Source organism: Amycolatopsis sp. WAC 01375 (assembly GCF_003947325.1).
GTDB lineage: Bacteria > Actinomycetota > Actinomycetes > Mycobacteriales > Pseudonocardiaceae > Amycolatopsis.
The window spans coordinates 57,672-171,882 of sequence record NZ_QHHW01000033.1; the positions used below are offsets into that span (position 1 = coordinate 57,672).

The window sequence follows — 114,211 nt, forward strand, 5'->3', positions numbered from 1 at the left end:
GCCCGGACCTCGGCGTGAAGGTCGGCGACGGGGAAAGCCTCGCGCAGTACCGCGTTCCGGACACCGTCGACGTCGCGATGGCGCTCGCCTTCCTCCTCGAAGAGCGGCGCAACTGGCTCTACGGCGAGCAGGCCCCGCCGATCGAGCGGCTTTCCATGCTGGCCAACGAACGCTCGGTCGCGCTCGTCACGCCGGACGCCCGGCTGACCTGGCTGTGCCACCCCGGCCCCGACGCGCCCGCGATCTTCGCGGATCTGCTCGGCGGCGCCGGTGCCGGTCACTTCTCGATCAAGCCGCACCGCAACGGCCTGCCGCTCGGGCAGCGTTACCTGCCGAACACGATGACGGTCGAGACCCGCTGGTCGCGACTGCTCGTCACCGACTACCTCGAGCCGGAGAGCCCCGCGCACCGCACGGATCTCGTCCGCGTGATCTCGGGCGAGACGGCCGCTGAGATCGTTTTCGCGCCGCGCCCCGAATTCGGTGGTGTGCCGGTGAAGCTGGTCGCCGACGAGGACGGGATCCTGGTGCAGGGCACCTCGGAACCGTTCGCGCTGCGTTCGCCGGGCGTGGAGTGGGAGATCACCTCCGACGGGATGAACGACACCGCGACGGCGCTCGTCACTCCCACCCCGGAGAATCCGGTGGTGCTCGAACTCCGTTGCGGCACCTCGGATCTCGGCGCGCACGAACTGTCCGAAGTGGAGCGACGCTCGCGTGCGGGCGACTACTGGAGCACCTGGGCGCAGACGCTCAAACTGCCCAGCGTCCAGACCGACCTCGTCGGCCGCTCGGCGCTGACCTTGCGTGGCCTGGTCAACGCCGACACCGGTGGCGTGCTCGCGGCGGCGACGTCTTCGCTGCCGGAGGAGATCGGTGGCGTCCGCAACTGGGACTACCGCTACTGCTGGATCCGCGACGCGGCCATGACCGTGCGCGAACTCGTCCACCTCGGCTCGACCGACGAGGCCGAAGGCTACCTCCGCTGGCTGCACGGCGTGCTGTCCACATTGGCCGGTCCGGAGCGGCTGCATCCGCTGTACACCTTGGCGGGCAGCGTGATCGGCGCCGAAGCGGTCATCGAATCGCTGCCGGGATACGCCGGTTCGCGGCCGGTCCGCGTCGGCAACCTCGCGAACCACCAGGTACAGCTGGACGTTTTCGGCCCGGTCGTCGAACTCGTGCAGACGCTGGCGGAGGCGCGCGGCGAACTGCGCGACGAGGACTGGCAGATGGTGCGCGCGATGGCCGAGGCCGTCACGCGGCGCTGGAACGAGCCGGACCACGGCATCTGGGAGGAGCGGCACGTGCCGCGCCACCGGGTGTACTCGCGGGTGATGTGCTGGGTGACCATCGACCGGGCGATCAAACTGGGCGAGGTCTACGGCCGGACGGTTCCTGGCGCGTGGCCTTCGCTGCGTGACGAGATCGCCGAGGACGTGCTGGACAAGGGCTGGAACGAAGAGGTCCAGGCCTTCACCACCGCCTACGACGGGACGGACCTCGACGCCGCTTCGCTGTTCGTCGGGCTGACCGGGCTGATCGACCCGGCCGACCCGCGCTTCCAGTCCACGGTGACCGCGATCGAGGCGGAACTGCGCAGTGGGTCCACTGTGTACCGTTACCGCCGCGACGACGGCCTCCCCGGCGGCGAGGGTGGCTTCCACATCTGCGCGGCCTGGCTCATCGAGGCGTACCTGCTCACCGGGCGGCGCACCGAGGCCGAGGAACTGTTCACGCAGATCGTCGACGCCGCGGGCCCGACCGGTCTGCTGCCCGAGCAGTTCGACCCGATCGCGGAACGCTCGCTGGGCAACCACCCGCAGGCGTACTCGCACATCGGGCTGATCCGCTGCGCGAACCTGCTTTCCCGGTAGCCCGCTCAAGTAGCGAGGAAAGGGTGTCGTGAGTGATCAGGACGGCTAGAACCGTCCTGATCACTCACGATCCCTTCGAGACAGTGTCCTTTGTGGACAGCGACGAAAAGGCCCCCTTCTCTCGGCTGAGCCGAGGGAAGGGGGCCTTTTCGGGGATGGAGGCGTCGCGCCGGCTGCTGTCCAAGGGGTCGTGGCCTTCGCCTTCTCGGGAGAACGAAAGTCACAGACGAACAGCCGGCGCGACGGGTCTTGTGGGGAGAGGTCAGGTCCCGCTGATCAGGCGCAGGGCCAGATCGGGGCTGAACTGACCGGCTTCGACGTTCGGCGCGATGCCGCATTTGCCGTCGGAGTCACCCGGCACCTTGACCCACAGCAGCATCTCGGCGCCGCCGCCGGTCTGCGAGGTCGCCCCGAGTTTGCGCCCGGCCGGGTTGCACCACTCGGAGCCAAGCGGGCCGTTGCCGTTGCGGCTCGTGTCGATCGTGAACGGCTTGGTGTAGCCGTACTTGCTCGACAGCGCCGCGCTGACGGCTTTGCCGTAGTTCGCCGAGTCGGTGGTGGTCTTGTAGTTCGACACGTTGATCGCGAGACCGCGGATCGACTTCACGCCGACAGCGTTGAGCCGGTCGGCCATGGTCGCGGCCGGGATCCAGGTCGAGTTGCCGCCGTCCATGTACGCCCAGGTGTTCGGGGCCTTCGCGGCGAACTGCTCCGCGGCGTACTTGAGCAGGTCGAGGCGGGTCTGGCGCTCACCGGTGGGCAGGCAGTCGACCTGCGCGAGCGCGTCCGGCTCGATGACGACGACCGCGGGTTTGCCGCCGATGCCGTCGGCGAAGTTCGAGATCCAGGTGCGGTACGCCTCCGGGCTGCCCGCGCCGCCACCGGAGTGACCGCCGCAGTCGCGGCCGGGGATGTTGTAGGCGACCAGGATCGGCAGCTTGTCCGCGACGTCGGCGGCGTAGGTAAAGCCGTCGACGGCCGTCGTGATGTTCCCGCTCCAGTTGCCGAACCAGCGCGCGCCCGCCTTCGTGGAGATGGCGGCCTTGATCTTGTCGGCGGTGCTGCCCGGGTTGTTCTTCACCCAGGCGGCGGGGTTGGAGTTCGGGTCGACGTAGAAGCCGTTGGTCTTCTCAAGGGGGTTGCCGTCGGCGGCCTGGGCCGGCGCGGCGATGAGGGCCAGCAACGAAGCGGCCACCAGACCGAGCGTCTTGATGCGCATGGACACCAGCTTCGAGCCCTCCCGTACAAGATTCGTACAACCCGGCCATTCGGCACCTGCTTGCGACACTTCACGCCGCAAGTAGGTGCCGAATGGCGAAGGGGTCAGGCCGAGTAGCCCTTCGGCGGGATCAGGGTGGCGAGCTGGTTGAAGGTGAGCCAGTAGATCTGGTTGCCGCCGAAGTTGGCCGGGTCGGCGATCTTCACCGTCATGTTGTCGCTGTTGTAGCCGATGATCGTGAAGTAGTGGTAGATCGTGTAGTTCGGGTAGCCCGGCGGGTGGTTGTTCGCCGGGGCGACGATGTTCGCGACGATCGCGTAGCCCTTGTCGACGTCCAGCACGATGTCGCGCCACAGGAGGTCGCGCTGCGCCTGGGTCGGCGGGTCGTTCGGCATCTCCTTGGTCTCGTACCAGCCACCGGCGACGTGGTTGTTGAGGACGCGGGTGACCTGCCCGATCCAGTCGGTGCCGTTGGTGCTGGTCGGGAGCTCGTTCGCGAGCTGCTGCTGGCTCGGCGGGTTGCCGTTCTTCGCCGAGATGGCGATGCGGGTGGCGGCCGGGCCGCACCAGTACCCGGTCTCCTGGATCTGGTACTGGATGTTGAGCTCCGCGGCCGCCCGGACCCCTTCGACCTTGGCGGGCGGCGCCATCGAATTCACGAAGCCGGGCGCGGGTACGACGTTCTCACCTTGAGCGACGGCCACCGCCGGCGCGGTGATCAGTGCGGACACCGCGAGCGCGGCGACGACCGCGGTCCTGAGTCGACGCATGGTAATCCTTCCCCAGTTTCACTTCGGATCGGTGAATAGTGAACAGGATCTCCGGTACCGAGGCTTTTGTCTGCGGCCTCACCTGCGCCGCCCCCGATCGGTCCACGACGAAAGTAGGATCGAATGAACGCTCATGGGCTCATCGGGCAATAGCGATCGTGCAGGTGATGAAAGACGATCACGAGCAGGCCGGCACGCGTGGACTGGACAGGCCGGATCTCGGTGGTCCCGACCCCGCGCCCGTCTTCGGCATGCTCTTCGACGCCCACGCGGCCCCGCTGCAGCGCTACCTCGCGCGCCGCGTCGGCACCGAGACCGCGCACGACCTCGTCGCCGAGACGTTCCTCGTGGCGCTCCGGAGACGGGAGACGTACCGCCCGGAGGCCGGGACGGCGCGGGCGTGGCTGTACGGCATCGCGACCAATCTGCTGCGGCACCACGTCCGCACGGAGACCCGGGCGCTCACCGCGACGGCCCGGCTCGCGGCCGCCGGCCAGACGGTCTCGGCCGGGCACGACGGGCGGGTCGCCGAGCGGGTCGACGCGCAGTCCCGCGCGGCCCAGCTGGCGGGCGCGCTGGCCGAATTGAGCGTCGCGGACCGGGACACCCTGCTGCTGGTCTCGTGGGCGGGGCTGGAACCCGGCGAGGTCGCCGAGGCGCTGGGGATTCCCGCCGGGACGGTCAGATCACGGCTGCACCGGATCCGGAGATGGCTGCGCGCCAACGCTCCGGAGTCCACAAAGGACGGTTCAGGTAACGAGGAGGAGGGTGAAAGTGCACGGCGGTAGCATCAGGAAGGTGTGGTCCGAGGCCGAACTCGACGAGGCGCTGGCCGGCCTCCACGCGGAACCGGAAACCCGGCAGGACGAACTGTCCCGCGCCAGGGCGGCGCTCCTGCGGGCCGCCGGCGACGTCGACGACGAACTCCTCCCCGCGACCGCGCCCCCGGTGAAGAAGCGGCCGGGCTCGTGGCGGTGGATCGCGGCCGCGGCCGCCGCGGCGCTGGTGTCCGGCGGCGGGATCGTGGCGACGAACGTCTTCACCGCCGACGACGGCCCGGACCCCGCGGCCCACTCGGCCCTCACCCGGGGCGAAGACGCGCTCGAAGCCCTCCACGGCGACGATTTCCCGATCCGGGACGACCAGTACCGGCTCGTCACCGAATCCACTTGGACCACACACGTCACCAAGACCGGGCTCGTCTACCAAACCCACGAGATCCTCGAACGATGGCTGCCGCCGCACGGCCGGAAGCCGATCAAGACGCGCTTCACCGGAACCGGCGAGATCCGATGGGTCAAGGGCGACTACCAGACGGCCATGTCCTACGGCGAAGCGCTTCCGGGCCCGTCGTCCCACGTCACCGTGGACGAGGCGAAGCCGCCTCGAACCACCACCACCTCACCGGCGCCTCCGCCGTTGAAGACCTCCGAGGCGCAGCCGCCCGTCCCGTCCCGGGATCGGCTGCCGTCGAAAAGCGGGTGGACCCACCCCACCCCGGAGTTCCTTTCGGAACTGCCCGCCGACCCGGCCAAGCTGTCCGAGCGGCTCCGCCGCGACGGCCTCTGGCCGGACGGCCGCTCACCGGAGCAGCCGAACTCGGCGCCCGAGATGTTCGAGATGGCCTTCAACGTCCTCCGGTCTTCCCAGGGCTTCGGCGCGCTGCGGGTGGCACTGTGCAAAGCGCTCGCGACAATGCCCGGCATCGCCGTGGAAAGCGTGGCCGGTCCCGGCGGACGGCCCGCGGTGTCCTTCACGGTCGCGTTGCCGGACCAGACGCGCACCTTCGTCGTCGACCGGGCCACGGCGGCCGTCGCCGGGAACCGCGCCGTCCGGTCCAACGGACAGGACGAGGACTGGCCGGGGACGACCTTGTTCGACACGACGATCTCGGTGGTGATCACCGACGACGGCGGCCCCCCGCCTGGCTAGCGCGCGTGCTTGGCGGCGTTGAGCGCGCTTCCGACGTCCGACACCTCCAGCACCCGGATCCCCGGCGGGATCTTGCCGGAGTCCGGCGGCACCAGCGCGTAGGTGAAGCCGAGCCGGGCGGCCTCCGCGAGCCGCCGCCCGACGCTCGGCACCCGCCGGACCTCGCCCGACAGCCCGACCTCGCCCATCGCGACGAGTTTGGGCGAGAGCGGGGTGTCCCTCGCCGAGGAGATCAGGGCCAGCACCACCGCGAGGTCGATGCCGGGTTCGGTGATCTTCATGCCGCCGACCGTCGCCACGTAGACGTCCTTGTCGCCGACCTTGATGTTCGCCCGCTTCTCGACCACGGCCAGCACCATCGCGACGCGCGCCGAATCGAGACCGCTCACCGCGCGCCGCGGCTGCGGTGACTGGGTCGCCGACACCAGCGCCTGCACCTCGCCGAGCAGTGGCCGCTTGCCCTCCATGGTCACCGTGACCGCGGTGCCCGCGACCGGCTCCGCGGTGTGGCTGAGGAACAACCCCGACGGGTCGGGAACGCCGACGATGCCTTCCTCGACCAGTTCGAAGCAGCCGATCTCGTCGGCGGCGCCGAACCGGTTCTTGATCCCGCGCAGCATCCGCAGCGTCGAATGCTTGTCGCCCTCGAACTGCAGGACGACGTCGACCAGGTGCTCCAGCACGCGCGGCCCGGCGACCGAACCGTCCTTCGTGACGTGACCGACCAGCACGATCGGCAGCCCGCGTTCCTTGGCGAGCGCGACCAGCCCGGCGGTGACCGCGCGGACCTGCGTGACCCCGCCCGGCGCGCCCTCCACCTGCGGCGAGGCCATGGTCTGGACCGAGTCGACGATCAGCACCCCCGGCTTGACCGCGTCGACGTGGCCGAGGATCGCGGAGAGATCGCTCTCGGCCGCGAGGAACATCTCGTCGTGGACGTTGCCGGTGCGCTCGGCGCGCAGGCGCACCTGCCCCGCCGACTCCTCGCCGGTGACGTACAGCGCGCGGCCCGCGGTGGACGCCCATTGATAGGCGACCTCCAGCAGGAGGGTCGACTTGCCGACACCGGGCTCACCGGCGAGCAGGATCACCGCGCCCGGCACGAATCCGCCGCCGAGCACCCGGTCCAGTTCGGAGACGCCGGTGGGCTTGGCCCGCGCCGTCTCGACGTCGACCTCGCCGATCGGGCGCGCCGGGGCACTGGGCGCGCCCGCCGCGACCCTGGCTATCGCGGGACGGGCGTCGCCGCGCTCCTCGAGCGTTCCCCATGCCTGACATTCCGGGCAGCGCCCGACCCACTTCGGCGCCTCGTACCCGCATTCGCCGCAGCGGTAGGTACTGCCTTTCTTGACCACTCCGCGAGGCTAGCGGCCACCACCGACAAACCCGGGCAACGACGCAAGTACATGAAGGCCCCCTTCACCGCGCTAGGCGCAATGAAGGGGGCCTTCATGTACTTGCGAGGACTTAGTGTCCGCCGCCCTTGGCTTCCTTCTCCGGCGCGGGCGCCCGGCTGCCCGGGTGCGACGGCGCCGCGACCGGCAGGTCCAGCGTGATCGAGCCGGAGTTCTTGAAGACGAAGGTGACCTTGATCGTCTGGCCCGCCCACACCGGCTGCTTCAGCCCCTGCAGCACGACCGTGGCCTTGCCCACCTGATCCGGCGCGCCGGACGCCTCCGGGCCCGCGGACGGCGTGACCGTCCCGGCGACGCTCGAAGACGGGGCGCCGGACTCACTGCTCGACGGGGCACCCGAGGACGACGGCGCGCCCGAGGACGAAGCCGGCGCGGAGGACGGGGCGCTCGTCGGAGCGACCTCCTTGGTCGACTCGACCGAGTCGGAGGGGCCGATCACGAGCGCGTGGCTCGCGACGATGGCCTTGGCCCCGGTGATCTTGGCGTCGCCCGTGGCGGCTTCGGAGGACACCGAGACGAGCTCGTCGTCCTGCTTGCCCTGGTTCACGATCGTCAGCGTCAGCGGCACGGCGGCACCGGCCGGGTACGCCTGGCCCTCGGCAGGGAACTGGAGCGCGGCGTTCCGCAGCACCAGGTCTTTCGCCTGCGCGTACGTCCCGTTGACCGCGGGCTGCTGCGAGTCGGTCTGGGTGATCTGACCAGCACTGCAGCCGGCGAGCACGAACGCGGCGCCGAGCGCCAGCACACCTGCGCCGAACACGCGCCGATTCTGCAGCCTCACGTCGGAGTCCTTCCATCTCACGGCCTCTTCACCGCGAAGACTAGCCGGGCGCCTTCGCGGCCGGAGAACCCGGTGCGCGTTGACACGCCACCAATGCGGTGACGTGCCCAAGATCAACCGTCCACAAAGGAATTGGAAATCGTTCGCTTCTCACCAGCGTGAGCATGGGCGAATTGGGTTTGTCAACCCCCCGGCGGACCACCGTCAGGCCGCTGACCTGCGACGACGATCGCAGGCCGCTAGGTGGGCCTCGTCGGCACGTGCTAAGATGAATTCAGCGAAAGGGGCAGAGGACACATGGTTTTCAAGGTCGGAGAGACCGTCGTCTACCCGCACCACGGTGCCGCACTCATCGAAGCCATCGAGACCCGCGTGATCAAGGGCGAGGAGAAGAAGTACCTCGTCCTCAAAGTCGCGCAAGGGGATCTTACGGTTCGCGTGCCCGCTGACAACGCCGAGATCGTCGGTGTTCGTGATGTCGTCGGGCAAGAAGGACTGGACAAGGTTTTCGACGTTCTGCGTGCTCCGCACACCGAAGAGCCCACGAACTGGTCTCGTCGGTACAAGGCCAACCTCGAGAAGCTCGCCTCCGGCGATGTGAACAAGGTGGCCGAAGTGGTGCGCGACCTCTGGCGGCGAGAGAAGGACCGCGGACTTTCAGCCGGTGAGAAGCGCATGCTGGCGAAGGCGCGGCAAATTCTGGTCAGCGAGCTGGCGCTCGCGGAGGGCACCGACGAGGACAAGGCTGAAGTCCTCCTCGACGAAGTTCTGGAAACCGCGGCAGTCTGAACCGGCGGGTGTCCCACGCCAGGTGAGGCTGCGGGGGATACCTCTACGATCGCGCACATATGAGCAACGTCGATATGAGCACGATCGTGTTCGTCACTGTCGTCAGACACCATGCCTCCGACGCGGAGCTCGCTCTCGCGCCGGTCAATGGTGAAGCGTTACTCACGCACACTGTGCGGGGGCTGCTCGCGCTGCCGGATCTCGATCTGGTGGTCGTAGCGGCCCCCGAGCGGTGTGCTGATTTGTTTTCGGCCGCTTTGAGTGGCTTCGGAAACCGTTGCCGGATAGTACCCGGCCCGTCGCTCAAGCACGCTTTCGACACCGTCGAAAACGAAATCGCCGGAAACCCCGTCTTTCTCGTGCACGACGCTTTGCGTGCGTTCACTCCCGCGGACACGGTCCGTGCCGTCGCGGACGCGGTCCGTGCCGGCTCCCCTTTCGTGGCTCCTGTACTTCCGATGGCGGACACCGTGAAGGTGACCGACGCGGCGAAGGTGATCACAGGTACCGAGGACCGCGCATATCTGCGCACGGCCCAAACCCCGCTCGGCTTCACCCGTGAGACTTTTCTCTCGTATGCCGGCAAGCCGTCTCTCGATGGCGCGCACACCGTCGCCGGACATCCGGATGCGATGCGCGTCACCAACGCGTTCGAACTGAAACTGGCCGAAGCGATCGCGGTGGCCGGGAAAGAGGAAACCCTGTGAGGATCGGGAACGGCGTCGACGTCCACCCCGTCGAGGCGGGCCGCGAATGCTGGATCGCCGGGCTCCTCTGGCCCGGCGTCGACGGCTGCGCGGGACATTCCGACGGCGACGTCGCGGCGCACGCGTTGTGTGACGCGCTGCTGTCCGCGGCCGGGCTCGGTGATCTCGGCGCGGTGTTCGGCACCGGCGATCCGCGGTGGGCGGGCAAGCACGGTGTCGAGTTCCTCGCGGAGGCGCGGCGTCTGGTCGAGGCGGGCGGCTGGACCGTCGGGAACGCGACCGTCCAGATCGTGGGCAACGCGCCGCGCGTCGGGAAGCGCCGCGACGAGGCCCAGAAGGTGTTGAGCGAGGCCGTCGGCGGGCCGGTGAGCGTCTCCGGGACGACGACCGACGGGCTCGGCCTGACCGGACGCGGCGAGGGCATCGCGGCGTTCGCGACGGCGCTGCTCCTGCCCTCGCAGGAATAGCCGCCGCCGGAAGCCGGTTCGGGCTGTCATGGCAGTCACACTTCCCGAACCGGTCCGCGAACTGGTGGACGGCAGGAACTTCGCGACCGTGGCCACGCTGGACGCCGACGGCGGCCCGCAGACCTCGGTCATCTGGGTGGGCCTCGACGACGGCGATCTGGTCTTCAGCGCCACCGAAGACAGGTTGAAGGTGCGAAACCTCCGTCGCGACCCTCGCGCGAGCGTGTCGATCACCGACGCCGAGAACCCGTACCGGCACACGCAACTCCGTGGCACGGTCACGATCACCCCGGACCCCGAAAAGGTGCTCCCGAAGGCGCTCAGCCACAAGTACCTCGGCCAGGACCCGCCGCCGGAGGGCCCGGAGGTCGAGCGGGTGATCGTCCGCCTGCGGGTGGACAGGATCGCCGGGAACGTGGCTTAGGCTCGCGATCATGGGTGTGACCTTCAACGACGCGACCAAGAAACTCCTCGACGGCAACAACTTCCCGGTGCTGGCGACCATCAACGCCGACGGCTCCGCGCAGACGTCCGTGCTGTGGGCGAAGCGGGACGGCGACACGGTGCTCTTCGCTACCGTTCGCGGCCGTCTCAAGGAGCGGAACATGGCCAGGGACCCGCGGGTGTCCGTCTCGGTCTTCGACCAGGAGAACCCGTACGACTACGTCGAGATCCGCGGAACCGTGGAGATGACCGACGCAGGCGGGCGCGAGCTGATCAACGAGCTCTCGCACAAGTACCTCGGCAAGGACTACCCGGAGGAGCCGGCGGACGTCGTCCGCGTGCTGGTCCGGATCACGCCGACCAGGATCACCGGCAACGCCGCCTGAAGCTGAGATGAAAGGCCCCTTCATTGCAAAATTTGCAATGAAGGGGCCTTTCATCTCACGCACGGGGAGCGGCGAACACCCCACGATCGTGGCTAATGTGGGGCCCGTGACCTTTCGCGCTGTGTTGTTCGACTTCTCCGGCACGGTCTTCCGCCTCGAACAGGACGAGACCTGGCTCGCCGACCTCACCGATCACGAGGGGGAAAACCTCGACATCGAGGCCCAGACCGAGCTGATGCGCCGGATGACCGCGCCGGTCGGCCAGGTCGTCGATCTCGACGAGGAGCATCTGCACGCCTGGAACCACCGCGACCGCGACCCGGCGCTGCACCGGAAGGTGTACCTCGAGGTCCTCAAGCAGTCCGGGGTACCGCACGCCGACCAGGCCGTCGCGCTCTACACCCGGCTGATCGATCCCGGCCAGTGGACGCCGTACCCGGACACCGAAGCCGTCCTCAAGGGCGTCTCCGGCAAGGGCGTGAAGCTCGGGGTGCTGAGCAACATCGCCTTCGACATCCGGCCGGCGTTCAGCCGCCGCGGCTGGGACGCGTTCGTCGACGAGTTCATCCTGTCGTTCGAGGTCGGAGCGGTGAAGCCGGAGCCGGAGATCTTCCGCACGGCCGTCGAGCGGCTCGGCGTCGACCCGGCGGAAACGCTGATGGTCGGCGACAGCGAGGAGGCGGACGGCGCCGCGCGAGAGATCGGCTGCGCGTTCGCGCTGGTGGAGCCCCTGCCGACGACCGAGCGGCCGGACGCCCTGCTCAGCGTCATGCGCACCCATAACCTGCTGTAATACGGTCACTGCGACACCGCTCACGCCGACCCCGTACCCTTTTAGGGTGGCACTACACCTCTATGACACCGCGACCCGGAGCGTGCGGGAATTCCATCCCGCCCGTAGCGGAACGGCGTCCATGTACGTGTGTGGTGCCACCGTGCAGGGCGTTCCCCATATCGGTCACGTCCGCGGCGCGCTGAACTACGACGTCCTGCGCCGCTGGCTCGTCCACAGTGGACTCGACGTGCTGATGGTCCGCAACGTCACCGACATCGACGACAAGATCCTCACCAAGGCCGCGGACGCGGATCGTCCCTGGTGGGAGTGGGCGGCCACGCACGAGCGCGCCTTCGAATCGGCGTACGAGTCGCTGGGCTGCCTGCCGCCTTCGATCGCCCCCCGGGCGACGGGGCACGTCACGCAGATGGTCGAACTGATGCAGCGGCTGATCGACGGCGGGCACGCCTACGCCTCGGGCGGCGACGTGTACTTCTCGGTCAAGGCGTTCGACGGTTACGGCGATCTGTCCGGCCAGAAGCTCGACGAGGTCCAGCAGGGCGAGAGCCTCGGCGAGGGCAAGCGCGACGCCCGCGACTTCACGTTGTGGAAGGCCGCGAAGCCGGGCGAGCCGTCGTGGCCGACGCCGTGGGGCTCCGGCCGTCCCGGCTGGCACCTCGAATGCTCGGCGATGGCGACGGCGTACCTCGGCGCGGAGTTCGACATCCACGGCGGCGGCGTCGACCTGGTGTTCCCGCACCACGAGAACGAGCGCGCGCAGTCCAACGCGGCGGGCGACGGGTTCGCGCGGTTCTGGCTGCACAACGCCTGGGTGACCATGTCCGGCGAGAAGATGTCGAAGTCGCTGGGCAACACGGTCTCGATCCCGGCGATGCTCGAGAACTACCGGGCGCCCGAACTGCGGTACTACCTGGTCCAGCCGCACTACCGGTCGACGATCGAGTACTCCGACGGGGCGGTCGGCGAGGCCGCGCAGGGCTACCGGAGGATCGAGCAGTTCCTTCGCCGCACGGCGGGCATCGCCGGCGCGGTCCACCTCGGCGAGGTCCCGAAGGAGTTCGCCGCCGCGCTCGACGACGACCTGGCCACTCCGCAGGCCTTCGCAGTGCTGCACAACACGGTCCGCGACGGTAACGCAGCACTCGACGCGGCCGACAATTCCAAGGCACTCGAAATCGCCGCCTCCGTGCGCGCGATGACCGACGTGCTCGGCCTCGACCCGCTCTCCGCGCGCTGGTCCGAGGCGGGCGGCAACGAAACGCCCACCCGGCAGGCGCTGTCCGAACTCGTGGAAGGGCTGCTCGCCGAACGGCAGCAGGCCCGCGCCGAGAAGGACTTCGCCCGTGCGGACGCCGCGCGTGACCGCCTCCAGCAGGCGGGCATCGTGGTGGAAGACACCCCGAACGGTCCACAGTGGACCGTCAAGGACGTCTGACACTTACTCGGTCTCTAGCTCAAGGATTCTCACTGATGGCAGGCAACTCCCGGCGCCAGGGCGCTATTCGCAAGCCCGGCACGAAGAAGGGTCAGGTCGTCGGCTCCGGCGGCCAGCGCCGGAAGGGCCTCGAAGGCAAGGGCCCGACGCCCAAAGCCGAGGACCGGCCGGGGCACAAGGCGTATCGCATGTCGAACGCGCGTGACCGCAAGGAACAGGCCCGGCAGAAGAAGGCGGACAAGCCGGAACTGATCGCCGGCCGCAACCCGGTCGTCGAGGCGCTGCGCGCCGACGTGCCCGCCACCGCGCTGTACGTCGCGATCAACATCGAGATCGACGACCGCGTCAACGAGGCCGTCCGGCTCGCCGGCGACAAGGGCATCTCGATCCTGGAGATCCCGCGCGAGGAACTCGACCGCAAGACGAACCGGGCCATGCACCAGGGCCTCGGCCTGCAGGTCCCGCCGTTCGTGTACGCCGACCCGCGTGACCTGATGGCGGTCGCGAAGGACTCGGGCCAGACCCCGCTGTTCGTCGCGCTCGACGGCGTCACCGACCCGCGCAACCTCGGCGCGGTGATCCGCTCGGCCGCCGCGTTCGGCGCGCAGGGCGTCCTCCTGCCGGAGCGGCGCAGCGCGGGGATGACCGCGGTCGCGTGGCGGACCTCCGCCGGCACCGCCGCCAAGCTGCCGATCGCCGTCGCGACCAACCTGACCCGTCAGCTGAAGGCGTGGAAGGACGACGGCCTGATGGTCGTCGGGCTCGACGCGGACGGTTCGGTCGACATCGACCAGCTGGACGTCGCGTCGGATCCGCTGGTCATCGTGCTCGGCTCGGAAGGCCGCGGCCTCTCCCGGCTGGTGCGCGAGACCTGTGACGCGACCGTGTCGATCCCGATGGCCGCCGGTGTCGAGTCGCTCAACGCGTCGGTCGCGGCCGGCGTGCTGCTGGCCGAGGTGGCGCGCCGTCGTCGTATCGTGGGACGTGTCTGACCCCGCACTTCGTCGACACGGTGCGGGGTGCTCAGGCTAAGGTCACCAGCGGATAACGCGTAACCGCCCTGGGGGACCCCGCACCGATGTCGTTCATTTCACCGCTGTTCCTGTGGTACTTCATGCCGGCGGTCCTGCTCGCCGTGCTGCTGTGCCCGCGCAGCTGGCGGAACGGCATCGTCGCGGTCGGCAGCCTGATCTTCTACGCCACCGGCGCCGGGCCGTACACGCTGGTGCTGATCGGCTGCATGGTGGTCAACTTCCTGGCCGGGCCCGCGCTGGAGCCGAACGCGTGGGATCTGCAGAACAAACGACGCAAGCGGCTGCTGCTCGGGGTCATCGGCCTCAACGTCGGCATGCTGCTGATCTGGAAGTACGCGGGTTTCGCGACACAGCAGATCGCGGCCGTCACGCACTGGTTCGGCGGCGGTTTCCCGGTGGCCGACCTCGTCATCCCGATCGGCATCTCGTTCTACACCTTCCACCACATCTCCTACGTGGTGGACATCTACCGCGGCGAACGCCGCGCGCTGCGCAACCCGGTGTCGTTCGCCGCGTACATCGCGATGTTCCCGCAGCTGGTGGCCGGGCCGATCGTGCGGTACCGCGAGATCGCCGACCAGCTGCCGCAACAACGGTCGCACCGCCTCGACGACATCGCCGCGGGCTTCCCGCGTTTCGCGCTCGGGCTGTGCAAGAAGACGATCATCGCGGACTCGCTCAGCCCGATGGTCGACGCGTGTTTCAACACGCCACCGGATCAGATGACCTTCGCGATCGCCTGGCTCGGCGCGATCGGATACACGCTTCAGCTGTTCTTCGACTTCTCCGGGTACTCCGACATGGCGATCGGGCTCGGCCGCATGCTCGGCTTCCGGCTCCCGGAGAACTTCGCGAGGCCCTACTCGTCGGTGACCATCACCGAGTTCTGGCGGCGGTGGCACATGTCGCTGTCCCGCTGGTTCCGCGACTACGTCTACATCCCGCTGGGCGGCAACCGCACCGGCGCCGGGCATACGTACCGGAACCTGTGCATCGTGTTCGTGCTGACCGGCTTCTGGCACGGCGCGCAGTGGACGTTCCTGATCTGGGGCGTCTACCACGGTGCCCTGCTGATCGTGGAACGCGCTTTCGGCTACGACGTCACCCCGAAGACCCAGGCCGCCCGCATCGGCCGCCGCGCGCTGACGCTCGTGCTCGTGGTCTTCGGCTGGGTGTTCTTCCGAGCCAAGGACCTGCCGCACGCGCTCGGCATGATCGGGCACATGGTGCTGCCGGACTTCACGGGCCTCACCGACGTCGTCGAGAGCGCGGTGACCAACCAGCGGCTGCTGATCCTGCTGTGCGCGCTGGCGATCGTGTTCCTGCCCGCGCATCCGGTGACCGGGCCGCTGCTGGAGTCTTCGCGAAGCCGTCCGGCCACCGCGCTGCGGATCGGGGTGATGACCGTGGGGCTGGTGTACGCGGCCATCCTGATCGCGACCGGTACGTTCAGCCCGTTCCTCTACTACCAGTTCTGAGGGAGCCCCGAGCATGACCGATCTCGCGAAGCTGCCCGGCGTGATCCCGTACGTCGACAACCACGACGGACCGCGTCGGCTGCTCACCATCGAGATACGCCCGTACCCGTCGTCGATGGTGCCGTACGCACCGTTCGTGAGCATCGACGGCAGGCAGTACGTGGTCTCCTGGGGTGCGGTCACGTTCGAGATCCCCGCCGACCGGAACGTCCACGTCAGCGCGCATCTGCACACCAACTACGGGTCGCAGGCCGCCGCGACGCCGTTCGCCTCGATCGTCTTGGCGCCGCATGACGAGCCTGTCCGGCTGACCACGCAGTTCACCGGCAAGGGTGGTTCGATCTTCCCGGTCGGTTAGCTTGGGCTCATGACCGAGTGGAAGCGGGATCGGATCGGTTCGGCGCTGCGCGGGGAGAACCCGACGGTGTTGCGGCGGCTCGACGCGGGCTTCGCGGTGATCGGCGATACGCAGTTCCTCCCCGGCTACTGTGTCCTGCTGACCGATTCGCCCGCCGTCGGCAGGCTGACCGATCTGCCGCGGCCACGAAGACTGAAGTTCCTGGCGGATATGGAGTTGCTCGGCGAAGCGGTCGAAAACGTCTGCGCGCGAAGGGATCCAGGCTTCCGCCGGATGATGGGCTGCGAGCCTGACTACCCCGGGAGCGCCCCCGCCGCCGAAACCGACGGCGGGGGCGCTGTCTCAGACGAGATCGGTCAGCAGATCGGCGAAGACCCGCGGCCGGCTGAAGTAGCCGACGTGCGACGAGGCCAGGCTGTGCACCTCGAAGGGGTTGTGCGGAGTCAGCTCGTCGGCCTTGCGGATCATGTAATCCTGCACCGCCGGAGTGATGCTGAGATCCGCGGTGAGCCGGACGTAGGTATGGGGGACACGCCCCCATCCGTCCGCCTGAACCAGCGCGCCCGGCTCGAGCACCGCGTAGCTCTCGTCCGGATCAAGGGAGTCGAGCAACAGCCGGAACTGGTGGTCGGTGGAGTCGGCCATGATGGCGGCCTTCAATTCGGCGAACAAGGCCGGGTCGCCGTGGGCACTGCGCCAGTTCAGCCGGGCCACCCCGGGTTCGTTCGCCTCCGGCACGGCGATCCGCGCCGACAGCGCGTCCAGCAGGTTCTCGTCGACCACGTCCCACGGTTCGGTGAGCATGGCGGGGTCGCTGAGACAGAGGGCGGAGAGGTAGACGACGCGGTCGAGCAGTTCCGGCGCGGCGTTGGCGACGGCGCTGATCGTCAGCCCGCCGAGGCTGTTGCCGACCAGGACGAGCGGTCCGTGGCCGTCGAGCCGCCGGAGGGTGTCGACCACATGCCGCACGTTGTCCTGCAACGTGACTCCGCGCAGCGGGGAGGGAGCGGCCGCCAGTGCCGCGAGGTCCTGCGGTTGCCGGTAGTAGGCAGCGGGGCTGTCCGCGAGGTCGCCGTGACCGGGTAGGTCGACGGCGTGCGAACGGTACCCGAGCAGAGCCAGTTCGTTCTGCAACGGACCCCAGGCCCGTGCGTTACTGGAGCCTCCGTGGACGAAAACGAAAACAGGGCGCGAAAGTGCGCTCATGAGCAAGATCCTTGTCATCCTTTGGCGAACAGTGGACGTGGACCTCGACGCCGACGACGGGCGGCATCGGGTCAGCGCGCCGGCCGGATGCGAATGGCCTGCCAAGTGTGGATGACGGAACACATGCGGATCACCTTAGCCGGAAGCTCCGCCGGACACCCCCGATTTACCGGGTGCCCGAGATCGGCAGGCCGCGAGCCGCGTCGAGCACCAGCTGAGCGAACTCCTTGCCACGCACCATCGGCAGGTAGTGCCCGGCCTTCGGGACGTTGACCAGCCTGCCGTCGGCGCAGGCGGCGAGAAAGCGGCGTTCGTGGCGGCGGAAGTGGTCGCGTGAGCCGTTGATGAGCCAGGTCGGGCCCGGGTATGTCCTGAGTTCCCCGAGCACGTCGAAGTCGGCGAATGCCTCGGCGACGTCCGGGATCACCTCGGTCGCGATGCCGCCGTCGATCACGGCCTCGGCGAGTTTCGGCGGCAGGACGCTTCGGAACTGCCGCCGGCTCAGCCCTTCGCCGTGGTCCGGTAGCCGCATGAGCAAGCGGTGCGCCAGGCGGAACGGCGCCTCCAGCGTCTTGCCGGGCAAATAGGTCGAGTCCGCGACGACCAGACCGGCGACCCGCTCCGGATGCCGTGCCGCCGCGGCGATCGCGACGAAACCACCGAGGGAATGCCCGACGACCAGCGCGGGCTCGTCGATGTCTTCGACGACCGCGTCCGCTGCCGCGTCCAGGGTGAACCGCTCGCCCCGGCGGGTGCCGTGCCCCGGCAGGTCGACCGCTCTCGACGGCAGCGCGGAGCGTTCCAGCTGCTCGGACCAGGCGGCACCGCTGAGCCGGATGCCGTGGACGAAGACGAGGGGAACCATGGACTACCTCCTGAATGCAACGCACCGTTGCGTTGCAAAGTACGCGCGATCGCGCCGTAACGCAACGGTGCGTTGTATTGTTCTCAGGTGACCACCCGGAACGGCCCCCGCAAGGCCGAGGCGATCTTCGCCGCAACCCTCGAACTACTGGCCGAGCACGGTTACGACAAGCTCGCCATCGAGGCCGTCGCCGCGCGGTCCGGCGTCAACAAGACGACGCTGTACCGATGGTGGCCATCGAAGGACGCGCTACTGGCCGCCGCGCTGCGCGATTCGGGACTGTTCGCCGTCGACGTCCCCGACACCGGCAGCCTGCGCGGCGATCTCCTTGCCGTGGCAACACAAATCCACCGGCTGCTGACTTCGGAGCGCACCGCGCCGGTCGTCACGGCGGCACTGACGGCGGGCCCCCGACGTCCGGAACTCGGTGACGTGTCACGGAGTTTCTTCGCCGACCGCATGGCGCGTGAAGAGCCGATCTTCGAACGCGCCGTCATGAGAGGAGAACTGCGCGACGGCGTCGATCCGGTCCTGGTGATGGATCTGCTCGCGGGGGCGATCTGGTTCCGACTACTGCTGCGCGGCGGCGAAGCCGGTCCGAAATTTCTCGAAGAGGCTGTCGACACGGTACTGGGCGGTGCCGCGTGAAAATCGCACTGAAGATCGAATCCGAGCGGCTCGAAGATTATCTCGTCGCCGACGCGGTCGTCGATCACGATCATCCACTGATCCGCGAAATGGCTGACAGGCTGTCACCGACCGGCGGCACCGACGTCGACGTGATTCGTTCGATGTTTCACTTCGTGCGCGACGAGATCGACCATACGGTGGACGCGGCCGATTCCCGGATCACCCTTATGGCCTCCGAGGTTCTGCGCGAGCGGGTCGGGCTCTGCTACGCGAAGGCCCACCTGCTGGCCGCTTTGCTTCGCAGCCAAGGCATCCCGGCCGGGTTCTGCTATCAGCGGATCGGGGTCCTGCACGGGCTCAACGGCGTGTATCTCGCGAACCTGGACCGGTGGATCCGGCTCGACCCCAGAGGCAACAAAAATGGTGCGGACGCGCGCTTTCCTTTGATACAAGCGAGCCTGCTGGAAGATGAGCGGCTCGCGTGGACACTGGACCCCGGTAGAGGCGAGATCGACTTCCCCACGGTCTACACCACACCGTCTTCGGCTGTCGTCGAAACCCTGTCGTCGGCGAAGCCCGGACCCGCGTGGTACGAAGGAATCCTTCCACACGCTCCGTGAGTGGTTTTTCCGTGATCCGGCGAAACCTCCGATGCGAAACCGGTATCGCCGAGCGTCACATTCGTTGTTGGTACCTTTCCCCCGAATTTCTTATTTCGACATTGTCACGAGGCGCGTAGAGTAACTCCCCGCACTCGAACAGATACGCAATGCGTTCGTCCGTTCGAGTGCAGATCAAGGAGGTGACCCACGTGCCCGCGGAAGCCGACCGGCTCCGCCGTACCACGTTGCAAGAGATCTTCTGGACCAGGACGAGTCTGCTGCTCACCGTACTGGTCGTCATCGCGGGCCTCAGCCTGTGGATCTCCAGCATGATGGATCCCGGCGCCGGTAAAACGCTGATCACTTCACTGGGCACCGGCACCCTGATCTCGGCGGTGGTCGGCTTCGGCCAGACCTTGATCACCGCCACCGCGTCACAGCGCGCGATGGTGACCCCGGTGATCGAGGAGAGCCGCCGCGCGCTGGAAGCGCTCAGCGCCGAATACCGTTCGCTCAACAAGGAATTCTTCCCCACCCACGTCTTCGAGGCGACCACCGATCCGGATCCGTTGTTCAACCGGATCATGACCGAAGACCTCGACGTGACCAGGCACTACTTCTTCCGCGGGTTCTCCGGCAGGCACGCCGCTGCCCGATTGCTGTTGTCCCGCACCGAAAGGGAGCTGCGCGTGGTCATCGCCGACCCGCGTGACGAGGGAGCGATCAGCGGCAGGGCGCGCTATCTCCTGCGCAGCGAAGAAGCGGGCATGGACTACGAGACGATCCAAACGCGGCTCAACGACGAGATCAGCATCGGTCTGGTCGGACTGTTCCTGGCCCGTAGCCGATGCTCACTGGTGGACATCACCGTCGTCGCCGACCCGCCGCTGGACCGGCTCGAAGTCTTCGACGAGAGCGTTTGGGTGACCTTGTACAGCGACATCCGCGGCGCGACCACGCTTTATCCGCGAACGCTGCGATTCAGCGAGGGTTCCTTTCTGTACAACAAGGAACGCTCCGAATTCCTGCGTGTGTCCCAATCCCGGTCCGGGCGACACTTCCGCATCTCCACCACGACGACGAGGGCGGATTTCCTCGCCCTGTACGAAAAGATCACCGGCTCTCCCCTGTCCGAAGAGAACTTCCTCGAACTGGAAGGAAAATTCCACGCCTTCCGGAAGGAGTTCACCACACTCGCCGAGTTGAACCCCTGACCACTCGGCGTCGCAGAGCACTAGATTTGAGGAGCTGAAGTTGCTCACTCGCTTGTCCCCCCTCACCCAGCTCTCCGCGCTGCTCCGAACCACGGATCTGCCGCTGGCGCAGCACTGGCAGATCGTCGACGAGATCTTCCGCGGCTGGACGTCGAGACCAGACCTGCGCGACGATCTCCGGCGGCACCTGGATTCGCTGAGTCCGGACGAGGCGAGCGCGATACTCGCGCGGTCGCGGGAGACCACCACTCATTTCGCCTGGTGCCTGCTCGATTGCCCGACCGACCCTTTTTCGGTCTGGCTGCACGAGTACAAGGCGCCGGAGGACTGGCGTGAGGGGTACGCCGATTCCGTGCACAACCACAGATATCACTTCTGCACCATGCTCCTCCGTGGCAACTATATCCACGAGCGGTATTCGACCCTGCGCGACCAGCTTTCCGGATTGATCACATCGGTTCGGTTACGACGTAGCACGCTGTGTCGGACGGGGTCGGTAGGCGTCATGTACGCGGACGAGTTCCATCGGATTCCCGAGGCCACCGAAGGGACTATGACGTTTCTCGTGAAATCACGCCCGGTAAGCGAGTTCAGTCTTTCCTATGACCCGAAGACCGGAACAGGGCATCGTCACGTTCCGGTTGAGGTCCGATTGGGGGACCTCGCGGGCCGCATCTAACTACACACCGCCGTCGAAGGCGCATACGCTTACTCCGCCCGTCTGTAAACGGGATCGGAGAGGTGTATGCGCGCGCGAAAGAGCACGATTCCTTCCCAGACCATCGACGCCGTCGAGCATCGCGTCCGGCGACTGTGCTGGCGTCATGCCGACAAACTGCAGTTCCACGGCTGGCATCACGTGAGTTTCGTCCGGGCCAAGGCCGCGGGGTTCGCCGACCACAACGGGGCGGACCGCACCGTCGTCGAAGTGGCGGCGCTGGTGCACGATGTGAACTACATCGTGCTCCGCAACTCCCCCGCGGCCGCCGGGCGAGACCTCCGGATGGACATCCTGCGGGAATGCGGTGTCGAGGAGGGCATGGCCCGATGGGTCGACGAGATCGTCGACGAAGCCGAGATGGCGACCAGAGGGCGGCACATCTCGCTCGAAGCCCAGGCGTTGAGCGACGCCGATACGCTGTTCAAGGCACTGCCGGTGACGCCTGTCGTTCTCGCCCACCGCTATCTGCGGGAGAACGGGTTGAGCCTCCGCGAGCTGGCGCACAAGATCGTCGGCGAACAACGCGACGTCCACGACAGCGGTTACTACTTCTACAACCCCAAGGCCGCGGAGAACTACTCCCGATGGGCGTTGGCGAATCTCCAGTTGTGGCAGTGCATCAAGGAAGCCGTCGACGATCCGACGGTCGTCGAGCTTCTCGACGCGGTGCACGCCGTAGATGCCACGGATTTCGAGGCCGAGCCCGCCGCTTCCTAGCGTCGCCTGCTTGCTTGCCGTTTGGTTCGTGATCCCGCCGGCAAACGGCGGTTTTCGCGTCATCAGACGCGTGACACGCGTGATCGGAGACGGAACACGCGTGGCGTCAGCGCTGGCCGTAGCCGCGGAGTTTCTCCACGACGTGCTCGATCTCGGCGGGTGGGAGGAGATTCGGCGTTCCCGCCGACCGTGCCGTCAGCCAGACCTGGCAGACCCACTCGAGCTGCTGCGCCCGGCTGTACGCGGAGCCGAGGCTGTCGCCGTAGGTGGTGGTGCCGTGGTTCGCCAGCAGACAGCCTCGGCGGCCGTCCAGGGCCTCCAGCATGGCCTTGGCGAGCTCCTCGGTGCCGTACGTCGCGTAGGGCGCGACGCGGGCCGTCGGGCCGATCGCGGCGAGCATGTAGTGGATCGGCGGCACCTCGGTGACGAGGGTGGAGACGGCCGTGGCGTGCACGGAATGCGTGTGCACCACGGCCGACACCGGTTTGCCGTCCGGATCCGTCGCCTGCCGGTACACGGTGAGGTGCATCGGGAGTTCGCTGGTCGGTTTGAGCGAGCCGTCGACGACCTCACCGTCCAGGCCGACCACCGGCACGTCTTCCGGCCGCAGCCCGGCGTAGTCGACGCCCGTCGGGGTCACCGCGATCAGCTCGCCCTGCCTCGCGGAGACGTTCCCGGAGGTGCCGACCACGAGTCCGTCGGTGGTCATCCGGCGGGCGAATTCGCAGACCGCCGCGCGTTCTTCGGCCAGGATCACCGTCACAACCTCCATAGTCCGCGGGCCGCGGCCAGTGAGGCCTGGTAGTCGGCGTAGCCCTGCTCGTAGAACCCTACGTTCTCGGGGCGGACCTCGACGACGCGTGCGCTCTCCGCCCAGAGCTCCCGGTCGACCGGTTCGCCGAGAGCGTCCGCGGCGACGATCACCGCGCCGCGAGCCCCGACCCCGGGATCGCCGGGGATCACGATGGGCCGTCCGAGAACGTCGGCGAAAACCCGTGTCCACTCGAGCGAGCGGACCCCGCCGCCGCAGGCGTACAACGTGCCGGTGAGTCCGGCCGCCTCGAAGCAATGCCTTGCCGCGTAAGCGATCGACTCACACAGCGCCCGGACGATGTCGCCGCGCTCGCTCTCCAGGCTCAGCCCGGAGAACTGCGCCCTTGCCGAAGCGTCGACGAACGGCGCCCGCTCACCGGACGCGGAGAGGAACGGCAGCGCACGAACGCCGCCCGCGCCGGGACTGCTCGAGTCGAGCAGCGAGCCGATCTCCTCGACCGCGATTCCGAACAGGCGGCACACCCAGTCGATTCCCGCGGTGCCGACCATCGCCGGCATCGCCCGCAGGAACTCGCCTTCCTCCGGCGTGCAGAGGAACATGCCCGCGGGCTCGCCCTCCGGATCGAAGTCCGCCGAATCCGTCAGGACCTGGCAGGCGAGTGTGGTGCCGGCGGTGAGGATGCCGTCGCCCGCTCGTCGCACTCCGGCGCCGATCGCGCTGGCGGGCAGGTCGAACGGCCCCGCGGTGACCGGCAGCCCGACGGGAAGACCGAGCAGCCCGGCCCCGCGCTCGTCCAAACGGAAGACGGTCTTCGGCGCCGCCGGTTCCACGAACAGGCTTCGGCGGTGAGAGAGCCCGACGGCCGCGATGGCGTCTTCGTCGTAATGCCGGGTGGCCGGGTTCAGGAAAGGCAGCGAAGCATCGGACGCGTCGACGGTGATCTCGCCGGTCAGCCGCTGGAGCACCGCGTCGACGCAGTAACCCGCCACCGCCGCCCTGTCCAGCGACTCCGGTTCATGAGCGTCCAAAAAGGACATGATCGCCGCGGCGCAGCCGGGGAACATTCCCGACGCGGTGCGGCGGAACACTTCCCTCGTCACTCCGTCGGCCTGCCATTTGGCGAGCAGCGAGTTCGCCCGTCCGTCGAGCCACGAGATCGCCGGTCGCACGGCCTCGCCGGATTCGTCGCGCAGCCACAACCCGTCGCCCTGACCGGTGAGGGCCAATGCGGTGACCGGGCCGTCGAGCCCGGCGGCGACCTTGCGCACCACCGTCGCCACGGTGCCGAGCACCTGGTCGAGGTCTTGTTCGACCAGCCCGCCCGGCAAGTGGTGCACCTCGGACGTGGTGCAGGCGCTCGCCACGGACATCCCGGCCTTGTCGAAGACGACCGCCTTCGTCAGTGACGTGCCGATGTCGACGCCGATGATCATGGCCGCAGGACCTCGGGGTTCGCCAGATTCGCGAGCGTCTCGCCGCGCGCGTACCGGCCGACTTCGGCGGCGACGATGTTCGCCGCCCGCTCCGCCGTCTGCCTGCTGGCTCCGGCGAGATGCGGGGTCGCGATCACGTTCGGCGCGTCCCGCAGTGCCCAATCCGCGGGCGGCGGCTCGACGTCGTACACGTCCAGCGCGAGCGCGCCGAGCCGTCCCGAGCGCAGGGCTTCCGGCAGCGGGGAGTAGTCCAGGAGGCCACCGCGCGCGGTGTTGACCAGCACGGCGCCTTTCGGCAGCAGGGCGAGTTTGGCGGCATCGATCAGATGCCGGGTCTCCTCGGTGAGCCGGGCGTGCAGGCTCACCACGAAACTGCGGCGCAGCAGGTCGTCCAGTTCGACGAGCTCCGCACCGTCGGCGCTGATCTTGGCGGGGTCGGCGAACGGATCCGCCACCAGCACCTTCGCCCCGAACGCGACGAGGACCTTGGCCACCCGCGCGCCGATCGCGCCGTATCCGACCAGGCCGACGGTGGTCCCGTCGAGTTCGAGACCGGTCTGGTCGTAGGCGTAGTAGTCGCCACGCCAGGTGCCGCCCAGCAATTCGGCCGAAGAGGTCGAGATCCGGCGCATCGCGGCCAGGATCATCCCCACCGCGAATTCGGCGGCGGCACCGGCGTTACGGCCGGGCGCGTACGTCACCGCGACACCCGCCTCGGTGGCCGCGGCGAGGTCCACGTTGACCGGGCCTCCCCGGCACACCGACACGAGCTTGAGGCCGGGCGCGGCGGCGAACACCTGTTTGGTGAACGGTGCCATCTGGGTCACCGCGACCTCGGCTCCCGCCAAAGCCTCGATCACCTGCTCTTCGGTGCCGCTGGCCTCGTGCACGTTCGCGACCGGGCCGAACGGCTCCACCGGCCATGGCAAGGTCAGTTCCGAGAACTCGTGCCCGTCGCCGATCTCGGCACGGACGGCCTCGGCCAGCAGGCCGGTGCCGACGAAATGGTCTCCCGCAGCGAGTATCCGCAACTCTGCGTCCTCTCTCCGTGCCCGCATCGGGCGCTTCTCAGTGTCTGTCGGTGAACCCGCGAACGCAATCGACGCCGGTTCAGTGGGCTTTCTCGTAGTCGGTGATGTGCGCGACCTTGCTCGCGCTGGCCGAGGCCGGGTCGAAGCGGTAGCCGACCCATTCGGCGACGATCTTCTTCGCCAGCTCCGGGCCGATCGCCCGCGCGCCGAAGGTGATCACCTGGCAGTCGTTCGATTTGACCGACCGCTCGGCGGAGTACGAGTCGTGCGCGACCGTGGCCCGGACACCCGGGACCTTGTTCGCCGAGATGGCCATGCCGATCCCGGTCCCGCAGACCAGTACGCCGCGATCCGCCTCGCCTCGTGCGATCGTCTCCGCCGCCGCGAGGCCGAGCAACGGGTATGCCTTGTCGTCCGATCCGTCGGCCACGCCGAGGTCGGTGACCTCGTCCACCCTCTCGTCGGCGAGGAGCAGGTCGCGCAGCTGATCCTTGAGCGCCACCCCGGCGTTGTCCGCCGCCACCACGATCCGCATTCAGTCTTCCTTTCCCAGCGCCTGGCCGACCGCGGTGACGAGCAGCGCGAACGAGGTGGCCCCGGGATCAGGGTGTCCCTTGCTCCGCTGTGCCAACCGTGCCGCCCTTCCCTTGGCGGGCAACAGGTCCGCCGTCGCCTCGGCCGCGCTCACCGCGACCTGGGCCGCCTTCTGCCACGCCTGCGGGACGTCGGCGCCCGCCTTCGCCTGTTCGCGCAACGCCAGCCTGAACGGCTCGATGGCGTCGAGCATGGTTTTTTCACCGGGCTCGGCCTTGCCCAGCTCGACGAAGGCCGTCACGGCTCCGTCCACAGCGTCCGCGAGGACCGCCGAGGTGACCTCACCTCCGGACCGGCCTTGCAAACCCGCGCCGGTCTCGGCCAGCAGGACCCCGTACAGGGCCCCGGAAGCTCCACCCGCCGCGTCCGCGAACGCCGTCCCGGCGGCCAGGAGGGCGGTGGACGGCGAGTCTCCGTCACGCCGCGCGGCGGCCACCGCGGCCCGCATACCTCGGGTCATGCCCAGACCGTGGTCGCCGTCCGCCGCGACCGCGTCCAGCCTGCCGAGTTCGGCTTCGTTGGCCTCGATGTCGTGGAGGGCCGCCGTCAACGCGCGGTCCACGATGCCCTTGCCCGGTTCGGCCTCCGCCAGCAGCGAGTCCACTGTGGACTCCAGTGGAACCTGTGCCAGCGCGGCGCCGGTGCTCCGATAGCCCGGGGTGTCGCAGGGGGCGGCGTAAAGCTCGGCGAGTTCGTCGTCGAGCACCAGGATCGACAGCGAGACACCCGCCATGTCGAGTGACGTGACGAACTCGCCGACCTCGGTGTGCAGCGGGCTGAGCCCCGCCGCGGCGAGCCGTTCGTGGACCCGCGTGTAGGTCGCGAACATCTCCTCGTACTTGGTGCGGCCCAGCCCGTTCAGCAGGACGACCACGCGGCCGTCGCCCTCCGGCAGTTCCGGGAGGAGACCGTCGACCAGTTCGTCCGCCAGTTCCCGTGCGCTCAGCCTGCCGACCGTGCGTACGCCGGGCTCGCCGTGGATGCCGAGCCCCAGCTCCATCTCGCTCTCGCCGACGGTGAACAGCGGGGCGGACGCGCCGGGCAGGGTGCACCCGCCGAACGCCACCCCGAACGTCCGAGTGTTGGCATTCGCCTTCTCCGCCACCGCGTGCACGGCGGCGAGGTCGTCACCGCGTTCGGCGGCGGCACCGGCGATCTTGAAGACCAGGAAGTCACCCGCCACGCCGCGACGCCGTTCCGGCGCGTCCGCGGGACCGCTGGCGATGTCGTCGGTGACCAGGATCGTGCGGCTCTCGACGCCCTCGGCCGCCAGCCTGCGCGCGGCGAGCCCGAAGTGCAGCACGTCGCCTTGGTAGTTGCCGTAGCCGAAGAGCACACCGGCACCGCTCTCCGCGGCCCTCGCCGTGCGATAGACCTGCTCGGCACTCGGACTGGTGAACACGTCGCCCACCACGGCACCGTCGGCCAGACCGGGACCGACCAGCCCGGCGAACGCGGGATAGTGCCCGCAGCCGCCGCCGATCACCACCGCCACCTTGGGTTCGGACTCCTCCCGGCGCAGTACGCCATAGGCGCCGGGGACCTTGCGCACCGAACGCCCGTAGGCGGTGACGAACCCGTCGAGCCAATCGCGTTTGAACGTCTCCGCGGTACCCAGGACCGTCATCGCCCGCTCGCTTCCGCGAATTCACCGGACAGGTACGCGAGCAGCTTGCGGCGGACGTCGTCGTTGTTCTCCGCCACCTCGGCGGCCAGCTCCAGCGCGTCCGGCTTCGGCGGGTACACCGGATTCGGCAGCGCGATCACGGTGAGCCCTGCCGCGGCGGCGGCGCGGATTCCGTTGCTGGAATCTTCGACGCCAAGGCATTCCTCGCCCGACCGGCCGAGCCTGGCCGCGGCTTCGAGATAGACATCGGGACTCGGCTTGCCCCTGGCGACCTCGGCACTGGAGACGGTCGCGGCGAACTCACCGGTGAGACCGTGCTTGTCGAGTACCGCGTCGATCACCCGGCGGGCGGCCGACGACGCCAGCGCGACCGGCACCTTCGCGCTCACCTCGCGGACCATCTCGCCCGCTCCCGGCAGCAGAGGCGCCTCCCCCGCTTCGATCGCGGCGATCATGCCGTCCACCACGGCACGCTCGACCTCGACCGCGCTTTCCGTCGTGCCGGACCGCTTCGCGAGGTACGCGGCCCATTCGGGCGCGCTCATCCCCTGCACGGACGCGGTGTCCTCAGCGGTCCATTCGGTCCGGTGCCGGGCGGCGTACGCCACCCAGTTCTCCTCCCAAAGGTGTTCACTGTCGACGAGGACACCGTCCAGGTCGAACACCACCGCGGCGAGTGCCATCCGGCATCTCCTTTCACATCGATGCTGTTAAGTTAACATCGATGATGTGATCTGGACAAGCCCCGAGGAGGGATCCCGTGGTCGCACGGTTGTTATTGGCACGGCACGGCCAGACCGAATGGCACGCCGAGAACCGGTACGCGGGCAGCAGCGACGTCGCGCTGACCGAGGAGGGAGTCAGGCAAGCGGGCGAACTCGCCGGGTTCGCCGCGGCGGCCGGGCCGTCCGCGGTGTTCTGCTCGCCGCAGAGCCGGGCGCGTCGTACGGCGGAGCCGTCGGCCGAGGCGTTGGGCCTCCCCTTGCGCGTGGTCGGCGAACTGCGTGAAGTCCACTTCGGACTGATGGAAGGCCGCACCCGGGACGAGCTCGCCGCCTCGGATCCCGATGCGGTCGCGAGGTTTCTCGCCGATCCGGTGGCCGGCGCCTTCCCCGGCTCGGAGCCGCCGGGGGAAGCGGCCGCCCGCGGAGCGAGGGCACTGCGCGGCATCGCCGCCGAGGTCCCGGGCGAGACGGTGCTGGTCGTCGCGCACAACACGCTGATCAGACTGACGTTGTGCGAACTGCTCGGCATCCCGCTCGAGACCTACCGCACGGTGTTCCCGCGACTCGACAACGCGGCCGTCACCGAGATCGCGATCGACGGCACGCGCACCGGCCTGCTGCGCCTCAATCAGCCGGCGCGCACGCGATACTGGACACCATGAGCGATGAGAAGACGGCCGGTGCGAGCGCACACTCTCGTAACACGCGTCAGCGGCAGATCACCGAACACGTCTTCGAATCCGGCTCCGCCACCATCGCCGACCTGGTGGAACTGACCGGCGTCAGCACCATGACCGTGCACCGGGACGTCGACGAGCTGGTCCGGCGCGGCCTGCTGAGGAAATACCGGGGAGGTGTGTCGGCCATGCCGTCGACCGTCTTCGAAAGCAACGCCGACTACCGGATGAACGTGCACTCCGAGGAGAAGATGGCGATCGCCGCGCACGCGCTCGCCCGCGTCGAACCGGGGATGTCGATCCTGCTCGACGACTCCACGAGCGCGCTCGCGCTGGCGAAGATGCTGCACCGCGTCACGCCGCTGACCGTCGCGACGAACTACCTCGGCGCCATCGAACTCCTCAAAGGCGTGCCCGACCTGCGGCTCATCTGCATCGGCGGCGACTACTCCGCGACCCACGACTCGTTCCTCGGCATGCAGAGCCTCGAGGCGATCGAGCGGATCAACGTCGACGCGACCTTCGTTTCGACGTCGGCGATGAACACGCGGATGACCTTCCACCAGGAGCCGGAGATCGTGATGCTGAAACGCGCGATGCTGGCCAGCGCGCGGACGAAGATTCTGCTGATGGACCACAGCAAGACCGAACGCGCGGCACTGCACCGGCTGGCGCCGTTGAGCGACTTCGACGTGCTGATCGTCGACGACGGGGTGGAGGAACACCTGGCCGAGGAGATGCGAAGCCAGGTGGAAGTGGACCTCGCGGAGCTCTGAGGGCTTCGGGCCTGGGCCGGGACCGCAATGAAGGGGCCTTTCATCGCAAATTTTGCTATGAAAGGCCCCTTCATTGCAGGTCGGCCGGTCCACGGGCCGGCGGCGAGCGCCGGCGTGCCCCGTGAGCGGGGCGGGTGGTCGTGCCCACCCACGGGGCACGGCATTGCCTGGGCTCCATGAGGTGAGCGGGGAAGATTCGGGACATTGAACGTCCTGAACCCTCCCCCTCGACTGATCCGAGAGTGAACGACGAAGGACCAAACCCGAGGCGCACCCGCGACGATGGAGGAATCGGGACACTCAACGTCCCGATTCCTCCATCGTCAGCGCCGGAACCCCACCCGGGCGCGCGAGGCTAACACGAAAATCCACCGATGTAACATCTTGAAAGTTAAGTTAACACGATCCATGATACGCTGAACACGACGTCATGGAGGCGTGCATGAACCAGGTAACATCGCCGTTATCGCGATCCGGGAGCGGGTTCGCCCGCGTACTGAACCGCTGGGGTCTCCCCGCTCCGCTGTTCCTCGGCTATGCCGGCCTGCTGCTGTTCATGATCGGCGACGGGGTCGAGTCGGGCTTCATCGCGCCGTTCATGGCGGACAACGGCGCGGGCACCGAGATCAAGGCCTCGTACGTGATCACGGTGTACGGCGTCGCCGTGATGCTGGCGTCGTGGCTGTCGGGCGCATTGTCGGACCTTTGGGGGCCGCGTCGCGTGATGATGATCGGCCTGGCCATCTGGCTGGTGTTCGACGTGCTGTTCCTCGCGGTCGCGGTCTCCGGTGAGAGCTACCCGTTGATGCTGGTGTTCTACGGCCTCCGCGGTTTCGGCTATCCGATGTTCGCGTTCGGTTTCCTGGTCTGGATCACCGCGGTGGCGCCGGTCGCCAGGCTCGGTGCGGCCGTCGGCTGGTTCTACTTCGCCTTCACCGGCGGGTTGCCGACGCTGGGCGCGCTGGTCGCGAGCTTCACGAACCCGGTTTTGGGCCAGTACGGCACACTTTGGGTGTCGGTGGTGCTGCTCGCGCTCGGCGGCTTGCTGGCGATCTTCGGCGTCCGGCAGCGGACGGGGTACACGCGGCTCGCGCCTCCGGACGTGAAACCGGTGCAGAGCCTGGTTTCCAGCGTGTCGATCGCCTGGAAGAAACCCCGCGTCGGCGTCGGGATGCTCGTCCGGGTCATCAACACCGCCCCCGAATTCGGGATGCTGGTGTTCTTCCCGACGATCTTCATCGAGGGCATCGGGTTCGGGGAGAGCCGCTGGCTGCTGCTGGTCTCGGTCATCTACGGCACGAACATCTTCTTCAACCTGATCTTCGGCGTGCTGAGCGACCGGATCGGCTGGCGCACCACGATCTTCTGGTTCGGCGCGATCGGCTGTGCGATCTCGATCCTGCTGCTCTACTTCGTCCCGGTCGCCATGGGTGCGGAGTACTACTGGCTCGCGCTGCTCGTCGGCGCGCTGTACGGCGCCACGCTCGCCGGGTTCGTGCCGATCTCGGCGCTGCTCCCCTCCCTCGCCCCGGAGAACAAGGGCGGCGCGATGGCCCTGCTGAACCTGGGCGCGGGCGCGGCGGCGTTCGTCGGGCCGGCGATCGTCAGCCTGTTCCTCGGCCCGCTGGGCGCGGCCGGCGTGGTGATCGTCTTCGCCGCGCTGTATCTGGTCGCGGCGGTCATGGTGCGCTACCTGAAATTGCCCGAGGAGACGGCGAAGGCGATCGAAGAGGACAAAAGTCTGCAGGAAGTGGGAGAGAAGGTCGTCACCACGTGAACCACCCCGTCACGATCGGCATCGACGTCGCCACCGCGGGGGTCCGTGCCCTCGCGGTGTGCGGCGGCACCGTTCTCGCTTCGGCCGCCGCGCCGCTGCCCGCGCCCGTCCGCGACGGTCGCGGGCGCAGCGAGCAGGACGCCCGGTCCTGGTGGCCCGCGGTGAAGACGGTGCTGGCGAAGGTCACCGGCGAGCTGCCGGGCAGGGGCGGCGAGGTCGCCGCGGTGGCCGTCGCCGCGACGTCGGGGACGATCGTCGGGGTCGACGCCTCGGGCGAGCCGGTCACGCCCGCGCTGATGTACGACGACAGGCGCGGTGCCGAGCTCAACCGCGAGGCCACCGAACTCGGCGCGGATCGCTGGCGGCGGCTCGGCTTCGGAGTGTCCGCCACGGCCGCGCTCGGCCGCATCGCCTGGCTGGCCGAGCGCGTCCCCGGCGTCGCCGGGATCCGGCACACGCCCGATCTGATCGCCGGGGAACTCACCGGCGGGCCGGTGGCGAGCGACTGGTCGCATGCCTTGAAAAGCGGTTACGACCCGCTCGCCCTGGAATGGCCCAACGAGGTCTTCGATGCCTTGCGGGTACCGGAGAGCTTGCTCCCGCCGGTGGTCGCGCCGGCCACCGTGCTGGGCACGGTGGCCCGTCCGGTCGCCGGGCTCCCGGCAGGCTGCCCGGTCGTGGCCGGGATGACGGACGGCTGCGCGGGCCAGCTCGCGGCCGGCGCGGTCACGCCAGGGAGTTTCGTCGGGATCCTCGGCACGACGTACGTGCTCAAGGGAGTCACCGAAAACCTGGTGCCGGATCCGACGGGAGCGATGTACAGCCACCGTCATCCGGACGGCTGGTGGCTGCCCGGCGGCGCGTCGAACACCGGCGGCGAGGCCGTCGCCGGGCAGGGCCGCCTACCCGAACTCGACGCGGCGGCGGCCGCGGCGGGCCCGGCGAAGGTGGTCGCGTATCCGTTGCGGCGCAAGGGCGAGCGCTTCCCGTTCGCCAGCGCGGACGCCGAGGGTTTCGTAACCGGCAAGGGCGGCGAGGTCGGCGTGGTGGAGCTGCACCGCGCCAGGCTGGAGGGAGTCGCCTTCCTCGAGCGGCTGGCGCTGGACCATCTGCGCCGTCTCGGCGTCACGCTCTCCGAACCGCTGCTGGCGGCGGGCGGCGGCAGTAAGAGTCCTTTGTGGACACGAATCAGGGCGACCGTCACCGGGCTCGGCCTGCGGGTGTCACCGCAGGCCGAAACGGGTTACGGCGCCGCCCTGCTCGCTGCGGCGGGAATCCTGCCGGGTGGGCTCACCGAGGCGTCCGAAGGGCTCGGCCAGGGAACACTGGTCGAACCCGACGAGCGCGAAAGTGCCGCGCTCGCCGAGTCCTACCTGAGGTTCTGCACCGAACTGCACACCAGGGGCTGGATCGACGACGAGCTGTTCGCCGTCGTCCGGCGTTGAGGCATCAGGAAGGACGTGGTCCATTGGTCTTGTTGGGAGTCGGCTTCGGTGTGGACGCCGCAGGTTTGGCGGCTTCCGGCTTCGCGACCTCGGGCGCAGCAGTGGTCTCGGGAGCGGGAGACAGCAGCCGGATGGCCTCCTGGACGGCGACGTCCGTGGCGGAAAGGCGCTCGGCGACCTTCGATCGGAGTTCGAGTGAGAGCTTCCGAGCCTGCTGAGCGTCGGCCTGCTGGGTCTTCGCGTCGGTGAGCGCCTCCGCGACCTGCTCCTGCTTCGCGGCGATGTCCTCCGCCGAAGACTTCTCCGCCTTGGCGATCTTCTCGGCGGAGATCCGCTCGGCTTCGGCACGCTTTTCCGCCGACACCCGGTCGGCTTCCGCGATCTTGTCCGCGGACGCCTTCTCCGCCTCCGCGCGACGAGCCGCCGAAGCCTCCTCGGCCTTCTTGTCCGCGGCGGCGCGGGTGCGAACGCTCTCCAGGTCCAGATCCTTGCGCTTCTGTGCCGCCTCGGCGTTCAGCCGCTCGATCTCGGCCTTGGCGTCCGCGAGCAGCTTCTCGCGTTCCGTCTGCGCGTCCTTGGCCGCCTTGTCGCTCGCGCGCTGCGTCTCGTGGGCGTACCTGTCCGCTTCGGCCCGTGTCGACTTGGCGTCGGCTTCCGCGGCGGCCTTGAGGTCGGCGATCTCCTCCTCGGCGAGCTGCATCATCATGCGGACACGTTCGGCCATCGCGCCGGCGCCGGACGGGCTCGCGCTCATCCGCACGAGTGCGGCCTTGGTCTCGTCCAGTTCCTTCTGGGCGTGGCCGAGCGCCTTGGTGAGTTCGGCGGCGGTCGCGACGGCCTCGTCGCGGTTGCGCGAGAGCTGCTTGAGTTCGATCGACAGTTCGGCGAGCCGCTCGTCCACCTGTCGCTTGTCGTAGCCACGCACGGAGCCCGCGAATTGGGGCGATTTCGCTGAGGGCGCCTGAGGCGCCGTCTTCTCAGGAGCGACCATGGCGGCCACCTTAATGAGCAGGGGCCCGTCAGGCAGTACCGCCAAACGGCTGCACTCGGAGTGCGACGGGGCGATCACATGGCATCCTGCATTGTTGACAGGTCGTAAGCAGGGGAGGCCCGGTTGGACATCTCGGCGATCCTCGAAGACATCCGTGAGCACTGGCACATCTACGCCACGATGCCCTTCATCGCCGCGCTCATCGGCTACATCACGAAACGCGTCGCCATCGAGATGATGTTCCGGCCGCTGGAGTTCGTCGGGATCAAACCCTTCCTCGGCTGGCAGGGGGTCATCCCGGCCAACTCGCGCCGGATGGCGACCACCGCCGTCGACCTGCTGACCAACAACCTCGTCGATCCGCAGGAGATCTTCTCCCGGCTCGATCCCGACGAGGTCGTCAAGGAACTGGAAGAGCCGCTCCTCAAGGCCGTCGAAGACGTCACCCGCGAGGTGATGGAGCAGTACCAGCCCAGACTGTGGGAACTGCTGCCGACCCGGGCGCAGCGCATGCTGGTCGATCAGGTGCGGGCGCAGGCGCCGAAGGTCGTCGCGCGGCTGATGCGCGAGGTGTCGACGAACATCGACGAGGTCCTCGACGTCAACGAGATGCTGATCAACGCGATGGTCCGCGACAAATCGCTGACCTGCCGCCTGATCAAGGAGGTCGCGACCCCGGAGCTGCGCTTCATCGCCCGGTCCGGCATCTGGTTCGGCTTCGTCATCGGCCTGATCCAGTTCGTCGCGTGGGCGCTGACGAAGCAGCCGTTGATCATGCCGATCTTCGGTTTCGTCACCGGCTTCGTCACGGACTGGCTGGCCCTGAAGATGATCTTCTACCCGCGTGAGCCGCGCCGGTTCCTGTTCTTCAGCTGGCAGGGCATGTTCCAGAAACGCCGCCAGGCGGTCGCCAAGGACTACGGCGCGCTGATCGCGGACGAGGTCCTCACCGTGCGGAACGTGATGGAGGCCGTGCTCACCGGGCCCAAGTCGGACAAGCTGTTCGCGATGATCACCCGCGAGGTGCAGCGGACCATCGACGCACAGGCGAGCATCGCGAAACCGTTGGTGGCGCTGACCGTCGGCGGCGTGCAGTACCAGGAGATGAAGAAGGCGGCGGCCGAGAAGGCGATCGCGTATCTCCCCGAAACGGTGAAACACGTGGAGAGCTACGCCACTGACGCGCTCGACGTCCGCAACACCATCGTCACGAAGATGCAGCAGCTGACCCCGCTCGAGTTCGAAGGGATCCTCCGACCCGCCTTCCAGCAGGACGAATGGAAGCTCATCGCGGTCGGCGCGGTGATCGGCGGGCTCGTGGGTGAACTTCAGGTCCTGCTACTCCTCCATTGAGGACAGGCGGCTAGGTTCCCCTCAATCGAGACGCGGGAGGGGCTTCAAGTGGACGCCGTCATCGCCGACCTCGGCGAGCACTGGCCGGTGTACGTCACCATGCCGTTCATCGCGGCGCTGATCGGTTACGTCACCAAACGCGTCGCCATCGAGATGATGTTCAAACCGGTGGAGTTCGTCGGGATCAAGCCGTTCCTCGGCTGGCAGGGGGTGCTGCCGGCGAACGCCGAGCGGATGGCGGCCACCGCCACCGAGATGCTGACGAGCAACCTCGTCGATCCGAAGGAGATCTTCGCCAGGCTCGACCCGGCTCAGGTGGCGAAGGAGATCGAACAGCCGCTGCTCCGCGTCGTCGAGGACGTCACCCGCGAGGTCATGGAGCAGTACCAGCCCAGACTGTGGGAAGTGCTGCCGAACACCGCCCAGCACCTGCTGCTCAAACGCGTGCAGGCCGAGGCGCCGCGCGCGATCACGAAGATCATGGGCGAGATCGCCGAGAACATCGAGGACGTGCTCGACCTCAAGCACATGGTCGTGACGAACCTCGTGCGCGACAAGGCCTTGCTCAACCGGCTGATCCGCGACATCTCGCGGCCGGAGATGCGGTTCATCGCCCGGTCGGGGATCGTGTTCGGGTTCTCCCTCGGCTGCGTGCAGCTGCTCGTGTGGGCGCTGACGAAGTCGCCGATCGTGCTGCCGCTGTTCGGTATCGGCATCGGCTGGTTCACCGACTGGATCGCCTTGAAGATGATCTTCCTGCCGCGCGAACCGAAACGGTTCTTCGGCTTCTACACCTGGCAAGGCGTGTTCCAGAAACGCAAGGACCAGGTCGCCGCCGACTACGGCGACATGATCGCGCGAGAGATCATCACCATCCCGAACCTGCTCGAAGCCGTGTTGAGCGGGCCGAAGTCGGACAAGCTGTTCACGATGATCACCCGCGAGGTGCAGCGGACCATCGACGCGCAGGCGAGTGTCGTGAAGCCGTTCGTCGCGATGGCCGTCGGGAGCAGGCGGTTCCAGGAGATGAAGCAGACGGCGGCGGCGAAGGCGGCGGCACGGATCCCGGAGACGATCCGGCACGCCGAGAGCTACGCCGTCAACGCGCTCGACGTCCGGAACACCATTGTGGACAGAATGCGGCGGCTGAACCCGCTCGAATTCGAGCAGTTGCTGCGCCCGGCGTTCCGGCAGGACGAGTGGAAACTGATCGCCGTCGGCGCGGTGATCGGTGGCCTCGTCGGTGAACTTCAGGTGCTTCTGCTGCTCCACTGACGGCCACCCGATACCGTTTCCCCCTTCCCTGAGCGAAGCGAGGAGGTCGTGTGGACGCCGTCCTGGACGATCTCGCCCGCCATTGGTGGCTGTACGCCGCGATCCCGTTCGTCGCCGCGCTGATCGGCTACGTCACCAAACGCGTCGCCATCGAGATGATGTTCAAACCGCTGGAGTTCGTCGGGATCAAGCCGTTCCTCGGCTGGCAGGGCGTGGTGCCCAAACACGGCGGGCGGATGGCGGCCGTCGCGACCGAGTTGCTGACGTCGAACCTGCTGGACGTCAAAGAGGTCTTCCGCCGGATCGACCCGGCGATCATCACGCGCGAGATCGAGCAGCCGCTCCTGCGGGCCGTGGACGAGGTCGCCCGCGAAGTGCTCGAAAAGCACCATCCCAGGCTCTGGGAGGTCATGCCGACGATGGCGCAGGAACTGCTGATCAAGCAGGTCCAGTCGGCGACGCCGCGGCTGGTGCGCGAGTTCATGGAAGAAATGACCGCGAACCTCGACGAGGTGCTCGACTTCCAGCATATGACCGTGCAGCGGCTCACCAGGGACAAGAAGCTGCTCGTCCGGCTCATCCGCGAGACGTCGCGGCCGGAGATGGCGTTCATCGCGCGCACGGGGATCTACTTCGGCTTCGGGCTCGGCATCGTGCAGGCGTTCGTCTGGGCGCTGACGAAGGAGCCGTGGGTGCTGCCGATCTTCGGCGGCTGCATCGGGCTGTTCACCGACTGGCTGGCGATCAAGCTGATCTTCGTGCCGCGCGAGCCGGTGCGCGTCGGCCGGGTGATCCTGCAGGGCAAGTTCCAGCGGCGGCGGGCGGAGGTCGCGCATCAGTACGGCGAGATGATCGCGAACGAGATCCTCACCGTGCCGAACCTGCTCGACGCCGTCCTGCGCGGGCCGCGGTCGGACCGGCTGTACTCGCTGGTGGAACGGCTCGTGTCGCAGGCCGTCGATCGGCAGGCGAGCGTCGCGAAACCGATGGTCGCGATGGCCGTCGGCGGGCAGCGGCTGAACGAGATCAAACAGGCGGCCGCGCGGAAGGCGCTGGAGCGGCTGCCGCCGACGATCCGCCACGCCGAGGGCTACCTGACCGAGGCGATGGACGTCGCGAAGATCGTCGAGCGGCGGATGCTCGGGCTGACGCCGCTGGAGTTCGAGGGCCTGTTGAGGCCGGCGTTCCGGCAGGACGAGTGGAAGCTCATCGCGGTCGGCGGGCTCATCGGCTTCCTGGTCGGTGAGCTGCAGGTCCTCCTGATGCTCCACTGACGCCGGATCGCGTTTAGCCCGCTGAACGCGATCCGGAGCACGGAGCTGGGTGGTGGGCCCGCTTGCGAGGACCCCCGCTGTCCTGAAGGTCACCTTTGAGACGTTGATCGTCTCAAAGGTGACCTTCAGGACAGCGGAGGTGCGGCGGCCGGATCGCGTTTAGCCCGCTGAACGCGCTTTGGGGGCGGTTCTCACGTGCGGGAGACACGGGATGATTACGGTGGAGGGGTGGCGTCCGAACCCCAGCAACTGCCAGCCGTCCACGAGGCGTGGCTTCCGCGTGAACACGCGTTGCACCGTCCCCGCCACGGTGGCAGGCAGCTGACCGCGCTGATCAGCGCGCTCCTGTTCTTCACCACCCCCGCGTTGCTGTGGGTGTTCGGCGTGCGGCCTGGTGAGATCGAGAACCACAAGCTCGCGAGTTTCCCCGGCCTGGACAAGGGCTGGGGGTTCTTCACCGATCTGCCGACCTGGGCCATCGACCAGCTGTCGTTCCGGCCGGGCGCGATCGCCGCCGCCGACGCGATCAGCCGCGGTGTCTTCGGCGAGGGCGCCCCTCTGGACCAGCCGCCGCCACAGCAGCAGGCAGGCCCGATCCCCGCGCCGCCGGCGCCGTCACCGTCCAAAACCGCGCCCACGCAGGGGCCGACGCCGAACGCCGCGTCCGGTTACCGCCGGGTGGTGCAGGGCCGCGACGGCTGGCTGTACTACGGCTACGACGCGGACGCGAAATGCGATCCGTCCCGTCCGCTGACCGAGACGATCGCCAAGATCAACGAGCTGCGGCGCGCGGTCGAGCAGTCCGGGCGGCGGTTCGAGCTCGTCGTCGCGCCGGACAAGTCGACGATGGTCCCGCAGTTCCTGCCCGGCACCTATCCCGGCAAGGACTGCTCGCGGTCGGCCGAGGCGGCCACCTGGCACCGGATGCTCAAGGACGCGCGCGCGATCGACCTGCGGCCCGAGCTGCGCGCGTCCGAGGGCCGGGTGCAGCGGCCGGTGTACCCGCCGAACGACACGCACTGGGCCGACGAGGGCGCGCTGGTGATGACGCGCGCCATCGCGAACGCGATCAAACCGGGCGTCACGCAGACCTGGGTCAGCGTTCCCGTCGGCCAGTACGACACCGTGGCCGATCTGCCGCCGCTGATCAGCAAGCAGGGCACGAAGACGAACACGCTGTACAGCCTCCGCCCGGACGGCGTCGTCGAGCGCGCGGGCGAGCCGAACGGCGACATCGACCGGCCGGTGTACCGCACCGCGAGCCCGCTGATCGGGACCGTGGACGACAAGATCCTGATCTACGGCGACTCGTTCACGAAGGCGTCTTCGCGGTATCTCTCTGGCGCGTTCACGAACCTGACGATGCTGGCGCACTTCACCCAGAAGACGCCACAGGCCGAGGCCGTCGACGCTTTCGTGAACGCGAACGTCGTGGTCATCGAGGCCGTAGAGCGCAGCGTGGCCGGCGGTCAGCTCGCGTTCATCGACCCCGCTTTCCTCGAAGCGGTCAAGAAGGCATTGGCCGAGCACCCGGTGCGCTGAGCGCCGGTTCCGGATCGGCGGGCTCGACGCGGATCCGCGAGTTCCTCCCGCGCAGCCACGCGATGAGGCGGCAGACCAGGTAGATCACGAACGAGATCGCCGTGACGAACGCGCTCACCGGCTTCCCGGGCGCGAGCGAGAGGATGATCCCGCCGAGTGCCGCGATCTCCGCGAAGACGATCGACAGCACTGTCGCCTTCCACGGGCTCGCCGTGACCCGCGCGGCCGCCGCGGCCGGCGTCACCATCAGCGAGACCACGAGCAGCGCGCCGACGATCTGCACGCCGAGCGCGCTCGAAATCCCGACGAGTACCGCGAAGATCAGCGACAGCAGCCGCACCGGCACGCCGCGCGCCGTCGCGACCGCCGGGTCGACCGTGGCGAACAGCAGCGGCCGGTAGATCACCGCGAGCACCACCAGTACGACGACCGACGCGCCGACGAGCAGGTTCAGGTTGGTCGAGTCGATCGTGATGATCTGGCCGACGAGGATGCCGAACTTGTTGGCGCTGCGGCCTTCGTAGAACGACAGCAGCAGCACGCCCATGCCGAGGCCGAAGGCGAGGATCACGCCGATCACGGAGTCGCGTTCGGACTCACGACCGCCGAGGATCCCGATCAGCAGGGCGGCGATGACGGCGCCCGCGAGGCCGCCGAGTTCGACGCCGACCCCCAGCAGCAAAGCACCCGCCGCGCCGGTGAAGGCCAGTTCGGCGGTGCCGTGCACGGCGAACGACATCCGCCGCATCACCACCAGCGGGCCCAGCACCCCCGCGACCAGGCCGAGGACGGCGGCCGCGAGCAACGCCGTCTGAACGAAGTCGAGGCCGAGCAGCTCACCGGTGAGCGCGAAGTCGAACATCTTGTCCACGGTGCTAGCTGGCCCGTTCGTCGATGTGGTGGGGTTCGTCCTCGCACAGCGCGCTCTGCGCCCCGGCGACGTGGATCTGCCCGCCGACCTTGAGCACCTCGATCCGCGTGCCGTACAGCTCGGACAGCGTCTCCGAGTTCATCACCTCGTCCGGCTTGCCGACCCGGAACTGGCCGTTCACCAGATAGAGCACCCTGTCCACATAGGACAGGATCGGGTTGATCTCGTGGGTGACGAACAGGACGGCGGTGTCCGCCGAACGCCGTCGCTCGTCGATCAGCTCGCTGACCGCGCGCTGGTGCGCGAGGTCGAGGGAGAGCAGCGGCTCGTCGCACAGCAGGACTTCGGGGTCGCCGACCAGCGACTGCGCGACGCGGAGCCGCTGCTGCTCGCCGCCGGAAAGCCGCCCCACCGGCTGTTTCGCGTACGCCTGGGCGCCGACGGACTCGATGGCCCTCGACACCAGTTGACGTCGTTTCGAAAGCCCGAAGAGCCCGGTGCCCCACCGGTGCCCGTCCAGGCCGAGGCCGACCAGGTCCACCCCGCGCATCGTCAGGCCTTCGTCGAGGGCGCGCTGCTGCGGGATGTAGCCGATCCGCCGGTTCGTCCCGCCGGGGCGCCGCCCCGCGATCTCGACCGTGCCCTCCGGCAGCCCCTGCTGACCGAGCAGGACCTTGAGCAGGCTGCTCTTCCCGGAGCCGTTCGGCCCGAGGATCGCGAGGAACTCGCCGGGTTCGACGTCGAGGTCGAGCCCGGACCAGAGGGTCCTGGAGCCGAACGCGAGGCTCGCCCCGCGGACATGGACCGCGGGGCGAGCCTCGGCAGGTACGGAACTCACTACTTCAGCGCTCCCGCCAGCGAGTCCACTTCCTTGGTCATCCATGCAATGTAGTCGGTCACACCCTGGGGAAGCGTTTCGGTGACGTCGACGACGGCGATCCCGGCGTTCTTGGCGTCGCCGACGACCTGCTGGGTGACCGGGGTGGTGGTCTGCGCGTTGTTGATCAGCGCCTTGACCTGCTTGCCTGCGATCAGCTGCTTGACCTCGTTGAGCGCGGCGGCGGGCACGTCCTGCTCCGCTTCCACGGCCTCGGCGAAGGCGGGCGGAGTCGCGTCCGTGACCTTCGCGCTGTCGAGGAGGTAGTGCGCGACGGGCTCTGTCGCGACGACGTTGACACTCGAGCCGTTCGAGCCGCCCAGGCCCGAGACCTTCTTCAGCAGTTCCTGGGTCTTGCCCTTGAACGCGGTCGCGTTGGCGGTGAAGGCGTCCTTCGAGGCGGGCTGGATCTCGCCGAGCTTCGCGGCGACCTGGTCGGCGATCTTCTCGACGCCGGGCAGGCTGTACCAGACGTGCTCGTTCTCGTTGCCGGTCGCGGCGATGTCGACGGCGACCAGTTTCTGCGCGCCGGTGGCCTGGTCGGCGAGCTTCGAGAAGAAGTCGTCGTAGCCGCCGCCGTTGGACAGCGTCAGCTTCGCGTTCTTCGCGGCGATGGCGTCGCTCGCGGTGGTCTCGTAGGAGTGCGGGTCGGCCGAGGGGTCGTGGATGATCGAGGTGACCTCGACCTTGTCGCCGCCGACGGCGGTCACGACGCTGCCCCAGACGTCGGTCGAGGCGACGACCTTGATCTTCTCGCCGCCGCCCGGGTTCGCGGCGGACGCGTTCTGCGAGCCGGAGCTCGTCGACGCCTTGTCGCCGGACGCGCAAGCCGTCGCGCCGAGCGCGAGGACGGCCAAGGCCGACACGGCCGCGAAAACACTCTTAGTACGGCGGGAATTCATTTACTGCACTCCTGCGGAAGCCCAGGCCAGGTGTCCCCAATGCCGGGTAATGGAAACCGTTGTCAGATTCAACTGTACCCCATACGGCTGACAGGTCCCTCCGCGCTGGTATGACCTGTACCCAGGGTCACTCTGAATCGAGACCTGCCACACGTCGGGTGATGCTTCTGCAAAACGTTCTGAACCGTTACGGTTTGCGGATGGGCCGTCCTATCCGCACCAGGAGGCAGGCGACACTGGCGTCGTTGGCCGCAGAGCTCGGTGTGTCGAGGACCACCGTCTCGAACGCCTACAACCGGCCAGACCAGCTGTCTCCCGAGTTGCGCCGTCGCGTCCTCGAGACCGCGCGCCGCCTCGGCTACCCGGGCCCGGACCCGGTGGCCCGTTCACTGCGGACGCGCAAGGCGGGTGCTGTCGGTCTTTTACTCACCGAAAACCTCTCCTACGCCTTCCGCGACCCCGCCGCGATCGGCGTGCTCGAAGGGCTCGCGCTGGCCTGCGAGGACGCGGGCGTCGGCCTGCACCTGGTCCCGGCGAGCCCCGGCCGCGAGGACGTCGCGGCCGTGCACCGCGCCGGCGTCGACGGTTTCGTTGTCTATTCGGTCCCCGACGACGACCCGCATCTCGGCGCCGTCCTGGAGCGCCCGGTGCCGACGGTGATCGTCGACCAGCCGCGCGTGGACGGGGTCGACCGGGTCGGCCCGGACGACGCGGCCGCGGTCACCGCGATGGCCGAGCACCTCATCTCTCTCGGGCACCGTCAGATCGGCGTGCTGTGCATGCGGCTCGCCCGCGAGCGCAACGACGACTTCGTCTCCATCCAGCGGCAGAGCGCGGCGCATTTCCACGTCCAGCGGATCCGGCTGGAGGCGCTGGCCGCCGCGTTCTCGGCGGCCGGGGTCGACTGGGCGACCGTGCCGGTGGTCGAGCGCTTCGACCACACCGTCGACGACGGCGCTTCGGCCGCACGGCAGCTGCTCGACGCGTATCCGCAGGTCACCGCCGTGATCTGCACCTCGGACATCCTCGCGCTCGGCGCGCTGGCCGAAGCCGAACGCCGGGGGCTGCGCGTGCCGCAGGATCTGACGGTCACCGGTTTCGACGGCATCACCGAGGCCGAACGGTCCGGGCTCACCACGGTCCACCAGCCGGTGCTCGAGAAGGGCAAGGCGGCGGGCAAGCTGCTGCTCAGCTCGGCGGACCGGGTCGGGCCGAAGGTGATCACCCTGGCCACGGAACTGCGGGTCGGCCGCACGTCGGCACCGCCGCGGACAGCCGAAGAGCGCTGGTTCGGGCCGTGACATGAGCCCCGAAGTGTTGCCCTCCTCCGGCCCGCCCGGTTCCAATGAGCCGGTGACCTCCATCGACGTACTGCTCAAGCGCAATCAGGAGCTGGGCGATGTCACCCCTGGTGACCGTTCTTCCCCGAGGCCATCGCTCCAGGTGACGATTTTGACCTGCATGGACGCCCGTATCCGGGTGTTCGAGATCTTCGGCCTGATCCAGGGCGAGTCGCACATCCTGCGTAACGCGGGCGGCGTCGTCACCGACGACACGATCCGTTCGCTCGCGCTGAGCCAGCGGAAACTGGGCACCCGCGAGGTGCTGATCGTCCAGCACACCGACTGCGGCCTGTCCATGGTCACCGAAGACGACTTCAAGGACGAGCTCGAAGCCGCCAGCGGGCTCCGGCCGACCTGGTCGGTCGAGGCGTTCCGTGAGGTCGAGGACAGCGTGCGCCGGTCGGTGCAGCGCGTCCGGCGCAGCGACTTCCTGCCGCACACCGACAACGTGCGCGGCTTCGTCTACGACGTGAAACTGGGCCGCCTGACCGAGGTCGCGTACTGACGGAAACCCGCCGAAGGGGCGCGGAGCGCCCTTTGGGAGACGCCTTCGGGCCTGGCGGGTCGCACCTTTAAGCTTGGCCCGGTGGGCGTCGACGCGGATGTGCTGACCGAATGGTTCGACGAAGTGGGCCGCGACCTGCCCTGGCGTGAGCCGGAGTGCACCGCGTGGGGCGTACTCGTCAGCGAGATCATGTTGCAGCAGACGCCGGTCGCGCGCGTCCAGCCGATCTGGCTCGAATGGATGGCGCGCTGGCCGGTGCCGTCGGCGCTGGCCGCGTCGTCGCAGGGCGAGGTCGTGCGCGCCTGGGGCAAGCTCGGTTACCCGCGTCGCGCGTTGCGGCTGCATGCCGCCGCGGCCGTCATCGCCGCCGACCACGGCGACGTCGTTCCGTCCGATGTGGACACTCTGCTCTCGTTGCCGGGGATCGGCGCGTACACGGCGCGCGCGGTCGCGGCCTTCGCCTACGGCAAGCGGGCGCCGGTGGTGGACACCAACGTCCGGCGCGTGGTGGCCAGGGCGGTGCACGGCGCGGGTGACGCCGGGCCGCCGTCGAACACCCGCGACATGGCCGACGTCGAAGCGCTGCTGCCGACGGAGGACGCGCCCGCCGCGAAGCTTTCGGCGGCGCTGATGGAACTCGGCGCGCTCGTCTGCACCGCGCGGTCACCGCGGTGCGCGGACTGCCCCATCTACGAAGACTGCGCCTGGCAGCACGCGGGCAGACCCGCCTACGCCGGGCCCGCGAAGCAGGTCCAGAAGTTCGCCGGGACCGATCGTCAGGTGCGCGGGTTGCTGCTCGACGTCCTGCGCGGCAGCGAAGGTCCCGTCGAGAAGGCGCGGCTCGATCTCGTCTGGAGCGAATCCGGGCAGCGCGACCGCTGCCTCGACTCACTGCTGGTCGACGGCCTGCTCGAACAGACCGGGGATGGCCTGTTCGCACTCCCTGGCGAACACTAACGCATTACGACAAAAGTTGGTCAATGGTTGTCATCGGCGCGATGGCGGGTTAGTTTTCCGGCCAACGCGCATGATGGGAGTTTCGCCCGTGGCCGACTTCGACCGACGTACCGCGCTCAAGGGCGGCCTGACGGTAAGCGCCGTCGGGCTACTGGGGACAGCAACGATTTCCGCCGCGAACGCGGCGTCCGGGGTGGCAGAACCGAAGATCTACGGCACGTCCGCGTGGAGCGCGCGGCCGCCGAACGGCGCGATCGAGGTGCAGAACCACAAGCCGACGTACATCGTCGTGCACCACACGGTCGACCCGGGGAACGTCACCGACTACACGCTCGAACACGCCTTCTGGGCGTCACGTTCCATCCAGAATTTCCATATGGACACCCGCGGCTGGATCGACACCGGCCAGCAGTTCACGAACAGCCGCGGCGGGCACATCACCGAAGGCAGGCACCGCAGCCTGGAGATCCTGCGCGGCGGGACCCAGCACGTGCTGGGCGCGAACGTGGGCAACAACAACAGCACCTGCATCGGGATCGAGAACGAAGGCCTCTACAGCAAAGAGGACGTCACTCCGGCGCTCTGGGACTCGCTGGTGAAGCTGGTCGCGTACATGGCTTCGCAGTACGGGATCTCGCCGGAGTTCATCAAGGGACACCGCGACTTCAACTCGACCGAATGCCCGGGAACCGTGCTGTACAACCGGCTTCCGGAGCTGCGCACCGAGGTCGGGAAGCTGCTGGGCACCGCTTCGCCCAAGGTGGACCTGCCGGAGTGGCCGCTGCTGAAACCCGGTGACAGCGGGCCGCGCGTGCGGACGGCACAGGAACTCCTGCGGGCACGCGGTTTCGCCGTGCCCGTCGACGGCCTGTTCGGACAGTCCACAAAGGACGCCGTCGTCGCGGTGGCGGCGCGGCACGGGCTGGAGCGCGACACCTGCGGCGCGACCGCGGCGACCGACGAGACCGGGTTCCTCGGCTCCGACGTCTGGCCGCTCATCGTCGGGTCCGGTACCGATCCGCGGGCGCTGAAAGCACGACTCGCCGGCTGAACAGCAGTGGCGAGAGGACGACCAAGGCGGCGCACCAAGGGAGCAGGCCCGTTCCCAGTGGCAGCGGCAATCCGCCGATGAGCGCTCCCCCTGCGACGGCGCCGTTCCAGGCCGCGATCGTGAGCGACTGGGCGGCGTCGGCCGCAGGGCCCGCGATGAGGGCGGTGACGGCCTGGAAGGCGGTCGGCGCGCCGCCGAACCCCAGGCCCCACAGGCTCGCGGCGGCCGGCGCCAGACCGTGGACCCCCGTCGCTCACCCCCAGCAGGACGATGCATCGCCGCGTCGAGCCCGGCGAGAACCGGCCCGATGCAGGTGTAGGCCACGTTGTGCCCCACGGCGCCACCTGGTGCCCGCCGTGCCGCCAGATGACGCCGGTGATCGAACGGCTCGCCGGTGAATACGGCGGCCGGTTCCTGCTGGGCGAGGTCGACGTCGACCAGAGCCGCGCCTGGATCGACGCTCAGCCGGCGAAGGGCTGACCGATGACGTCGGAGAGAAACGCTTCGACGGCGCCGAGGTAGGTCTCCGGCGCTTCGTCGTGCACCACGTGCCCGGCGCCTTGGACGACGATGTGCCGTCCGAGGCCGCCGGGCACGCGGGCGGCCAGCTCGGCCTGCTGGCCGTGCGGCATCGCGGTCCGCTCGCCCTCGATCGCGAGCAGCGGGCATTTCACGCGTTCGACGAACCCCCAGAAATCGCGCCGTCCCCATTCCGCCGCGATCTCGTACAGGTCCGAGAGCGACGCGATCAGGTGGTAGCCGTCCTCACGTTCCTCGACGCATTCGATGAAGTAGTCGCCGGTTTCGCCGAAGAACTCGCGCACGTGGGCCAGCGACCGGAACGGGACCGGCCACGACTCGAAGTACCCGCGCCAGGTGTCCACGGTCCGGCCTCGCTGATCCGGCGCGAAATCCTCGCAGACCACGGCGCGGACAAGGCCGGGATGGATCGCCGCGGTGACCCAGGCGTGCAGGCCGCCCATCGAATGCCCGATCAGGACGGCGGGCTCGTCGAAGGTCCGCAGCACCGCGGCGACGTCGTCGGCGAACCGCTCGGTGCGCCAGGGCCCGCCGCGCGGCCCGCGTCCGTGGCCACGCGCGTCGAGGCCGTGGACACGCCCGTACGGTTCGAGCCTTCGCGCGACCCGCCACCACGTCGTCGCCCTGCCCATGAGCCCGTGCAGCAGGACGATCGGCGGCCCGTCGCCGCCGAAAGTGATCAACCCGTCGCGCTGGATCACCACTAAGCTCCCCTCCATGCGCAGCCGTGTCCCCGCCGCCGGCCTGGTCCTGGGGCTGGTCTGCGCCCTGATTATCGGCTGTACCGCCGATCCTCCGCCTGCCACGCCCCCACCGCCGCCCCCGATGAACCCGGCTCCCGGCGCTTCGGGCGCGGGCGACCCGTACTACCCGATGGACGGCAACGGCGGTTACGACGCGGCCGAATACCAGGTCGGGATCACTTACGACCCCGCGAAAGGGCGTCTCGACGGCGACACCACGGTGATCGCGAAAGCGACCCAAGACCTCAATCGGTACAACTTGGACTTACGCGGCTTGACGGTCCAATCCGTTGAAGTGGAGGGGAAACCGGCGAAGTTCGCGCGCGAAGGCGAATTCGAACTGGTGGTGACGCCCGCCGAGCCGATCCGGAACGGGACCACCTTCCGCACGAAGATCCTCTACGGCGGCGACCCGTCGGCGACCCCCAAGGCGGGCGGCAGCGAGAACGGCTGGCAGAAGTCGAAGGACGGCGGCGCGTTCATCGTCGGCGAGCCGCATTCGGCGTCGTTCTGGTATCCCGTCAACGAAACCCCGCGCGACAAGGCGATGTTCACCCTCACCGCGCGGGTGCCGGACGGCTGGACCGTCATCTCGAACGGGCGCGAGATCCAGAAGACCTCGGCGAACGGCTGGAGCACGACGTCCTGGCAGGAACGCACGCCCGTGGCGGCCTATCTGACCACGGTGGCGATCGACAAGTTCACCGTCGACCGGATGGCACTGCCGGACGGGACACCGGTCGTGAACGCGTACGCGCCGGGTGCCGAAGACCGGCGCGACACCGGCAGGCGGCTGCCGGAGATCATCGGCTTCCTGAGCTCGAAGTTCGGACCGTACCCGGTGGACGCGGCCGGCGGCATCTACCTCGACGAGGACATCCATTTCTCGCTGGAGACCCAGACCAGGCCCACCTATGCGAAATGGGCCGACCTGATCACCGTGGTGCACGAAACCGCACACCAGTGGTTCGGCGATTCGGTGACGCTGAATTCGTGGTCCGACATCTGCCTCAACGAGTGCCTCGCCTCGTACGCGCAATGGCTGTGGCAGGAATCGCGGGACAACGAGAACCTGGACGACCGCTACCGCGCCGCCCTGGAGATCATGGGTGGCAGCAAGGACTTCTGGGCGTCGAAACTGGTCGACATGGGAGCAGGGCAGGAGTTCCACGGCGTCTACGACAAGGGGATCCTGGCCATCCACGCGCTGCGGCGGAAGATCGGCGAAGGAGCGTTCGCGCGGCTGCTGAAGGAGTGGCCGGCGGCGTACCGGAACGCCAACGCCTCCTGGGCGGATTTCGAGGCGTTCACGATCAAGCTTTCGGAGCAGGACCTGCGGCCCTTCTTCGACGCCTGGTTCCACGGCACGACGATCCCGCCGGACGCCGAACTGCTGCCGGGCACCCTGCGAGGCTGACGCCCCCGCAATTCGTCATCTACTTGCGGCAGACGCTCCTCGCGCACTGTCGCAAGCAGGTGACGAATTGCGGTGTGGCTTGAGCCGCATCACCCGCATCGCCAGGTAGCGCATCCGCAACGCCGCCCGCGACTTCGCGAAGGTCGACTCCGCGTTGGCCCGCCCCATCGCCTGCGTCTGCTCGACGAACTCGCGCATGACCGCTTCGTAGCGTTTGAGCCCGGTGTCGAGTCCCGCGGCGAGTTCCCCGGCGAGGACGTACGCGCCGACGAACGCCAGGCTCGTGCCCAGATGCCGGACGAACCGGGACTCGTCGGCGCGGAGAGTCGCCTTCGTGCGGTTCTTCCCGTCGACGAGCGTCTCGCCCTTCGGACGACCTCTTTGGCCGTTCCGCGCAGGTCGACGGCCTGGCCGCCGGGGCGCAGCGTCGGTGCGCGCTCCACGACGGTCACTTGGAAGCCGTACCGGGTGAGCCAGAAGGCCGACACCGGTCCGGCGACACTCGCTCCGGAGATGAGGATCTTGGTGTCAGCCATCCCCTGGGAAGGTCCCACGCATCACATCGCGGCGCAAAAGAGTTTCGTCGTAGGCTGGCGGCATGGCTGTCGTGAAGATCAACGCGATCGAGGTACCCGAAGGCGCAGGCCCCGAGCTGGAGAAGCGGTTCGCCGCGCGGCTGCACGCCGTCGACAACCAGCCGGGCTTCCTCGGCTTCGAGCTGCTCCGCCCGGTCTCCGGCGAGTCGCGCTACTTCGTCTACACCAAGTGGGAGTCCGAAGAGGCCTACCAGGCGTGGGCGTCCGGCCCGGCGCGTGAGGCGCACGCGGGCGAGCGCGCGAAGCCGGTCTCCAGCGGCGCGAATCTGCTGGAATTCGAGGTCGTCCAGGCTTCTGAGCCAGGTGAGTGAGCTCGAACGAGCCGCGGAACTGATCGACGGCGCCGGTGCGCTGCTCGTCTGCGCCGGTGCCGGGATGGGTGTCGACTCCGGCCTGCCCGATTTCCGGGGTGACGAGGGTTTCTGGAAGGCGTATCCGCCGTACGAGCGGCTGGGCATCAGCTTCGTCGAACTCGCCGACCCACGGCATTTCGCCGAAGATCCCGGACTGGCCTGGGGTTTCTACGGGCACCGGCTCGCGCTGTACCGCGCCACCGTCCCGCACGACGGCTTCGGTCTCCTGCTGTCCTGGGGAGCGCGCAAACCCGGCGGCACGCGCGCCTTCACGTCCAATGTGGACGGACAGTTTCAGAAGGCGGGCTACCCGCACGTCGCCGAAGCGCACGGGTCCATCCACCACTTGCAGTGTCTTGCCGAATGCACCGGCGAGATCTGGCCCGCCGGCGACCTCGACGTCCCGATCGACGAAGACACGATGCGCGCGCTGGAGCCGTTGCCGTCCTGCCCGCGCTGCGGTGGCCTGGCCCGGCCCAACATCCTGATGTTCGGCGACTACGACTGGCTCGGCAGGCGTAGCCAGGCCCAACTCGACGAGCTGACCGCGTGGCGTCGCACGCATCGCGACCTCGTGGTGGTGGAACTCGGCGCCGGGCAGGCCGTGCCGACGGTGCGGCGGTATTCGGAACTGGCCAGCGCCGCGACCGGTGCGCTGATCCGGATCAACCCGCGCGAGCCGCAGGTCCGGCACGGTCGCGGCGTCTCGCTCGCGAGCAACGGCCTCGAAACACTCAGGGCTCTGGACGCGCTGCTCACCTCGTGAGTGGCGATTCGGGTTCTAACCCGAATCGCCACTCACGAGCCTCAAGGCAGCACGACCTCCGCGTAGACGGCGTCGTGATCGCTACCGGGCGTCTCCAGTACCTTGAAGTCCGCGATGGCCGTCCGCTTGTCCGCCAGCACGTGGTCGATCGGCACCGGCGGCACCATCCCGTTCGTCCAGGTGCCCTGCAACGCCTTCCCCAGCTGATCGGCCGCGTCCACGTATCCCCTGGTCAGCAGCTCACGGAAGAGCGCGTGGTCGAGGCTGGCGTTGAAGTCGCCCGCCAGGATCCGGATGTCGTGCTCGGCGTCGGCGTACGGCAGGTCCTTGGCCTCGTCGACCCACGCGTGCCTGTCCCACATCGGCGCCGACGGATGGACCGCGACGACCTCGATCCGCACGCCGTGGCCGAGGTCCACGCTCGCGCTGGGCTGCTTGTCGTCCGAATCGCCGCTCAGTTTCAGTGGCGTGAGCGGGTACTTCGACACGAGCCCGGAGCCGTACGCCCACTCGGCCGGGTGCAGCACGTGGTACGGCAGCAGGTCGAAGAGCCCGGCCCGGTCCAGCCCGGTGATCGACTCGGGCGTCATCTCGGTCAGGCTCAGGACGTCGACCTGGTGTTCCTTCACGTAGCCGACGATCACGGCCGGATCCGCCTGGCCGCCGAGCAGGTTCGACGCCAGTACGCGAACGTGCTTCCCGCCGAGCGCTTTCTGCTCGTTCGCGAACGCGCGAGGCAGCACCATCGACGCGATCGTGCAGGTCAGTACCAGCGCGACGGCCGCGGTCCACCAGCGGCGAAGTCCCAACGCCAGGATCCCGAGCACCAGCGTCGCGATGCCGGCGTACGGCGTCAGCGCGAGCGCCGCGATCGTGTAGGTGTTGCCGTCGTAGCCCACCAGCCGCAGTGCCGTCAGCACCGCGAACGGCACGATCGCCGCGATGAGCAGCCCACCGGCCAGCTTCCGCCCGGTACCGCGGCGCGCCGGTCGGACCACCCGTTCTTCGATCACCATGACGTCGAGTATGCCGATCACCGGCGTCGTGGCGGCGGTCTCCACAACACCTCCACAACCTCCTCACGCCGCGTCTACCAGCGCGTATCAGGTCCTGTCAGGTGCTGACAGCGCTTTGTGCGCGCTCTGCCAGGCCCGGCATGCACCTTTGTCCACGGGGCGAGATCCACAGGAGGAAACGATGACTCACGCGATCAGGGCCGAGGGCCTGGTCAAACACTATGGGGAGACGAAGGCGCTCGACGGGGTCGATCTGGAGGTCCCGGCGGGCAAGGGGGTCGGGGTGCTGGGGCCGAACGGCGCGGGGAAGACGACCGCCGTCCGGATCCTGGCCACCTTGATCCGGCCGGACCGCGGCCACGCGAGCGTCTTCGGCCACGACGTCGTCAAGAACCCGATGGCGGTCCGGAGCATGATCGGGCTGACCGGGCAGTACGCGTCGGTCGACGAGGACCTTTCCGGTACGGAGAACCTCGTGCTGATCGGCAGGCTGCTGGAGTTCTCGAGGGCGGACGCGAAGAAGCGCGCGGCCGAGCTGCTGGAGCGGTTCGAGCTGACCGGCGCCGCCGGGCGCGCGATCAAGACCTACTCGGGCGGGATGCGGCGGCGGCTCGACCTCGCCGCGAGCCTGGTCGGCCGTCCCAAGGTGCTGTACCTGGACGAGCCGACCACCGGGCTCGACCCGCACGCCCGCAACGAGGTCTGGGCCGTGGTCCGGACGCTGGTCGCGGACGGCACGACGGTGCTGCTCACCACGCAGTACCTGGAGGAGGCCGATCAGCTGGCCGACACGATCACCGTGTTCGACCACGGTCAGGTCGTGGCGAACGGGCGGGCCGACGAGCTCAAGCGGCGGACCGGCGGCCAGACGCTGCAGGTCCGGCCGAGCGCGCTCGGCGACCTCGACGCCGTCGAGCGCATCCTGGCCGGGCTCACCGGGACCCGGCCGAACCGGGACGACGACACCGGGCTGCTCACCGCGCCCGTCGCCGACCCCGTCCTGCTGTCCACCTTGGTCCGCAAGCTGGACGAGGCCGGGATCACCGCGGACGAGCTGGCGCTGCGGCTGCCCAGCCTCGACGAGGTGTTCCTCGCGCTGACCGGCAAGAAGACCGGCCAGTCCACAAAGGACACGACTCCGGAAGGGAGCCTGGTATGACGACCATCGCGATGCCCGCACCACCACGGCACGTTTCACCGTCGAGCAGCGTGCGGCACGGGCTTTCCCTTGCCTGGCGCGGGATCCTGAAGATCCGCAAGAACCCGGAACAGCTGGCCGACGTCACCATCGCGCCGATCATCTTCCTGGTCATGTTCGTCTACCTGTTCGGTGGCGCGATCATGGGCAGTACGGAGAGCTACCTCCAGAACATCGTGCCCGGCATCATGGTGTTCAACATCCTGCAGGCCAGCATGACCGTCGGCGTCCAGCTGAACACCGACGTCACCAAGGGCGTGTTCGACCGGTTCCGGGCCATGCCGATCGCCAGGTCCGCGCCGCTGATCGGCGCCGTACTGGCCGACATCGTGCGGTACCTGGTGTGCATCGCCGTGCTGATGGTCGTGGCGACGATCATGGGTTACCGGATCCAGACCGGACCGGCCGAGTTCGCGCTGGCGATCGTGCTCGTCATCGCGTTCGCGCTGGCGTTCTGCTGGGCTTCGGTGTTCGTCGGGATGCTGGTGAAGAGCCCCGGCGCGGTGCAGGGCCTGATGTTCGTGGTGCTGATGCCGCTGACCTTCGGCAGCAACGTGTTCGTGGGGACGAGCACCATGCCCGGCTGGCTGAAGGCCTGGGCCGACATCAGCCCGGTGACGCAGATGTCCGACGTCCTGCGCGGGCTGATGAACGGCGGTCCGGTCGCCGGCCCGCTGACCGGGGCGCTGATCTGGATGGCGGCCGCGATCGCGGTCTTCTTCCCGCTCGCCACGTGGGCTTACCGGAAGCGCGTCTGACGGGGGTCAGGGGAAACGCGCGTGGGTCGTGAGTGGCGTTTCGGGTTCTGACCCGAAACGCCACTCACGACCCCATCTCGGCGCTGATCCAGGCCACCAGGTCCGGACGCGACAGTCCGGCGTCCTGCACGAGCAGCTCTTCGTAGCGCTCCTCGCCGAAGTGCTCCTTCAGGTCTTCGATGAGTTGCCGGATCCCGGGTTCCCCGAGGTCCTGCCTGCCGCGCAGGAGCTTCGCCGCGCCGAGCAGCCGGACAGCCGCCTCAGGCCGCCCCTGCCGGAACCGGACCAGCCCGCAGACCTCGACGATCCGCCCGAGATCGGGCATGTCGCCGCGTTCCGCGGTGGACTTCACGACGATCGCGGCACCGCGCTCGGCACCGTCCAGATCTCCGGTGGCCAGCGCGATCTCCGTGTCGATGTACCCGCCGTACTCGTCGCCGAACATGCCCGGCATCGGCACCGTCTCCATCAGCTCCCGGAACCGGGCGCCGACCGCGCGTGCCTCGTCGACGCGTCCGGCGCGGCAGAGCAGATCGGCCTTCCCCACCAGCACCATCACCGCGAGCTGGTCGTTGCCCGTGTCGATCGCGTAGCGCTCCGCGTCGCGCATCTCGCGCATCGCCGTGTCGAGGTCACCGGCCCGCGCGTACTCCGTCGCGAGCCGCCAGCGCTGCTGGATCACGTCGTCCTGCGACCCCAGTTCGAGCGCGAGGTCGAGGCCTCGCCGGTACAGCGCGAGCGCGGCGTCGTGATCGCCCGACATCGAGATGTCGCTCGCCTTCATGCCCACGGCCATCGCGGTTCCCCAGCGGTCGCCCACGGCCGTGAACCCTTCGTAGGCCCTGTCCCTGGCCATGTCCGCGCCCTCGGGGTCGCCGTCGTCGGCGAGGATGAAGCTGCACGCCCACGACCCCGCCGACCTTGCCCACGGGTCCGGGCTCGCCAGCGCCCTCTCGACCTCGCGATGCGCGAGTTCCTTGTTCTGGCTGAAGAAGGCCAGCATCGGCAGGCCGATGGCCAGCCCGGCGAACCGGGTGTGCGCGTTCGTCCGCACGCAGTCTTCGATGAGTTCCCGCACGGCTTCGCGGTCGCCTGCTCCCGGCACCATCGAGGTGATCTCGCCCATCGCCCGGAACGCGGCGGCGAAGTCCTCCTCCAGCCGGTCGCCGAAACCGAGCACTTCGGCGACGAAGGACTCGACTCGGTCGCTGTCGCCCTTCACCAGCCAGTACCAGAAGGTGTTCCCGAACAGGCGCGTCGCCATTTCCGCGTCGCCCGCGTCGATGGCCTGGCGAAGCGCTGTCACGATGTTGCCGTGTTCCGCGTCGTAGCGGGAGATGGCGACGAGCTGATCCGCGGTCCGCAGCATCGGCTCCAGCCGTTCGGCGAGCTGGGCGTAGTAGCGGTGATAAGCCTTTGTGAGCTGTTCTCGCTCTTGGGCCTCGTCGAGCCGTTCCGCCGCGTACGCCCGGATGGTCTCCAGCATGCGGTACCGCGGCTCGCCGTGATCGCCGGTGATCGCGTCCACAATAGACTTCTCGACGAGCGATCCGAGGACGTACAGGACGTCTTCGGCGGCCAGGCCGTCTCCGGCGCAGACACCTTCGACGGCTTCGACCTCGGCACCCGCCCCGAATACCGAAAGCCGCCTGGCGAGCACGCGCTCGGTGTCGTCGAGCAGATCCCAGCTCCACTCGACGACGGCACGCAGTGTGCGCTGCCTCGGCAACGCCGTCCGGCTGCCCGAGGTCAGCAGGCGGAACCGGTCGTCGAGACGCTGCGAGATCTGCGCGACGGTCATCGACCGCAGCCGCGCGGCGGCCAGTTCCAGCGCCAGCGGCATGCCGTCGAGCCGTCGGCAGATCTGCGCGACCGCGTCCACAGTGGACTCGTCGAGGAGGAAGTCCGGGCGCACGGCCACCGCCCTGTCGACGAACAGCCGGATCGCGCCCGCCTCGGCCGCCTGCGGGACGGTCGGCGTCCCGTCCGGGACGGACAGCGGGCCGAGCGGGCACAGCGTCTCTCCGTCGATGGCCAGCGCCTCGCGGCTCGTCGCGAGGATGCGCAGCGTCGGCACGCGGCGCAGCAGGGTGTTCGCCAGCTCCGCGGCCGCGTCGACCAGATGCTCGCAGTTGTCCAGCACCAGCACCGACTCGCCGGCGCCGAGCGTCTCCACGACCCTGGCCAGCGCGTCCACCGGACGCCGCATCGGATCGCCGCCGTGCGAAAGGCCGAGATCCCACAGCTCCAGGGCGGCGAAGACCGCGCCGGGCAGGTCGCCGGGGTCGCGGACGCCGGCGAGCGGCACGAACCAGACGCGTCCCCGCGCGTGGGCCGGATGCCGCGTCGCGACCTCGGTGGCCAGCCGCGTCTTCCCGGCGCCGCCGGACCCGACGAGCGTCACCAGCCGCGCGCCCGCGAGGAGCTCGGCGACCAGCTTCAACTCGTCGTCACGGCCGACGAAACTGGTCAGCCGGACCGGAAGGTGATCGACGGCCGCGGGCGGCGGGCCGAGCTCACCACGCAAAGCGGCGAGATGGATCTCCTGGAGTTCGGCCGACGGGTCGACGCCGAGCTGGTCGGCCAGCGCCGCGCGGACCTCCTCGTAGGCGGCGAGGGCGTCGGACTGCCGGTCCGCCGCGCACAACGCCCGGATCCACAGCCCGGCGAGCCGTTCACGCAGCGGATTCCGGGCGGCCGCCTCCTTCAGATCCGCCAGCACCCGCCCGTGCCCACCGAGCCGGATCTCCGCTTCGAAGCGATCTTCGACGGCTTCGATCCGCAGATCCTCCAACCGGGTCGCCGGTGCCTGCGCGAAAGAGGCTTCGAGCACGTCGGACAGCGCTTGACCACGCCAGAGCCCGAGCGCTTCGGCGAGGACCGCGGCCGCACCGGCGTCCCGGCCCGCCGCCAACTCCGCGCGGCCCTCCGCCGCCAGCCGTTCGAAGCGAAACACGTCGACGTCCTCGCGGGCGACGTCCAGCCGATAGCCGCCAGGGCCGGAGTCGAGAGCGACGCCATCGGCACGCAGGACCTTGCGCAACCGCGAGACCAGCGACTGCAACGCGTTCGCCGCGTCGGCAGGCGGTTCCGCGCCCCAGAGACCGTCGACGAGGGCCGTCGCCGGGACCGCGCGGCCGGCGTCCAGCGCGAGCCTGGCCAAGAGCATGCGGAGGCGGGCACCGCCGATGTCGACCGGGGTGCCGTCACCGGCCTCCGCTCCGACCGGGCCCAGCAGCGTCACACGCACGCCCCCAGCTTTCCAGAAGCCGCAAACGGATAGCCCCATCAGGCTGTGTCTCTCAAAGCGGGCTGTCGGGGTTCCGGACTCCGATCAGGCGACGGAAGTGGGGATTATCCGGGCACGAAGGATCTTTCCGGGCGGACGGCCGAGGTCACGGCGCTACGTTTCTGACCAAGTGTTCGTGACCGAGTCACAGCCGATCGACTGGGAGCGTGAATGAGGTACCGGAGTACGGCCGTCATCGCCGCCGTTCTGGCCGCGAGTGTCCTCGGCGGCGGGACCGCCCTCGCCGACACCGGGAAACCCGGCGCCGACGGCGCGGGCGACAGCTACTACCCGCAGGACGGCAACGGCGGCTACGACGTCGGCGACTACAACCTGAAAATCGGCTACGAGCCCGCCACCAAACAGCTCACCGGCCTCCAGACGATCACCGGCCGGACCTCCCAGGCGCTGAGTTCGTTCAATCTCGACCTGCGCGGGCTGACCGTCGACTCGGTCAAGGTCAACGGGCGAAAAGCGGCCTTCACCCGCACCGGTGACCACGAACTCGTGATCACCCCGGCGCGGTCACTGCGGAACCACGAGCGGTTCACCGCCGAGATCGCCTACCACGGCGTCCCGCGGCCGATCGAGGATCCGTCACTGGGCGAGAACGGCTGGCAGTACGCGAAATCCGGCGGCGCGTTCGTCGCGGGCGAGCCGAAATCCGCGACCACCTGGTACCCGGTCAACGACACCCCGCGGGACAAGGCGACCTTCCACCTCGCGGTCACCGTTCCCTCGGAATGGGGCGTCATTTCGAACGGCCGCGAGCGCGGGCAGTTCGCTTCGGGGAAGAACACCACGTACGTCTGGGCAGAAGAGACCCCGGCCGTGCCGTACATGACGACGGTCGCGATCGACAAATGGGAGTTCGAGCGGACGAAGCTGTCCGACGGCACCCCTGTCGTCAACGCCTACGCTCCCGGCACCCCCGCGGCGACGAAGGAGGCCGAGGCGCGGCTGCCGGAGATCATCGACTTCCTGGCGTCGAAGTTCGGGCGCTACCCGGTGGACGCGGCGGGCGGCATCTTCCTCGCCGAGCCGATCGGCTTCTCCCTGGAGACGCTGAGCAGGCCGATCTACTCGGGCGCGGCGGGCAACGTCCCGACGATCGTGCACGAGAACGCCCACCAGTGGTGGGGCGACTCGGTCGCCGTCGACAAGTGGAAGGACGTCTGCCTCAACGAATGCTTCGCCTCGTACGCGGAATGGCTTTGGTCCGAGGCGAAGTCGGGGCAGGACCTCAAGGCGCGCTACCTGACCGCCGTGCAGAAGGCGACGGACCGGTTCTGGGCAGGGAAGCTGTACGACATGGGGCCCGGCAACGAGTTCACGTACGTCTACTCGAAGGGCCCGGTGGCACTCCACGCGCTGAAGAACTACATCGGCGCGGTGCCGTTCGACCGCGTCCTGAAGACGTGGCCCGCCATCCACCGCGACGGCAACGCGAGCCTGCCGGAGTTCCAGAAGTTCGCCGAACGCGTCGCGCACAAGGACCTCCAGGGCTTCTTCGACGCGTGGTTCTACGGCAACGCCAAACCGGCGCCCGAGTTCCTCTACCCGGGAGACCTCAAGCCTGCTGCCTGACCGTCGTCACACGTTAGGGTGAGGGCATGACGTCAGTGCTCCTCACCGGTTTCGAACCGTTCGGCGGTGAGCGGGTGAACCCGTCGTGGCAGGCGGTTTCCCTGCTCACCGGCCGGCGGCACGACGCCGTTGCCGTCGAACTGCCGTGCGTGTTCTCGCGTTCGCTGGTCACCTTGCGCGACGCGATCGACGAGTACCGGCCGGAACTGGTGGTCTGCGTCGGACAGGCGGGCGGCCGCCCCGGCGTCACCCCGGAACGCGTCGCGATCAACCTGATCGACGCCCGCATCCCGGACAACGCGGGCTCACAACCCGTCGACGTCCCGGTGATCCCCGGCGGGCCCAACGCGTACTTCACCACTCTGCCGGTGAAAGCGTGTGTCGCGGCGATCGAGCACGCGGGACTTCCAGCGTCGGTCTCGCACACCGCCGGGACTTACGTGTGCAATCAGGTCTTCTACGGGCTGATGCACTTGCTGGACAACGACTTTCCCGGCGTACGCGGCGGTTTCGTGCACGTGCCGTACACGCCGGAGCAGGCCGCGCGGACGACCGCGCCGAGCCTGGCCGTGCACCGCGCGGCGGAGGCGCTGGAGATCATCGTGGACACCGCGCTTTCGGTGACCGAGGATCTCTCGACACCGGCGGGCACCCTGCACTGATCAGGGCTTGAGCTGTGCGGTGAAGAACTCGACCATCTCCGCGGTCGTGCGCGAGGTGCCGTCGCTGCGGGTCGAGACGAGCATCGCGCTCAACGGCGCGTCTTCGGTCCCGAAGAGCACGATGCCGCTTCGCTTGCCCGCGCCCGCCAAGTACCGCCCACGGAGCCCGTCGGCCGCCCAAGTGCCCTCCACGGGCTCGCCCTTGGTCATCCGCTGCCGGACGCCGTCCTCCAGACCGGTCATCGCGACGCCCTGGTAGTAGTTGATCGCGTTCGACGCCTTGTCATCCTTGAAAACACAGGTGACCGCCGACGACGCCCCCACCGTGGCGGCCGCGTCCGGCGCCTCCCGGCAGTCGTCCCCCTTCGGGACGACCGCGGCGATCCGGCGGAGGCAGTCCGTGAACCCCTGCGCGTCCTTCGTCCCCGGCTGGTCGCAGCTCACCGGTTTCGCCGGAGCCGGTCCGGCGACCGGCGCTTCCTCGCCGCCGCCGAGCAGGGCGATCGTCGTCACGATCGCCGCGAGCGCGAGCACGATGACGCCGTACGTCGTGGGCTTCTGCCAGCTCCGGCCCGGCGGGGGCGGAGGCGGCGTCCAGCGCGGCGGCTGCGGGCGCCGCGGTTGTTGTTGCTGCACTGGCTGTTGCTGCACTGGCTGTTGCCGCACCGGCGGCGCGACCGGCGCGAAGGCGGGCACGGTCAGCTGGGAGTCCTCGCCACCCGCGGGCACGTGGTGGAGCCCGAACGCGACCGCCGTCTCCGGCTGATCCTGCGTGGTCGGCGCGATCCTGAGCTGATTCGCCAGCAGACTCGCCAGCAACGGCATCCGGCTCGGCCCGCCGACGAGGTAGACGCCGCCGAGCCGGTCCGGGGACAGCCCGGCGCGGCGGATCGTGGTGGCCAGCAGCTCGGCGCTGCGCAGGAAACTCGGCCGGACGAGCGCTTCGAGCTCCGTCCGCGTCACCCGCACGTCGCCGAACGGCTCCGGCATCGGGATCTCGGTCTGCTGGTGCCGGGACAGGCTTTCCTTGGCGTCACGGACATCCTGCAGCAACGACCGGCGCGTCCGGCGGTCGCTGACCGACTGCGGGCGCAGGATCCGTTGCCACCGCGCGGGTTCGGAATGCGACACCTCGCGGCCGATGTGCACCAGCAGCGCCTGGTCGATGTCGAGACTGCCGAGATCGGGCAGGCCGTCCTCGGCGAGCACGGCGAACCCCTGCGCACTGACACCGACGACCGCGCAGTCGAAGGTGCCCGCCCCGAGGTCGTACACCGCGATCGGACCGGGCGGCCGCTGACCGTGGTTGAGGGAGGCGTAATGCGCGGCCGCGGCGACCGGCTCGGGAATGAGCACCGTCGTGGGAAAACCGGCCTTGAGCGCGGCGTCGCGGAGGATCTGCTTGCGATCCGGGCCCCAGCCCGCGGGATGGGAGATCCGCACCTGCGCGGGCAGGCGCTGGAGGAGCAGCTCGGCCTCTTCGCCGACCCGGCGCAGGACCGCGGCGAAGGCGTCGGCGATCGGCAGCGTGACCTCACCGAGCTGGAGAGCGCCCTCGTCGATGCGCCGCTTCGGATTCGCCTCGAACCGGCTCGGATCCAGCCGGGCCCGGCGTTCGGCGTCGCGGCCGACGAAGACGGTGCCGTCCTTGTCGACGTAGATCGCGGACGACATCGTCACCGACCCGTCGATCTCGACGACCTGCGTCCCCCTGCCGTGGATCGAAAGCACCCCCACCGTGCTGGAGGTACCGAAATCGATCGCCAGAACGTCCACCTGACCCCCTCCCGGACCCGAAGGCATCGTCTCACGTCCCCCGATCACGCGAGTTCCGCCTCTGATCACGCGAGTTACGTCCCTGATCACGCGTGTCGTCCGTCCAATCACGCGTGTCGTCCGTCTGATCACGTGAGTTCCCCATCCACGCACGCAGGCCCTCTGTGCGGAAAGGCGAACTCACGTGATTGGGCGCGTAACTCGCGTGATCGGGAGTCCGGAACGCGTCAGACTGCGGTCGAAATGGTGACGTCGTGATCGTCGAAATCGGCGACCACCCGCATCCGGCCGCCCAAGGCGACGATGTACCTGCGGAGCGTGTCCAGTTCCATCTGGCTCGGATCGCCCTGCTCGAGCTGGCTGATCCGCGGCTGGCTCACGCCCATCCGCTTGGCGACCTCGGCCTGACTCAGCCCCACGTCCTCGCGCAGTTCCGACAGTCGAAAGCCGAGAACGTACGCCTGAGTGGCTTCTCGCGCCTCGGCCCGCGCGGCTTCGACGTCGCGACCCGCCTCACGATCCGCGGCGAGCTTTTCGGCCTTGACCTCTTTCCAGGACCGACCCATTTCAGCATTCCTCCATCGCGTCCAGATGCCGCCGGTATCGCTCCTCCGCGATCGGGATGTTGACGTCGTACCACCGTTTCCAGTTTCCGGCCTTGTCACCGGCCACCAGAAGCACGGCCCTGCGCAACGGATCGAAGACGAACAGGATCCTGATCTCGGTGTGCCCAGCCGACGCCGGGCGCAGCTCTTTCAAGTTGTGCCTGCGCGAGCCACTGATCCGGTCGACCAGTGGCCGTCCGAGTCGCGGTCCTTCACGAGCCAGCATGTCGATCGCCTCTTCGACCCGGTCGGCCGTACGCGGTTCTTCCCGGCACAACGCCGCGAACCAGCGATCCACTTCGTCGTGAAGTTCGATCTCCCACCGCATCAGGCGACCATAATGTAGACCTTATATCGATCAGGGCGCGAAGGCCAGAGTTCCCACGGAGGTGCGCTTCCACCACTGAATGTTCCGCAGATGCAATGCCTCGCCACTCACGAGTCGTCCGTCTGATCACGCGAGTTCCGGGTCCAATCACGCGAGTTACGTCCCTGATCACGTGAGTTCCCCATCCACGCACGCAGGCCCTCTGCGCGGAAAGGCGAACTCACGTGATTGGACGCGTAACTCGCGTGATCAGACGGACGACTCGCGTGATTGAGCGGACGACACGCGTGATCGGGGCGCGAACGCGAAAGTGCCCGCCGCGGCAAACCCGCGACGGGCACTTCCGGAACCGACTGGGCTTTACTCGCCCTCGGCTTCACCGTTCTCTTCGGTCGAGCCGGCACCGATGGTCACCGGCGGGGCGTCCGGGACCGACGAGGGCCGGGCTTCGCCGCGGAAGACGAAGTGCGCCTTGTCGTCCTTCTCGCCCTCTTCGTCGTTCCAGCCTTCGACGTCGACCAGGATGATCTGACCGGCCTGGATCTCGCCGAACAGGATCTTCTCCGACAGCTGGTCCTCGATCTCGCGCTGGATCGTGCGGCGCAGCGGCCGCGCGCCCAGCACCGGGTCGAAGCCACGCTTGGCGAGCAGCGCCTTGGCCTTGGGCGTGAGCTCGAGCTCCATGTCCTTGGCCTTGAGCTGCTTCTCGACCCGGGCGGCCATCAGATCGACCATCTGGATGATCTGGTCCTTGGTCAGCTGGTGGAAGACGATGATGTCGTCGATCCGGTTCAGGAACTCAGGCCGGAAATGCTTCTTCATTTCCTCGTTGACCTTTTGCTTCATCTTCTCGTACCGGTTGGCGGTGTCGCCTCCCTGCGAGAACCCGAGCGAGACGGACTTGGAGATGTCCGAGGTACCCAGGTTCGAGGTGAAGATGAGCACGGTGTTCTTGAAGTCGACCGTACGACCCTGGCCGTCGGTGAGGCGGCCGTCTTCGAGGACCTGCAGGAGCGTGTTGTAGATCTCCTGGTGGGCCTTCTCGATCTCGTCGAACAGCACCACCGAGAACGGCTTGCGCCGCACCTTCTCGGTCAGCTGGCCGCCCTCTTCGTAGCCGACGTAGCCCGGAGGGGCACCGAAGAGCCGCGAAGCGGTGTAGCGGTCGTGGAACTCGCCCATGTCGATCTGGATGAGCGCGTCGTCCTCGCCGAACAGGAACGCCGCGAGCGCCTTGGACAGCTCGGTCTTACCGACACCGGACGGGCCGGCGAAGATGAACGAGCCGGAGGGGCGCTTCGGGTCCTTCAGGCCGGCGCGGGTGCGGCGGATCGCCTGGGAGACGGCCTTGACGGCGTCCTCCTGGCCGATGATCCGCTTGTGCAGCTCGTCCTCCATGCGGAGCAGACGCGTGGTCTCCTCCTCGGTGAGCTTGAACACCGGGATGCCGGTCCAGTTGGCGAGGACCTCGGCGATCTGCTCCTCGTCGACCTCGGCGACGACGTCGAGGTCGCCGTCCTTCCACTGCTTCTCCCGCTCACCCTTCTGGCCGAGGAGGGTCTTCTCCTCGTCACGGAGGCGGGCGGCGCGCTCGAAGTCCTGCGCGTCTATCGCGGACTCCTTGTCCCTGCGCACGTCGGCGATCTTCTCGTCGAACTCGCGCAGGTCCGGCGGCGCGGTCATGCGGCGGATGCGCATCCGGGCGCCGGCCTCGTCGATCAGGTCGATCGCCTTGTCCGGGAGGAAGCGGTCGTTGATGTAGCGGTCCGCGAGGGTGGCCGCCTGCACCAGCGCGCCGTCGGTGATGGAGACGCGGTGGTGCGCCTCGTACCGGTCGCGGAGACCCTTCAGGATCTCGATCGTGTGCTCGAGCGACGGCTCGCCGACCTGGATCGGCTGGAAGCGGCGCTCCAGCGCGGCGTCCTTCTCGATGTACTTGCGGTACTCCTCGAGGGTGGTCGCGCCGATCGTCTGCAGCTCACCACGGGCCAGCATCGGCTTCAGGATCGACGCGGCGTCGATCGCACCCTCGGCGGCACCCGCGCCGACGAGCGTGTGCAGCTCGTCGATGAACAGGATGATGTCGCCGCGGGTCTTGATCTCCTTGAGCACCTTCTTGAGGCGCTCTTCGAAGTCACCGCGGTACCGGGAACCGGCGACCAGGGAGCCGAGGTCGAGGGTGTAGAGCTGCTTGTCCTTCAGCGTCTCGGGCACCTCGCCCTTGACGATGTTCTGCGCGAGCCCCTCGACGACGGCGGTCTTGCCGACGCCGGGCTCACCGATCAGGACCGGGTTGTTCTTGGTGCGCCGCGACAGCACCTGCATGACCCGCTCGATCTCCTTGCCGCGGCCGATGACCGGGTCGAGCTTGCCTTCGCGGGCCTGCACGGTCAGGTTGCGGCCGAACTGGTCGAGCACCAGCGACGACGACGGGGTGCCTTCACCGCGTCCGGAGCCGGTCTCGGTCGACTCCTTGCCACCCTGGTAGCCCGACAGCAGCTGCAGGACCTGCTGACGCACCCGGTTGAGGTCCGCGCCGAGCTTGACGAGCACCTGTGCGGCGACGCCTTCGCCCTCGCGGATGAGACCGAGCAGGATGTGCTCGGTGCCGATGTAGTTGTGGCCGAGCTGCAGCGCTTCGCGCAGCGACAGCTCAAGCACCTTCTTGGCCCGCGGGGTGAAGGGGATGTGCCCGCTCGGGGCCTGCTGCCCCTGGCCGATGATCTCCTCGACCTGTTGGCGGACGCCCTCCAGCGCGATGCCCAGCGATTCCAGCGCCTTGGCGGCGACACCTTCACCCTCGTGGATCAGACCCAGGAGGATGTGCTCGGTGCCGATGTAGTTGTGGTTGAGCATCCTGGCTTCTTCTTGGGCCAGGACGACCACCCGCCTCGCGCGGTCGGTGAACCTCTCAAACATGTGCACTCCCTCGACTGCTGCGACGGCGGCCCGTTTCCATCGTGCTTTCACCGCGATGGATTCAGCACCGTGAGACCACTCTAGTAGCCACGTGGTCGCGCTGGCGTACCACTACGGCTGATTGCGGCCCGTTCGCGCCCGGCCCGTTCTCCGGCCGTGCGCTCTTTCATCTTCCGGTTGCCCTGCACCTTTACGTCAAGCACAACGTGCGGACACGCGTCCGGATTCCGCCGGACGGGCGTTGTCCGCTGAGCGCGAACACGGGTCCGCCCAGTGGATGGACACCCGTCCGGAGTAGTCACGGATCGTATGTAAGGTTAGGCGTACCTAATGACGGGAGGCCGGTGTGTCACGACACTACGCGCTCGCGTCCCCCGTGGACGGGCTCCGGGCCTCCCTCGCCAGGATGCCCTGGGACGCCCGGCTCCGCGGAGACGTGCCGGAGGGCGAGCCGGACTGGGTCCGCTGCGGCGACCTGCTCGGCGAACCGGCCCGTCTCGTGCGCTGGCGGGAGCGGCTCACCGGCTGGCTGGCCGAGACGTACTCGGAAGCCCCTGCGATCCCCGAGCGGACCCCGGCGAGCTGGATCCTGTCCTGGTATCTGCACGTCCCGGCCTTCGCCGGCGCGATGCTGCTGCACCACGAACGCCGCGTCCCGTCGCTGGCGCCGTCCGCGCTGGCGTTCCGGATCGGCGCCGACCGGCCCCACCCCGACTCCGTCGCCGTCCTCGGTGACGGTTTCCACTGCCTGCCGACGGACCCGGGCTCGGCGCACCCGGAGGCGGTCGTCGTCCCGGACGAGCGGGCGCTGGCGACCGTCCTGCGGGGCAGGTTCGTCGCGCACGCGAGCCGGTTCATCGACGTCTACGGGCCGCTGACGAGGCTCGGGCGGCGGCAGCTGTGGGCGGCAGCCACGGACGCGCTCGACAACGCGCTGTGGTCGGCGGGACGGCTGGGCGGGACCCCGGAGGCCGAGGGCGCCGGGGTCGCGGACGCCGCGCTGGTCCTCGAATCGCGGTTCCCGCCACTGACGTCGGCGTCGAAGCTGACGTCGGTGCCGGGAGCCGACGGCGGCCGCGAGTGGACGAGAAACCGCGAAAGCTGCTGTTTCTCCTATCTGCTGCCCGCGGAATCGGAATGCGGCGGCTGTCCGCGAATCCGTTAAGGGGTCCAGGCGGGATTCCGGCCCGTCGCACCCAACGCGCGCTCGAACGTCGTCGCGCCTTCCGCGACGGTCACTTCGTCGCCGTACACCTTCATCGCCCGCGCCTGATCACCGATCTCCAGCGCGATGGCGTACACGGCGTCGGCGACCTCGGGGAGAACGGTGAACTGCGCGCCGGTCGCCCTGGCGAGGTCCCAGCCGTGGAAGACGAACTCGTCCAGCACCATGTAGCCGGCCATCGACGCGGGCATCGGGTTGCCACCGAAGGTGGTCTGCCCCTGCCACGCCTCGGGCGTCCCGAAGACGTCCACGAGCCGCGCGGTCTGCTTCTCGATGTCACCGAGCCATCCGCCGCCGACGAGCCCTGCCTCCTCCTCGCCGGAGGACACCTCGGGCGGCGGTGTCTTGCGCCCGGCTGCTTCGAGCCAGGGTCCCCAGTAGAGAAGGTGGTTCAGCAGGGCGCGGACGTCGTATTCGGCACACGGGGTGCGGGCGGCGAGGTCGGACTCGCCGATCCCGCGCAGGATTCCGGCGAATTCCGCGGCGGCGGGGGCGATCAGGGCAGCGTGTTCGGACATGGGGGCATCAGTTCACGGAAACCGGCGCACCGTCTTGAAGAAACGCGACAGGGTTAGGTTGAGGGGGTGAGCGGGCACCGGATCCCGGCGGGGATCGTCAACGCGCGGCAGGCGAAGTTCAGCCTCGTGCGGCATCCACCCGCACCGAGCCTGCGCCCGTTCGTCGACCACCACTGGGTGCTGCGCTGGGATCTGAGCGGCCGTCCGCCCCACGAACAGGTGGTCCTGCCCAATCTCGCGGTGAACGTCACGTTCTTCCGCCACGCGGAAGGTGTCTTCGGACCGGGGAAACGACCTTTCCGCCACACCGTCGCCGACACCGGCCACGGTATCGGCGTGCGATTCCGGCCGGGGGCATTCCGGGCATTCCTCACCGGCCCGGTCACGATGATCTCCGGCGGTTCCGTTCCACTCACCGATCTCTTCCCCGGCGCCGGACCGGTGACGGAATCGGTACGGAATGCGACGAACGACTTCGAAATGGTCCGCCGGTGCGAGGAACTGCTCCTCGCGAAAGATCCCGTGCTCACCGCCGCGGCCAGGTCGGCCATCGAAGCCGTCGAAACAATCGCGGCCGATCCGGCCGTTACCAGAGTCGGCGAGCTGTCAAGCCGAACGGGCCTGTCTCAGCGAAGCCTGCAACGCCTGTTCGCCGAACATGTCGGCGCCACCCCCAAATGGGCGATTCAGGTGTACCGATTGAACGAGGCGGCGGCACGGATCGCCGCCGAGGATCGGCCGGACTACGCGGAACTGGCGTTCACGCTGGGCTATAGCGACCAAGCCCACTTCATCCGGGATTTCCGCTCCGTGACCGGATGGGCGCCCACCGAGTACGCCCGCTTGAACCGTGTACAAGAACAAGAAAGCCGCCGGGAACAGTTTCCCGGCGGCTTGTGAGTCCGAAAGACCTCAGTTCTTCTTGTGGTAGGCCTCCACGACCTCGGACGGGATACGTCCACGGTCGGAAACCTGGAAGCCGTTCTTGCGGGCCCAGGCGCGAATGGCCTGGTTCTGCTCACGGTCCACGGTCGCGGGGCGGGCGGCGGCCTTCACGCCGGCGACCGGACGAATGGCGGTGCGCTTACGGCCACCCGCGCGACGGGCGTGCTCCACATACTGGGCCAGCGCGTCACGAAGCTCTTCCGCGTTTTCCGCGGAAAGGTCGATCTGGTAGCTCACACCGTCCAAACCGAACTCGACGGTCTCTTCCGCCTCAGTGCCGTCGAGGTCGTCGACGAGAGAGACGAGCACCTTCTGTGCCATCTGTTTCCTCCTGCTGGGGGCTTACACGAATGATCTGGTACGGGGCATGCCCCGGACAGAAGACTTTGTCTAGCGACATTAATACCCGCTACCGAGACATAACGCAAATCTTGTTTACGAGAACGATCGAGGTATCTGTCACGCGGACGGGTTATTCGGGTCGGACGAGCGGGAAGAGGATGGTCTCCCTGATACCAAGGCCGGTCAGCGCCATCAGCAACCGGTCGATCCCCATTCCGACACCACCGCTCGGCGGCATTCCGTACTCCAGCGCACGGAGGAAATCCTCATCCAGGTTCATGGCCTCACTATCACCCTGCGCACCCAGCCGAGCCTGTTCCACCAGACGCTGACGCTCCACCACGGGATCGACGAGCTCGGAGTATCCGGTGGCCAGTTCGAATCCGCGCACGTACAGATCCCACTTCTCGGCCACCCCCGGCTTGCTGCGATGTTGCCTGGTCAGCGGGGATGTCTCGACCGGAAAATCACGGACAAAAGTGGGTTCGTGGAGATGATCTCCGACGAGATGTTCCCAAAGTTCTTCGACGAGTTTGCCGTGGCCTAACTTTGGGTCGAGCTCCAGCTCTCGCGCTTCGGCATAGGAACGCAGCTTGTCCGCCGATGTCTCGGGAGTGACCTCTTCCGACAACGCCCCGGACAGCGACTCGTACATTCCGAGCGTGGTCCACTCGCCGGACAGGTCGTACTCCGAACCGTCGGCGAGAGTAGCCACCTGAGTACCGAGAACGTTCTGCGCCGCCTCCTGGATGAGCTGGCGCGTCATCACCGCATTGGAGTCATAGGTCGCATACGCTTCGTAGTACTCGAGCATCGCGAACTCCGGCGAGTGGGACGAGTCGCTGCCCTCGTTCCGGAAGTTCCGGTTGATCTCGAAGACCTTCTCGATACCGCCGACCACGCAACGCTTGAGGTACAGCTCCGGTGCGATCCTCAAGTAGAGGTCGAGGTCGAAGGCATTCGAATGTGTGACGAATGGCCGCGCCGCCGCGCCGCCGTGCAGCGTTTGCAGCATCGGGGTCTCGACCTCGAGGAATCCCCGGCCGTGAAACGAGTCACGCAGGGAACGCAGCACACCGGCCCGGGTGCGGACCACGTCCCGCGCCTTGGGACGCACGATCAGATCGACATAACGCTGCCGGATCCGCGTTTCCTCGGCCAGCTCTTTGTACATCACGGGCAACGGGCGCAATGCTTTCGACGTGATCCGCCATGAGTCGGCCATCACGGAAAGCTCACCGCGCTTGGAGGTGATGACCTCGCCCTCGACGAATACGTGATCGCCGAGATCGACATCGGACTTCCACGCCGCGAGCGCGTCCGCGCCCACCTTCGCGAGGCTGATCATCGCCTGCAACTCGGTGCCGTCGCCTTCACGGAGACTCGCGAAACACAGTTTGCCGGTATTGCGCATGAACATGACCCGGCCGGTGACGCCGACGATCTCGCCGGTGGCGGTGTCGACCGGAAGACCGGAATGCTTCTCGCGCACTTCGGCCAGCGAGTGCGTCCGGGGCACCTCGACCGGATACGGATCGATACCCTCCGCGATTATCCGGTCGCGCTTGTCCCGGCGCACCCGCATCTGTTCCGGCAGGTCTTCGTCGGGGCTCACGCCCTCGGATGCGGGGATTTCAGTCATGGCGCACAGCGTACGAACCCGCCGCTTCCCTACGCCAACCGGATTACCTTTTCCGAGTCCGGACCGGCCGGTTTTCTCTCCATTAACCTGGTTCGCGTGAACTCATCCACTCCCGGCATCGAACCCGAACTGCACGCCCGCCGCGCCGCTTCGTTCGGCGCGAAGGCCGCCGCCTATGCCGCCCATCGGCCCGGCTATCCGGAAAAGGCACTGGCCTGGGGGCTGGCCGGCGCCCGGGGAACACCGGAACGGGTCCTCGACCTCGGCGCGGGCACCGGCAAGGTCAGCCAGGGCCTGCTCGCACTGGACGTCGCGGTCACCGCGGTCGAACCGGACGCGCAGATGCTCGAAGAGCTCGCCAAGGCGCTCCCGGCCGTGACCCCGCTCATCGGGACCGCGGAGCGGATCCCGCTGCCGGACGAGGCCGTGGACGCCGTGGTCGTCGGGCAGGCGTTCCACTGGTTCGAACTCGACCGGGCCTATCCGGAGATGGCCAGGGTGCTCAGGCCGGGCGGAGTCGTTGTGGCGCTGTGGAACCACGACGACGAGTCGACGGGCTGGCTGGCGGAGTTCAACACGCTGATCAAGAGCTCGATGAGCAGGCGCTGGTTGAGCGACTACGAATCGCTGCCGGAACACGAGGCCTTCGAGCCGTTCGAGAAGGAGACCTTCGGCCACAAACAACCCAGGACGGCGGAAAGCCTGGTGGAGACGATCGCCACCCATTCGCATCTGCTGGTGGCGCCGGAAGCGGAACGCGCCGCCAAACTGCGCGCGGCGCGGGAATTCCTCGACCGGAACCCGGAAACCGCCTCGGGGGAATTCGACCTTCCGCTCACCACCACGGTCTTCCGGGCGGGTGAACGATGACCGACTGGAAGGCCGCGTTCACCACGACGTTCGGCGCGCCCGCGTCCGCGGTCTCGGCGGGGATCTGGGCCGACGTCTACGGCGACGAGTACCCCGCCGAACTCGACACCTACAGCTTCGTGACCCGGACCGACCTGCGCGACATCGTGGCCGGGGCGCGACTGGAACCGGGCGGGCGGCTGGCCGACATCGGCTGCGGGCGCGGCGGGCCGGGCCTGTGGGTCGCCGCGCGCACCTACGCGACGCTCACCGGCGTCGACATCGCGGAGACGGCGCTGGCTTCGGCGCGGCGTCGCGCGGAGGCGATGGACGTCGAAGCGACCGACTTCCAGATCGGCAGTTTCTCGGACACGGGGCTGGAGGACGCGTCGTTCGACGCGGTGATGAGCGTCGACGCGCTGCTGTTCGCGCCCGACAAACGGCGCGCCTGCGAGGAGTTCGCGCGGATCCTCGCGCCCGGCGGGCGCCTGCTCGTCACGACCTGGGACTTCGACGGGCAGCCGGAGAACCGGCCACCGCAGGTGCCCGACCACCGGCCGTTACTGGAAGCGGCCGGGTTCGACGTCCATTCCTACGAGGAGACGGCGGACTGGCGGGCGCGGCAGCGGCGGACCGGGGAGCTCTCGCTGGAGCGCGTGGCCGAACTGGCGGCGGAATCCGGCGCGGATCCGGCGAAACTGCGGGCGAGCATCGAGCTCACGCTGCGGAACCAGGACCTGATGACGCGGCGGGTGCTGATCGTCGCCTCACGCCCGTGACCGAAGGCGTAACTCGCGTGATCAGAGGCGTAACTCACGTGATTGGAGGCGTAACTCACGTGATTGGAGGCGTAACTCACGTGATTGGAGGCGTAACTCGCGAGTTACGCGTCTGATCACGTGAGTTACGGGTTCGGTCACGGGCGGGCGGAGGCGTGGTTGCGCTCGTAGACGAGGCGCAGGCCAAGCAGGGTGAGATCCGGCGCGTGCTCGGTGATCGTTTCGGACTCCTCGAGCACCAAGGGCGCCAGGCCGCCGGTCGCGATCACCGCGACGGGATCGGTCCCGCCGGGCGAGAGCTCGCGTTTGATCCGCTTCACCAGGCCGTCGACCTGGCCGGCGAACCCGTAGAGGATGCCGGATTGCAGGCATTCCACGGTGTTCTTCCCGATCACCGACCGCGGCGGCACCAGTTCCACCTTGCGCAGCGCCGCGGCCCGTGCGGCCAGCGCGTCGACCGAGATCTCGATGCCGGGCGCGAACGCGCCGCCGAGGAACTCGCCCTTGGCGGAGATGGCGTCCACATTGGTCGAAGTCCCGAAATCCACCACCACGCAAGCGGTGGACGGGTGCAGATGGTGCGCGGCCAGGGTGTTCACCAGCCTGTCCGCCCCCACCTCCTTGGGATTGTCGACCAGGAGCGGCACGCCGGTGCGCACCCCCGGCTCGATGACGATCTTCGGCAACCGCCCGTAGTAGCGCGAAAGCATGACGCGCAGTTCCCGCAGCACGGCGGGAACCGTGGACAGCGCGCTGATCCCGGTGATCGCGTCCGCGTGCGAGCCGAGGAGGCCGCGCATGGTCAACGCCAGTTCGTCGGCGGTCATCCGCGCGTCGGTGCGCATCCGCCAGTCGCCGATCAGCTCTTGGCCGGAGTACAGGCCGAGCACGATGTTGGTGTTACCGACGTCGACCGTGAGCAGCAAGGGCTCAGCTTTCGGCGTGCAGAAGCGCGTCGAGACGGCGGGCGTCGGCGGTTTCGGCGACCGGGAAGGTCATCGTGTCGTCGTCGGCCAGCGTCACGGTGCCGCTCAACAGACCGGAACCCTCCGGCGCGTGACCGGGGTTGGCGCCCTTCTCGACGATCCGGTTGTCCGCGTCGACGAAGACGACCCGCGGCCGGAACGACGCCGCCTCGGCGTTCTCCATCTGCGCGTACGAAATCAGGATCACCAGATCCCCGGGGTGCACCAGATGCGCCGCGGCGCCGTTGATGCCGAGCACCCCGCTGCCGCGTTCGCCCGCGATCACGTAGGTCTCGAGCCGCGAGCCGTTGGTGACGTCCACAATGGACACCTGTTCGCCCGGCAGCAGATCCGCCGCGTCCATCAGGTCCTCGTCGACGGTCACCGAACCGACGTAGTGGAGATCGGCCTGGGTGACCGTCGCCCTATGGATCTTCGATTTCAGCATCGTGCGGTACATCGTGGACTCTCCTTATTCCCCTGCGTCCAGCGCGTTTTCCGGATGATCGACGGCTGCGCCGAGCATCACCGGGACGTTGTCGATCAGCCGGGTACTCCCCACCCTGGCCGCGATCAGCAACCGCGCTTCACCGTCCGCGGGCGCGGGCCCGAGGTCGGTTCCCCTCAACTCCAGATAGTCGACCTCGACCGCGGGACGCGCGGCGAGGGTCTGCCTGGCGGTCGCCAGCACGGCTTCCGCACCGTCGCGTCCGACGAAGGCACCCGCGGTGAGTGCCGCCGACAACACGATCGCGTCCTCGCGTTGTTCCGGAGTCAGGTAGACGTTGCGCGAGGACAACGCCAGCCCGTCGCGTTCCCGGACCGTCGGCACCCCGATGACACGGGTGTCGAAGTTCAGGTCACGCACCATCTTCTTGATCAGCACCAGCTGCTGGTAGTCCTTCTCCCCGAAGAAGGCGTAGTCCGGCCGCACGATGTTGAACAGTTTCGCCACCACGGTCAGCACGCCGGCGAAATGCCCCGGCCGCACCGCGCCTTCCAGCTCGTCGCCGAGCGCGCCGGGATGCACCGTGACGGTGGCCCCGTCGGGATACAGATCCGACGCCTTGGGCAGGAAGCCCAGCTCGACGCCGTCCTCCTTCAGCACCTCGAGGTCCTTGTCCAGCGGACGCGGGTACGCCTCGAAGTCCTCGCCCTCCCCGAACTGCAGGGGATTCACGAAGATCGACGTCGCGACGACCGTGTTCGGCAGCCGCTTCGCCCGGCGGATCAGCTCGCGGTGCCCCGCGTGCAGGGCGCCCATCGTGGGCACCAGCGCGACCTTGCGGCCGACGCCGTGCAGGGCACGCGTCACCTTGCTGACCTGCTCGGGCGGCTGGAAGGTGTGCAGCGTGCCTCGGGCGAATTTCGGTGTGGTCACTGGTTTTGCTGCCCTTCGGCGGGATCTGCGGGATCACTCAGGAGTTCGGTGAGCTCGGCGGCGGCCGAGGCATCCAGTAGCCCGGCGGCGTCGCCGCGCGCCAGCGTGCGCCTGGCCAGCGCGCGATAGCTCGGGGCGACGTCGGGGCCGCGTTCGGCCAGCACCGCGAGATGCTTACGCACGGTGCCGAGGTCACCACGGGCCACCGGCCCGGTCAGCGCCCGGTCCCCGTGTCGGAGAACATTATCCAACGCCGCCGACAACAACGGAGCCACCAGGCGTTCGGGCTGGGCGATTCCCGCCTCCCGCAACAATTCCGCGCAATCGGCGACCAGGGTCATCAGGTGGTTCGCACCGTGTGCCAACGCCGCGTGATAGAGCGCTCGCGCTTCGTCAGGGACCCGGACGGGCTCCGCGCCCATCTCCACGGTCAGCGCCTCACCGACGTTCCACGCCGCTTCGTCACCCTCTGTGGCTGTGACGCCGATGCTGCACGCGGCCAGCCTGTCGAGGTCTTCGGCGCGGCCGGTGAAGGTCATCACGGGGTGCAGGGCCAGCGGCAGCGCCCCGGCCTCGGCGGCGGGCGCGAGGACGTCGATGCCGTGCGACCCGGAGGTGTGCACGACGATCTGGCCGGGCCGCAGGGAGCCGGTGGCGACGAGGCCGCGCACCATCCCCGCGAGCGCGTCGTCCGGCAGGGCCAGCAGGACGAGGTCGGCGCGGCGGGCCACCTCGTCGGGAGGCAGGAGGGGTACGTCGGGGAGCAGTTGCTCCGCCCGGCGAACCGAAGCGTTGGAAAGGCCCGAAGCGGCGACGACGGTGTGCCCGGCCCTGGAGAGCGCGGCACCGACGACACTGCCGACCCGGCCCGCGGAAACGACGCCGACGGCCAGGCGAGCGGGCCTCATCATGGCGTGCGCCAGTGGACGCTCATGGTCGAAAACTCCTCAACTCGTTCCAGTCCCGCTCGGTGGGCGCGGGTACCAGACGACGGCGCGAGGGTAACCCTCCGGCCCGTGTCTGAAACGGCCCTCGTGACCAGCTTCACCTGACCGTGGTCACCCGCGTGGCGCGCCGTCGGCCAGCCGCACGGCCTCGGCGCGCGACGTCTTGAGCACCTGGAGCAGCTCGCGCTGCCGCTGTTTGGCCTCGTCGGTGAGCTTCCGTCCACGCCGCAGGAACGCAAGCTCGGTCACGCTGGCCTGGTAGCGGCCGACGGCCTTCGCCGCCTCCCGCCCCGACTGCTTCCGCGCCTGTTTCCGCCACGACCGCCGTCCGGACAGACTGGCCAGCAGCGGCACCTCGGACGGCGCGATCCAGCGCGCGTCGACCATCAGCGGCAACGCGGCCGCGACGATCCGCTGCTCGCGCCGCCGCTGCATGACCACCACCGAGAAGACCCCGATGAACAGCGGCACCATGATCAGGAAGTAGACGTTCAGGAAGGTCTTGGCGCCGCCGAGCAGCGCGGCGCCGTTCCACAGCGCGTGCAGCAGCACCGCGACGACGTAGCCGCCGATCGGCGCCAGGATCCGCAGCGAGCGCACCTTGCTGCTCGCGGCGACGCCGAGCCCGATCCCGGTCATGACGGCGAACAGCGGATGGGTGAACGGCGAAAGCACGCCGCGGAGGAAGAACGCCGCGAGCACGCCGGCGCTCGTGCCGTCACCGAAGCCGTGTTCGGCGAAGGCGCGGCCGAAGTAATAGATGTTCTCGGTGAAGGCGAACCCGGCCGCGGTGAAGCCGGCGTAGACGATGCCGTCCACGACACCGTCGAACTCGATCGGCCGGCGCCACCACAGGAGCAGGATGAAGGCGGCCTTCGCGGCTTCCTCGACCAACGGCGCGGAGACCAGTCCGCTGATCTTGCTTCCGACGCCGGTGCCGAGCAGCAGGTCACCGACGGCCTCGGCACCGCTGTTGAGCAGCAGCGCGATGATCGTCGCGACACAAGCGCCCCAGACGAAGGACAGCAGCAGGAGCTTCGGTGGCTCCGGTTCCCAGCGGTCGACCCACAGGAAGGCCGTGACCACCACGGCGACCGGGACCAGCGCCGCGAGCACACCGATCGTCACCGCGGGCAACCCGACCTTCTCGGTCACCGTGCCGAACACGAACAACCCGCACAGCGCGACGGCGATCAGCCCGAGCACCGGCAGCAGCACGGTGATCGACCGAGACCGGCGTGGCCGGTCGGGACCGGGCGCCGGGGAGGAAGGCTCGCTCACAGCGGGTCACCCTACCGTCGGTACGGGATACGAGCGGTACGTGGAGCTGAAGTACGCGGTGGTACCGGGCCGCAAGTGAACCCGCCCGGGTCGACCAGCGAGCGCCCTGCCGACGTCGATCGCGGTCGCGGGTTCACCTTCGAAAATGCTCAGTCCTCGGCACGCCGCCTGCGCCGCGGGGTGGACTCGTTCGCGCCGTTCGCCGCGAGCAGGTCCATCACCGACCGGCCGGAGGCGTGGGAACCCGCGGCGGGCGTCTCCGGACGGCTGTGTGACGACCCGTTGCGCGACGGCGCCTCGTCGTCCGGCTTCGCCCGCCTGCCGCCGTGACGACCGCCGGAGGACTCGGAGCTCTGCCAAGCCGGGGGCTCGCCGTCCGGGCGGCGGCGACGGCCGCCGCCGGTGGGCTCCGGCACGTTCGGGGCCGGGGTGAGCGAGACCGAGGAGTCCTCCGCCGCCCGGCGACGGCGTCCGCCGCCGTTCTGCGTCAGGCGGACCTCTTCGGGCAGCGTCGGGTTGACCGCGGGCGGCTCCTCGGTGCCGCCGCCGTGCCGCGACGGCGCCTCGGCGGCCGGACGGCGCACCGGTTCGGGCTCCGGCTGCCGCACGGGCTCTGCCCGGCGAGGCGGCTCGGACACGACCGGGATCGGCATGGGGATCGACAGCGGGGTCGGCGGCTCCGGATCACGACGCGGCTCGGGGCGCGGTTCCGGCCGCGGCTGGGACGCCGACGGCTGGGGCTGCTGCTGCGGTTTCGGTGGCGGCGTGGGACGCAGCCGGTCCTGGAAGTCGTCCTTCCTGGGGAACGCCGCGCTCAGGTCGGACACCGGGCGCTCCTGCGTCCACGACGGCTTCCACTCGCCGGTGGCCTCCATCGGCTCCGGTGCGGCGGGTTTGTTCGCGGGCGGCGGCGTGCCACCGGCCGGGTGGGACCGTTCGACCGGCTTCATCCCGGGACGGGTCAGGCCGAGCTCGCGGTTCGGCCGCGGACGGTCCGGCTCGACCCGCTTGACCGGCTTCGCCTGCGCGGCGGGCTTCACCGGCGGCGTCTCCTTGCGGGTCTGCTCCTCCGGGCGCGGCGCGGGCGGCCGCTGCACGGTGCCGGCGTCGAGCCGCTGCTGCAACGAAGGCTGCTGCGGACGGCGAGGCGGTTCGTTGCGCTGGGACTCGGGGCGCTGGGGTTCCGGGCGCTGGGGCTGCCGGGCGACGGTGGGCATCGACGGCTGCGAGACCTCGGCGCGGGAGACGCCTGGCATGGACGGGCGCGACACCTCGGCGGGCGTCACCGGCGGCGGGGTCTTGCGCTGGGGTTCTGGACGCTGGGGCTGCGAAACCTCGGCGGGCGACATACCGGGGTTGGACATTTCGATCCGCTCGCGGCGGGCGGCTTCGGCGGCGAGCGCCTCGGCCGCCTTCGAAGCGCGGGCGTCCGCCTTGCGCATGCTGCGGCGAGTGGATTCGTCGACCGGCTTCGGCCGCTGGACCTGGTTGCTCTGGCCGTAGCCATTGGTGCCGTTGACCTGGCCGTTCGACGGCTTGCGACGAGCGGCCGGCGGCGTCCCCGCCCGCGCGGACGCGGGTTCGAGGACGCGGTCGATCATCTCGGTCGGGCGGTCGCGCTCACGCTCGTCGACGTCGATGGTGGTGCTCTTGGCGGGCATCAGCTGGGGTTTGCCGTTGCCATTCTCGGATCCGGCGCTCATCAGCTGCTTGTTGTCGAGGGACCGCATCCGGGTGGCCTGCGCGGTGAGCGCGACACGTTCGAGGAGAACCTCGCCGCCGCCGAAGAGCGACTGGAGGCTTTCACGCAGGGCGCTCACCTCGGCTCTGAGCGCTTCGAGCTCGTCATGGGAGCGGTTCTCGGCGACCTGCCGGCTCTCCGCTTCGATCTCCAGCTCGAACTCGCGGCGTGCGGCGATCTCGCGTTCCAGCTCAAGCTCGTAGACGGCCTGCGCCTCGGCGACGGCGTCCTCGCTCTGTGACACGTGCTTGCGGTAGCGGACCGCCAGGAACGCACCGATCAGGGCGGCCCACAGCGCCGCGACGATGCCCAGCCGCAAGTAGCGGAGGTCGTCGGAAAGCACCAATGCGAGAGTCGCGCCGACGGCGAGAACCAAGCCGACGACAAGCCACGGCCTACCCGCAAGGCGGCCGCGCGAGTCGTCACCCACCCCGGTCATGCCCAACACCGTACCTTCTAGTAATCCGAACGAGACCTAGTCGGTACTTCGAGCGGTGGCTCTCGAGCGTTAACCGGTCGGCTCGGGACCGGGGTCCCGATCACCGCCCTCGGGGGTCCGGCAGCAGTGTTCGAGCCACAAAGCCGCAGCTACCAGGGCCACCGAGCTGACGATCCCGACCGTCGCCGAACGGAGGTCACCGCCCGCCGCGAGGAGTTCGTCACGTCGCGGAAAAAGATACGCGAAAGCCGCCAGCCAGACCCCCGTCATGGCGGATCCGGCGAGCGACGAGGCCTTGGCGAGGGCCACCGATCGAGCGACGGAGATCGCGGCGAGCACGCGGCCCTCCTTGATCCGCGAACGGATGATGAAGGCGAGCACGACCTCGCAGAGCGCGAGGACGAGCAACGTGATTCCGGCGAAGAGCGGAAGCGCGGGGATCGATCCGTAGGCGACCTGGAAGACCAGATAGGCCAGGACCAGACCCAGGAGGCCGGCCACCGCCAGCTCGCGTGGCCGCGTGAAGTGCATGGAACAACGCTACCTGGCAGGCTTGACTCTCCACCAACTGGAGAGTCGACGATGAAGCATATGGGCACCGCAGCGGTTTTCACCATCGGGGAGCTGGCCAAACGGACCGGCCTGCCGGTGAAGACCATCCGCTTCTACTCCGACGAAGGACTACTGCCACCGACCGACCGCACCGACGCCGGCTACCGCCTCTACGACGCCACCGCGATGGCGCGCCTGGAGCTGGTCCGGACGCTGCGGGAACTCGGACTGGGCCTCGCGGACGTGGAGCGGGCGCTGACCAGGGAAGCGACCATCGGGGACCTCGCGGTCCAGCACGTCGCCGCCCTGGACGAGCAGATCCGGCGGCTCGAACTGCGCCGCGCGGTCCTGCGAGCGGTGGCCAAACGGGATTCACCACTGGAGGAGGTCGAACTGATGAACAAACTCGCGTCGATGTCGGACGAGGACCGCAAACGTTTGCTCGACGGGTTCTGGGCGGACATGGTCGAAGGACTCGAACTGGACCCGCAGTTCTACGAGCGGATGCGCTCGGCGAAACCGGAACTGCCCGACGACCCGACGCCCGAGCAGCTGGAGGCCTGGATCGAGTTCGCCGAACTCGTCCAGGACGAGGAGTTCCGCGCGTCGATCCGCCGGATGAGCGAGTGGCACTCGCAGCTCCGGAAGCAGGACGGAGCGGACTTCGGCGCGAAGCAGCAGGAGCTGTGGATAGCGTGGAGCGCGAAGGCGACCGAAGCGCTCGAAGCCGACCTCGCGCCGGACTCAGCCGAGGGCCGCGAGCTGGCGGAAACGATCTTCACCCAGTCTTCGCGGAACGGCCGTGACCCGGCCGACCCCGCCTGGCGGAAGCGGCTGACCGACGGGATGGCGATCAGCATGGACCCGCGCGCCGAGCGGTACTGGCACCTGCTGGGGAAGATGAACGGCTGGCCGTCGTTCCCCTCGCAGATGCGGGAGGCCGAGTGGATCATCGCCGCCCTGCGCTCCGCGCTGGGATAGCCCGCATTTCGTCACCTACTTGCGGTGGTTGGCATCGCGAACTTCCGCAAGTAGGTGACGAATTGCGGAGGCGGGCGGCGACCGTGTGGATTTCTGGTCATCCAACGCCCCAAAATCCACACAGTCCCCGCACTAGCGGCCCGGTCACGACCGGGAGGTGACCGAACGTGAGGGCCGCTGGAGGCGCGTTTCGTCATCTACTTGCGGTGGTTGGCATCGCGAACTTCCGCGAGTAGGTGACGAAACGCGGAGAGGGATCGGTCAGGCGAGGGTGAGCGACGTCAGCCGCACGGAGTCGCGGTCCGAAGCGGGGCGGGCGGCGAGGAGGTCGGCGACCGGACCGTGGCCGGGGAGCACCGCGCCGGGCTCGATCTCCAGCCAGGGGATCAGCACGCTCGCGCGCTCCGGCGTGCCGGGATGTGGAAGCAGCAACTGGGGGTCGTCGGAGCGCACCCCGTCCACGGTCACTATGTCGACATCCAGCGTGCGCGGCCCCCAGCGGAGTTCGCGCACGCGCTCCGCCGCCTGCTCGGCGGCCTGCCCGGTGCTCAGCCAGTCCCAATGGTCACGCGCCGGGTCGTCGACCAGGACGACGGCGTTGAGGAAGTCCGGCTGGTCCTCGACGCCCCACGCTTTCGTCTCGTAAACACTCGAAACGGCGACGACCGCGGGCCGCACGGCGTCGACGGCGGACTGAAGGAACGCGAGCCGGTCCCCCAAGTTGGAACCGAGCGAAAGCAGCGCGCGGCTCATCGTTCGCGTCGCACCGTGACGGCGACGTCGTCGAAGTTCAGGGGGATCGGCGCGGACGGTTTGTGCACCGTCACTTCGACGGCGCTCAGCCGCTCGTCGCGCAGCACCTCGTCGGCGATCTTCCCGGCGACACTCTCGATGAGGTCGTACGGCTCGCCCGCGACGATCCCGGCGGCGAGCTCCGCGAGTTCGCCGTAGTGCAGCGTCTTGGTCAGGTCGTCGGAGGCGGCGGCCGGGCCGAGGTCCAGCCACACCACGATGTCGACGACGAACTCCTGCCCGTCCCGCTTCTCGTGGTCGAAGACCCCGTGCCTGCCGAAGACCCTCAATCCGGTCAACGTGATCCGGTCAGACAACGGGATTCCCCTTCCGCCAAGCCGCCGCGACGGTCACGGCGTCGATGCTCGCGCCGACCTCGTGCACCCGCACTCCCCAGGCACCGGCCGCCGCGGCGAGCGCGGACACGGCCGCGGTCGCGTTCTCGCGGCCGTCCGGCGGGGCCGGCTTTCCGTCCTTTCCGGACAAAAGACGCCCGAGGAACCGTTTGCGCGAGGCGCCGACGAGAACCGGGAAACCCAGTGACAGAACGGAATCCAGCCTGTTCAGCAGCGCCCAGTCGTGTTCGGCGTTCTTCGCGAACCCGAGCCCGGGGTCGAGCACGATCGCACTCTGGTCGACGCCCGCGGCGACCGCTTCGTCCACTCGGGACAGCAGTTCGGCGCGCACGTCCGCGACGACGTCCTCATAGGACGCCAGCGCGTTCATGTCCTTGCTGTGCCCGCGCCAGTGCATCAGTACGTACGGGACACCGGTCTCGGCGGCGACCTTCGCCATGTTCGGATCGGCCAGCCCGCCGGAGACGTCGTTGATGACGGACGCGCCCGCCTCGACCGCGGCGAGGGCGACCTCGGCCCGCGTGGTGTCCACGGACATCGCGACACCATCGGCGGCGAGTGAACGGATCACCGGCATGATCCGGGAAATCTCGGTCTCGGCGTCCACTCGGGACGCTCCCGGCCGCGTCGACTCCCCGCCGACGTCGATCAGATCCGCCCCGCGCGCCCACATCTCGTGCGCGTGCTCCAGCGCCTGCTCGACGCCCAGGTAGCGGCCACCGTCCGAAAAGGAGTCGGGGGTGACGTTCAGAATGCCCATCACCGCGCACCGGCCGGGCCGGGGCAGGGCGGTCATCGACGGCCCTTGATCAGATCCAGCGCCTCCGCCCGCGAGGACGCCGAAGTCTGCAGCAGCCCGCGCACGGCGGACGTCGTCGTCCTGGCGCCGGGTTTGCGGATACCGCGCATGGCCATGCAGAGATGTTCGGCCTCGACCACGACGATCGCACCGCGGGGCTCGAGTTTGCGCATGAGCGCGTCGGCGACCTGGGAGGTGAGCCGCTCCTGGACCTGGGGGCGCTTGGCGTAGAGATCGACGAGGCGGGCCAGTTTGGACAGGCCGGTGACCTTGCCGTGGCCGTTCGGGATGTAGCCGACGTGGGCGACACCGTGGAAGGGCACGAGGTGATGTTCACATACCGAAAACATCGGGATGTCCGTCACGAGCACGAGTTCTTCGTGTGCCTCGTCGAACGTGCGGTCCAGGACGTGGTCCGGCTCGGTGTAGAGCCCGGCGAACATTTCCCGGTAAGCGCGAGCGACCCGGGCCGGGGTCTCAAGGAGACCGTCCCGGTCCGGGTCCTCACCACAGGCGAGCAGGAGTTCGCGTACGGCTTTCTCGGCCCGGTCCTGGTCGAAGACCGGGCTTGCGCCGTTACCGCTTGGTGTCGTCCTGTCCGTCGTCACGCCGTTGCTGTCCTTCGTCCTGCTGACCGCCGGGCTGGTCAGCGAACCAGCCGTCGCGCGGGCGGTCTTCGGCGGGACGCCAGGGCTGGTTCGGCTGGCCGCCCGGCTGCGTGGCCGGGGTCCATCCAGGAGGAGCCCCGTAGTTCGGCGGGCCGCCAACGGGCCCACCCTGGTAACCGCCTGCCGGACCACCCGGCTGCTGCCCACCATATGCCTGGGGCCAGTGGCCGGTTCCGTTCGGCCCACCGTTGAGGCGACCACCGTTGGGGTAGGCGCCCGGCGGCGGCGGAGCGTACGGGTTCGCGTTCGGGTCCGGCGGCGGAGCCGGCTGCGCGTACGGCGGGCCACCGGGAAGGTCGCCGCCGCCCTGCGCGGTGCCGACCGGGGTCGGCGCCGGCTGCAGCGCCGGCTGCTCCTTCTTCTCCTCCGGCGGGGGCCACGGCTCGCCGCGCTCCATCGCCAGCTCGCCGGGGGTCTTGATCGGCGGCTTGTCGGACGGCTTGCGATCGCCGAACTCGTTGAAGATGGTGATGTGCGGGCGCTTCTCGACGGTCGCGAAGATCCGCTCGAGGTCCTTGCGGGTCAGCGTCTCCTTTTCGAGGAGCTCGATGACCAGCTCGTCCAGCACGTCGCGGTAGGTGCTCAGCACGTGCCACGCCTCGGTGTGCGCGGTCTCGATGAGCTTGCGCACCTCCTCGTCGATCTCGTGCGCGACCTCGAGCGAGTAGTCGGCCTGGCGGCCCGCCGAGCGGCCGAGGAACGGGTCGCCCTGCTCCTGGCCGTACTTGACCGCGCCGAGCCGGGCGCTCATGCCGTATTCGGTGACCATGGCGCGGGCGATCTTGGTCGCCTGCTCGATGTCGGAGGAGGCACCGGTGGTGGGCTCGTGGAAGACGAGCTCCTCCGCCGTCCGGCCGCCCATCGCGAAGACCAGGCGCCCGATCATCTCCGAACGGGTCATCAACTCCTTGTCGTCCTCCGGGACGAGCAGGGCGTGACCGCCGGTGCGCCCGCGCGGCAGGATCGTCAGCTTGTAGACCGGTTCGATGTCCGGCATCGCCCACGCGGCGAGCGCGTGCCCGCCCTCGTGATAGGCCGTGATCTTCTTCTCCTTCTCGGAGATGATCCGGCTCTTGCGGGCGGGGCCGCCGACGACGCGGTCGACCGACTCCTCCAACGCGGCGTCGGTGATCACGTGCCCGTTCTCGCGGGCGGTGAGCAGCGCGGCCTCGTTGAGCACGTTCGCGAGGTCGGCGCCGGACATGCCGACGGTCCGCTTCGCGAGACCGCTCAGGTCGGTGCCCTGCGCGATCGGCTTGCCCTTGGCGTGCACCTCGAGGATCGCCTTGCGGCCGCGCATGTCCGGCGCGGACACCGGGATCTGGCGGTCGAAGCGGCCGGGACGCAGGAGCGCCGGGTCGAGGATGTCGGGACGGTTGGTCGCGGCGATCAGGATGATGCCGCCGCGCGCGTCGAAGCCGTCCATCTCGACGAGGAGCTGGTTCAGCGTCTGCTCACGTTCGTCGTGGCCGCCGCCGAGGCCGGCACCGCGCTGGCGGCCGACCGCGTCGATCTCGTCGACGAAGATGATGCAGGGCGCGTTCTGCTTGGCCTGCTCGAACAGGTCGCGGACGCGGGACGCGCCGACACCGACGAACATCTCGACGAAGTCGGAACCGGAGATCGTGTAGAACGGCACGCCCGCCTCACCGGCGACGGCTCGCGCGAGCAGCGTCTTACCGGTACCGGGCGGCCCGTAGAGCAGCACGCCCTTGGGGATCTTCGCGCCGAGCGCCTGGTAGCGCGCCGGGTTCTGCAGGAAGTCCTTGATCTCGTACAGCTCTTCGACGGCCTCGTCGGCGCCCGCGACGTCCCCGAAGGTCGTCTTGGGCATGTCCTTGTTGAGCTGCTTGGCCTTCGACTTGCCGAAGTTGAGGACGCGGTTCCCGCCGCCCTGCGCGTTGTTCATCATCCACATCAGCAGGCCGAGCACCAGCGCCAGCGGGATGGCGAAGATCAGGATCTGGGTGAGGACGTTCTGCTGGGTGACCTTGGTGGTGAACTTGACCGGGTTGTCACCGCTCTTCAGGCCGATGAGCTGGCCGTAGATGGTGCCCGCGACGTTCGCCGGGTACTGCGCGATGATCTGGTCGACCTGCTGGCCGTCGACCTCGATCTTCTTGTTCAGCAGCAGCTTGATCTGCTGCTCCTTGTCCTCTTGCGAGGCTTCCTTGACGTTGTTCGTGGTGATCTGCTGGTTCGCGATCGAGATCGGCACCTGGGTATAGCCACGATCACTGTCGAAGATCGTGTTGTATGCGAGAAACGCCAGTACCGCCGCGAGAATCCAGAGCACTGGGTTCTTGAGCACGCTCTTCCGGTTCATACGACTCGGCCCTGGTGGCCTCGACCCTTCCTGGTTGGGCGGCTCCTGTGATACCCGCCATCACGATCTTGACGACCCATGGTGCTCCGACACCCGCCCCTCAGGATACCGCCCGCCTGGACGGACGAGGGTGGTGAGCCTCTCGGACGTAAACGGCGGACGCCGCGCGAGGGTTCCCGGAGCGTGACCGGGGCGGCCACCCTAACGTGTGTCAACCGCCACACCAGCGGCCATTTCGCCCAGTCGCGTGCGCAGTGTCTTGATGTCGGCGGGTGACACGGTGACCCATTCGCGGCCGTCCGGACCTGCCTGTGACGTGCTGAGGTAGCGCCCGCTGGCGGTGTCGAACCAGCCGAGGACCCGTGACCGCTGCTTGGCGCCCACGTGGGACCGGCTGTTCGCTGCCAGCTGACCGCCGCGCAGCCTCGGCTGGCCGGTGAGCTTGCCGAACGCCTCACGCGGATCCGCGGTGATGCGTTCACTGAGCGAGACGCGGGACTTCTCCTTGCGACGGACCTTCGCCGCTTCGGGCTCCTCGGCTTTCTTCGTCGGGTTGACGGCGGCGCGGATCGGCTCGGTGCGGCGGGCGTCGTCGATCGGCAGCGTGACGGACGCCTCGGAGCCGCGCTGACCCGGCGGCAGCAGCTCGACGACCGCCGTCGGGAGGCCGTCGGCGGGTGCCTCCCGCAGCCAGATCCCGGACTGGTCCTGGATCGCGATCACCCCGTCGCGGCCGTCGGTGGCGCCGAGCAGGGCGACCGTCGGGGCCTGGAACTCCGGGATGTGCAGCGCGTCGATGGTCAGCGAACCGCGGGCGAGGAGGTACAGCCAATCCTCGATCCTCCGCTCCAGCCTTCCCCGGGCGTCGCGGATCCCGCGGGCCTGGAGTTCGACGTCGGCGCGCTGGCGCAGCGCCCGGCGCTCGGCCTCCGTCGCGCCGTGCGAACGGACGCGCAGCGGATAAGGCAGGTCGCCGAGCTCGGCGGACTCCCAGAGGAAGTCGAACGCCATCGGTGTGAAGTGTTCTTGGTGCATGCTCCGTGCCCTCCCGGCACCTTGGCTCCTGGGCCTCGGGACACCCAGGGGGTTCACGATAGCGAAGGGGTACGACAGTCGGCGGCCGGATCCGGGAAACGTCCGTGTTCCGGCGCCGGGGCGTGCAATGAAAGGTCCCTTCATTGCAAATTTTGCAATGAAGGGACCTTTCATTGCACGCGAAGGGACCGAGAGGTCAGCGTGCGGGCGAAGCGTCCGCCGCGATCTTCCCCAGCATTTCCGTGAGCCGGTGCCGCAGCGTCGCCGGGTCCGCGGGCGCGATGGTGATCCAGTCCCGTCCGTCGGAACCGCGCGTGGCCTGGGTGAAGTACCGGCCGGACTGGGTGTCGAACCAGCTCAGCACCGAAGACCGGGTGCGCGTGCCGTGTTTGCTGCGCGCGTTGGCGCCGAACTGGCCGCCGCGAAGCCGCGGCTGCGCCTGGAGCCGCGACAGGGCCTTGCGGTCTTCGTCGGACGTCGCCGAGCCGTCGACCTGCGGCTGACGACGCTGGAGGAAGTCCGCGCCGGAGGCGCCGACCAGGCCGTCCAGCGGGAGGGTGATCGACTTCTCCGTGCCGCGCGAACCCGGCGGCAGGAGGGAGACGATCGCGCTCGCGAGGCCGTCCGGGGCGATGGGGTGGAAGTGGAATCCGCGCGGGTCCTGCACCGTCAGCAGGCCTTGCCCGCCGACCAGCGACGCGACCGCGAGCAGCGGTTCGGTGTTGGGATTGTTGAGCTGGACGCAGTCCAGGCTCAGGTCCGGCCGCGCGAGGACACCGAAGTAGTCCTCGATATGCGGCTCGGGGCGGCCGCGTTCGTCGGCGAGACGACGCTGGTTCAGCGACTGGAGCGTCTGCGTCCGCAACGCGCCGCGTTCGTCCATGGTCGCCCCGTGCGAGCGGAGTCGCAGCGGGTACGGCAGCTCACCGGCGTTCGCGCTCTCCCACAGGAAGTCCAGCTCGACCGGGGTGAGCAGGTCACCGTTCGCCATCTTCCGCCCCCAAACAAGTCAGCGGGCGCGCGGCCGGATCGGCCGCGCGCCCGGTGAAAACCGCTCTAGCGTTCGTCGTCTTCGGTCCAGGCGCCGATGACCGGCGGCGGGGTCGCCTCGTTGGCGCCGAAGGCGTCGTCCGGGTCCGGCTCGATGAGGAACGACGCGTGCGTGTGCTCCTCTTCCTGCTCGGCCTGCGCGCCGGGGGCGCCCATGCCCATGCCGCCGCCCATGCCCTGCATCGGCGGCGGGGTGGCGCCGATGGTGCCGCTGGAGGACACGATGCCCTGCTGCGGCACGGCCTGGGACGCGGCGCTCTGCGCGGGGGCCTTCTCGGTGGCCGACGCGTCGGTGCTGTCGGTGTCCTTGGCGCCGGACTTGTTGCCCTGTCCGAGCGCCTTGGCTCCGGCGTAGCCGAGGCCGCCGCCGAGCGCGGCCGCGGTGAGGGCCTGGCCGAGTCCGTTGCCACCGCTCGCCGGGGCGTGCGGGGTCGCCATCGGGGCACCCGCGCCGGAGGCGACGCCGGCACCCGGCGCGACACCGGAAACCGGCAGGTTCCCCGCGGCGGGGGTGTAGCCGGCCTGCGAGAACGAACCCGCGTCCGGACCGGCCTGGAGCGGGGCCCCGACGGCGCCGTGCGCGCCGCCGTAGCCGTGCGTGCCGGCGAGGACCGGCGTACCGGAGACCGCACCCGAGTTGAGGCCCGCGCCGCCGACATTGCCGACACCGCTGAACGAAGCGCTGTTGTGCGTGGCGGTCGGCTTCATGCCGAGGGATTCGGGGCCGAAGCTCGGGGTCGAGCTGTCGACCTCGCTCATCTCCTTGGTGTAGGCCTCGAGGAACCTGGCCTGCTCCGCCCGCACTTCCTTGTCCTGGTCGGCGAGGGGCTTCTGGTCGGTGATCATGCCGACCGGGCCGGCCGCGAGGGCCTGTGCCATCGCCTTCTCCGGGCTGTAGTCGGTCGGCTTCGGCATGAGCTTGACCTTGGTGGCCGCGTCTGCCTGCTTCTGCAGCCTGTCCGACATCGTGTGCGCGGCCTCGGAGGCCTGCGAACCCGAGTTCGCGATGGCGACCAGCGAACCCTGCGCGGCGGCCGCGCCCTGTCCGATCCAGGCGGCGCCGAGTTCGGAGATCGCGTTGTAGAGGTCGTTCGAGGCCTGGCTCAGCTTGCTGCCGTGCGAACCCCAGGACTGGCTGATGCCGGTCGCGGTGCTCGGGTCGTTGCCGAGGTTGGCCTGGTTCCACAGGTCCTGGCTGCTCGCGGCGCTTTCCCAGTTCGGCGGGTTGGTGATGGCGCGGTCGGCGCCGATGTCGAACCCGTCGGAACGGCCGCGGGCGGACGACACGATGCCCTCGGCGTGCGAGTTGTCGCCGAGCTGGACCGGCGTGGTGCTGCTGCTGCTCTCGCCGTAAGAGTCGGCGCTGTGCTTCGGTGGCATGGCTTTCTGACTCCCCCTCAGACGTTACGGAACGGCTCGGCGGCGGCCTGGTCGATCTCGTGGTACCGGGCCATCGCGGTCACGATGCCGGACTCCGCGGCTTCGTACTGCTGGTACAGGTTCTGGAGTGCCGCGGAGTAGGAGTCGCCGCCGCCGTCGGCGCGGTTCGCCACCTTCGCGGCGATCGCGTTGCCGACCGGGTTGTTGCCCAGCTTCGGCGCCTGCCCGAGGTCGCCCGCGCGCTGCAGCAGGGCCTCGACGGCGTCCTTGCCGGTGCGGATCTTGTTCAGGGCGGTCTGGGCCGCGTCCGGGTCGATCCCGACCTGGCCCTGGGCCGCGGCGTTCTTGAACGCGTTCGCGTCCGCCAAGCTGCTGTTCCCCATCTGAGCTCTCTCCGTTTCCCCCGGGCCAGGCCACGACGGCTTCGTCGGCATTGGTCTTCGCATAGGTTAACGCACTTGATCGCAGCCTATGACGCGTTCTCGGTGCTCAGGGTTCCGCATTTCCCCGGACGCGGGCAAGCGGTTCTCAAGACGTGTAAACGTGCGGATCCAGGGTGCCGATGTAGGGCAGGTCCCGGTAACGCTCCGCGTAGTCCAGGCCGTATCCGACTACGAATTCGTTGGGAATGTCGAACCCGATGTACTTGACCGGTACGTCGACCTTGACCGCCTCGGGCTTGCGCAGGAGCGAGACGACCTCGAGCGAGGCCGGGTTGCGGCTGGCGAGGTTCTTCAACAGCCAGGACAGCGTGAGCCCGGAGTCGACGATGTCCTCGACGATGAGCACATCGCGGCCGGCGATGTCGCGGTCGAGGTCCTTGAGGATCCGCACCACGCCGGACGACGACGTCGCCGAGCCGTAGGAGGAGACCGCCATGAACTCGAGCTGCGAAGGAAGAGGGAGTGCCCTGGCGAAGTCGGTCATGAACATCACCGCGCCCTTGAGCACGCCGACGAGCAGGAGGTCTCCCCGCCCCGCTCCGGGGCCGTCGGCCGGATAGTCCGCGGCGACCTGCGCGGCCAGTTCGGCGATCTTGTCGTTGATCTGCTGCTCGGTGACGAGCACGGAGGCGATCTCGCCTTCGTACACGGGACGATCCCCTCTAGGTGGTGGAATGGGGTGCTTCGAGCAAGAGCCTGCCATGCGCCCGCTTGGCCACCAACTCGCCGGGTAGCCAGACCCCGCCTTGACCCCGCCAGTTCCCCACCAGCGCGTCGACGGAACGCAGGTGGGCGTCGGTGAGTTCGCGGACCCCGGAGTCCAGCAGCCACCTGCGGAGGACGCGCCGCCGCAGCGCGGGCGGTTCGGTGGCGAGCACCGCGGCGTCGAGCCCTTCCCCGGTGAAGGCACGCAGGTGGACCTCGTCCGCGAGTGTGTCCAACGCCTCGGTGTCCTCACGCAGCTGCGCCGCCGTGCGGGCCAGCGAGGCCGCGACACCACCGGAAAGCACATCCTCCAGAAGGGGCAGTACTTCCGTCCGTAACCGGACACGGGTGAACCGCGGGTCGTCGTTGTGCGGGTCCTGCCACGGGTCGACGCCGAGCGCCCGGCACGCCTGCCGGGTGGTGGCGCGGGTGACGCCGAGCAGCGGCCGCCCCCATGGCGGGTCGTGCGGCCGCATCCCGGCCACCGATCGCGGTCCGGAGCCCCGGCCGAGGCCGAGCAGGACGGTTTCGGCCTGGTCGTCGAGGGTGTGGCCGAGCAGGACGAGGCCGTGTCCGCCGGGCAGCGCCGAACGCAAGGCGCCGTAGCGGGCCCGGCGGGCCGCGGCTTCCGGCCCACCCGCGCCCTCGACCCGCACTTTCAGGACCTCGGCGGTGTCGGCGCCCAGTGCTCGCGCCGTGCTCGCGGCTTGGGCGGCGGTCTCGGCGGAACCGGTCTGGAGGCCGTGGTCGACGACGAGTGCCCGCACCTTCAGCCCGGCGCGGGAGCCGGTGAACGCCGCCGCTTCGGCCAAGGCCAGGGAGTCCGCGCCACCGGAGACGGCGACACACACCTCGTCGGCAACGGTGGCCGACGCCAGGAAATCCCGTACGGCCGACCGCACGGCCGCGATCGCCGGATCCGGTCCGCTCACCCGTGCAGGCGCCGCACCCAGGCCGCCGGATCGGTGATCTCGGCCCTGGTCGGCAACGTGTTCGGCGAAGTCCACACCGCGTTGAAGCCGTCCATGCCGACGGCGTCGACGACGTGCTTGGTGAACTTCGCGCCCTGTTCGTACTGGCGCAGCTTCGCGTCCACGCCGAGCAGGCTGCGCAACACGCGGTCGATCAGCCCGCCGCCCTTGCGCCGCGCGGTGAACCGCGAACGGATCAGCTCGACACTCGGCACGACCTGCGGCCCGACGGCGTCCATCACGAAATCGGCGTGCCCCTCCAGCAGCGTGGAGAGGGCGAGGAGCCGGTCGAACACCGCGCGTTCGCTCGGCGACTGCAGGAGTTCGGCGAGTCCGGCGCCGCCCGTCTTGCCCTTGCCGATCTGCTTGATGGTGTCCGGCAGACGGCCGACCAGGTCGCTCAGCCCGTCCGCGTCACGGCCGGCGAGCCCGCCGATCAGGCGCTCGACCTCGTCGGCGAAGTAGTCGCGCAGCCAGGTGACCGCGGTGAACTGCAACCGGTGGGTGCATTCGTGCAGGCAGACCCACAGCCGGAAATCGTGCCCCGGCACGTCCATCGCCTGCTGGGCGGCGACCACGTTCGGCGCGACGAGCACCAGCTGCCCACGGCGTTCCGGCCCGCCGAACGGGTCGTACTGGCCGAGCACACGGGAGGCCAGGAAGGCGAGTACCAGACCGGTCTGGACACCGGCGCCACCGGCGAGCACGGGCGCCAGCGGGCCACCTTGGGCCTCCGGCAGCGCGCGCCCGGTGAGCGCGTCGAGCCCCGCGGCCGCCGAACGGACCCAGCCGGGCCTGTCGACGACTTCGGCGGGCAGCAGCGGCAGGTCGAGGCCGAGCCCGGTCAGCTCGCGGACGTGCCCCTCCGCCTCACTGGTCAGCTCACGCAGATCAGCGACGGCTTCTTCGGCCACTTCGCGGTCGACCACCGGACCGCCACGCACCAGGAGGGCGCCCGTCGAGGCGGCCAGGGACCAGTCGACCATCGAACGTGTCTTGGTCGGCGTTTCCTCAGTCACTCTTATGACGCTACCCGCTGAAAGACCGGTTTCCGTCCCGACTTCCTCACGCTCCGATTCCGGTCGCTCACCGGCAGCCGCACTTGTGCAGCGTCGCCGCGACGACGTCGAGCGCGGCCCTGCCCTTGTTCTGGTCCGAACCGGACGACATCAGCGCGAAGACCAGCATCCGGCCATCGGTGTCCAGCACCACGCCCGCCAGGGTGTTCACCCCGGACAGCGTGCCGGTCTTGCCGCGCACCCAGCCGCGGCCCGCGGCCGACGCGGGATCGCCGTAGCGCTTCTCCAGCGTCCCGCTGCCGCCCGCGACGGGAAGGCCCGCCAGCAGGGGCCGCAGTTTGGCCGTCCGCGGATCCTTGCCGTCCGGCGCCGCCGCGACCGCGAGGATCTCGCTGAGCGCCTTGGCCGGGATCTTGTTCTGGTCGGACAGTCCGCTGCCGTCGTTGATCTGGACGCCGGTGAGGTCGAATCCGGCCTGCTTGAGCACGTCCATCGTCGCGGCCGCGCCGCCGGTGAACGACGGCTCGGCGCCCTTCGTGAGCGCGAGCTGGCGGGCGAGGACGTCGGCCATCAGGTTGTCCGAAAGCTGCAGCAGCGAGTTGGCGAACTCCGCGAGCGGCTGCGACTTGACCTCGCCGAGCACCTTCGCGTCCTTCGGCGCCGTCGTCGTACCGCCGGGTTGGGCTTCGAGCTTCCCCGCGATCTTCTGGGTCAGCGCGGCCGCCGGGTTCGCGATACGGGGCGAATGGTCGTTCTTCGGATCGGTGCGGCCGCCGTCGGCCATCACGGGGAGGACCGGCGCCATGTAGGTGTTCCCGGCGGCGGTGTCCTCCGGGTCCCAGCCCTTCGCGGACGTCGGCCCCTTGAACAGGCTGATGTCCAGCTGGACCTTGGAGATCTTGCCGCCGCCTGCCTTCTTGACCTGGGCGACGAGGTCGTCGACGTGCGCGGCGCCCGGGTACAGCGGCGAGTCGGTGCCCAGCGGCAGCGACGTCAGCGAGGGGTCGCCGCCCGCGACGAGGATCACCGTGCCCGGCTCGGCGCCCTGGACGATCTTCGTCGAGAACTGCGTCCCGTGGTCCATCGACAGCAGCGCGGCCGCCACGACGAGGATCTTCGTGGTCGACGCCGGGGTCAGCGGGGTGCCGGAGTTCTTGTCCCAGAGGACGTCACCGGTCGCCGCGTCCACGACGGTGCCGGTGAGCGTGCCGAGGTCGGCGGCGCCGGCGGGGCCGGCCAGCGCGGCCGCGAGAGCTTCCTTCGTCGGCGCGACGCCGTTGACGTCGGGCCCGTGCAGGACCCGGGTGACACCGGCGGGCTTCGGGATCTCACCCTTCGGCGCGTTCGGCGCCCAGGGCAGGCCGAGCCGGTTCGACACCTTCGGCATCGCGGCGGCGCCGCCCATCCCGGCGAGCAACAGCACGACGACCAGGGTCGTGATCAGCAGGGCCTTGCGCTTGCGCTTCGGCTTCGGCGCGGGCGCGGCCTCGGTTTCGGCTGCCGGGGGTTCCTGGGACGGCGGCTCGGGCCGCTGGATCCCGACGGTGGCTTCGGAGTCGAAGCGCTCTTCGGACGGCTCGATGCGGACCGGGCGCGCGTGCATGGTCGCGGACGGGACCGGCGCGGGAAGCGGCGGCTCGACCCGGCTCTGCTCGGGACGGCGCGGCGGCTCCTGACGCGGCTGTTCCTGCCTCGGGGGTTCCTGGCGCTGGGGTTCCTGGCTCTGGGGTTCCTGTCTCGGCTCGGGTCTCGAGGGTTCGGCGTCACGCGGCGGGGTGGCGGCGCCCCGGTCGAACTGGTCCCAGTCCGGTTCGTCCTTGTGCTGCGGCTGGATCGGCTTGACGAACAGCGTCTTCGGCTCTTCGTGCTGCTCCGGCTCGACCGGCGTCACCGGCGTCACCGGCTCGAAGGCGGACCACTGCGGTGTCGGGGTCTCCGGAACGTCCGGTTCCTCATCGATGTCGCTGACCTCGACCACGGGCTGGAACCACGAGCCACTTTCGGGTGTGACCTTCGGCACTGACAACTCTTCTGTCTTGCCGTTCGCCAAGCCCGACATGGGCAGCCAGACGGTGGCCTCACCCTCCCTCTTGGCACCCTTGGGCTCGGCGGATGAGGTGTCCTTGTCGTCCGACGGCCACATCGGGACATCGTTTTCCGGCACGCAACGCTCCTTCATCCACCGTCCGGGGAAGGGGCCAAGCTCACATACGACCACATCGATGCGACCGCCCGAGCCCCCGTGGTCCACACTAGTGAAGACAAGACCATGAACTCGGTGAGCCGTCCGCGACGGCGGGGCGTACCAAAGACGAGAGCAGCGAGGCCGGCGTGGAATTCGACGTCACTATCGAAATCCCCAAGGGGGAGCGCAACAAGTACGAGGTGGACCACAAGACCGGTCGGATCAAACTCGACCGGACGCTGTTCACCGCCACGCAGTACCCCGCCGACTACGGGTTCATCGACGACACCCTCGGCCAGGACGGCGACCCGCTCGACGTGCTGGTGCTCGTCCAGGAGCCGACCTTCCCCGGCTGCCTGATCCGCTGCCGCGCGATCGGCATGTTCCGGATGACCGACGAGAAGGGCCCGGACGACAAGGTCCTCGCGGTCCCGACGAACGACCCGCGCCTGGAGCACCTGCGCGACATCCACCACCTCAACGAGTTCCACAAGCTCGAGATCCAGCACTTCTTCGAGGTGTACAAGGACCTGGAGCCGGGCAAGAGCGTCGAGGGTTCGAGCTGGGTCGGGCGGTCCGAGGCCGAGGCCGAGATCCAGCGTTCGTTCGAGCGCGAGACCGACCGGCTGGCCAAGGAGGCCGTCGACGGTCCGGCGGCTCACTAGTCGCTTAAGCACCGAAGGGGCCCTTCACCGCATCGCGTGCGGTGAAGGGCCCCTTCGCGTCTTGCTCTAAGAACCTTCTACGCCGAGTAGCCCGGGATCGGGAACGGCGCCAGGAACTCGCGGATCTCGGCGGCGATGGTGTCCAAAGCGGACTGTTCCTCGCCCGCCGCCGCGGTGATCGTGCGGTCGATCCAGTTCGCGACCTGCGTCTGGTGCTCCGGTTTGAGCCCGCGCGTGGTGATCGCGGAGGTGCCGAGCCGGATGCCGGACGGGTCGAACGGTTTGCGCGGGTCGAACGGCACGGTGTTGTAGTTCAGTTCGATCCCGGCGCGGTCCAGCGCCTGCGCGGCCGGTTTGCCCGGCACGTTCTTGTTCGTCAGGTCGATGAGCAGCAGGTGGTTGTCGGTGCCGCCGGACACGAGGTCGTAGCCGCGTTCCACCAGCGCTTCCGCCAGCGCGCGGGCGTTGGCGACGATCGTGTGCGCGTACTCGGCGAACTCCGGCTTCTGCGCCTCGCCCAGCGCGACGGCGATCGCGGCGGTCGTGTGGTTGTGCGGGCCGCCTTGCAGACCGGGGAACACCGCCTTGTCGACGGCCTTCGCGTGGTCGGCGTCGGAGAGGATCATCGCGCCGCGCGGACCGCGCAGGGTCTTGTGCGTGGTCGTGGTGATGACCTGCGCGTGCCCGACCGGCGACGGGTGCGCGCCGCCGGCGACGAGCCCGGCGATATGCGCGATGTCGGCGACCAGGACGGCGTCGACCTCGCGGGCGATCTCCGCGAACGCCGGGAAGTCGATGGTGCGCGGGATCGCGGTGCCGCCCGCGAAGATCAGCTTCGGCCGGTGCTTCAACGCGAGTTCGCGGACCTGGTCGAGGTCGACGCGGCCGGTCTCCTTGCGGACGCCGTAGCGGACCGGGGTGAACCACTTGCCGGTCGCGGACACACTCCAGCCGTGCGTGAGGTGGCCGCCGTCCGGCAGCGCCATGCCGAGGATGGTGTCGCCCGGCTGCGCGAAAGCGAGGTACACCGCCAAGTTCGCCGGGGAGCCGGAGTAGGGCTGGACGTTCGCGTGGTCGGTGCCGAAGACGGCCTTCGCACGCTCGATGGCGAGTTTCTCGACCTGGTCGATGAGTTGCTGGCCTTCGTAGTACCGCTTGCCGGCGTAGCCCTCGGAGTACTTGTTGGTGAGGACGGTGCCCGTCGCCTCCAGTACGGCCTGGGAGACGTAGTTCTCGGACGCGATCAGGCGGATCTTCTCGTGCTGGCGTTTCGCCTCGTCCTCGACGAGCCCCGCGATCTGCGGGTCGGCGGCGGCGAGCGCGGAAAGTTCGGGCTGGTGTGTCATCGGACGTACTCCTGCCAGAGACGGCCGGACCCAGGCGCGCGGTACCGGCCTTGTCGTCGCTTCCCGGTGGTGCTCCACCTCAAATGGCGCCAGTCGCTGGTGCGGACAAGCCTAGAGCACGGGCCGGGGCTCGGCGTGCGGACGATGTCCGGCGCACCACCGGCGGCTGCATCCGGCAGTGCGATCACAGAACGCCTGCGCGCAGACGGCACAGCGTTTGATCCGCCGCCAGCCGCCGAACGCGACGAGTTCGGCCAGCCCGGAGGCGCCCGCGACCAGGTCACCACAGCCCGGCCACGACGTCACCTGCACGACACGCCAGCCGTTTCCGGCCTCGACCAACCGGGGTGCGGCACCGGTCCCGGCGAGGATCCGGTTGAGCCGGTTCGCGGCCGCGTATTCGTCGGGCAGCGCCGAGACGACTCCGGCGAGCCACGGATTCCCTTGCGCCAAAAGCCTTTCCGCGACCTCGAGGGCCGGGTCGAGGTCGCGGAAAGGCGGGACGATCACGTGCTTGCGCGTCACGGTTCTTCGATCGCGACGCCCATCGAGCGGGCCGTGCCCGCGATCGTGCGCATGGCCGCCTCGAGGTCGCCGGTGTTGAGGTCGGGCAGCTTCCGCTCCGCGATCCCGCGCAGCTGCTCCTGGGTCAGCTTCCCGGCCACCTCATGCCCTGGACGGCCGGATCCCTTGCCGCCCAACGCTTTCTTGATGAGGAACGACGCGGGCGGGGTCTTCAGCCGGAGTTCGAAGGAGCGGTCCTCGAACACCGACACGACCACCGGGACGATGTCTCCGCGCTGGGCGGCGGTCGCCGCGTCGTAGGCCTTCTTGACCTCGACGAGGTTCACGCCGGTCTGCCCGAGCGTCTTCCCGAGGTCGACCACCGGCGCGTTGCCGGCGGTCAACTCGAGCGTCGCCTGGTGGGTCTTCTTCTTCGACTTCGGTGCCATACGGCCGAAGCTATGGTCTCCAGTTACTGGAGAGTCAATCGATCGGTTTGATGCCTTCCGCGTGACGGCGCGCCAGCTCCTGGTAGATCGCCGCGTTGTGCTCGACCCAGCCGCGGGCGGTGCCGTCGAGCGGGACGTGCTTCTTCGCCGGGCTGCCCATGGCGACCGTCTCCGGCGGGATGATCATCCCGGGTGTCACCGTGGCACCGGCCGCGACCAGTGCCTTCGCCCCGATCTGCGCCTTGTCGAGCACGGTGGAGCCGTTCCCGATCAGCGCCTGCTCGCCGATCGTGCAGTCGTGCACGAGGCACTGGTGCCCGACGGTGACGTTCTTGCCGACCTCGGTCACGCCGCCGTTGACGTGGATGACCGAGTTGTCCTGGATGTTGGCGCCCTCACGGATGAGGATCCTCCCGAAGTCGGCGCGCAGCACGACGCCGTACCAGACGGAAGCGCCCTTCTCGACGACGACGTCACCGATCAAGGTGGCGGTGGGGGCGATCCACGCTTCGGGATCCACCTGGGGACGGAGCCCCTCGAATTCGAACATCGGCATGCCCCGCACCCTATGCGCCCTAGCGCGTGAAGGCCCCCTTCCCTCGGCTGAGCCGAGGGAAGGGGGCCTTCACGCGCTACAGAGATCAGCCGATGGCGGTGTTCAGCAGGAGGTCCACGGCGCGGTCGTTACGCGTGGTCTCCCGGACGATCACCTCGTCGGGCGGGTAGAAACCGGGGTTGGAGCCCCGCGGGTACATCTCGAAGGTGAAGCTCAGGATCTTGTGGGTGCCCCACATCCAGTCGTCGATCGTCCCGTCCGTGATGTACAGGTCGCTCGACTGCTGCGGCGTGTAGCCGTTGGTCGCCGCCAGCTGCCTGCCCAGCGTCTGGAAACGCTGCGCCTCGGCCGCGGTCATCCCCGGCGCGGTGTCGTTGTAGGTAAAGCCGAACGGCCACAGCACGAGCTCCGAATAGGTGTGGAAGTCGATGCTCGCCTTGATCTGCTGGACGCCGCCGATCTTGCGCGAGTTCACGAAGTTGGACACGGCCCTGGTCTCCGGCGCGGAGAACGCCGACGGGCCGCGGTAGGTCTCGCTGGTCGTCGAGCCGGACGAACCGCCGCAGCAGCCCCAGTTGTAGGCCCAGTTGCGGTTGGGGTCGGTGCCGTTGCCCTGACGGTTCTTGCGCCAGTACTTGTAGCTGCCGCCGGAGATGTCGTACTCCGAGCCGTCCGGGTTGACGTTCGGGATCACGTAGATCTCGGTGCTGTCGACGAAGCGTTTGATCGCCGGGTCGGAGGCGTAGCCCTGGGTGAACCGGTTCACGATCCGCAGGCACATCTCGGTGGTGAGGTGCTCGCGGGCGTGCTGGTTGCAGGTGAAGAGGACTTCGGGCTCGTTCTCGTCCGTGGCGACGTTGTCGCTGATCTTGAGCATGTTCAGCGCGCGGCCCTGGTACGAGTTGCCGACGCTGCTCAGCCGCGCGATCGAGCCGAAATTCGACTGGGCGTTGCGCAGTTCGGTCGTGACCTCGGCGTAGTTGTGGTAGCCGGAGTCCGACGGCGGGAAGTCGTTGATCGCGTTGGTGCCGAGGGTCTCCGACCTGTCGACGACGCCGCGCTGCTCGACACGGAAGCCGAGCGAGCGGATCTTCGCCGCGTCACGCGCTTCGCCGATCACCGTGGTCGTGGAGCCGGAGGTGCCGAGGACGTCGATGCCCAGCCGCGAGAGCTGGGTGCGCTGCTGCGCGGTGGCGGTGCCGAAGACCTCGTAGATCTGGACCTGCGCGTCTTCGGCCTGCTGGTCGGCGGTCGCCGGACTCGCGGCGACCGGGATGGTGAACGCCGCGACGGCCGCGATCGCCACGGCCATGCACCGTCTTATGCGCATCGTCGTCTCCTAGCTCTGGGCAAGGGAAGGGGAACCTCACCATGGCCGGAGCCGGAAGAGGAGAACAATCCGTAACGGTACGGATCTAATGCGTATTTCTACCCGTAGTTCGCGAAACAGAGCGCTTCGATGTCGCCGCGCAGTGCGGCGAACGGCCGCCGCCGGACGCGCTGCTGGACGATCGCGCCGAGCAGGTAGGACAGCAGGGCCCGCGCCCGCGCCCGCGGGTCTTCGACGTCGAGCGGGGCGAGCAGTTCCGCGAGCAGTTCGGTGATCGACGTCAGCATGACGTCGATGGCCTGCGGATGCTGCGCGCGGCCCGCCGCGATCCAGTATTCGAACCAGAGGAAGGCCGCGTTCGGGCGGCCGGAGAACTCGGCGAGGAAGGCTTCGAGCGCCGCGAAGAGCCGCTCATCCGGGTGATCGTGCTTCGCCGAAATTTTGCGCAAATCGGCCGTGAACGTTGTGATGTGCGCCGCCATCGCGCGGTCGATCAGGACGTCGATGTCCGCGAAGTAGTAATGAATCGCACTCTTCGTGAGCGGCCCGGCCTCCGCGATCGCGCGGACGGTGCAACCCGCGAGCCCGTCCCTCGCGAGCACGACACGCGCCGCTTCGACGATCTGTTCCTGTTTCTGCAGCTGATTGGGGGAGAGCCGCGCGCTGCGGCCGGGAACGGCGGTCACGAAGTTCCTTACACCAAGTAGTCAGGACACGAGCCCTGAAGCTTAGGGCAACCGTCCTGGCCGGTCACAGCGGGTGAAAAATCTAGGTGGCTAGCGGCCGATCCGTAGCGGACAATGCGCGGCATGGTGACCTCAGGGGACAACGGGTTCAGCCCGGCCGCACGACGGCAGCTGGAGAAGGAACTCGCCGATCTGCGTGCGCAGCGCGACGCGATGGCGCCGCTCGTCGGCGAGCAGGAACGAACCGGCGACGCCGCCGATCAGGCGGAAGTACTGGACCGCGCGGAGGCCGCCGCCTACCTCGACCGGCGCATCGCCGACGTCGCGGCGAAGCTCGAGCACGGCGGCCGGAACAGCAAGGGCCTGCTCCCCGACGGCACCACCGTCACCCTCAAGTTCTCCGACGGCGACGAAGACGAGCTCCACATCGTCACGATCCCCGGCGAGGACGCCGACGCCTCCACGGTCACTTCGGACAGCCCGCTCGGCCTGGCGCTCGTGGGTGCCAAGGAGGGCGACGAGATCAAGTACCGGACGCCGCGCGGTGAGACCAGCGCCACCGTCGTCACCCTGAAGCCGCCTGCCTGACCTCGGTCCAGGTGGTCGTGAGTGGCGATTCGGGTTCTAACCCGAATCGCCACTCACGACCAACGTGCCCCACTCGCCACCGCGGCCCTCACGCCCCCGGACGGCACAGCACCGGATTCGCCAGTTCGGCGCACGGCCGGTGCCCGTGGGACCGCACGATGTCCTTGCCGACCTGGTTGGTCAGGTACCGCAGGAAGCTCGCGACGAGCGAGTCCGCCTTCGGCTCGCCGAACGTGTACGCGTACTCGGTCTCCCAGAACGGGTACGCCGCGTGGATCGCGCCCTCCAGGGTCGCCTGGTGGCCGTCGATGCGGACCGGCAGCACGTCCTCGCGTTTCGTCGCAGCGCCGAGTTCGCTGTAGCCGAGCGCGCCCGGCACGCGTGACACAGCGTCGAGGACGTCGTTCGTGGACGGCTTCGCGCAGCGCACCACTCCCGGCTGGGCGCCCGGCGCCGGTTTGAGGCAGTCGTCGGAGTTGTCGCCGGGCTCCCGCTTGCCCGCCAGGATCTGCCCCTCGAACGTCCGCCGCGTGCCGGAGTCGGAATGCCGGTCGACGAGCCGGACCGGCCGGTCCTTGCCGCCGATCTCCTTCCAGTTCGCGATCTTGCCGTCGTAGACGTCGCGGATCTGCGCGAGCGACAGGTCCTGGACGCCCGCTTCGGCGTTGATCACGAGCGTGAACAGCGAGAACGCGACCGGTCGCGGCAGCAGTCGCGGGTAGCCCTCGCCCTTGGCGCCGTCGGAGAACGCCAGCGTGCCGTCGTTCCCGGCCTGGTTCAGGCTGCCGAGCCCTTCCGCGCTCCCCCTGCTGTCGAAGGCGAACGACGCGCCCGGGCACGTCTTCGTGTACGAAGCCGTCGCCTCCTTCAGCACCGGCGCGAAAGCCGTCGATCCGGTGATCGTGAGCTTCCCGGACGCGCAGTCCAGCGGAGGCGGCTTCTCGTCGAAGACCAGCGAGCGGGTCAGCTGGACGATGCTGAGCACCACGAGGAAGCAGATCAGCGCGAGCACCGAGGTCGTCGGCCCGGTACGGCTCTTGGTCTCGCGGAGGCTGCCGCCCTTGATCTCGCCGACGACCTGCGGTTCGTCGAAAGCGTCGGGCGAGCCGTTGGGGATGCGGTCGAGTACGGCGAGGATCTTGTAGTGCGCGCCGCGGTTCAGCGGCACCCTCGGCAGGTCGATCACCCCGGCCGGCCGTTCGGGATTCTCGTCACGCGCGCCGAAACCGGAGTCGTCGCCGAAACATTCGTGCAGATGCGGCGAACTGAGCTCGGTCACCACCATCCCGGCCACGGTGCGGCCGGGGAACTTCACGCGGACGCCGACCCGGTCGTTCTCGTTGACCGCGTAGTCGTCGGTGTCGATGTCGGTGGTGCCGTTGTTCTCGATGCGCAGCAGCACGAACGACGGGTCGACGAGCCGCTCGCCGTTCTCGTGCTGGAGTTGCGCCAGCGCGTCGGCCGAGGGCGCGAACCCGCGTCCGGACGCCGTCGGAGTGTCCATCTGCACGCGGTAGCCGAGCCGTTTGCGGCCGACGAGCGCGAACTCCCACAGGAACGCGACGGCCGGGACGGCGATCCCGACCACCGCGAGCAGGACGTCCCAGGGAAAGCCTTCCAAGACCAGCCTCCAGGTTCGGGGAATCGAACCTAAGGCTCATCCCGGCCGGGGACGGCGGACTTCAGCCAGTGTTCACCGGCCGTCCGCGAAGGCGTAGTCGTCGAGGTCGAAGAACCGGCTCGTCACCATCGTTTCCAGCGTGGGCGAGGCACGGAAGGGCACGTCCCCGTTCGCGTCGAAGTAGTAGCTGTTGGCCAGTGCGCAGCTGTCCTGGAAGAACACCTGATGCTTGCGCCGCTCCAGCATGCTCCGGAAGTACCGGTCGTTGGCCTCGTTCGTGACCTCCACGCGGGTCGCGCCGGTCTTACGCGCGTTGCGCAGGCACCGGACGATGTGCGCGGTCTGCGTCTCGATGAGGTTGAAGTACGAGGAACCGTTGTAGCCGTAGGGCCCGAGAATGGTGAACAGGTTCGGGAAGCCGGGCACGCTGACGCCCTGGTAGGCCTGGAACCGGTTCTCCTCCCAGAACTTCTCCAGGTCGGCGCCGCCGGATCCGCGCACGGTGAAGGCGGGCATGTTGCCCTTCTCGAACACCTTGAACCCGGTCGCCAGCACCAGGACGTCGACCGGATGCTCGATGCCGTCGACGGTGCGCACCCCGGATCCGGTGATCGCGTCGATGCTCGTGGTCTCCAGCGTGACGTTGTCCCGGTCGAAGGTCTGGAGGTAGTCGTTGGAGAAGCTCGGCCGCTTGCAGCCCAGGGCATAACGCGGGGTGAGCTTCTCGCGGGTCACCGGGTCTTTCACGGCGCGGCGCAGATGCGCGCGCCCGATCCGCTCCCCCGCGCCCGCGGTCGGCAGGAGACGGTGGAAATGCGCGGCCAGCGGGAAGGTCACTTCGACCAGCGCCTGGCTGGCCAGCCGGGACACCAGTTTCGCGCCGGGCAGCCGCCGCAGCGCGAGCCGCGCCGCCCGCGGCAGGACGGCGTCGGGTTTGGGCAGGCACCAGATCGGCGTGCGCTGGAACACCGTCAGCCTGCCAGCTTCCGGCGCGATGGACGGGATGACCTGCACGGCCGAGGCCCCGGTCCCGACGACGGCGACGCGTTTGCCGCGCAGATCGACGCCGTGGTCCCAGCGGGCGGTGTGCATGACCGTGCCCCGGAAGGCGTCGAGCCCGTCGATGTCCGGCGGCTTCGGCTGGGTGAGCACGCCGGTGGCGCCGACGACGAACCGGGCCGTCATCGACCAGCCGTCGGCGGTTTCGAGGCACCACAGGTGCGTTTCGTCGTCGAAGGTCGCGGAGACGACCTTGCTGCCGAGGCGGGTGCGGCGGCGGATGTCGTACTTGTCGACGCAGTAGTCGGCGTACGCCTTCAGTTCGCGGCCCGGCGCGTAGACCCGCGACCAGCCGGAGATCTGCTCGAACGAGAACTGGTAGCTGAACGACGGGATGTCGACGGCGACGCCGGGATAGGTGTTCCAGTGCCAGGCGCCGCCGACGCCGTCGCCCTCCTCCAGCATCAGGAAGTCCTCGAAGCCGGCTTTTCGAAGCAGGATCGCGGCACCGATCCCGGAGAAACCGCCGCCGATGATCGCGATCTCGTGGTCCGGCGTCATGCGGGAAGTCCTTCCTTGGCGAAAAGCGAACTGGCGCCGAGCACGACGACGTCGACCTGGTGCTCGATACCTTCGGCGGTACGGATTCCGTGGGGTACGAAGGCGTAGACCGGCCAGGTGACGAGCTTGCAGCCGGGCCTTTCGAGCGCGCCGTAGTAGCCGAGACCGGGCGCCGTCCGCCGCGACCCGAAGCGGCGGTCAGGGGTCAGCAACCTGCGGATCCACGGGTCTTTCACCTGCCAGCGCAGGAAGACCCTGGCGACGGCGATGCCGAGGAGGTCCGGCCCGGGGACCGGCATCGGCACCACCCAGTCGGGTTCTTCCTGGAACACCTTCACCACCCGCGCGGTGGCCGCCACCTCGGGCACGATCTGCGCCGCCTCACGGCCGGGAGCGACCACGGCGACACGCTGCCCGGCGAAGTCGCGCCCGAACCACTCGGTGCCGCGCAGCACCTCGCCCCGGAACTCGCCGAGGCTCATGACGCGACCGGTTCGTGGGTGATCTCCTCGGTCCACGACTGCGGCTTTCCCAGCAGCCGCGCGGGGATCAGGCGGGTCATCCTCACCATCGGGTCGGCGAGCAGCCGGTGGTAGACGTGCGAGCGGTCGACGATCATCGCCGCCTGCGCCTTGAGCACGTGGTACGCCGGGATGCGTTTCGTGAACTCGCCGCGGCCGCCGATCGTGGAGAACCGCTTCACGGCGTTGTACAGCTTCTTCTCCGGCAGGCCCATCGCGACGATGTTGTCCCGCATCTTGTTGATCAGCGGGACGAACACCACGATCAGGCCGAGGACGATCTGGGGTTTGAGCGAGCCGACGGATTCGGTGAGCAGCTTGGTCGTGGAGCCGGCGCCGATCAGCTCCAAGACCTCGAAGTCGGCCGTGATGTGCCGGGACTCGTCGGAGTTGATATGCCGGAACACCTGGTGGCACACCGGATCGGAGACCTCTTCCAGCAGGAACTTCACCAGTGCCCCGTCCAGCGCGCATTCCAGCAGCGGGATGAGCGTGGCCAGCGCCGTCAGCGGCAACGTGTCGCCGTAGTCGTCGAGGACCTTGATGGCGAGCTTGACGTTGATGTTCGGCTCGGGCATCGAACCGTCCTGGTCGAGCATGCCCCAGCGCTTCATCAACGCCAGTTCGGCGTTGGCGTGCTTCTGTTCCTCGGCGTGGAAGTAGCGGTAGATCTCCTGGATGACCGGTGTCGGCGCCTTCTTGGCCAGCGAGGCGAACCCGCGGGCGCCGACGTGCTCGATCCATACGAGATCGGCCATGAACGGCCGCATCTTGGCGCGGAGTTCGTCGGTCATCGTCTCCGCGCCGGGCGCGTCCCAGTCGATGTCGGCCAGCGACCACTGCTTGTCCTTGATGGTCCGGAGCATCGCGTCGAAGTCGTAGGCCATCACTTCTCCTTTTCGGCGGGCAGGAACCGGCCGAGCAGACCGGCGATCCGCGTGTACGGGACGGGCACGAAACGCTTGGCGTGCCAGAGAAGCTGAGCGTCGGGTTGCGGCACCACGTACAGGCGGCCGCGATCGTGGGCGTCGAGGGTCATCCGGGCGACGCGTTCCGGCGAGAACCCGACCACATCGGAAACCCGCTGCGCGAGGCCGCGTGCTTCGTCGTCGATGAGCTCCCCACCGAAGATGTTGGTACGCACGAAAGTCGGGCACAGCACGGTGACCGCGACGCCCGTGCCGGACAGCTCGGCGGCCAGCGTCTCCGAAAGACTGACGACCCCGGCCTTGCTCACGTTGTAGGCGGCCATCCTCGGCGCGGCGGTGAAGCCGGCGGCCGAAGCGACATTGATGACGCCGCCCGCCTTCGCCGCCCGCATGGCGGGGACGAAGGTGTGGCAGCCGTGGATCACGCCCCAGAGATTCACGCCGAGGGTGCGCTGCCAATCGGACAGCGGGCTCTCCCCGACGGGTTTGCCGCCGGCGCCGATCCCGGCGTTGTTGATGACGAGGTCCGGCTCGCGGCCGAGCCAGGACCGCGCCTGCTTCGCGAGTTCGACGACCTCGTCCACACTGGACACGTCGCAGGCGATGGCGACCGCGTTCTCTAGCTTCGCGGCGGTTTCCTCGGCCGCTTCGAGGTCGATGTCCGCGCACACGACCCGTCCGCCGCGCCGGACGAGCTCGGTCGCGATCGCCCTCCCGATCCCGCTGCCCGCCCCGGTGACGACGGCGTGCGCTCCGTGGGTCCGTTTCACTAGGCCGCCTTTTCGATCGCTGTCAGATTTTCGGTCAGGAACCGGCAGGCACGCTCCATCGCGGGCCGCGCCTCCGGGACGAAGCGGGTCAATGCCTGGAACACGTGCATCTGACCGGGGACCACCTCGAGTTCACAGTCCGCGCCCGCGCGGCGCAGCGCCCTGGCCAGCTCGATGGCGTCCGCGGCGAGCATTTCGAGCCCACCGGCCTGGATGATCGTCGGCGGGAAGCCCTTGATGTCGTCGAAGGCGAACCGCAGCCGCGCCGAAGCCAGGTCGGCGTCCACTGTGTACAGACCGACGAGCCGGGCGGCCGCGGCAGCGGAGATCATCGGGTCCGGGCTCATGCGTTCTCTCTGGGCGGCCAACGAGAACGTGACGTCGAACAACGGCGAGAAGAGGGCCAGCGCGGCAGGCGGATCCTTGCGTTCCCGGATCAGCTGCGCGGCGAGATCGACCGCGAGATGCCCGCCCGCCGAGTCGCCCGCGACGAGGATCCGCCGATATCCCTGGCCGAGGAGCCGTTCGTAGGCCGCGCGGACGTCGTCGGCGGCGCTCGGGAAACGATGCGGGGGCGCGAGCCGGTACTCGCAGGCGAAGACCGGCAACCCGGTGCCGTCGGAAACCCGCGTGGTCAGCCCGCGATGCGTGCGCGCCGAGCAGAGCGCGTAGCCGCTGCCATGGATGTAGAGGACAACCGCGTCGCCTTCGGTCACTTCGGGACCGCGGACCCACTCGCCGCCGACGCCGGGCTCGACGCGGCTTCCCTTCAAGGGCGGCGAAGCCAGCCACAAACTGCTCGCGATGAAAGCGCGGGAGAACGCGACGCCCGCCCGGCCGGCCGGGATCGCGTTGGCGATCGGCCGCACGAAGGCGGACGTCAGCGCGGCGGCCAAACCGGGTCGCAGGCCATTCTGCGGTCGCATGCCCTCAGAATGAATCTGCGGGCACCTGCTGTCAAGATGGACGGGTGACCGCGTCCCGCCGCTACAGCGGCAAGACCGCCGACGAACGCCGCGCCGAACGACGGCTCGCGCTGCTCGGCGCCGCATTGGACATCTGGCAGGAACAAGGCTGGGCGGCGGTCACCATGCGCGGCGTCTGCGCGCGGGCGAACCTGACGGACCGGTACTTCTACGAGAACTTCGCGAACCGCGACGCCTTGCTCGCCACCGCCTGGGAACAGGTCCGCGACGAGACCCTGCGGATGGTCCTCGACGCCGTCGCCGCCCGGATCGAGCAACCCGCCCTCGACCAGCTCCGCGCCGCCGTCGACGTCGTCGTGCACCACGTGCGGGAAGAGCCGTCCCGCGCGCAGATCCTGTTCGGCGACCACGCGGGCAGCGCGGTGCTGGAGCAACTGCGGCGGCAGACCGTCCAGGAGACCACCGGCCTGCTGATCGAACTCGCGCGGCCACATCTGAAGCCGGACGTCGACGGACTGGAGTTCCGCGTCAACGTCCTGCTGGGCATCGGCGGCTTCGTCGAGATCATGCTCGCTTGGCGCTCCGGCCTGCTCGACGCGGACGCGGACACGCTCGTCGACCACCTCACGGGAGTGGGCACTTCGCTGTCGCGGATGTTCCTCAAAGGGTGACACCAACGGGTGAATTTCGGGGCGGGCCTCATCGCCTGCCCCGGAAACGGGTCAGGGCCCCATCCGGAGTGTCCGAATGGGGCCCTGACCTGCGGAGCCGCCTAGGGGAATCGAACCCCTGACCTATTCATTACGAGTGAATCGCTCTGGCCGACTGAGCTAAGGCGGCGGACATCGGGCTCGCACCCGATGACGGGGACAAGTGTAGCGGAGGCTTGAACGTCACCTTCCGGGGCCACCGTCGTTAAGGTCCTATGACGCCGGTCTCAGTCCCCCAAGATCGGCCCATCCCCACTGGAGGACCTGTTCATGCGGCAACGACTGCCCCGTGTGCTGGCGCTTCCGGCCGCCGCGGCCCTGCTTCTGCTGACCGCGGCCCCGGCGACCGCCCAGACGATTCCGACGACGCCGATCCCCGATCCGGCGAATCCGGGGCAGCCGCCGATGTCGGCGCCGATCGGGCCGCAGCCGCTGGGCAAGGCCGTCGGTGACGCGGGAGCGGCCCTCGGCGTGCTGCGGCTGCTGCCGAACGCGGTGCCGACGAGCGCCATCCTCCCCGGGGCGGGCGAGATGCTGCCGAAGCAGTCCGCGCTCGAAGCCGGGATGGGGCTTTCCAGCGCGCAGGCCAACTCCGAGGCCTACCTGAACTACGAAAAGTCGATCGCGCAGTCGTCGCCGTTCGGCCTGTCCGCCGCCGGCAACGCGCCGCAGACGCCGGGCAGCCTCGTGCAGACGGCGTTGCCGGACAACCCGAAGCCGATCAGCGGCGGCCTCAACGCGCCGAAGAACCCGCTGTTCAACCTCGGCCTGCTCAACGGTGAGGCGCATGCGCGCTGGAGCCCGACGCTCGGTCCGTGCGTCGGCACGATCGCCGACTCGAGCACGTCGATCGCGAACCTCGCGCTGCTGCCGACCATCCCGAACATCCCGGGCGCCGACCAGCTCACCCAGGCTTCGGAACAGCTCAAGTCGGGTCTGTCCGCCCTCGGCCCGCTGGCGAACCTCGGCGGCCTGCTTTCGGGCACCAGCACCAACGCCGACGGCAAGGGCGCCGTGCTGAGCCTGCCGAACACGCTGTCGTCGCGGTCGGTCGTGCGGCTGGTCGACATCCCCGGCTCGAAGAACAAGGCCGTCGAATCGACGTCGACCCTGCAAGCGGCCAACATCGAACTGCTGAAGGGCACACCGCTCGGCCTGACGATCAAGGTCGCCAGCCAGCCGACACTGCGGGTCACCTCGACCGGCGACAAGAAGACGTCGAAGGTCGAGTACACCGCGCCGGTGCTGCAGATCGTCCGCGGCGACAAGGTCCTGTTCACTCTCGATGCGAACAACCCGACCAAGGACATCCCGATCGGCATCCCGCTGCCGTCACTCAAGCAGGCCCCCGGCTTCGAGCAGCTGAAGAACGTGCCGGTCGTCGGTGGACTCGCCGAGATGATGAACGGTGCCACCAAACAGCTTCCCGGTGGCGAGGCCGGGAACGGGCTCACCCTCGACCTCGGCGTGCTGAAGCTGTCGATCGCCGGGCTGAACCAGAAGTCGAGCGACATGACCTCGCCGTTCAAGGGCTTCCAGATGGGTGCCTCGGCGCGGCTGCTGGACCTGCAGATCCTGCCGACGACGGCACTGCAGAAGGCACTCCCGCCGGACGCCGCGAAGAAGCTGCCTTCGTCACTGGCCCAGGTCTCACTCGGCGAGCAGATCGCCCGCGCGTACGCGCCGGCCGGCGGTGTCGAATGCGGCACCGTGACCCCGCCGCCCGCGGGCAACAACGGCGGCGCGGCACCGAAGGGGCCGGTCAAGAACCTGGCCTACACCAACGCGGCCTACGACACGGTGCCGATGTTCTGGTCGGGTACCGCGATGCTGCTGATCGGTGTCGTCCTGGTGGCCGCCATGCCAGGACGCCGCCGGCTCGCGGTGGTCACCGTCTCGGGAGACTCGCCGGATACGCCTGGCTCGGGGCCGGGGTCGGGGTCGCCGGGGTTCAAGCCTTCGCCGCGGCCGCGCTCGGGGGACTAGACGGGGCGAGGAGGGTGATGAACGGTCCTTTCACGCCTTGCCCCCGCGTGAGAGGTCCGTTCGTACCTCCCTCTTAGCCGCCTTTCGGAAGTCAGGGGCCTTCGCCGCTTTGATGCGGTGAAGGCCCCGTTCGCTTCCCCGTGACCGTGTGGATTTCGGTGCGTTGGATGACCAGAAATCCACACAGTCACCGGCTCACCGCCCCGCTCCGGCCGCCTTCGTCACTTCACCACTTCGCTGCGTTTCGCGGCTTCGTGCGCCTTCGCTCACTTCGCCGCTCGCCCCGCCTTCCCCGCCTCCGCTCACATCCCGCTTCCCCGCCTTCGCCGCTTCCCCGCCTCCGCCCACGTCCTGCTTCGCGCGCTTCCCCGCCTTCGCGCGCTTGCCCGCCTTCGCGCACGTCCCGCTTCGCTCACTTCGCCGCCTTCGCGCACTTCCCCATCCGCGAGCGATGCCCCCAATGCCACATTGGGGTCACTGAGCGTCTCCAATGCCACATTGGGGGCATCACGGAACCGCCACCGGCACCGCCCCGAACCCGAAGCCCCTTCACTTACCCACAGCACTTGTCCACAACCATCCCCACCTGTGGACAACTCCCACGACCAGCCCTTTTCCCCCTCCACCCCCGGTAAACTGGACTCGGGGACGCCCCCCTGGGACGGGCGGGGGCTGGGGTAGGCGCGAGAGGGAGAGCCGGGTCAGCCTTGGCGCAGGGTGGTGACCATGGCTTCGACGGCGATTCGTGGTTTCACGTTCAGGTCGATGGCCTCGCGGCATTCCAGGACGGCTTCGAGCCGGCGCAGGATCGAGTCCGGCGCCCAGGCGGAAGCGGCCTGCGTGATTTCCGAGGCGTGGTCGGGATGGTTCAGCGTCGCGCCCGCGCCGCTCGCGGTCACGAGCACGTCCCGGTAGAACGCGGCGAGATCCACCAGCGCGAGATCGAGGGTGTCCCGCTGCGTACGGGTCGCGCGTGACTTCTGGCGCTTCTCGAGTTGTTTCACAGCGGCTTCGGCGGCTCGTTTCGCCCCGCCGACGCCCTTCCCGATGCCGTCGCCGCCCATCGCGGTGCGAAGTTCGGAACGTTCGGCCTCGTCGCGGACCTTGCTCTCTTCGCCCGCGTCGGCCTCGGCCGCGCTGATCAGCTGATCGGCGCAGGTGAACACATCGGACGGACGGCGCAGGCCGAGCGGGATCCGCAGCACGGTCGCCCGTCGCTGCCGGGCGGCCTCGTCGGTGGCGAGCCGTCGCGCGCGGCCGACATGTCCACTCGAGACGGACGCGGCCCACCGCGCACGTTCGGGGTCGATACCGTCCCGCTCGATCAGCACCTGCGCGATCGCCTCGGGCGGCGGCGTCCGCAACGTGACCAGACGGCACCGCGAGCGGATCGTCACCGACACGTCGTCCGGGTGATCGGAGGGCGCGCACAGCAGGAACACCGTGCGATCCGGTGGCTCCTCGACGGCCTTCAGCAACGCGTTCGACGCACCTTCGGTCAGCCTGTCGGCGTCCTCGATGACCACCACCTGCCATCGCCCGGTGGTCGGACGGCGAGCGGCGGACTGGACCAGTGAACGCATTTCGGCGACGGAGATCGAAAGGCCTTCCGGCGCGACGAGCTTGACGTCGGCGTGCGTGCCGGCGAGCACGGTGCGGCAGCCAGGGCATTCCCCGCATCCGGTGCCGGTGCTGCACTGCAACGCCGCCGCGAAAACCCGCGCGGCGGTCGAGCGCCCCGAACCGGGCGGACCGGTGACCAGCCAGGCGTGCGTCATCGCGCCGGGCGCGACAGGCTGGTTCTCGACGATCCGCGCGGCCGCCGTCGACGCCGAAGAAAGCGTGCGCGCGGCGGGCTCCTGGCCGACGAGCTGCTTCCAGACACCGATCAGCGCAGGGGCTTCCGTCATCTCACCTCGACCTTTTCCTCCGACGGCGCGAGCCCGGCGAGCCTGCCGACGAGCACCGCGCGGATCGCGGTCCGCACGCGGTCACTCACCTCGTCCTCGGTGCCCTCCGCGTCGACCACGACGTACCGGTCCGGGTCGGCGGCGGCCATCTCCGTGAGCAGATGCTGCACCCGCCACTGCGCGTCCAGCGAGTCCGACTTCCGCATGACCGTGCCGGGATCGGCGTCGAGCAGGACCGTGATGTCCGGCCGCAGCCGGTTGGTCGCCCAGTCGGCGAGCCCTTCGAGTTCCTGGCTGTCCAGCCCGGCGACCGCGGACAGATGCGCCAGCGGCGAGTCCACGAACCGTTCCATCACCACGACCGAACCGGCGTCGAGCGCGGGCTGGATGTCCCGTTCGACGATGTCCGCCCGCACTGCGGCGGCGGCCAGCGCCTGCGCCCGCGCGCCGGACAGCGAAGCACCGGCGAGGAGCTTCGCGAGCCGTTGGTCGTCCAGCGCCGGGTCGGCCGCCAGTACGACCGGACGCGTGCCTCCGCGCAGCCATTCGGCCAGCCGCTCGGCCTGCGTTTCGGTGTTGATCGCCCGCGTCCCCTCGAGCGCGATCAGCAGCCCGTTCACCCGGCGCGGGCTGCGGCGCAAGGCGTTGCGGAGGTCGGCGAGGATCGGCTCGGCGCGCCTGTCGTCCATCTGCCGGTAGGCGACGATGCCGGCGATCAGCGCGAGGACACCGCCGCCGATCATCACCGGCCGGGTGCCGTCGATCGTGATCGTGCCGCCCCACAGTTCGACCTCGGTCGTCTGGACCGCGCTGATCAGCACCGGCACCAGGATCGTCGAGCCGAACAGCACGATCTTCATCAGCGACTGGTAGATCGCGTTGATCCGGCCGCGGATGGAGTCCTCGATCCGCGAACCGATGATCGTGACACCGGTCAGGAACGCCGTCCCGGCCCACACCCCGACGGCGGCGACGGCGACCAGCGAAACGGCGAGATGCGGCGACAGCGCGACGACGACGAGGCACAGGCCCGCGGCGACGATCGAGATCCCGAACAGCCGGTCGTGCGCGAGCCGCCGAGCGAGCTTCGGGGCCACCGCCATCCCGGTGGCGAGCCCGAGGAAGACGGCGAGCACGAGGAGGTTGAACGCCGCGTCACCGGCGAGCAGGCTCGACGAGTACGGCTTGGCCGAACCGATCACCGCGCCACCGGCGGCGAACGCGCCGAACGCGCCGATCATCAACCCGCGCACCAACGGCGTCGTCCGCACGAACCGGGCACCGTCGGAGATCATCTGACGGAAGCCGAATTTCTCCTCGTCCGCGGCCTTGACCTTGGGTTTCTCGACCGCGTGGACGTTGCGCAGCGAGAGCTCGGGGATCCGGGTGGCGATCACGATCGCGCTGGTCAGGTACAGCAGGCCGGTGATGACGACGGCGACCTTCGCGATGCCGAGCTGGGCGTCGCCCTGGAAGAAGTGGAACGTGGTGTTGCTACCGGTGAGCACGGCGTTCGCCCCGGCCGCGGTGATCACCGCGAGGCCGTAGGTCATCACCATGCCGAGCTGGTTGGCCGTCTCGACCTGGTCCGGGCGGCGCAGCAGGTTCGGCACCGCCGCGTCCTTCGACGGGATCCACATCATCGCGCAGCAGCCGACCAGGAAGTTCCCGACGAACACCCACCACGGCGTGCCGACGAACGCGATCGACAACAGGAACCCGCACCGGCCGAGGTCGCAGAGCACCATCACCTTGCGCCGGTCGAACCGGTCGGCGAGCAGCCCGCCGAGCGGGGCGAACAGCAGCCCCGGCAGCAGCGACGTCAGCACGACACCGACGAACGCGAAGTTCTGCGCGGCGTAGTTGTCGGTCAGTTTGGTGACCAGGCCGGTCAGCGTCAGCAGGTTCAGCCAGTCCGCGACGCTGCACAGGTACGAGACACCCCAGATCCGGCGGAACGGCTTGATCGCCAGCACCCGCCGCACGCGGTGCATCGTGGAAGCGTCACGCCCCGCCGAAGAACCAGTGCCCGCTTCGGGCACCGACTGCACGCCCTCGCTGATACGCCCACCCCACTAGTCACGCGGCGCCGAGGTGCGACCCGGGTCAACGCCGGGTCCCCCGACCGTATGGCCAGGGTATCCCGATGGGTGAGGTCCGTCCGGACGGCCCCGTCCGGCGCGAGCGCCGGGCGGGTCAGCCGAAGATCCCCGTGATGCTGTTGAACAGGCTGGCCAGCAGCTGGATGGCGAGGATCGCGAAGACGATCATGAGGGCGACCGCGATCATCACGCCGGCGGTGTTCGACGACGGCTTGCCGAGCCTCGGCATCTGCATGGAACGCTTGGCACGCCGGACTTCGACCTCGGCCTCTTCGTCGACCTCGACCGGCTCTTCCTGCTTTAACCGGCGCGGTGGACGGATCAGCTGAGACGGCCTCGACGGCCAGGTTCGCTGTTGGGGCAGGATCCCGATCGGCGCAGCGCCCTGCTCACCGACCGTGCTGACGATCTCGGTGGACGGACGGACGGCGGTGTGTTCGCCGCCGGGGCTTCCGGCGGGCTGCTCGTCCGCGAGCATGGCCGCGTTGACCATCCGGCTCACGACTTCGGGGTCGTGCTGGACCGGTCCCGGCACCTGCACGTGGATGTCGTCGGCCCCGGCCGACGGATTCGCTTGGGCCGCGGTGCCGGTCGTGACCAGCCCGGACAGGGGGTCGGCGAACGTGTCGCCCGGAGGATCTGCCTGAGTGCCATCGCCTTTCACGAAGTCGGGGGCATCGAAGAAGGGAGTTCCGCCCTTCCCGCTCATGGTGACCACCTCACTACGGAATGTCCTCTGCTTCCAGGGTAACCACCTCGGCTCGTCGCACATCCGCCCAATGGGCCAGATAAATGTCACGCGCCGCGAGGCTGATCTTCACATCCTCCAACAACGGTTCGAAGAAAGAACGCCGGTACCGGGCATCTGTCGCGGTTGATGCGGCGAAGTACAGACCGGAGAAAACGGCGAGGAAGACGGAGACGTTGACGAGCGCGGAACTCACCGGAAGGGGGACACCCAGGAGTGTGCCGGGCGCCGATTCGCGGCCCGCGAACTCGGTCACCACCTCCGGCCGGAGGATCAGCACCCCGAACACGACGAAGAACGCGAACACCAGCACCCCGAAGGCCACGATCTGCACCGCTTGGGCGAAGAACAGCACCAAGGCGATGTTCAAGCGCTCGATCTTCGTCAGCGCGCGCCGATCGGGCGGGGGTGTGTCGTCGTCGAACGGCGTGCCGCGCAGGGCGGGCGCCCCGGGTTCCACGGTCCACGACTTCAGCTCCTTGATCTCGTCGGACAGCATCGACGCGAGGAACACCGCGCCGATCAGCACGAGGAAGCCGACCACCAGCCACAACCGGCCTGGGGTCAGCCGTTCCACGGCCTGCCACAGCTCGGCGGTGAAGAAGCTGAACATCACCACCAGCAGAAGCAGCGGCAACGCCCGCGACGCCAGCGTGCCGATGGCCCTGACCTGCGCGACCGCGCTCCGCGCCGCCCAGGTCAGGATCGAGCCGACGCCGATGCGGACCAGCAGCATCAGCACGGCCAGCGCGACGAGATTGGCGAGGACGGCCGCCCAGAGCGGGTGCTCCCACGACACCAGCCCGGTGAGCCGTTCGCCGAGCGGCAGTACGAGCAGCCAAAAGCCGATCGTCGCCGCCATGACGGCCAGCCGGACCCGGGTGCGGTGCAGCGCCCGGAGCAGCTTCGCCATCAGGCGACCGGCGATCACCGGCACGACGACCACGGCGAACGTCAGCGCCAGCACACCGAGGACGTACGCGACACCGCTCTCGCGCATCCGGGCCGCAAGCACGTCCTCGGGGACGTCGAGCAGCTTCAGCAGCCCGGCAAGCAACAGGTCGAGCAGGCTCAGGAACACCAGCCCGGGCGTCGAACGGCGCAACATGCCCGCTCCACGCCTCCGCCGGTGGATGACCATCGGCAGCCCTCGCCGCCGGAACCACGCGTCGGCCGCCCTCCGGTCCAGGTCCATACCCGCCCCCCTCGTCCACGGCTACGTCCGGCTCAAGTCCACCGCCTCGTGCAGCCAGCCCGCCAGTGCCCGGCGGTCCATTCCACCGAACATCAGCCACCCTTCGGAAGGGGCGGCGTACAACACGAACCTCCCCAGATCGTTGTCGATGATCACGAATCCGTAGTCCGGGTACTCGGCGTTCAGCCCGCCGAAGGCGACCAGATCGAGGATCGCCGTCCCGGTCCGCGGCCGGTTCAGCGTGTCTCCGACCAGGCCGACCTCCTCGTCCTGGCCGGGCAGCGGCACGCCGTGCTCGTCGATCCTGATGCGCATGAGCTCGGTGTCGCCGGCGGGGACGTGCGGGAGCCCGCCGAACACCCGGGCTCCCAGCTCGCCGAAATCGCTCAGGCTGAACGTGGTCCGCCGTTCCGACCGCATCCGCCAGACGACCGCCTGATGCCCGTCGCCGTAGCAGTCGACCCGCACCGAGCGGGGCGCGGACGCGAAGACGCCGGTGAGGACGCCTCGTACCGAACCCCGCAGCATCACGCCGTGCATCTGGACCGCGGCCGGATGGATCTCGCCGTTCTCCATCAGCCCGGCCTCTTCGAGCA

The 114,211-nt window shown here is 68.8% G+C and carries 111 protein-coding genes, 1 tRNA gene and 1 pseudogene (2 of these 113 only partly in view); 47 read left to right on the forward strand and 66 right to left on the reverse strand.

The window, feature by feature from the left end:
* On the forward strand, positions 1–1,877 hold the 3' portion of the coding sequence (gene otsB / locus DL991_RS21310; RefSeq protein ID WP_125786101.1) for a trehalose-phosphatase. The gene continues 652 nt to the left of window position 1, outside the view; 1,877 of the gene's 2,529 nt are visible here — the last part of the coding sequence; its start codon lies off the left edge, out of view; its stop codon occupies positions 1,875–1,877.
* Positions 1,878–2,139: 262 nt separating this feature from the next.
* On the opposite strand, the gene DL991_RS21315 is transcribed toward otsB, so the two are convergent.
* Together DL991_RS21315 and DL991_RS21320 are read right to left on the reverse strand one after the other, a co-directional pair.
* The gene (locus tag DL991_RS21315) at positions 2,140–3,096 is read right to left on the reverse strand and encodes a glycoside hydrolase family 6 protein (protein ID WP_125786102.1); all 957 of its coding nucleotides are present in this window, start codon (positions 3,094–3,096) and stop codon (positions 2,140–2,142) included.
* 104 nt (positions 3,097–3,200) lie between these two features.
* Positions 3,201–3,866: a C39 family peptidase gene (locus DL991_RS21320; RefSeq protein WP_125786103.1), complete on the reverse strand. Its 666-nt coding sequence runs from the start codon at positions 3,864–3,866 to the stop codon at positions 3,201–3,203.
* A 158-nt stretch (positions 3,867–4,024) separates the two neighbouring features.
* Here DL991_RS21320 and DL991_RS21325 point away from each other — a divergent pair, with 158 nt between their 5' ends.
* Together DL991_RS21325 and DL991_RS21330 are read left to right on the forward strand one after the other, a co-directional pair.
* A complete protein-coding gene (locus tag DL991_RS21325; protein ID WP_199746725.1) occupies positions 4,025–4,654 on the forward strand; it encodes an RNA polymerase sigma factor in 630 nt (209 codons plus the stop codon).
* Entirely contained in the window at positions 4,641–5,798 is a 1,158-nt protein-coding gene (locus DL991_RS21330; RefSeq protein ID WP_125786105.1) for a CU044_5270 family protein, read from the forward strand. Before DL991_RS21325 ends, DL991_RS21330 begins: the two co-directional genes overlap by 14 nt.
* Here the strand turns inward: DL991_RS21330 and radA are convergent.
* Both radA and DL991_RS21340 read right to left on the reverse strand, forming a co-directional pair.
* On the reverse strand, positions 5,795–7,153 hold the full coding sequence (radA, locus tag DL991_RS21335; protein WP_125786106.1) for a DNA repair protein RadA: 1,359 nt from the start codon (positions 7,151–7,153) through the stop codon (positions 5,795–5,797). The two genes, DL991_RS21330 and radA, sit on opposite strands and share 4 nt — an antisense overlap.
* A 112-nt stretch (positions 7,154–7,265) precedes the next feature.
* The gene (locus DL991_RS21340; RefSeq protein WP_125786107.1) at positions 7,266–7,994 is read right to left on the reverse strand and encodes a hypothetical protein; all 729 of its coding nucleotides are present in this window, start codon (positions 7,992–7,994) and stop codon (positions 7,266–7,268) included.
* Positions 7,995–8,291: 297 nt separating this feature from the next.
* Between DL991_RS21340 and DL991_RS21345 the strand changes: the two genes are divergently transcribed.
* From DL991_RS21345 to DL991_RS21390, 10 genes are all read left to right on the forward strand, one after another.
* The gene (locus DL991_RS21345; RefSeq protein ID WP_005165253.1) at positions 8,292–8,783 is read left to right on the forward strand and encodes a CarD family transcriptional regulator; all 492 of its coding nucleotides are present in this window, start codon (positions 8,292–8,294) and stop codon (positions 8,781–8,783) included.
* 59 nt (positions 8,784–8,842) lie between these two features.
* Positions 8,843–9,490 (forward strand): 2-C-methyl-D-erythritol 4-phosphate cytidylyltransferase, encoded by a 648-nt coding sequence (locus tag DL991_RS21350; protein ID WP_370307077.1) that lies wholly within the window; start codon positions 8,843–8,845, stop codon positions 9,488–9,490.
* Positions 9,487–9,957, forward strand: coding sequence for a 2-C-methyl-D-erythritol 2,4-cyclodiphosphate synthase (gene ispF / locus DL991_RS21355; protein WP_125786108.1), 471 nt, complete (start codon positions 9,487–9,489; stop codon positions 9,955–9,957). The genes DL991_RS21350 and ispF overlap by 4 nt, the downstream gene beginning before the upstream one ends.
* A 28-nt stretch (positions 9,958–9,985) precedes the next feature.
* Positions 9,986–10,381, forward strand: a complete 396-nt coding sequence (locus DL991_RS21360) for a PPOX class F420-dependent oxidoreductase (protein WP_125786109.1) — start codon at positions 9,986–9,988, stop codon at positions 10,379–10,381.
* Between the two features lie 10 nt (positions 10,382–10,391).
* Entirely contained in the window at positions 10,392–10,787 is a 396-nt protein-coding gene (locus DL991_RS21365) for a PPOX class F420-dependent oxidoreductase (protein ID WP_125786110.1), read from the forward strand.
* A gap of 106 nt (positions 10,788–10,893) precedes the next feature.
* Positions 10,894–11,580, forward strand: a complete 687-nt coding sequence (locus DL991_RS21370) for an HAD family hydrolase (RefSeq protein WP_125786111.1) — start codon at positions 10,894–10,896, stop codon at positions 11,578–11,580.
* A gap of 46 nt (positions 11,581–11,626) precedes the next feature.
* On the forward strand, positions 11,627–13,018 hold the full coding sequence (gene cysS / locus DL991_RS21375) for a cysteine--tRNA ligase (RefSeq protein WP_125786112.1): 1,392 nt from the start codon (positions 11,627–11,629) through the stop codon (positions 13,016–13,018).
* Between the two features lie 35 nt (positions 13,019–13,053).
* Positions 13,054–14,010, forward strand: coding sequence for a 23S rRNA (guanosine(2251)-2'-O)-methyltransferase RlmB (gene rlmB / locus DL991_RS21380; protein WP_125786113.1), 957 nt, complete (start codon positions 13,054–13,056; stop codon positions 14,008–14,010).
* A gap of 86 nt (positions 14,011–14,096) precedes the next feature.
* Positions 14,097–15,530, forward strand: coding sequence for an MBOAT family protein (locus DL991_RS21385; protein WP_125786114.1), 1,434 nt, complete (start codon positions 14,097–14,099; stop codon positions 15,528–15,530).
* A 13-nt stretch (positions 15,531–15,543) separates the two neighbouring features.
* Positions 15,544–15,888, forward strand: coding sequence for a hypothetical protein (locus DL991_RS21390; protein WP_125786115.1), 345 nt, complete (start codon positions 15,544–15,546; stop codon positions 15,886–15,888).
* A 342-nt stretch (positions 15,889–16,230) separates the two neighbouring features.
* Here DL991_RS21390 and DL991_RS21400 read toward each other — a convergent pair whose 3' ends face one another.
* Together DL991_RS21400 and DL991_RS21405 are read right to left on the reverse strand one after the other, a co-directional pair.
* Positions 16,231–17,094, reverse strand: coding sequence for an alpha/beta hydrolase (locus tag DL991_RS21400; protein ID WP_125786116.1), 864 nt, complete (start codon positions 17,092–17,094; stop codon positions 16,231–16,233).
* Positions 17,095–17,260: 166 nt separating this feature from the next.
* Entirely contained in the window at positions 17,261–17,959 is a 699-nt protein-coding gene (locus DL991_RS21405; RefSeq protein ID WP_199754022.1) for an alpha/beta fold hydrolase, read from the reverse strand.
* An 87-nt stretch (positions 17,960–18,046) separates the two neighbouring features.
* On the opposite strand from DL991_RS21405, the gene DL991_RS21410 reads away from it, so the two are divergent.
* The 5 genes from DL991_RS21410 to DL991_RS21430 all read left to right on the forward strand — a co-directional run bounded on the left by DL991_RS21410 (position 18,047) and on the right by DL991_RS21430 (position 21,843).
* A complete protein-coding gene (locus DL991_RS21410; RefSeq protein WP_125786117.1) occupies positions 18,047–18,607 on the forward strand; it encodes a TetR/AcrR family transcriptional regulator in 561 nt (186 codons plus the stop codon).
* Positions 18,604–19,209: a transglutaminase family protein gene (locus tag DL991_RS21415; RefSeq protein WP_125786118.1), complete on the forward strand. Its 606-nt coding sequence runs from the start codon at positions 18,604–18,606 to the stop codon at positions 19,207–19,209. The genes DL991_RS21410 and DL991_RS21415 overlap by 4 nt, the downstream gene beginning before the upstream one ends.
* 149 nt (positions 19,210–19,358) lie before the next feature.
* Positions 19,359–20,405 carry a hypothetical protein gene (locus tag DL991_RS21420; RefSeq protein WP_199746723.1) on the forward strand — a complete coding sequence of 349 codons (1,047 nt, stop codon included), beginning with the start codon at positions 19,359–19,361 and terminating at the stop codon, positions 20,403–20,405.
* A gap of 40 nt (positions 20,406–20,445) precedes the next feature.
* Positions 20,446–21,084, forward strand: a complete 639-nt coding sequence (locus tag DL991_RS21425) for a hypothetical protein (protein WP_125786119.1) — start codon at positions 20,446–20,448, stop codon at positions 21,082–21,084.
* Positions 21,085–21,150: 66 nt separating this feature from the next.
* A complete protein-coding gene (locus tag DL991_RS21430; RefSeq protein ID WP_125786120.1) occupies positions 21,151–21,843 on the forward strand; it encodes an HD family phosphohydrolase in 693 nt (230 codons plus the stop codon).
* Positions 21,844–21,949: 106 nt separating this feature from the next.
* Here DL991_RS21430 and DL991_RS21435 read toward each other — a convergent pair whose 3' ends face one another.
* From DL991_RS21435 to DL991_RS21460, 6 genes are all read right to left on the reverse strand, one after another.
* Positions 21,950–22,600, reverse strand: coding sequence for a class II aldolase/adducin family protein (locus tag DL991_RS21435; RefSeq protein WP_125786252.1), 651 nt, complete (start codon positions 22,598–22,600; stop codon positions 21,950–21,952).
* 2 nt (positions 22,601–22,602) lie between these two features.
* Complete coding sequence (locus DL991_RS21440) at positions 22,603–24,051, reverse strand: FGGY-family carbohydrate kinase (protein WP_125786121.1); 1,449 nt, start codon at positions 24,049–24,051, stop codon at positions 22,603–22,605.
* The gene (locus DL991_RS21445) at positions 24,048–25,082 is read right to left on the reverse strand and encodes a 2-hydroxyacid dehydrogenase (protein ID WP_125786253.1); all 1,035 of its coding nucleotides are present in this window, start codon (positions 25,080–25,082) and stop codon (positions 24,048–24,050) included. The genes DL991_RS21440 and DL991_RS21445 overlap by 4 nt, the downstream gene beginning before the upstream one ends.
* 79 nt (positions 25,083–25,161) lie before the next feature.
* Positions 25,162–25,617, reverse strand: a complete 456-nt coding sequence (locus DL991_RS21450; RefSeq protein WP_125786122.1) for a ribose-5-phosphate isomerase — start codon at positions 25,615–25,617, stop codon at positions 25,162–25,164.
* A complete protein-coding gene (locus DL991_RS21455; protein ID WP_125786123.1) occupies positions 25,618–27,303 on the reverse strand; it encodes a dihydroxyacetone kinase family protein in 1,686 nt (561 codons plus the stop codon).
* Positions 27,300–27,986 (reverse strand): HAD family phosphatase, encoded by a 687-nt coding sequence (locus DL991_RS21460; protein ID WP_125786124.1) that lies wholly within the window; start codon positions 27,984–27,986, stop codon positions 27,300–27,302. Before DL991_RS21460 ends, DL991_RS21455 begins: the two co-directional genes overlap by 4 nt.
* 77 nt (positions 27,987–28,063) lie before the next feature.
* Here DL991_RS21460 and DL991_RS21465 point away from each other — a divergent pair, with 77 nt between their 5' ends.
* From DL991_RS21465 to DL991_RS21480, 4 genes are all read left to right on the forward strand, one after another.
* Positions 28,064–28,690, forward strand: a complete 627-nt coding sequence (locus tag DL991_RS21465; protein ID WP_125786125.1) for a histidine phosphatase family protein — start codon at positions 28,064–28,066, stop codon at positions 28,688–28,690.
* Positions 28,687–29,481 (forward strand): DeoR/GlpR family DNA-binding transcription regulator, encoded by a 795-nt coding sequence (locus DL991_RS21470; RefSeq protein ID WP_125786126.1) that lies wholly within the window; start codon positions 28,687–28,689, stop codon positions 29,479–29,481. The genes DL991_RS21465 and DL991_RS21470 overlap by 4 nt, the downstream gene beginning before the upstream one ends.
* A gap of 442 nt (positions 29,482–29,923) precedes the next feature.
* Positions 29,924–31,258 carry an MFS transporter gene (locus tag DL991_RS21475; protein WP_125786127.1) on the forward strand — a complete coding sequence of 445 codons (1,335 nt, stop codon included), beginning with the start codon at positions 29,924–29,926 and terminating at the stop codon, positions 31,256–31,258.
* Positions 31,255–32,703, forward strand: coding sequence for an FGGY-family carbohydrate kinase (locus tag DL991_RS21480; RefSeq protein ID WP_125786128.1), 1,449 nt, complete (start codon positions 31,255–31,257; stop codon positions 32,701–32,703). The genes DL991_RS21475 and DL991_RS21480 overlap by 4 nt, the downstream gene beginning before the upstream one ends.
* 4 nt (positions 32,704–32,707) lie before the next feature.
* Here DL991_RS21480 and DL991_RS21485 read toward each other — a convergent pair whose 3' ends face one another.
* Positions 32,708–33,694: a DivIVA domain-containing protein gene (locus tag DL991_RS21485; RefSeq protein ID WP_125786129.1), complete on the reverse strand. Its 987-nt coding sequence runs from the start codon at positions 33,692–33,694 to the stop codon at positions 32,708–32,710.
* Between the two features lie 123 nt (positions 33,695–33,817).
* Here DL991_RS21485 and DL991_RS21490 point away from each other — a divergent pair, with 123 nt between their 5' ends.
* The 4 genes from DL991_RS21490 to DL991_RS21505 all read left to right on the forward strand — a co-directional run bounded on the left by DL991_RS21490 (position 33,818) and on the right by DL991_RS21505 (position 39,138).
* Entirely contained in the window at positions 33,818–35,047 is a 1,230-nt protein-coding gene (locus tag DL991_RS21490) for a DUF445 domain-containing protein (protein ID WP_125786130.1), read from the forward strand.
* Between the two features lie 48 nt (positions 35,048–35,095).
* A complete protein-coding gene (locus DL991_RS21495; protein WP_125786131.1) occupies positions 35,096–36,322 on the forward strand; it encodes a DUF445 domain-containing protein in 1,227 nt (408 codons plus the stop codon).
* A gap of 50 nt (positions 36,323–36,372) precedes the next feature.
* On the forward strand, positions 36,373–37,596 hold the full coding sequence (locus DL991_RS21500) for a DUF445 domain-containing protein (RefSeq protein WP_125786132.1): 1,224 nt from the start codon (positions 36,373–36,375) through the stop codon (positions 37,594–37,596).
* Between the two features lie 228 nt (positions 37,597–37,824).
* Complete coding sequence (locus tag DL991_RS21505; protein ID WP_125786133.1) at positions 37,825–39,138, forward strand: hypothetical protein; 1,314 nt, start codon at positions 37,825–37,827, stop codon at positions 39,136–39,138.
* On the opposite strand, the gene DL991_RS21510 is transcribed toward DL991_RS21505, so the two are convergent.
* Genes DL991_RS21510 through DL991_RS21520 form a run of 3 tightly spaced genes read right to left on the reverse strand, consistent with a single transcriptional unit; the run spans position 39,104 to position 41,788 of the window.
* The gene (locus DL991_RS21510) at positions 39,104–40,009 is read right to left on the reverse strand and encodes a metal ABC transporter permease (protein ID WP_125786134.1); all 906 of its coding nucleotides are present in this window, start codon (positions 40,007–40,009) and stop codon (positions 39,104–39,106) included. The genes DL991_RS21505 and DL991_RS21510 overlap by 35 nt on opposite strands.
* 4 nt (positions 40,010–40,013) lie before the next feature.
* Positions 40,014–40,847, reverse strand: coding sequence for a metal ABC transporter ATP-binding protein (locus DL991_RS21515; RefSeq protein ID WP_125786135.1), 834 nt, complete (start codon positions 40,845–40,847; stop codon positions 40,014–40,016).
* Entirely contained in the window at positions 40,847–41,788 is a 942-nt protein-coding gene (locus tag DL991_RS21520) for a metal ABC transporter solute-binding protein, Zn/Mn family (protein WP_125786136.1), read from the reverse strand. Before DL991_RS21520 ends, DL991_RS21515 begins: the two co-directional genes overlap by 1 nt.
* Positions 41,789–41,988: 200 nt before the next feature.
* Between DL991_RS21520 and DL991_RS21525 the strand changes: the two genes are divergently transcribed.
* The 5 genes from DL991_RS21525 to DL991_RS21545 all read left to right on the forward strand — a co-directional run bounded on the left by DL991_RS21525 (position 41,989) and on the right by DL991_RS21545 (position 46,124).
* Positions 41,989–43,089 carry a LacI family DNA-binding transcriptional regulator gene (locus DL991_RS21525; RefSeq protein ID WP_125786137.1) on the forward strand — a complete coding sequence of 367 codons (1,101 nt, stop codon included), beginning with the start codon at positions 41,989–41,991 and terminating at the stop codon, positions 43,087–43,089.
* Positions 43,090–43,141: 52 nt separating this feature from the next.
* A complete protein-coding gene (locus tag DL991_RS21530; protein ID WP_125786138.1) occupies positions 43,142–43,636 on the forward strand; it encodes a carbonic anhydrase in 495 nt (164 codons plus the stop codon).
* A gap of 81 nt (positions 43,637–43,717) precedes the next feature.
* Positions 43,718–44,593, forward strand: coding sequence for an A/G-specific adenine glycosylase (locus DL991_RS21535; protein WP_125786139.1), 876 nt, complete (start codon positions 43,718–43,720; stop codon positions 44,591–44,593).
* 88 nt (positions 44,594–44,681) lie between these two features.
* Positions 44,682–45,644 (forward strand): N-acetylmuramoyl-L-alanine amidase, encoded by a 963-nt coding sequence (locus DL991_RS21540; protein WP_125786140.1) that lies wholly within the window; start codon positions 44,682–44,684, stop codon positions 45,642–45,644.
* A 327-nt stretch (positions 45,645–45,971) separates the two neighbouring features.
* On the forward strand, positions 45,972–46,124 hold the full coding sequence (locus tag DL991_RS21545) for a co-chaperone YbbN (protein ID WP_233598930.1): 153 nt from the start codon (positions 45,972–45,974) through the stop codon (positions 46,122–46,124).
* On the opposite strand, the gene DL991_RS21550 is transcribed toward DL991_RS21545, so the two are convergent.
* Positions 46,106–46,903 (reverse strand): alpha/beta fold hydrolase, encoded by a 798-nt coding sequence (locus DL991_RS21550; protein WP_125786142.1) that lies wholly within the window; start codon positions 46,901–46,903, stop codon positions 46,106–46,108. The two genes, DL991_RS21545 and DL991_RS21550, sit on opposite strands and share 19 nt — an antisense overlap.
* Between DL991_RS21550 and DL991_RS21555 the strand changes: the two genes are divergently transcribed.
* Positions 46,902–48,344, forward strand: a complete 1,443-nt coding sequence (locus tag DL991_RS21555; RefSeq protein WP_233598931.1) for a M1 family metallopeptidase — start codon at positions 46,902–46,904, stop codon at positions 48,342–48,344. The two genes, DL991_RS21550 and DL991_RS21555, sit on opposite strands and share 2 nt — an antisense overlap.
* A gap of 15 nt (positions 48,345–48,359) precedes the next feature.
* On the opposite strand, the gene DL991_RS42980 is transcribed toward DL991_RS21555, so the two are convergent.
* On the reverse strand, positions 48,360–48,542 hold the full coding sequence (locus tag DL991_RS42980) for a hypothetical protein (protein WP_199754023.1): 183 nt from the start codon (positions 48,540–48,542) through the stop codon (positions 48,360–48,362).
* A gap of 167 nt (positions 48,543–48,709) precedes the next feature.
* Positions 48,710–48,880: pseudogene (locus DL991_RS43395) on the reverse strand (FAD-dependent monooxygenase); the annotation flags it as partial.
* A gap of 62 nt (positions 48,881–48,942) precedes the next feature.
* Between DL991_RS43395 and DL991_RS21565 the strand changes: the two are divergent.
* Positions 48,943–49,251, forward strand: coding sequence for an antibiotic biosynthesis monooxygenase (locus tag DL991_RS21565; protein ID WP_125786143.1), 309 nt, complete (start codon positions 48,943–48,945; stop codon positions 49,249–49,251).
* Positions 49,244–50,059, forward strand: coding sequence for a Sir2 family NAD-dependent protein deacetylase (locus DL991_RS21570; RefSeq protein ID WP_125786144.1), 816 nt, complete (start codon positions 49,244–49,246; stop codon positions 50,057–50,059). The genes DL991_RS21565 and DL991_RS21570 overlap by 8 nt, the downstream gene beginning before the upstream one ends.
* Before the next feature lie 41 nt (positions 50,060–50,100).
* Here the strand turns inward: DL991_RS21570 and DL991_RS21575 are convergent, their stop codons facing one another.
* On the reverse strand, positions 50,101–51,120 hold the full coding sequence (locus DL991_RS21575; protein ID WP_125786145.1) for an endonuclease/exonuclease/phosphatase family protein: 1,020 nt from the start codon (positions 51,118–51,120) through the stop codon (positions 50,101–50,103).
* Positions 51,121–51,256: 136 nt separating this feature from the next.
* On the opposite strand from DL991_RS21575, the gene DL991_RS21580 reads away from it, so the two are divergent.
* Positions 51,257–52,234 carry an ATP-binding cassette domain-containing protein gene (locus tag DL991_RS21580; protein WP_125786146.1) on the forward strand — a complete coding sequence of 326 codons (978 nt, stop codon included), beginning with the start codon at positions 51,257–51,259 and terminating at the stop codon, positions 52,232–52,234.
* Positions 52,231–53,031, forward strand: coding sequence for an ABC transporter permease (locus DL991_RS21585; protein WP_125786147.1), 801 nt, complete (start codon positions 52,231–52,233; stop codon positions 53,029–53,031). The genes DL991_RS21580 and DL991_RS21585 overlap by 4 nt, the downstream gene beginning before the upstream one ends.
* 64 nt (positions 53,032–53,095) lie before the next feature.
* Here the strand turns inward: DL991_RS21585 and DL991_RS21590 are convergent, their stop codons facing one another.
* A complete protein-coding gene (locus DL991_RS21590; protein ID WP_125786148.1) occupies positions 53,096–56,281 on the reverse strand; it encodes a BTAD domain-containing putative transcriptional regulator in 3,186 nt (1,061 codons plus the stop codon).
* Positions 56,282–56,491: 210 nt separating this feature from the next.
* On the opposite strand from DL991_RS21590, the gene DL991_RS21595 reads away from it, so the two are divergent.
* On the forward strand, positions 56,492–57,907 hold the full coding sequence (locus DL991_RS21595) for a M1 family metallopeptidase (RefSeq protein ID WP_125786149.1): 1,416 nt from the start codon (positions 56,492–56,494) through the stop codon (positions 57,905–57,907).
* Positions 57,908–57,933: 26 nt separating this feature from the next.
* The gene (gene pcp / locus DL991_RS21600; RefSeq protein WP_125786150.1) at positions 57,934–58,569 is read left to right on the forward strand and encodes a pyroglutamyl-peptidase I; all 636 of its coding nucleotides are present in this window, start codon (positions 57,934–57,936) and stop codon (positions 58,567–58,569) included.
* On the opposite strand, the gene DL991_RS21605 is transcribed toward pcp, so the two are convergent.
* From DL991_RS21605 to DL991_RS21620, 4 genes are all read right to left on the reverse strand, one after another.
* Positions 58,570–60,345: an Hsp70 family protein gene (locus DL991_RS21605; RefSeq protein ID WP_125786151.1), complete on the reverse strand. Its 1,776-nt coding sequence runs from the start codon at positions 60,343–60,345 to the stop codon at positions 58,570–58,572.
* Between the two features lie 227 nt (positions 60,346–60,572).
* Positions 60,573–60,911: an XRE family transcriptional regulator gene (locus DL991_RS21610; RefSeq protein WP_125786152.1), complete on the reverse strand. Its 339-nt coding sequence runs from the start codon at positions 60,909–60,911 to the stop codon at positions 60,573–60,575.
* 1 nt (position 60,912) lies between these two features.
* Positions 60,913–61,278 carry a type II toxin-antitoxin system RelE/ParE family toxin gene (locus tag DL991_RS21615; RefSeq protein WP_125786153.1) on the reverse strand — a complete coding sequence of 122 codons (366 nt, stop codon included), beginning with the start codon at positions 61,276–61,278 and terminating at the stop codon, positions 60,913–60,915.
* Positions 61,279–61,638: 360 nt separating this feature from the next.
* Complete coding sequence (locus DL991_RS21620) at positions 61,639–64,197, reverse strand: ATP-dependent Clp protease ATP-binding subunit (protein ID WP_125786154.1); 2,559 nt, start codon at positions 64,195–64,197, stop codon at positions 61,639–61,641.
* Positions 64,198–64,603: 406 nt separating this feature from the next.
* Here DL991_RS21620 and DL991_RS21625 point away from each other — a divergent pair, with 406 nt between their 5' ends.
* Complete coding sequence (locus DL991_RS21625) at positions 64,604–65,362, forward strand: (2Fe-2S)-binding protein (RefSeq protein WP_370307181.1); 759 nt, start codon at positions 64,604–64,606, stop codon at positions 65,360–65,362.
* On the opposite strand, the gene DL991_RS21630 is transcribed toward DL991_RS21625, so the two are convergent.
* A complete protein-coding gene (locus DL991_RS21630; protein ID WP_125786156.1) occupies positions 65,359–65,940 on the reverse strand; it encodes a TIGR03086 family metal-binding protein in 582 nt (193 codons plus the stop codon). The two genes, DL991_RS21625 and DL991_RS21630, sit on opposite strands and share 4 nt — an antisense overlap.
* 66 nt (positions 65,941–66,006) lie before the next feature.
* On the opposite strand from DL991_RS21630, the gene DL991_RS21635 reads away from it, so the two are divergent.
* A complete protein-coding gene (locus DL991_RS21635; RefSeq protein ID WP_125786157.1) occupies positions 66,007–66,840 on the forward strand; it encodes a helix-turn-helix domain-containing protein in 834 nt (277 codons plus the stop codon).
* A gap of 12 nt (positions 66,841–66,852) precedes the next feature.
* Here DL991_RS21635 and DL991_RS21640 read toward each other — a convergent pair whose 3' ends face one another.
* Both DL991_RS21640 and lysS read right to left on the reverse strand, forming a co-directional pair.
* The gene (locus tag DL991_RS21640) at positions 66,853–67,206 is read right to left on the reverse strand and encodes an Lsr2 family protein (RefSeq protein ID WP_005165380.1); all 354 of its coding nucleotides are present in this window, start codon (positions 67,204–67,206) and stop codon (positions 66,853–66,855) included.
* 151 nt (positions 67,207–67,357) lie between these two features.
* Complete coding sequence (gene lysS / locus DL991_RS21645; RefSeq protein ID WP_125786158.1) at positions 67,358–68,869, reverse strand: lysine--tRNA ligase; 1,512 nt, start codon at positions 68,867–68,869, stop codon at positions 67,358–67,360.
* A 96-nt stretch (positions 68,870–68,965) separates the two neighbouring features.
* On the opposite strand from lysS, the gene DL991_RS21650 reads away from it, so the two are divergent.
* Both DL991_RS21650 and DL991_RS21655 read left to right on the forward strand, forming a co-directional pair.
* Positions 68,966–69,739, forward strand: a complete 774-nt coding sequence (locus DL991_RS21650) for a class I SAM-dependent methyltransferase (protein WP_125786159.1) — start codon at positions 68,966–68,968, stop codon at positions 69,737–69,739.
* Complete coding sequence (locus DL991_RS21655) at positions 69,736–70,497, forward strand: class I SAM-dependent methyltransferase (RefSeq protein ID WP_125786160.1); 762 nt, start codon at positions 69,736–69,738, stop codon at positions 70,495–70,497. Before DL991_RS21650 ends, DL991_RS21655 begins: the two co-directional genes overlap by 4 nt.
* Before the next feature lie 137 nt (positions 70,498–70,634).
* Here DL991_RS21655 and DL991_RS21660 read toward each other — a convergent pair whose 3' ends face one another.
* From DL991_RS21660 to DL991_RS21690, 7 genes are all read right to left on the reverse strand, one after another.
* The gene (locus DL991_RS21660; protein WP_125786161.1) at positions 70,635–71,423 is read right to left on the reverse strand and encodes a type III pantothenate kinase; all 789 of its coding nucleotides are present in this window, start codon (positions 71,421–71,423) and stop codon (positions 70,635–70,637) included.
* A 4-nt stretch (positions 71,424–71,427) separates the two neighbouring features.
* Positions 71,428–71,922: an aspartate 1-decarboxylase gene (panD, locus tag DL991_RS21665; RefSeq protein WP_125786162.1), complete on the reverse strand. Its 495-nt coding sequence runs from the start codon at positions 71,920–71,922 to the stop codon at positions 71,428–71,430.
* A gap of 12 nt (positions 71,923–71,934) precedes the next feature.
* Complete coding sequence (panC, locus tag DL991_RS21670) at positions 71,935–72,843, reverse strand: pantoate--beta-alanine ligase (protein ID WP_125786163.1); 909 nt, start codon at positions 72,841–72,843, stop codon at positions 71,935–71,937.
* The gene (locus DL991_RS21675) at positions 72,840–73,754 is read right to left on the reverse strand and encodes a Rossmann-like and DUF2520 domain-containing protein (RefSeq protein ID WP_125786164.1); all 915 of its coding nucleotides are present in this window, start codon (positions 73,752–73,754) and stop codon (positions 72,840–72,842) included. Before DL991_RS21675 ends, panC begins: the two co-directional genes overlap by 4 nt.
* 147 nt (positions 73,755–73,901) lie before the next feature.
* Positions 73,902–75,071 (reverse strand): PrsW family intramembrane metalloprotease, encoded by a 1,170-nt coding sequence (locus DL991_RS21680; RefSeq protein WP_125786165.1) that lies wholly within the window; start codon positions 75,069–75,071, stop codon positions 73,902–73,904.
* A gap of 149 nt (positions 75,072–75,220) precedes the next feature.
* Positions 75,221–77,251 carry a DUF6779 domain-containing protein gene (locus tag DL991_RS21685; RefSeq protein WP_125786166.1) on the reverse strand — a complete coding sequence of 677 codons (2,031 nt, stop codon included), beginning with the start codon at positions 77,249–77,251 and terminating at the stop codon, positions 75,221–75,223.
* A gap of 69 nt (positions 77,252–77,320) precedes the next feature.
* Positions 77,321–77,782 carry a DUF3180 domain-containing protein gene (locus DL991_RS21690; RefSeq protein WP_125786167.1) on the reverse strand — a complete coding sequence of 154 codons (462 nt, stop codon included), beginning with the start codon at positions 77,780–77,782 and terminating at the stop codon, positions 77,321–77,323.
* A gap of 60 nt (positions 77,783–77,842) precedes the next feature.
* On the opposite strand from DL991_RS21690, the gene DL991_RS21695 reads away from it, so the two are divergent.
* Positions 77,843–78,784, forward strand: a complete 942-nt coding sequence (locus DL991_RS21695; protein WP_125786168.1) for a MerR family transcriptional regulator — start codon at positions 77,843–77,845, stop codon at positions 78,782–78,784.
* 261 nt (positions 78,785–79,045) lie between these two features.
* On the opposite strand, the gene folK is transcribed toward DL991_RS21695, so the two are convergent.
* The 13 genes from folK to dacB form a co-directional block, all read right to left on the reverse strand.
* Positions 79,046–79,537, reverse strand: coding sequence for a 2-amino-4-hydroxy-6-hydroxymethyldihydropteridine diphosphokinase (gene folK, locus DL991_RS21700; protein ID WP_125786169.1), 492 nt, complete (start codon positions 79,535–79,537; stop codon positions 79,046–79,048).
* Complete coding sequence (gene folB / locus DL991_RS21705) at positions 79,534–79,893, reverse strand: dihydroneopterin aldolase (RefSeq protein WP_125694967.1); 360 nt, start codon at positions 79,891–79,893, stop codon at positions 79,534–79,536. Before folB ends, folK begins: the two co-directional genes overlap by 4 nt.
* Entirely contained in the window at positions 79,886–80,728 is an 843-nt protein-coding gene (gene folP, locus DL991_RS21710; RefSeq protein ID WP_199754024.1) for a dihydropteroate synthase, read from the reverse strand. The genes folB and folP overlap by 8 nt, the downstream gene beginning before the upstream one ends.
* On the reverse strand, positions 80,725–81,339 hold the full coding sequence (folE, locus tag DL991_RS21715; RefSeq protein ID WP_125786170.1) for a GTP cyclohydrolase I FolE: 615 nt from the start codon (positions 81,337–81,339) through the stop codon (positions 80,725–80,727). The genes folP and folE overlap by 4 nt, the downstream gene beginning before the upstream one ends.
* Positions 81,308–83,725, reverse strand: coding sequence for an ATP-dependent zinc metalloprotease FtsH (ftsH, locus tag DL991_RS21720; RefSeq protein ID WP_125786171.1), 2,418 nt, complete (start codon positions 83,723–83,725; stop codon positions 81,308–81,310). The genes folE and ftsH overlap by 32 nt, the downstream gene beginning before the upstream one ends.
* A gap of 201 nt (positions 83,726–83,926) precedes the next feature.
* A complete protein-coding gene (locus tag DL991_RS21725) occupies positions 83,927–84,760 on the reverse strand; it encodes an ESX secretion-associated protein EspG (protein WP_125786172.1) in 834 nt (277 codons plus the stop codon).
* Between the two features lie 196 nt (positions 84,761–84,956).
* Complete coding sequence (locus DL991_RS21730; protein ID WP_125786173.1) at positions 84,957–85,751, reverse strand: ESX secretion-associated protein EspG; 795 nt, start codon at positions 85,749–85,751, stop codon at positions 84,957–84,959.
* A gap of 65 nt (positions 85,752–85,816) precedes the next feature.
* Positions 85,817–87,190: a WXG100 family type VII secretion target gene (locus tag DL991_RS21735; protein WP_125786174.1), complete on the reverse strand. Its 1,374-nt coding sequence runs from the start codon at positions 87,188–87,190 to the stop codon at positions 85,817–85,819.
* Between the two features lie 17 nt (positions 87,191–87,207).
* Entirely contained in the window at positions 87,208–87,573 is a 366-nt protein-coding gene (locus tag DL991_RS21740) for a hypothetical protein (RefSeq protein ID WP_125786175.1), read from the reverse strand.
* Positions 87,574–87,718: 145 nt separating this feature from the next.
* Entirely contained in the window at positions 87,719–88,282 is a 564-nt protein-coding gene (hpt, locus tag DL991_RS21745) for a hypoxanthine phosphoribosyltransferase (RefSeq protein ID WP_125786176.1), read from the reverse strand.
* 13 nt (positions 88,283–88,295) lie between these two features.
* Positions 88,296–89,270: a tRNA lysidine(34) synthetase TilS gene (gene tilS, locus DL991_RS21750; RefSeq protein WP_125786177.1), complete on the reverse strand. Its 975-nt coding sequence runs from the start codon at positions 89,268–89,270 to the stop codon at positions 88,296–88,298.
* Entirely contained in the window at positions 89,267–90,295 is a 1,029-nt protein-coding gene (locus DL991_RS21755; RefSeq protein ID WP_125786256.1) for a zinc-dependent metalloprotease, read from the reverse strand. The genes tilS and DL991_RS21755 overlap by 4 nt, the downstream gene beginning before the upstream one ends.
* A 100-nt stretch (positions 90,296–90,395) precedes the next feature.
* Positions 90,396–92,492, reverse strand: a complete 2,097-nt coding sequence (gene dacB, locus DL991_RS21760) for a D-alanyl-D-alanine carboxypeptidase/D-alanyl-D-alanine-endopeptidase (RefSeq protein WP_199754025.1) — start codon at positions 92,490–92,492, stop codon at positions 90,396–90,398.
* 167 nt (positions 92,493–92,659) lie between these two features.
* On the opposite strand from dacB, the gene DL991_RS21765 reads away from it, so the two are divergent.
* Positions 92,660–93,178, forward strand: a complete 519-nt coding sequence (locus DL991_RS21765) for an inorganic diphosphatase (RefSeq protein WP_125786179.1) — start codon at positions 92,660–92,662, stop codon at positions 93,176–93,178.
* A gap of 77 nt (positions 93,179–93,255) precedes the next feature.
* On the opposite strand, the gene glyA is transcribed toward DL991_RS21765, so the two are convergent.
* The 6 genes from glyA to DL991_RS21795 all read right to left on the reverse strand — a co-directional run bounded on the left by glyA (position 93,256) and on the right by DL991_RS21795 (position 98,049).
* The gene (glyA, locus tag DL991_RS21770; protein ID WP_125786180.1) at positions 93,256–94,524 is read right to left on the reverse strand and encodes a serine hydroxymethyltransferase; all 1,269 of its coding nucleotides are present in this window, start codon (positions 94,522–94,524) and stop codon (positions 93,256–93,258) included.
* 111 nt (positions 94,525–94,635) lie between these two features.
* Complete coding sequence (locus tag DL991_RS21775) at positions 94,636–95,049, reverse strand: hypothetical protein (RefSeq protein ID WP_125786181.1); 414 nt, start codon at positions 95,047–95,049, stop codon at positions 94,636–94,638.
* Positions 95,046–95,477, reverse strand: coding sequence for an uL11 family ribosomal protein (locus DL991_RS21780; RefSeq protein WP_125786182.1), 432 nt, complete (start codon positions 95,475–95,477; stop codon positions 95,046–95,048). Before DL991_RS21780 ends, DL991_RS21775 begins: the two co-directional genes overlap by 4 nt.
* 34 nt (positions 95,478–95,511) lie before the next feature.
* Positions 95,512–96,033, reverse strand: a complete 522-nt coding sequence (locus DL991_RS21785) for a gamma carbonic anhydrase family protein (protein ID WP_125786183.1) — start codon at positions 96,031–96,033, stop codon at positions 95,512–95,514.
* Positions 96,034–96,118: 85 nt separating this feature from the next.
* Positions 96,119–97,345: a M14 family metallopeptidase gene (locus tag DL991_RS21790; RefSeq protein ID WP_125786257.1), complete on the reverse strand. Its 1,227-nt coding sequence runs from the start codon at positions 97,343–97,345 to the stop codon at positions 96,119–96,121.
* Between the two features lie 116 nt (positions 97,346–97,461).
* Entirely contained in the window at positions 97,462–98,049 is a 588-nt protein-coding gene (locus DL991_RS21795; RefSeq protein WP_125786184.1) for a TetR/AcrR family transcriptional regulator, read from the reverse strand.
* 123 nt (positions 98,050–98,172) lie between these two features.
* Here DL991_RS21795 and DL991_RS21800 point away from each other — a divergent pair, with 123 nt between their 5' ends.
* Positions 98,173–98,637, forward strand: coding sequence for a GreA/GreB family elongation factor (locus DL991_RS21800; RefSeq protein WP_125786185.1), 465 nt, complete (start codon positions 98,173–98,175; stop codon positions 98,635–98,637).
* Between the two features lie 88 nt (positions 98,638–98,725).
* Here the strand turns inward: DL991_RS21800 and DL991_RS21805 are convergent, their stop codons facing one another.
* The 6 genes from DL991_RS21805 to DL991_RS21830 form a co-directional block, all read right to left on the reverse strand.
* Positions 98,726–100,258: a PstS family phosphate ABC transporter substrate-binding protein gene (locus DL991_RS21805; protein ID WP_125786186.1), complete on the reverse strand. Its 1,533-nt coding sequence runs from the start codon at positions 100,256–100,258 to the stop codon at positions 98,726–98,728.
* A 72-nt stretch (positions 100,259–100,330) separates the two neighbouring features.
* Positions 100,331–101,818, reverse strand: coding sequence for an NAD(P)/FAD-dependent oxidoreductase (locus tag DL991_RS21810; RefSeq protein ID WP_125786187.1), 1,488 nt, complete (start codon positions 101,816–101,818; stop codon positions 100,331–100,333).
* On the reverse strand, positions 101,815–102,300 hold the full coding sequence (locus DL991_RS21815; protein ID WP_125786188.1) for an FAD-dependent oxidoreductase: 486 nt from the start codon (positions 102,298–102,300) through the stop codon (positions 101,815–101,817). The genes DL991_RS21810 and DL991_RS21815 overlap by 4 nt, the downstream gene beginning before the upstream one ends.
* Positions 102,297–103,226, reverse strand: coding sequence for a ferritin-like domain-containing protein (locus tag DL991_RS21820; RefSeq protein WP_125786189.1), 930 nt, complete (start codon positions 103,224–103,226; stop codon positions 102,297–102,299). Before DL991_RS21820 ends, DL991_RS21815 begins: the two co-directional genes overlap by 4 nt.
* Positions 103,226–104,038, reverse strand: a complete 813-nt coding sequence (locus tag DL991_RS21825; protein ID WP_199754026.1) for an SDR family oxidoreductase — start codon at positions 104,036–104,038, stop codon at positions 103,226–103,228. Before DL991_RS21825 ends, DL991_RS21820 begins: the two co-directional genes overlap by 1 nt.
* Entirely contained in the window at positions 104,038–104,964 is a 927-nt protein-coding gene (locus DL991_RS21830; RefSeq protein WP_199754027.1) for an alpha/beta hydrolase, read from the reverse strand. The genes DL991_RS21825 and DL991_RS21830 overlap by 1 nt, the downstream gene beginning before the upstream one ends.
* Before the next feature lie 44 nt (positions 104,965–105,008).
* On the opposite strand from DL991_RS21830, the gene DL991_RS21835 reads away from it, so the two are divergent.
* Positions 105,009–105,635 carry a TetR/AcrR family transcriptional regulator gene (locus tag DL991_RS21835; RefSeq protein WP_125786191.1) on the forward strand — a complete coding sequence of 209 codons (627 nt, stop codon included), beginning with the start codon at positions 105,009–105,011 and terminating at the stop codon, positions 105,633–105,635.
* Between the two features lie 95 nt (positions 105,636–105,730).
* Here the strand turns inward: DL991_RS21835 and DL991_RS21840 are convergent.
* Positions 105,731–105,804: transfer RNA gene (locus DL991_RS21840), tRNA-Thr, on the reverse strand.
* Between the two features lie 140 nt (positions 105,805–105,944).
* Between DL991_RS21840 and DL991_RS21845 the strand changes: the two genes are divergently transcribed.
* The gene (locus DL991_RS21845; protein WP_125786192.1) at positions 105,945–107,660 is read left to right on the forward strand and encodes a hypothetical protein; all 1,716 of its coding nucleotides are present in this window, start codon (positions 105,945–105,947) and stop codon (positions 107,658–107,660) included.
* 701 nt (positions 107,661–108,361) lie between these two features.
* Here DL991_RS21845 and DL991_RS21850 read toward each other — a convergent pair.
* From DL991_RS21850 to DL991_RS21870, 5 genes are all read right to left on the reverse strand, one after another.
* Positions 108,362–109,570 (reverse strand): DNA polymerase III subunit delta', encoded by a 1,209-nt coding sequence (locus tag DL991_RS21850; RefSeq protein ID WP_125786193.1) that lies wholly within the window; start codon positions 109,568–109,570, stop codon positions 108,362–108,364.
* Positions 109,567–111,621: a dTMP kinase gene (locus DL991_RS21855; RefSeq protein ID WP_125786194.1), complete on the reverse strand. Its 2,055-nt coding sequence runs from the start codon at positions 111,619–111,621 to the stop codon at positions 109,567–109,569. The genes DL991_RS21850 and DL991_RS21855 overlap by 4 nt, the downstream gene beginning before the upstream one ends.
* 145 nt (positions 111,622–111,766) lie before the next feature.
* Positions 111,767–112,381 carry a hypothetical protein gene (locus tag DL991_RS21860; RefSeq protein ID WP_125786195.1) on the reverse strand — a complete coding sequence of 205 codons (615 nt, stop codon included), beginning with the start codon at positions 112,379–112,381 and terminating at the stop codon, positions 111,767–111,769.
* A 13-nt stretch (positions 112,382–112,394) separates the two neighbouring features.
* Positions 112,395–113,615, reverse strand: coding sequence for a hypothetical protein (locus DL991_RS21865; protein ID WP_125786196.1), 1,221 nt, complete (start codon positions 113,613–113,615; stop codon positions 112,395–112,397).
* Between the two features lie 21 nt (positions 113,616–113,636).
* Positions 113,637–114,211 carry the 3' portion of an ESX secretion-associated protein EspG gene (locus DL991_RS21870; protein ID WP_125786197.1) on the reverse strand. The gene runs 199 nt beyond the window's last position, so the window shows 575 of its 774 coding nt (coding positions 200–774); its start codon lies beyond the right edge, outside the window; it ends in the stop codon at positions 113,637–113,639.

Bases quoted from the DNA above. Each gene is read 5' to 3' on its own strand.
- DL991_RS21315 (WP_125786102.1), bottom strand. From the start codon at position 3,096: ATGCGCATCAAGACGCTCGGTCTGGTGGCCGCTTCGTTGCTGGCCCTC.
- DL991_RS21320 (WP_125786103.1), bottom strand. From the start codon at position 3,866: ATGCGTCGACTCAGGACCGCGGTCGTCGCCGCGCTCGCGGTGTCCGCA.
- DL991_RS21345 (WP_005165253.1), top strand. From the start codon at position 8,292: ATGGTTTTCAAGGTCGGAGAGACCGTCGTCTACCCGCACCACGGTGCC.
- DL991_RS21350 (WP_370307077.1), top strand. From the start codon at position 8,843: ATGAGCAACGTCGATATGAGCACGATCGTGTTCGTCACTGTCGTCAGA.
- DL991_RS21360 (WP_125786109.1), top strand. From the start codon at position 9,986: ATGGCAGTCACACTTCCCGAACCGGTCCGCGAACTGGTGGACGGCAGG.
- DL991_RS21365 (WP_125786110.1), top strand. From the start codon at position 10,392: ATGGGTGTGACCTTCAACGACGCGACCAAGAAACTCCTCGACGGCAAC.
- rlmB (WP_125786113.1), top strand. From the start codon at position 13,054: ATGGCAGGCAACTCCCGGCGCCAGGGCGCTATTCGCAAGCCCGGCACG.
- DL991_RS21385 (WP_125786114.1), top strand. From the start codon at position 14,097: ATGTCGTTCATTTCACCGCTGTTCCTGTGGTACTTCATGCCGGCGGTC.
- DL991_RS21390 (WP_125786115.1), top strand. From the start codon at position 15,544: ATGACCGATCTCGCGAAGCTGCCCGGCGTGATCCCGTACGTCGACAAC.
- DL991_RS21400 (WP_125786116.1), bottom strand. From the start codon at position 17,094: ATGAGCGCACTTTCGCGCCCTGTTTTCGTTTTCGTCCACGGAGGCTCC.
- DL991_RS21405 (WP_199754022.1), bottom strand. From the start codon at position 17,959: ATGGTTCCCCTCGTCTTCGTCCACGGCATCCGGCTCAGCGGTGCCGCC.
- DL991_RS21420 (WP_199746723.1), top strand. From the start codon at position 19,359: ATGCGTTCGTCCGTTCGAGTGCAGATCAAGGAGGTGACCCACGTGCCC.
- DL991_RS21430 (WP_125786120.1), top strand. From the start codon at position 21,151: ATGCGCGCGCGAAAGAGCACGATTCCTTCCCAGACCATCGACGCCGTC.
- DL991_RS21440 (WP_125786121.1), bottom strand. From the start codon at position 24,051: ATGATCATCGGCGTCGACATCGGCACGTCACTGACGAAGGCGGTCGTC.
- DL991_RS21450 (WP_125786122.1), bottom strand. From the start codon at position 25,617: ATGCGGATCGTGGTGGCGGCGGACAACGCCGGGGTGGCGCTCAAGGAT.
- DL991_RS21455 (WP_125786123.1), bottom strand. From the start codon at position 27,303: ATGACGGTCCTGGGTACCGCGGAGACGTTCAAACGCGATTGGCTCGAC.
- DL991_RS21460 (WP_125786124.1), bottom strand. From the start codon at position 27,986: ATGGCACTCGCCGCGGTGGTGTTCGACCTGGACGGTGTCCTCGTCGAC.
- DL991_RS21470 (WP_125786126.1), top strand. From the start codon at position 28,687: ATGAGCGATGAGAAGACGGCCGGTGCGAGCGCACACTCTCGTAACACG.
- DL991_RS21475 (WP_125786127.1), top strand. From the start codon at position 29,924: ATGAACCAGGTAACATCGCCGTTATCGCGATCCGGGAGCGGGTTCGCC.
- DL991_RS21485 (WP_125786129.1), bottom strand. From the start codon at position 33,694: ATGGTCGCTCCTGAGAAGACGGCGCCTCAGGCGCCCTCAGCGAAATCG.
- DL991_RS21520 (WP_125786136.1), bottom strand. From the start codon at position 41,788: ATGAATTCCCGCCGTACTAAGAGTGTTTTCGCGGCCGTGTCGGCCTTG.
- DL991_RS21525 (WP_125786137.1), top strand. From the start codon at position 41,989: ATGGGCCGTCCTATCCGCACCAGGAGGCAGGCGACACTGGCGTCGTTG.
- DL991_RS21555 (WP_233598931.1), top strand. From the start codon at position 46,902: ATGCGCAGCCGTGTCCCCGCCGCCGGCCTGGTCCTGGGGCTGGTCTGC.
- DL991_RS21550 (WP_125786142.1), bottom strand. From the start codon at position 46,903: ATGGAGGGGAGCTTAGTGGTGATCCAGCGCGACGGGTTGATCACTTTC.
- DL991_RS42980 (WP_199754023.1), bottom strand. From the start codon at position 48,542: ATGCGCGAGTTCGTCGAGCAGACGCAGGCGATGGGGCGGGCCAACGCG.
- DL991_RS21565 (WP_125786143.1), top strand. From the start codon at position 48,943: ATGGCTGTCGTGAAGATCAACGCGATCGAGGTACCCGAAGGCGCAGGC.
- DL991_RS21580 (WP_125786146.1), top strand. From the start codon at position 51,257: ATGACTCACGCGATCAGGGCCGAGGGCCTGGTCAAACACTATGGGGAG.
- DL991_RS21585 (WP_125786147.1), top strand. From the start codon at position 52,231: ATGACGACCATCGCGATGCCCGCACCACCACGGCACGTTTCACCGTCG.
- DL991_RS21595 (WP_125786149.1), top strand. From the start codon at position 56,492: ATGAGGTACCGGAGTACGGCCGTCATCGCCGCCGTTCTGGCCGCGAGT.
- pcp (WP_125786150.1), top strand. From the start codon at position 57,934: ATGACGTCAGTGCTCCTCACCGGTTTCGAACCGTTCGGCGGTGAGCGG.
- DL991_RS21610 (WP_125786152.1), bottom strand. From the start codon at position 60,911: ATGGGTCGGTCCTGGAAAGAGGTCAAGGCCGAAAAGCTCGCCGCGGAT.
- DL991_RS21615 (WP_125786153.1), bottom strand. From the start codon at position 61,278: ATGCGGTGGGAGATCGAACTTCACGACGAAGTGGATCGCTGGTTCGCG.
- DL991_RS21620 (WP_125786154.1), bottom strand. From the start codon at position 64,197: ATGTTTGAGAGGTTCACCGACCGCGCGAGGCGGGTGGTCGTCCTGGCC.
- DL991_RS21625 (WP_370307181.1), top strand. From the start codon at position 64,604: ATGCCCTGGGACGCCCGGCTCCGCGGAGACGTGCCGGAGGGCGAGCCG.
- DL991_RS21630 (WP_125786156.1), bottom strand. From the start codon at position 65,940: ATGTCCGAACACGCTGCCCTGATCGCCCCCGCCGCCGCGGAATTCGCC.
- DL991_RS21640 (WP_005165380.1), bottom strand. From the start codon at position 67,206: ATGGCACAGAAGGTGCTCGTCTCTCTCGTCGACGACCTCGACGGCACT.
- lysS (WP_125786158.1), bottom strand. From the start codon at position 68,869: ATGACTGAAATCCCCGCATCCGAGGGCGTGAGCCCCGACGAAGACCTG.
- DL991_RS21655 (WP_125786160.1), top strand. From the start codon at position 69,736: ATGACCGACTGGAAGGCCGCGTTCACCACGACGTTCGGCGCGCCCGCG.
- panD (WP_125786162.1), bottom strand. From the start codon at position 71,922: ATGTACCGCACGATGCTGAAATCGAAGATCCATAGGGCGACGGTCACC.
- DL991_RS21675 (WP_125786164.1), bottom strand. From the start codon at position 73,754: ATGATGAGGCCCGCTCGCCTGGCCGTCGGCGTCGTTTCCGCGGGCCGG.
- DL991_RS21685 (WP_125786166.1), bottom strand. From the start codon at position 77,251: ATGACCGGGGTGGGTGACGACTCGCGCGGCCGCCTTGCGGGTAGGCCG.
- DL991_RS21690 (WP_125786167.1), bottom strand. From the start codon at position 77,782: ATGCACTTCACGCGGCCACGCGAGCTGGCGGTGGCCGGCCTCCTGGGT.
- DL991_RS21695 (WP_125786168.1), top strand. From the start codon at position 77,843: ATGGGCACCGCAGCGGTTTTCACCATCGGGGAGCTGGCCAAACGGACC.
- folK (WP_125786169.1), bottom strand. From the start codon at position 79,537: ATGAGCCGCGCGCTGCTTTCGCTCGGTTCCAACTTGGGGGACCGGCTC.
- folP (WP_199754024.1), bottom strand. From the start codon at position 80,728: ATGACCGCCCTGCCCCGGCCCGGCCGGTGCGCGGTGATGGGCATTCTG.
- ftsH (WP_125786171.1), bottom strand. From the start codon at position 83,725: ATGAACCGGAAGAGCGTGCTCAAGAACCCAGTGCTCTGGATTCTCGCG.
- DL991_RS21725 (WP_125786172.1), bottom strand. From the start codon at position 84,760: ATGCACCAAGAACACTTCACACCGATGGCGTTCGACTTCCTCTGGGAG.
- DL991_RS21730 (WP_125786173.1), bottom strand. From the start codon at position 85,751: ATGGCGAACGGTGACCTGCTCACCCCGGTCGAGCTGGACTTCCTGTGG.
- DL991_RS21735 (WP_125786174.1), bottom strand. From the start codon at position 87,190: ATGCCACCGAAGCACAGCGCCGACTCTTACGGCGAGAGCAGCAGCAGC.
- DL991_RS21740 (WP_125786175.1), bottom strand. From the start codon at position 87,573: ATGGGGAACAGCAGCTTGGCGGACGCGAACGCGTTCAAGAACGCCGCG.
- DL991_RS21755 (WP_125786256.1), bottom strand. From the start codon at position 90,295: ATGGTCGACTGGTCCCTGGCCGCCTCGACGGGCGCCCTCCTGGTGCGT.
- glyA (WP_125786180.1), bottom strand. From the start codon at position 94,524: ATGACACACCAGCCCGAACTTTCCGCGCTCGCCGCCGCCGACCCGCAG.
- DL991_RS21780 (WP_125786182.1), bottom strand. From the start codon at position 95,477: ATGGCACCGAAGTCGAAGAAGAAGACCCACCAGGCGACGCTCGAGTTG.
- DL991_RS21785 (WP_125786183.1), bottom strand. From the start codon at position 96,033: ATGCCGATGTTCGAATTCGAGGGGCTCCGTCCCCAGGTGGATCCCGAA.
- DL991_RS21790 (WP_125786257.1), bottom strand. From the start codon at position 97,345: ATGGCCGTGGCGATCGCGGCCGTCGCGGCGTTCACCATCCCGGTCGCC.
- DL991_RS21800 (WP_125786185.1), top strand. From the start codon at position 98,173: ATGGTGACCTCAGGGGACAACGGGTTCAGCCCGGCCGCACGACGGCAG.
- DL991_RS21810 (WP_125786187.1), bottom strand. From the start codon at position 101,818: ATGACGCCGGACCACGAGATCGCGATCATCGGCGGCGGTTTCTCCGGG.
- DL991_RS21815 (WP_125786188.1), bottom strand. From the start codon at position 102,300: ATGAGCCTCGGCGAGTTCCGGGGCGAGGTGCTGCGCGGCACCGAGTGG.
- DL991_RS21820 (WP_125786189.1), bottom strand. From the start codon at position 103,226: ATGGCCTACGACTTCGACGCGATGCTCCGGACCATCAAGGACAAGCAG.
- DL991_RS21830 (WP_199754027.1), bottom strand. From the start codon at position 104,964: ATGCGACCGCAGAATGGCCTGCGACCCGGTTTGGCCGCCGCGCTGACG.
- DL991_RS21845 (WP_125786192.1), top strand. From the start codon at position 105,945: ATGCGGCAACGACTGCCCCGTGTGCTGGCGCTTCCGGCCGCCGCGGCC.
- DL991_RS21850 (WP_125786193.1), bottom strand. From the start codon at position 109,570: ATGACGGAAGCCCCTGCGCTGATCGGTGTCTGGAAGCAGCTCGTCGGC.
- DL991_RS21860 (WP_125786195.1), bottom strand. From the start codon at position 112,381: ATGAGCGGGAAGGGCGGAACTCCCTTCTTCGATGCCCCCGACTTCGTG.
- DL991_RS21865 (WP_125786196.1), bottom strand. From the start codon at position 113,615: ATGGACCTGGACCGGAGGGCGGCCGACGCGTGGTTCCGGCGGCGAGGG.